Raw genomic sequence first — 112682 nt, forward strand, 5'->3', positions numbered from 1 at the left:
GTTCCTTCATCTTGTGAGTCTCTTGCAAAGAACAGAAGGGCTGCATTTAAGCGGCTTCAGCGGTAAAAAACGCTCGGACGAATCCTATTACCCCTGCGCGCGACGATCCTTTACCTTCGTATGCGATTGCTCACGCAAAGCGTCGCACGAGCGTACGCCAGAAAGCGCGCCAGCGGCCCGGCGCGACGACGCGCGACGCATCCATGTCGCGCTGCCAGGTCGCGTTTTCTCGATCGTCACGCGCCGACGTGACCAGTGTCCCGAAGTACATGGCGAAGCTCCTTTGCGGGTATCGATGACGGAAGGCGTCGCCCTGCGCGACAGCCATCCGCTCAGGATGCCGATGCTTCGGCAACCGCGAAACCCCGATGACGGCGGCCGCCGGATGGAGGGGGCGCAGCCGCCGCGCGGAGATGGACGAAAGGACGGCGCGCGAGGCCGAACGAGGCAGCGAGCGCAGGCGCCTGAGCGCCGCGCGCGATTCGTCGCGGGCTGTCTTGTCGAGCCAGCGCACCGCTTCGTCGACGGCGTCCTTGTCTTGCAGCGCCGGCGCGACACGCCGCAACGCTGCCTCGCCCGCGGGCACGTCGTGGAGTCGCACAAGCACGGCCTGCGCCGCGAGCAGTTGCGTCATCGTTGCCTGCTCGAGCTTTTCGCGCCGGTGCTCGAGCGCGGGCATCGTCATAACATTGCGCGGCATCAAAGAAGCGGCGACGAAATTGCAGTCGATCACGCAACGAAGTTCATTCCCACGTGGGTGAAGGTCGCGGTGGCGATCGCGCTCGGCCTCGGCACGATGGTCGGCTGGAAGCGCATCGTCGTAACCGTCGGCGAGAAGATCGGCAAGCAGCATTTGACGTACGGGCAGGGCGCGTCGGCTGAAATGGTGGCGATGCTAACGATTGGCGCGGCGGATGCCTGCGGCCTGCCGGTCTCGACGACGCACGTGCTGTCTTCGGGCGTCGCGGGGACGATGGCCGCCAACGGGTCGGAGCTGCAATGGAGCACTGTGCGCAGCCTCGTGCTCGCGTGGGTGTTGAGGCTCCGGGCCTCGATCGCGCTGGCGGCCGGCCTTTACTGGGCCTTCCGACATCTCTTCTGAGGCCTGGACGTTCAGGCGTTCGCAGGGCGGCCGGTCTTGACCGTTTCGAGCGCTTTGATCGCTTCGACGAGACGCTTTTCGGGCGCGGCGTCGAGCATAGCCAGCGCGGCGCGCAGAAGTTCGCTCTTCTTCACGCGCACGCCGTTCTTCTGACACTTCTCCTTGAGCGTGGCGATCTTCGCGTAGTCCGATTTAGGCATCGTGAAGCTGTCGCGCACGACCTTTTCCTTTTTCACGCGTCTGGGTTTTGCGTCGGACTTGGGCTGACTCTCGACGGTCTTCTTCGCTGCGGCGGCTTCGACCGAAGAGGTCTTCGCGGCCGGCTTTGCGGCGGGCGCTTTCGCGGGTGGTTTCTTCGTGGTCTTCGGCGTCGCGGCGGCCTTTGTATGCGTTTTCTTGCCTGCGTTTTTGTCCACTTTCCCGGGAGCCTCGGTCTTGTCAGCGGCGCGGTTCGGGGAAGGGAACGCCTTCCTGGTCGGTGCCTTGACTTGCGGTGTACTCATCCGTTTTCTCCTCATGTGTGGAGAAAACAGTATATACGGTTTTTAGGCGCGCATTCCCGGTCGCACGGGGGAACGCGGGTCGCCCGGACAGTGGACCGCGTCCCCGCAAAAGCGCCGGCGCGCGGCCGGCGTCGTGGACAAAAACATCTGCCGGGTTATTGCTTTATCGTCCCGGTCGATTGCGACCCCTGCGACTGATTCGGCGACATGCCTTGTTCGCGTTGCTGCATGAGCGTGCCGCTGCCCGATGTGCCGGACTGCACGCCGCCTTGCGACGCATCGCCCGTGCGCGGACTCGGCATCGGCTCGCTCTTGCCTGGCTGCATTTGCTGCTGGCGCTGCATCAACTGATCGCGTGACATTTCCTGCGAAAGCGCCGCAGTGCTGGCGAGCGCGAGAAGCGCGCCGGCGATCATCATGGGGGTTCTCATATCCGTCTCCTTTGAGGTCGGCGCCAGTCGCGCCGCTTGCATTCTTGTTAGCATCGAACGTGCCGCGCTGAAGTCGCATTAGGATTGTCCTTATTTATGTCTGAAACGACGATAAAGGCCGATAAACGGATAGCATATTCAACAGGCAATCAAGGGCGCGGTCTATTACAATTCGCGATCCAAACAATCTCGAACTCACTGAATCCGACTCAAAGGGCTGAACGCCACGGAGTATTTCATGTCGATCACATTGAACGATTTACTGGAATGGCGCGATCGTTTGCCCGAACCGTCGGGCGAAGAAGCGCAGATGGTGGGCGCGTTGATCACGCGCCGCGAGGCGGAGTTGCGTATCCGTATCGCGGATTTGATCGCGTCGGTCAGCCAGCGAGAAAACTGGAAACTGCAACGCTGCGCGGCAATTGCCCGGCGCGCGGAGCAGGCGCCGATTCACTATCTCGAATCGATTCACAAATTTTTTCAGGATCGCGACGAAGGAACGCATCGTTTCGAAACGCCCGCTGTTCTTTCCGACTTCTTCACGGAAAATCGACCGGAGCCGCAGGTGCCTCGTGCGCCCGTGCAGAAGTCTTTCGTGGCCACTGGCAGAGCCGGCACGCCCGCCCCGATCATCGACCTGCACGGCGTGATGGGCACGCTGGAATCCCGGGTCGCCAATACGCCGGGCATTGCGTGCGGCATACAGGGCATCAGGATCATGCGCATGGTCGCGCTGATGTCGAAAGCGCGCTCCGCCCAGATCGCAAAGTTGAGAATGAGCGGCACGCAGGCGTCTTATCGTCACTCGTGAAGTTCGGCCATTATTCGTCGCGTTCTGATTTCGTCGCTTTAGGTTTTATGATGTATTACTTGTCGGACCCGCATACCGCATCGGCGTTTCAGTGCACTTCGTTTGAAACGGCGGGGGTATTGCCTATACTTCATTCGACGGCTTACTGGATCGAAAACTAATGGCCGTCGTTCGTCATGCAGAATAATCGCGTTCTGCATTCAGGAAACTCGAATAACACATGTTGCGGTCCTGTTTTCCGCCAAGGTCACTGCATGACGGCGGGTCCTGAAAATGGATCTGCCAGGGAGCCATCGTGAAGAGTCTGCTGAGCAGAAGAGGGAGCTTGCTCGACAATGCGCCATCGTTTCTGGTGCGCCAGAAAGCGCACAATCCAATCCGCTTCCCCGCGCCTGAAATTCACGCGGAAGACATGCCCAAGAACGAAGAGGTCCCGTTAGCCCCGTCTTCGACGCGCGTGACGCCGCTGCGGCCTGCCGCGGTTCCGCTTCAGCAATCCGGCAAGCAGGCGTTGCAAGCTGCGCAACTCGCCGAGGTCGAATGGCTCGTTCAGCAAGGCTCGCTTTCGACGTTTCGCACGTTTCAGAGCTTTGGATATTCCGCGAGTCTGATGTTTTATCCGCGCGAGCTGATTTATTACGCCGTGCTGTATCACGAGGGCGCCGTCTGGCGGGTGCTCAAGGCCGGCGACATCGACGCGGCGGAGCCGGCGTTCCGGCATTTCGTTGAACAGGCAATGCGTCTTGCCGACGCCGAAATGCGGCGCGCGCATCTCGAGGCCCAGAACGAGCAGTTCTCGCGTCTCATTGCGGAGTCCGAGGCACAGATCGAACGCGTGCGTGTCGATCTGCATCGAGGCGGCGAGCAGGATCAGGAAGTCGCGCTCAAGCAGCAGGAAGTGCGCAAGGCGCTCGCGCAACTGGACGGGCGACGCGTCGCCGCGCAGACGCAACTAAACAAACTACAGCGCCAACGTCATCAACTCGATGCGACCATCAACGAGAGCGTGCCGCATCTGCCGCCCATACGGTGACATTCCGTCAGATTCATCCGAAGAAAACGTTCCGATCTCGCGTAGAATCGCCCCTTCGTGCAGCTAGTCGATTCTTTCGGCATACTCCGCAACGAACTTCGCAATGTATGTGCTGAGCCCGCGTCCGGCGCGGGCGAGTTGCTTCATTTCCTCGACGCGCGTGCGACCGGGCACGCGATAGTCATACAAGTATGTCCCGCCGCTGACAAAGCGCACCTTGATGCCGTCGCGCAGGATGTCGAATGCTTCGACGCCCGAATTGCCGGCTAGATTTCGATAGGGTTGCATGGCGTCTTCAAGCCGAAACGTGCGCAAACGATTGCGCGTTCAAGGCTGGCCTAAAGTTTCATCGGCCGGGACCGTTAAGGGTGTCATGGATAAAGATCAATTCCCGTTCCTCGACTCGGACGACCCACACTTTCAGCACGCACGCGCGCTGAGCCTCTCGGTGGGTGCGATTCGACGTGCGCAGGGCAAGTGCAGTCCCAACGACTTCCCGGTCGGCTCGCTCGAATGGCACTTCGCCATCGAGGACTTCGCGGGCGACGTCCTGCGCGCGCTGATGGACGAGACCGAAAACATCGACATTCAAGTCGGAGAGCGTCCGCGCGATTGAACGCGCGCACGCCCTTTGCACCTTCCTGCCGCCATTGCGCGGCGATCCCCGTTTATAGCTTCACGCCGCCCGCTTCCGGCGCATCCACGCCGCCTGGCGGAATTGCGCCGCTCGGGCCGACGTCGCTCACGCGGTCGTTCGACCAGTACGGCTCGCGTCCGTAGTGCTGATGCACGGTGCTCGCCCAGACGCGGTCGGCCATCGACGGCCACGAATCCTTGTCGAAGCCCGGCGAGTTGCGCACCTGTTCGGCTGTTGCGTCGATCCGGAAGCAGCGGTTATCGGTATCGAGCGTGAGCGCGCTCCAGGGCACGGCCAGCAGCTTGTCGCCGATGCCGAGAAATCCGCCGCTCGACAGCACCGCATACGCCACGCGTCCGCTCGTCACATCGAGCATGATTTCCTTGAGCGAGCCGACGTCGTGGCCGTCGCTGCTCATCACTGAATTGCCGTCGAGCGTGCTCGCCGCCATGACGTCGGGTCCGGGGCCCGCGGCCGTCGCTGCGCCCTTGCCAACGATCTTCGCGCCTGCCGAAGACGGCTCCGTCGATTGAATCATGATCCGCTCCTTGACCGGTTGTGTAGACGCATTCCGATCAGCAACGGCCGTACCCATGACGCGTCGCGCGTGTCTGCTAAGCTCCGGGTTCGTTCAATCCTGCCGCTGCCCATGATTGCTTTCGAGGAACTGCTCGCCGTCGCGTACAAGAAGGAGCGCATGCAGAGCCGGCGGCTCGCCAGGGGCGCGGGAATATCCGAGCACGCGGCGCTCGTCAGGACACTGGAGAAAGCGGCGGACGGACAGTCCTTGCGCAATCTGATCGATGCGCGCCGCGCCGCGCAAACCCGACACGCCGATGCGCTGCGTTCGCGCGAAAGCCTTCGGGCCGAGCGCGCGGGCCAGGCGAAGCGGCGTAATGCCGAGGTCGACGCCGACGGATGGCGCGGCTGGTTCGACGGCTCTGCGCTGCCGAACCCGGGTCGGCTCGGGATCGGCGGCGTGCTCGTCGGGCCGCGGGGAGAAACCATTGAGATCAGCGTCGCCGCCGGCACGGGCGACAGCAGCGCGGCGGAATATCTCGCGCTCATCGCCGTGCTGGAGGCGGCAGCGCGCGCAGGCGCCACGGATGCGGTGATCTACGGCGACAGCCGTGTCGTGATCGACGACGCAAGCGCGCCGGACGGCGCGGGCATTCGGTCGCTTGCGCACCATGCGGCGCGCGTCCGCGAGCTTGTCGCGCGGATCGGCGATGTGCGGCTGCAGTGGATACCGCGCGCCCGCAACGTGCGCGCCGACGCGCTATCGCGCGGGGCGCTCGGATCGTCGCGCGCGGCGGTCGAAGCGGCCTGATGGCGGTTCAAGTCCGCCATAAGGAAGTCATAAGTTGCGAAATTCAATAATCGCTTAAGTCAGTTCAGATCGCGGACATCCGCTGTCGGCGTATCGCCGAATGCCTCGCTCAATAGATAGTCGGCGACCTTGCGCGCGGACTCCTCGGGCGTCGCGAGCTGGCCATCGCGCTTGAGTGCGTCGAAGCGTTCGCGCATCGGAAAGCGGTCGAGGCCCGTGCCGCGGATTTCGGCTTGCATGTCGGTGTCCACGACGCCCGGCGCGACGCTGCAGATGCGCAGCGCGCGATTGCCGTCGAGTGCGACCGCGCGCGCGTGATGATCGAGCGCCGCCTTGGTCGCGCAGTAGATGCTCCAGCCGGGATAGGCGTTGCGTGCCGCGCCGCTGGAAACATGGACGATGCGCGTATCCGTGGCCTGCGCGCTCGCCTGGACCACGGCCGCGGCAAGCATGAGCGGGGCGGCCACATTCACGCTGACCGCGCGCGCGACGGCGGCAGGCTCTTGATCCGCGAGACTGCCGACCGGCGCGAGCATCCCCGCGTTGTTGACGAGCAGCACGCGCGCCGCTCCGGAGACGAAGCCCGACAAGGTTTCACCCGACAGCCATTCGGTAAGTTTCGGCAGATCGGCCAGATCCAGTTCGATTTCGTGAAGCCGGCCGGGATGGCGCGCGGCGAGTTCGTCGTTGCGCTTTCGGGAAATCGCAAGCACGTCGGCGCCTTGCGCGAGCAAAGCTTCCGCGAGCGCGGCGCCGAGTCCGCGGGTGTGGCCGGTGAGGATGGCGCGAATCTGACTGGACATGGGCATGGGCGTGATGAGGTTGGCTGAAGTCGTCCGATTCTAGCGGCATGCGCCTGCACGTGCCGTCTACGCCCAATCGCGACGATCCGGCAACATGAAAACGCGTCGAGAACGGTCGAACGTTGGTTCCAGGACACAGCGGCGGGGCGGGACTTTTTTCTGACTGACAAACCCTGTCGCAAAATTGACAATCCACTTGAAACGAAAACCGCTGGAGACTTTCATGCCGAACCGCCCCAAAGCGTCCCGAACCGCGTCGTCGATCGCCGAGGGCCGCCATGCCGCCGCGCCCGACACGCCCTCGCTCGCGTTTTCGGTCGCGGTATGCGCGATGCTCATCGGCTCGCCGGCGGCGGTCTGGGCACAGAGCTCGGTGCAGCTCTACGGCGAACTCGACGCCGGCGTCGCTTATACCAGCAACGTGGGCGGCCACTCGCAGTATCGTCTGACGAGCGGCACCATCGACGGCAGCTACTGGGGACTGCAAGGTTCCGAGGACCTGGGCGGCGGCGCGCGCGCAATCTTTCGGCTCGAGCGCGGCTTGTCGGTCGCGACGGGCGAAGGTCTCAACGACCATCCGATGTATGTCGGCATCGGCACGGATACGCTCGGAACGGTCACCTTCGGCCGCCAGTACGATTCGATTCACGATTATTTCCAGACCTTCACGCTCACCGGCAACACGGGCGGCACCGCGTTCGCCCACGTGCTCGATAACGACAACGCGAATAACTCGTTCCTTGCCTCGAACTCCGTCAAGTACACCAGCGCGAATTACGGCGGCTTCAGCTTCGGTGGCCTCTACGCGTTCTCCAACGAGGCGGGCGCGTTCTCGGACAACCGCGCGTACAGTGTCGGGGCGAACTACTCGATCGGATCGTTCAATGCGGGCGCGGCCTACTTGCACAACAACGGGCGCGGCAACACGACGATCGGCGCATACGATTCGCTTACGCTGCCCGGCTCCGGCAACACGGTCTTCAACGCGAACGTACAGCGGCAGAACACGTTCGGCATTGGCATGAGCTACGAGTTGGGCGAATTCACGCTGAGCGGCGCGTTTTCCCGCGCGATCAACTCCGGCGTGACCGATGCGGACACCGGCGACGCGATGCCGTCGCTCGCGCTCAACAACTACGAGATCAATGGCATCTACAAGCTGACGCCGGCCATCCAGTTGTCGGGAATGTACGTCTACACCAGCGGCGGCGGAGCGCACTGGCACGAGGGGGCGTTGCAGGTCGACTATCTGCTGTCCAAGCGCACGGACGTGTATCTCGAGTCGATCTATCAGCGCGCGTCGTCGGGCGCGCCGGCGATCATCAACACCAACGATCCGTCGAGCGGCCGCAATCAACTGATGCTGAGCACGGGCATCCGTCATCGTTTCTGAGACTTTTGAGGGCGTCGTGCGCGTGATAACTTAGCCGTCTGTTTTCCGCTGGTCAGCAGGTGCCCCATGTCGCTCCAGACCTTTTCGATCTTCCTGCCCGCATGCTTCGCTATCAACATGGCGTTCGGGCCGAACAACGTTCTGTCGCTGTCGAACGGCGCGCGCGATGGCGTGCGCGCTTCGGTGCTGGCGTCGTCGGGACGGATCGTCGCGTTCGCGATCATGATCGCCATCGCGGGACTGGGGCTCGGCGCGCTGCTGCTGGCGTCGCAGACGCTTTTCACCGCGATCAAGCTGGCCGGTGCGGCCTATCTCGTCTGGATCGGCGTGAAGCTGATGCGGTCGGGGCCGTCGCTCGTCGTCAAGGAAGAGGGTGTGGCGCGCGGCCCTGTGAGTCTCGCACGGCTCACCAAGCAGGAGTTCTGGGTCGCTGCCGGAAATCCGAAAGCGATACTCGTGTTCACCGCATTCTTCCCGCAGTTCGTCGATCGCAGCGCGTACGCGACGAGCTTCGCGATCCTCGGCGCGACGTTCCTTCTGCTCGAACTGGTGGCGATCGTCATTTACGCCGCCCTGGGTGCGCGCCTGGGTTCGCTTTCGCGCGGCGCGCGTAGCTTCGTCTGGTTCAATCGCGTAAGCGGGGCGCTCATGATCTGTTTCGGTGTCATGCTCGCATTCGTACGCCGCCCTGCGACTTGATTCCCGCGTATCGAAATCGCGATTAATCGCGCCGATTATTACGTTGACTCATGGAGAATGACGACGTGATAAGTCCTTAGCGCTATCCGCGAGTGACCCGAATTACAAATAACAACAAAATGCGTCGCTCGTGAATCGCAATACGCTTGCTTTTCGCTGAACCCAGCGACGCGCGTGAAGCGACCCTTCGGTGCGTTCGATATCTGCAACGATCGATTCTCACCACACGCGAGAATCGCGTCAGGAAAATTGAAGTTCAATGAAAGTTCAACCACTTGCATATGCGGCCACGCCGCGTCGCGCGCGCAACTCTCGCACCTCCCCGATATGCTTCACCGCCACGTCTCTTGATTGCAAGCAGACATTCGTCTGCAATCTGCGATAATTTTGAGTTTTACTCGCGGATAATCGCACCCGCGATCGCCACATGGCCTGATCCGCGCGTCTCGTTCATTTAGTTATTTCTTGCGATCGGAAGCTTGGTTTGCGCCGATTCGCTTATTGTTGTCCGAAGGATTTTCTCCCATGCTTACTCACTCGTCCGGCACCTCGCAGACGCGCTCGTTCACGACTGTTTTTCTGATCGAAATGTGGGAGCGCTTCGGCTATTACGGCATGGCTGCGTTGCTCGTGCTGTTCATGGTCAACAAGATCGGGTTCGCCGATGACCACGCCAACCTGACCTGGGGCGCGTTCACCGCGCTCGTGTTTTCGGCGCCGTCGATCGGCGGCTGGATCGGCGACAAGGTGCTCGGCGCGCGCCGCACCATGACCGCCGGCGGGATCGTGCTCGCGCTCGGCTATCTGATGCTCGCGCTGCCCATCGACACGCTCGGTTTCATGTATGCGTCGCTCGGCGTGATCGTCGTCGGCAACGGGCTTTTCAAATCGAACGCGGCGAATCTCGTGCGCCGCATCTACGAGGGCGACGATGCGCGCATCGACAGCGCGTTCACGATCTACTACATGGCCGTGAACATCGGCTCGACCTTCTCGATGCTCGCGACGCCGTGGATCAAGGATCACTGGGGCTGGCACGCCGCGTTCGCCGTGTGCTGCGGCGGCATGGCGCTCGGCCTGCTCAATTTCGCGTTGATGCGTCGCACGCTCGCGCACATCGGCTCCGCGCCGGACGATCAGCCCATTTGCTGGAAGCACGCGTTGGCGGTGGCGGCGGGCGGCATCGCGCTCGCGGCATCGACCGTGTTCGTCCTGCAGCACAAGGCGGTGGCCGTCGCGTGCGTCTACGCAGCGGGCGTCGCGATTCTGAGCATCTTCGGCTACATGCTCACGAAGTGCGACCGCAGCGAGCGCGCCGGGCTCGTCGCCGCGCTGATCCTCACGCTCCAGGTCATTCTGTTTTTCGTCTTCTATCAGCAGATGTCGACGTCGCTCACGCTGTTCGCGCTGCGCAATGTCGATCCGTCGTTCGCGATCGGCGGCGTCGAGCTGTTCACATGGAGCGCCGCGCAGTTCCAGGCGCTCAACCCGATCTGGATCATGCTGCTGAGCCCGATCCTCGCGTTCGTCTACACGCGACAGGCGCGCCGCGGCCGCGATATTCCCGTGGCGGCGAAGTACGCACTGGGCTTCGTCGTCGTCGCGGTCGGTTTCTTCGTCTTCGGTCTGAGCGGACGTTACGCGGTCGACGGGCGCGTGTCTTCGTGGTTCATGGTGGCGGGCTACGGTCTTTATTCGCTTGGCGAACTGCTCGTGTCGGGCCTCGGCCTCGCGATGATCGCGCGTTACGTGCCGGTCCGCATGAGCGGTTTCATGATGGGCGCGTATTTCGTCGCGACGGGCGTTTCGCAGTATCTCGGCAGCGTCGTGGCCAACTTTGCGCGCATGCCGTCGGGCAATCTCGAGCCGCTGCAATCGCTGCCGCTCTACACGCATCTGTTCGTCGGGCTCGGCTGGCTTGCGGCGGGCGGCGCGGCGGTCGCCGTGGCACTCCTGCCCGTGCTCGGCAGACTGTCGCGGGCGCATCAGCGTGCTGTGGAGGAGGCCGTGAACGCCGTAGCGAAAGAGCGTGCGCAGCCGGCGGCACGATTGAGTGCAAACAACGTTTGACTTCGATGAATGCTTCGGTCTATAATTTAATTCTTCAGACGCGGGGTGGAGCAGTCTGGCAGCTCGTCGGGCTCATAACCCGAAGGTCGTAGGTTCAAATCCTACCCCCGCAACCAAATCGTCAAGCAAAGAGCCCGGTTCATCCGGGCTCTTTGCTTTTCCGCGCTCGTTTTTTTTCGTGCCTCGCACCGGCTAACCTATTCGCGCGACCTCGCCAATAAGAATTCCATCCCCAAGCACGAAAAGCCTGCATGAGCTTTCACTCATGCAGGCTTTGTGCGATCTTGCCAACTTGCTTCGACTGGGGCGCAACCGAAAGTGCGCAAATCCGCGAGCTTTCACGCGACCTGCGCGCGAAACCGCGACCCGATCGATCTCAGGTTGCGATGCCGATCCTGTCAGGATGGACGAGGGCAGTATGCCCTGCGTCGATCAATAGAATTTCTTCGGCAGTTGCGCGCGACGAATCTGCTTGCGCAGGCGAGCGACAGCAGCAGCTTTCTTGCGCTTGCGCTCGGTCGTCGGCTTTTCATAGGCCATGCGGGACTTGAGCTCTTGAATCAGGCCCGTGCGTTCGACGGTACGGCGGAAACGACGCATGGCGACGTCGAAAGGCTCGTTCTCTTTCAACAGTACTTTAGTCATTGAAATCTCGGTTGATCTGGCCCTGCCAGAATTTAGGGCAAAACGCAATTGTACACTTTTTGAGAGTCGGCCTGCACGCACTTTGTACGAAGACATGCACGCGCGGACTCGGGAATCACATCGTAGGTCGTTGAATCGAGACGACAATCCCGGAATACCCGGGTTCAGAAGCCGCGCGAGCGCACAGGGCGCGAATCGGGTACGGCCTCGCGCGCGTCGGGCTGTTCGATCGTCACGTCCGATTGCGCGAGCGCCACGCACGGCAGAATCCATCCTTCGGCCTGTTCCTCCGACGTCAGTCCCGGCCATTCGACGCGATACGCGATGTCACCATCGACGAGCCGGCACATGCATGCGCGGCACGTGCCGTTGCGGCACGATCGCGGCAGCGACAGTCCCGCTTGCAGCGCTGCTTCGAGCAGCGTGACGCCGTCTCTCACCGCGACGAAGTGCCCGGCGGGCTCGATGACCATCGCGAAGGCGCGCGGCGCGTCGTCGGTCACGCTTTCACCTCGACACCCGCGCGGCCATGGGTGAGATCGCGCAGTTCGGCGGCCGCCGGTTCGCGCGCCGCCGCTGGCATGCGCACGACGAGGCGCACGGTCATGCCGTATTCGCTCTGCACGAGTTCCGCGTCGTGCTGCTCGATCCAACGCCGCACGCGCGCTTCATCCGCGTAGTCGATGTCGATGCCGATCAACCCGCGCTCGATGCGCTCGATGCGTTCGGCCAGTTGCATCGCGCTGGCGATCGCGTCCGTATAGGCACGCACGAGCCCACCCGCGCCCAGCTTGATGCCGCCGTAATAGCGCACGACGGCGGCCAGCACGCCGTCGACTTCGTGATGCCGCAGCACTTCGAGAATTGGCCGTCCGGCGGTGCCGGAAGGCTCGCCGTCGTCGGACATGCCCGACTGACCGCCCGCGAGCAGCGCCCAGCAGACGTGCGTGGCGGCCGGGTGCTCGGCGCGCAGGCGCCCGAGTTCGCGCATGGCTTCATCGCGGTCCGCAACCGGCAGCGCGAGCGCGATGAAGCGGCTCTTGCGGATGTCGATTTCGGCGCTGACGGCAGAGGCGAGGGTGTACGTTGGCAAAGCAGAAAAAGCGCAGAGGCAAAAGGCGAATCATAGCCGCTCAGCGCGACCGGTCATGCCGGGGCGTGCGGGGCCGCGTTCAGCGCGCGCTGCATGAGCACGGTGTCGACCCATCGTCCGTGCTTGAAGCCGACATCGCGCAGCACGCCGACATGCTCGAAGCCGAGCTGCGCATGCAGCGCGATCGATCCCGCGTTGCCGCTGTTGCCGATCACCGCGATCATCTGCCGCCACGGTCCGCGCCCGCATCGTTCGATGAGCGCCGTGAGCAGCGCGCGCCCGATGCCGCAGCGGCCGAAACCCTCGGCAACATAGACCGAATCCTCGATCGTATGGCGGTAAGCCGAGCGCGGCCGGTAGGCCGACGCATACGCATAGCCCGCCAGTCGGCCATCGAGTTCCGCGACGAGATAGGGCAAACCCGCCGCCGCGATTGCCGCGTGACGCGCGCGCATCTCGTCGACGGAAGGAGCGATCTCCTCGAAGGTCGCGAGCGCGTGCTCGACGTAGTGCGAATAGATGCGCGCGATGGCGTCGAAGTCCCCGGGCGCGGCGTCGCGCACGAGCGGACGGGGGCGGTCGTGTGAGTCCATAGTTATCGTTCGATGCAAGGAAAACGCCGTTTCTGGTCATGCCATTTTCGCACGGCGCGCAGTCGGCAAAAAAAGGGCCTGCGGGCCGTGCGGAAGCCCACCAAAAGGTTGAGTTTTCGGGCAAAGAATTCGTTGAACCGGGCGATGCCCGGCCCCTACACTAGGTCGTTTGTCCGAGACTCTCGCATGAGCGGCGCAAGACGAGCCGACGCAGTCGAGCAGGAAACGAAAAACGCGGCGCGCGACATGGCTCGCGCCGCGGTCCATCACACGCAATGAACAACATTCAACGTGGTGCCTTGGCGGCGCTTCTGATCGTCATCGTGGTAATCGCGGCGCTGGCGCCGGCGGGGATCGGCTTTTTGTTCGCGCAGCGCAGCCAGCGGCATGACGAGGCCGAGCGCCTGAACATGGTCGCCGAGGCCGCGCTCTATCGCGCCGAGGAGCTCACGCGGCGTCTTTCCGGTGCGCTCGGGGAGATCGGCAAGGTGGCGGCGACGCCATGCTCGCCGCCGTATCTGAAAGAACTGCGGCGTATCGCGCTCACGCATGAGCAAGTGCGCGATGCGGGCGCATACGATCACGCTGGCCGCTGGCAGTGCTCGTCGCTGCTCGGCGCGGTGTCGGCGGGCGTGCTCGACGGTCTCACGTTGCCGCCGCCGGACTGGCGCTCGCGCGACGGCGTGATGGCGTGGTATGGCCTGTCGCGCCTGCCGGGCGGCAAGTCTTCGCTCGTGATGGGCCGAAACGGTTTTTACATCGCCGCCGATCCATCGCTTTACATCGACGCGCTCGATGCGAACGACGACGTCGCGAGCGGCGTCGCCGTTATCAACACGGACGTGAGCCGCGTGATCGCGACCACGCCCGCCACCGATGCCAACGCCATCCTCGCCGCGTATCGCACCGCGCCGCCCGTGCGCGACTGCGCGCCGTACGTCGTGCGCCGATCCGTGTCGATGCCGCTCGCGGTCGTCGTGAGCGCGCCGCATCAGACGCTGCATCAGCGCCTGCGCACGCTGCCCTGGGGCTGGCTGCTCGGCGGCGTCGTGGCGGGGCTCCTGTTCGCGAGCTGGGCGGCGTTCTTCGTCGTGCGCCGGCTTTCGCCGCGCGGCCAGCTGAGCGACGCAGTGCGGCGGCACCAGTTCATCGTCGCGTATCAGCCGATCGTCGATCTCGCCACGCGACGCTGCGTCGGCGCCGAAGCCCTCGTGCGCTGGAAATATCACGATCGCATCGTGCGGCCCGATCAATTCATCCCGCTCGCGGAGCATCGCGGGCTGATCCAGGCAATCACGGATCAGGTGCTCGACACGATCCTGCTGGAACTCGGCGACTTCCTCAGGCGCTATCCGGAGTATTACGTGTCGGTGAACCTCTCCGCGCAGGATCTCACGACGCGTCGCTTTCTCGACGTGCTCGGCCCGGCGATCGCGCGGCAAGGCGTGCGGCCGGCGCAGATCCGCATCGAGGCGACCGAGCGCAGCTTTCTCGACGCCGATGCCGCCAAGGAAGTCATCAGCGCGTTCCGGGAAGCAGGCCACGCCGTCTATCTCGACGATTTTGGCACCGGCTATTCGAGCCTCTCGCACTTGCAGAACTTCCGCATCGACGGCCTGAAGATCGACAAGTCCTTCGTCGATACCGTCGGGCAGGACGCGGCGTCGAGCAGCGTCGCCTCGCACATTATCGACATGGCCGTGACGCTCGATGTGCAGGTGATCGCCGAAGGCATCGAGCGCGAGGAGCAGGCCGCGTATCTGCAGGCGCGCGGCGCGCAGTACGGACAGGGCTGGTTCTTCTCCGCGCCGCTTTCGGCGGCGGAATTCATCCGGTATGCGGGCAGGACGCGCGGCGCTTGATCGATACCGAAACGTCCTCACTTAAGTCGTTTCCAGACGAGGCACGATCATGAACGACCAGACAGCCACCGCTTTCCTGCGCGACGTGCGCCATCCGCTGCTTGCGCTTCATCGTAGCGTTCTTGCGCATCTGCGCGCGCGCCACGAGGCCGAGTTCGGGCCGGTGTCGCCGGGCGAATTCCTGCAGATCGTGATCAACGGTTCGGCGTATCGCTGGCTCACGCCGCTTTCGACATTGATCGCCGCCATCGACGACGTGCTCGACGACGACGAAGCCACCGCCGACGCGCGCATCGCGCATGCGAAGGCGGTTGCCGACATGTTCAGCGCCGGGACGCGCGATCCTGTTTTCGCGGAGCAGTTCCTGCCCTTGCTGCAGGATAGCCCGGAGGTCGCCGTGGCGAACGGGCAGGTCGCGCAGCACGTGCGGAGCGTCGCGCGCGCGTAGAGCGCCTGCGCGCGGTCTATCGAAAATGCGACCTGAAAAATGCAAATTTCGTCGGCCGCGCGTGTGCGGGTTTTCCTGTCTGTCGCACGCGGACAGCATTGCGCGGCGGGCAGATGACGGCGCCGCCGCGCGCTTCGTTCTCATGCTGCGTCGCAGCAAACATGGTCCAACGTCATTGAGCGATTGATTTTCGCTTGCGAGTATCGCCGCCAATCGCCGGAGCGCGCCTTTGCATCGCGCGCTCCGTTTCTTTCCGGTCAACACGAAAGACGTTGGAGGCGACTCTTGAACCTGTACGGCTTTGCTCCGCTCCTCTGGGCGGGCGCCAAAGAGACGCTCGCGCTCGCGGTGCTGTCTCTCGCGGTATCGGTGCTGCTCGGCCTGGCTGGCGCATCCGCGAAACTTTCGCGTCACGCTCCGTGGCGCGCCATCGCGACCGCGTACACGACGCTCATCCGCTCGGTGCCCGATCTCGTATTGATGCTGCTGCTTTTCTACAGCATCCAGATCGCGGTGAACAATCTGACCGATGCGTTCGGCTGGGATCAGTTCGATATCGACCCGTTCACGGCCGGCGTGCTCACGCTCGGCTTCATTTACGGCGCGTACTTCACCGAAACGTTTCGCGGCGCGTTTCTCGCCGTGCCGCGCGGTCAACTGGAAGCGGGCAGCGCATACGGCATGAGCGGCATGCGCGTGTTCGCCCGCATCCTCTTTCCGCAGATGATGCGTTTCGCGTTGCCCGGCATCGGCAATAACTGGCAAGTGCTCGTGAAGGCGACGGCGCTCGTGTCGATCATCGGCCTCGCCGATGTCGTGAAAGCCGCGCAGGACGCGGGCAAGAGCACGTTCAACATGTTCTTCTTCATTCTGATCGCGGCGTTGATCTATCTCGCGATCACGAGCGCGTCGAATCTCGTGCTAATGGCGCTCGAGCGCCGCTATTCGATCGGCGTGCGCCATGCCGAACTCTGACCTCTGCTAGCGAGCGACAAGCCATGATCCAGATCTTCGCCGAATACTGGCGCCCGTTCCTGTACTCCGACGGCATGCGCGCGTCGGGCCTCGTCGTCACGTTATGGCTGCTCGCGACGTCGATCGCGCTCGGCTTCTGCGCGGCGGTGCCGCTCGCCTGCGCGCGGGTGTCGCGCAACCGCTGGCTCTCGACGCCCGTGCGCATCTACACCTACGTGTTCCGCGGCACGCCGCTCTACGTGCAACTGCTGCTGCTCTACACGGGCATGTACAGCCTGGAATTCGTGCGCACGCAATCCTTGCTCGAAGCGTTCTTTCGCAGCGGCTTCAACTGCGCGATTCTCGCGTTCGCGCTGAACACCTGCGCCTACACGACCGAAATCTTCGCCGGCGCGATCCGCGCAATTCCGCACGGCGAAGTCGAAGCCGCGCGCGCCTACGGTATGAACACGTTCACGATGTATCGACGCGTGATCCTGCCGTCGGCGTTGCGCCGCGCCTTGCCTTTGTACAGCAACGAAGTGATTCTGATGCTGCACGCGACCACCGTCGCGTTCACGGCGACCGTGCCGGACATCCTGAAGGTCGCGCGCGATGCGAATTCGGCCACCTATCAATCGTTCGAATCGTTCGGCATCGCGGCGCTCCTCTACGTGGCGATCTCGTTCGCGCTCGTCGCGGCATTCCGGCGCGCGGAGCGGCACTGGCTCGCGTACCTGCGGCCGGCGGGCCCGGCGCATGGGGCGCGGCGTGCCTGAGCGGTAGAATTCGAAACCATGCATCAGTCCCTGTCATCACCCGAGGAGAAAGCGTTGGAGCCAACCGCCAAAGACGTCGCGACCAAGCTCGTCGCCGAGGACATTCACAAGCGCTACGGCGACAACGAAGTGTTGAAGGGCGTCTCGCTCGCCGCTCGCGCCGGCGATGTCATCAGCATCATCGGCGCGAGCGGCTCGGGCAAGAGCACGTTTTTGCGCTGCATCAACTTTCTCGAGCGGCCGAACGCGGGGCAAATCATCGTCGATGGAGAAACCGTGCGCACGAAGGCCGACCGCGCCGGCAATCTCGAAGTCGCGGATCACAAGCAGTTGCAGCGCGTGCGCACCAAGCTCGCGATGGTGTTTCAGCATTTCAATCTCTGGTCGCACATGACGGCCATCGAGAACGTGATGGAAGCGCCGATCCACGTGCTCGGCGTGTCGAAGAAGGAAGCGGAGGATCGTGCGCGCACGTATCTGGAGAAAGTGGGCCTGCCGCCGCGCGTCGAGAAGCAGTATCCGTCGCACTTGTCGGGCGGGCAGCAGCAGCGCGTCGCGATTGCGCGCGCGCTCGCGATGCATCCCGATGTCATGCTCTTCGACGAACCCACGTCCGCGCTCGATCCCGAACTCGTCGGCGAAGTGCTGAAGGTGATGCAGAAGCTCGCCGAGGAAGGCCGCACGATGATCGTCGTCACGCACGAGATGGGCTTTGCGCGCAACGTGTCGAACCACGTGATGTTCCTGCATCAGGGGCGCACGGAAGAAGAGGGCGCGCCTGCGGAAGTGCTGAGCGTCCCAAAGAGCGAGCGTCTTCGGCAGTTCCTGTCGGGCAGCCTGAAATAACGTGGCAGGCGCGCCGCTGCAGGTTGCGATCGTCGCGCTCCCGCCGATGTCGATGAGCGGCATCGGCACGATCATCGACTGTCTCTCTCTCGCCAACGAGATCGACGGCCATCGTCTCTACGAATGGCGCATCTGTTCCTGGGACGGCCGGCCCGTGCCGCTTTCGGGCGGTGCGCAACTCCCGGCCGATTGCGCATTCAACGACGCGGTGCGTTGCGACTGGCTCATCGTCGTGTCGGAGCGCTATCAGCAGTTCGCCGACTACCGCCTCTTTCTCGCGAGCCTCGCGCGCGTCGCGCCGCGCACGCCGCTCGTCACCGGCATTCATCACGGCGTATGGTGGCTCGCGATGGCCGGCCAGCTCGCGCAATATCGCGTCGCGGTGAACTGGGAAACGTATCAGCAATTCACCGAGCAGTTCGAGCGCGCGATCGTCAGTCAGCAGATTTTCGAAATCGACCGCGACCGCGCCACATGTTCCGGCGGCCAGGCGAGCATCGACTTCATGCTCGCGATGATTGCGCGCGATCACGGCCCGGATCTCGCGGAGCGCATCGCGGATTCGCTCGGCATCGGCACCTTGCGCGCGGGCACGGAGCGTCAGCGCATCCCGTTCGTCACCGCGCCGGGCGAGCGTCACCCCCGCCTGAACGATGCGCTGCAACTGATGGAAGCGAACATCGAAGATCCGCTCGCCACCGATGAAATCGCGAGTCTCGTCGGCATTTCGCGGCGGCAGCTCGAGCGGCTCTTTCGCCAGTACCTCGGCGCAATGCCCTCGAAGTACTACCTCAACCTGCGCCTCACGAAAGCGCGCACGCAGTTGCAGCGCACGAGCAAATCCGTGGTGCAGATCAGCCTCGCGTGCGGCTTTTCCTCGGCGGCGCATTTCTCCAATGCGTACCGCGACCGCTTCGGCGTGACGCCGCGCGAGGAGCGCCGCAACTGGATCGAAAAGCAGCGCGGGGGCGCCATCGACGAGCCGCGCGGCGGCGCGCTGATCGAGCCGCCCGAGCCCGCCTGAAGGCTGCGAAAAAACCCCATCGAAGCATGTCGCGAACGCGCAAGACGGAACGCGCGCGATTGCCTAATATCGAAGCTGATTGCCAAGAACCGGTGCTGACACCGATGCACGAACCTGACGAGGAGTGGCTCATGACCGACATCACAGTGAATCGCGGTACATTCGACGAAGTAATGGTCCCGGTATTCGCACCGGCCAATTTCGTGCCCGACCGGGGCCGCGGCTCGCGCGTATGGGACACCGAAGGCCGCGATTATGTCGATTTCGCCGGCGGCATCGCGGTAACGGCGCTGGGCCACGGTCATCCCGAATTACTGAAAGTGCTGCACGAGCAGGGCGAAAAGCTCTGGCATATCGGCAACGGCTACACCAATGCGCCGGTGTTGCGCCTCGCGAAACGCCTGACCGATCTGACCTTCGCCGATCGCGCGTTCTTCGCGAACTCGGGCGCGGAAGCGAACGAAGCGGCGCTCAAACTCGCACGCCGCTATGCGATCGACAATCACGGCGAGGACAAGATCGAGATCATCTCGTTTACGCAGTCGTTCCACGGCCGCACGTTTTTCACGGTGAGCGTCGGCGGCCAGCCGAAGTACGCCGAAGGCTTCGGCCCGCAGCCGCAGGGCATCCGTCATCTGCCGTACAACGATCTGCCAAAGGCGCTCGAAGCCATCGGCCCGAAGACGTGCGCGGTCATCGTCGAACCGGTGCAGGGCGAAGGCGGCGTGCTGCCCGCCGATCCCGCGTTCCTGAAGGGCCTGCGCGAAGCGTGCGACAAGCACGGTGCGCTGCTCATTTTCGATGAAGTGCAGACGGGCGTCGGCCGCACGGGCACGTTCTACGCGTACATGCAGTACGGCGTGACGCCCGACATCCTCACGAGCGCGAAGGCGCTGGGCAACGGCTTCCCCATCGGCGTGATGCTCACGACCACCGAGATCGCCGCGCATTTCAAGGTCGGCGTCCACGGCACGACATATGGCGGCAATCCGCTCGGCGCGTCGATCGCGGAGAAGGTCGTCGAGCTCATCAGCGATCCGAAGCTGCTCGAAGGCGTGAACGAGCGCAGCCGCGCGATCAAAACGCATCTGGAGCGTCTCAACGAGCGCTTCGGCATGTTCAAGGAGATTCGCGGACGCGGTCTCCTGATCGGCGCGGAGCTGAACGACGCATACAAGGACCGCGCGAAGGACGTGCTCAATGCGGCGGCGGCGAACGGCGTCATCATGCTGATCGCCGGGCCGAACGTGCTGCGCTTCGCGCCGTCGCTCATCATGCCGATGGCCGATCTCGACGAGGGCTTCGCGCGCATCGGCAAGGCGATCGAGCAGGTCGTCGGCACCGCGGCCGTCAAGTGATCAACAGGACCCGATGATGCTATTCGTTCGTCCCGCAAGACTCTCCGATCTCGACGAGCTCGAACGGATGGCGCGCGCAGCGCTTCCCGTGCTGCACTCGCTGCCGCGCGACCGGCGCGCGCTCGAAACGCGCGTCGCGTTGTCGGAAGACTCGTTTCGCGCCGAAGTCGAATTCCCCGGCGAGGAGTTCTATCTCTTCGTGCTCGAAGATGCGCAAACGGGCCGGCTGCTCGGCACGTCGAGCATCGTCGCGTCGGCGGGGTATTCCGAGCCGTTCTACGCGTTTCGCAACGACGCGCTGATTCACGCGTCGCGCGAGCTCAAGGTGAACCGCAAGATCCACGCGCTCACGATGTCGCACGAACTGACGGGCAAGAGCCGTCTGACGGGTTTCTACATCGATCCGTCGCTGCGCAACGAAGCGAACGAAGCGGCGGCACATCTGCTGTCGCGCGCACGCATGATCTACATTGCGGCGAACCGCAAGCGCTTCTCGAGCGAAGTCTTTTCGCTGATGCTCGGCGTCACCGACGACACCGGCGCCTCGCCATTCTGGGATGCGGTGGGCCGCAAGTTCTTCGGTCGCGACTTCGAGCAGGTGGAAGCGGAATCGGGCGGACGCAGCCGCACGTTCATCGCGGAAGTGATGCCGAGCTATCCGCTCTATGTGCCTTTGCTGCCAGGCGAAGCGCAGCGCGTGCTCGGCGAGCCGAACGAAGGCACGCTGCTCGCTTACGACATCCATCTCGAAGAAGGCTTCGAGCCGGATCGTTTCGTCGATATCTTCGATGCGGGCCCGGTGCTCACCATCGCCGTCGGCAAGAGCGCATCGGCGAGTTCGAGCGAGCTGCGCACGGTGCGCGAGGGCGCATCCGAAAGCGGCGCGCCGTATATCGTCGCCGCAGGCGGGGCGCATGAGTTCCGCTGCATCGTCGCCGGACTGGCGGGAACGCGCGCCGACGGCGCCGCATTGACCGCCGCCGCGCGCGCCGCGCTCGGCGTGGAGGACAAGGACACGGTGCGTTGCGTGCCGTTGCATCAGGCATCGGGAGAATTGCAATGATCGTCGTGCGTTGCACGCAGCCGGGCGATGTCGATGCGCTCGTCGCGCTCGCCCAGGAAACGGGTCCCGGACTCACCACGTTCAAGCCGGATCGCGGCGCGCTCGCGGCACGCGTCGAACGTGCGCGCCGCACGCTCGCCGGCGAGGCGCAGGCCTTCGAAGCGGGCTACTTCTTCGTGATGGAAGACACCGCGACGGGCGATGTCGCCGGTGTGTGCGGCATCGAAACGGAAGTCGGGCTGGAGCAGCCGTTCTACAACTATCGCGTGTCGACGGTCGTGCATGCGAGCAAGGACATGGGCGTATGGACGCGCATGTCGCTGCTCAACATCTCGCACGATCTGACGGGTTATGCGGAAGTGTGCTCGCTGTTCCTGAGCCCGCGTTATCGGACGGCGGGTGTGGGCGGCTTGCTGTCGCGCTCGCGCTTCATGTTCATCGCGCAGTTCACGGATCGCTTTCCGCAGCGTCTGTGCGCGGAACTGCGCGGACACTTCGACGAGAACGGCGAGTCGCCGTTCTGGGACGCGGTCGGCTCGCACTTCTATCAGATCGATTTCAACGAAGCGGATTACCTGAGCTCGCACGGCAAGAAGTCTTTCGTCGCCGAGTTGATGCCGCGCTACCCGGTGTATCTCGACTTGCTGCCGGATGCGGCGCAACGCGCGGTCGGCGTCACGCACAAGGACACGGCGCCCGCGCGCAAGATGCTCGAAGCGGAAGGCCTGCGTTACGAGAACCACGTCGATATCTTCGATGCGGGCCCGGTGCTCGAATGCCATACGACAGACTTGCGCACCGTGCGTGAGAGCGTGGTCGCCCGCCTGCGCATCGGCGATCGCACGCAGACGGACAGCGACGCGAAGAGCCTCGTATCGAACACGCTGCTCGAAGACTTCCGCTGCGGCGCGACGACGGGCGCGGTGGAGAACGGCGCGTTTGTGCTGACGGCGGAAGAAGCCGCCGCATTGCGCGTGAAGGAAGGCGACAACGTGCGCGTGCTGACGTCTTATCCGCGCGCGAAGTGAACGAGAGAGAACATGGATATTTCTAACCAGTTGTATATCGGCGGTGATTGGCAGGACGGCAAGGGCGCCGCGTTTGCATCGCGCAATCCGGGCTCCGACGAGATCGTATGGCAAGGCCGGGGCGCATCGGCGCAAGACGTGGATCGCGCGGTATCGTCGGCGCGGCGCGCGTTCGCTTCCTGGTCCGCGCTGTCGTTCGATGAGCGTGTCGCGATCGCCAAACGCTTCGCGGCCCTGCTCAACGAAAACAAGGACGCGCTCGCGAGCGCGATCGGCCGCGAGACCGGCAAGCCGCTGTGGGAAGCGCGCACGGAAGTCGCATCGATGGCGGCAAAAGTCGATATTTCCGTGCAGGCGTATCACGAGCGAACCGGCGAAAAGCGCGCGCCGATGGCCGATGGCGTCGCGGTGCTGCGGCATCGTCCGCATGGTGTCGTCGCCGTGTTCGGGCCATACAACTTTCCGGGCCACTTGCCGAACGGGCATATCGTGCCTGCGCTGATCGCCGGCAATACGGTCGTGTTCAAGCCATCGGAACTCGCGCCCGGCGTGGCGGCTGCGACGCTCGCGCTGTGGATTCAGGCTGGACTGCCGGCTGGCGTGCTCAATCTCGTGCAGGGCGAGAAGGATACGGGCGTCGCGCTCGCGAATCACCGGCAGATCGACGGGCTGTTCTTCACCGGCAGCTCCGACACGGGCACGCTGCTGCACAAGCAGTTCGGCGGGCGTCCCGAAATCGTGCTCGCGCTGGAGATGGGCGGCAACAATCCGCTCGTCGTCGCGAACGTCGAGGACATCGATGCAGCCGTACATCACACGATCCAGTCGGCGTTTCTGTCGGCGGGGCAGCGCTGCACGTGCGCGCGCCGTCTCTTCGTTCCCGACGATGCCTTCGGCGAGCGCTTCATGCAGCGCTTCACCGAGGTGAGCGCCAACATCCGTGTCGGCAAGTTCGACGACGAACCGCAGCCGTACATGGGCGCCGTGATTTCGGCGCGTGCGGCGGCGCGCCTCGTCGATGCGCAGGCGCGCCTCATCGAAGCGGGCGCGAAGCCGGTGCTGGAAATGGTGCAGCGCGCGGCGAATCTCGGCTTCGTGTCGCCCGCGATCCTCGACGTGACGAACGCCCGCGACGTGCCCGACGAAGAGCACTTCGGCCCGATGGTGCAGGTGACGCGCTACCAGACCTTCGACGAAGCGATCGAGCGCGCGAACGATACCGCGTACGGCCTTTCCGCAGGCCTGCTCGCCGACGACGAAGCCGCATGGAAGCACTTCCAGCGCACGATCCGCGCGGGCATCGTCAACTGGAACCGGCCGACCAATGGCGCATCGTCGGCGGCGCCGTTCGGCGGCATCGGACGCTCGGGCAATCAGCGGCCGAGCGCGTATTACGCGGCGGACTACTGCTCCTATCCGATGGCATCGGTTGAAAGCGCGCAATTGCAGATGCCCGCGAGCGTGTCGCCGGGACTCACGTTTTAAGTACGGGAAATGACCATGCAGGCATCGAAAGCATACGAGGCGAACTTCGACGGGCTGGTCGGCCCGACGCACAACTACGCGGGACTTTCGTTCGGCAACGTCGCGTCGCGCAGCAATGAGAAGTCGGTGGCGAACCCGAAGGCCGCCGCGAAGCAGGGCTTGCGCAAGATGAAGCGGCTCGCGGATCTCGGTTTCCAGCAGGGCGTGCTGCCGCCGCTGGAACGCCCGTCGATCAGGCTGTTGCGCGATGTCGGCTTTTCGGGCGACGACGGGAGCGTGATCGCCCGCGCCGCGCGTGAAGCGCCCGAACTGCTCGCCGCGGCAAGCTCGGCATCGGCGATGTGGACCGCGAACGCTGCGACCGTGAGCCCGTCGGCGGACACGGAAGACGGCCGCGTGCATTTCACGCCCGCGAATCTCGCGGCCAAGCTACATCGCGCGATCGAGCATGGCGAAACACGCCGCTCGCTCGGCGCGATCTTCGCCGATGAGTCCCGCTTTCGCATCCATCACGCGCTGCCCGGCACGCCCGCACTCGGCGACGAAGGCGCGGCGAACCATACGCGCTTCGCTCGCGAGTACGGCGACAAGGGCGTCGAGTTTTTCGTGTATGGCAAGAGCGAGTACGGACAGGGTCCGCAGCCGCAGCGCTATCCCGCGCGTCAGACGCTCGAAGCGAGCCGCGCGGTCGCGCGCCTGCATGGCCTGTCCAATAGTGCAACCGTGTTTGCGCAGCAATCGCCCGGCGTGATCGACGCGGGCGTGTTCCATAACGACGTGATCGCGGTCGGCAATCGCACGACGCTCTTTTGCCATGAGCGCGCGTTCGTCGATCAGCACAAGGTCTACGACGAACTGCGCGCGAAGCTCGAGGCGCTCGGCACGCCGTTTACCGCGCTCGAAGTGCCGGAAAGCGAAGTGAGCGTGGAGGACGCGGTCTCGTCGTATCTCTTCAACAGCCAGTTGCTGTCTGGCGCGGATGGCAGGCAGTTGCTCGTCGTGCCGCAGGAATGCCGCGAGAACGCGCGCGTGGCGGCTTATCTCGATTCGCTCGCGTCGCGCGTAACGCCCATCGACGAAGTGCTCGTCTTCGATTTGCGCGAAAGCATGAAGAACGGCGGCGGCCCGGCCTGCCTGCGTCTGCGTGTCGTGCTCAACGATGCCGAGCGCGCCGCGGTCAATGCGCGTGTATGGATGAACGACGCGCTCTTCACACAGCTCGATGCGTGGATCGACAGACACTATCGCGACCGTCTCGCGCCCGCCGATCTCGCCGATCCGACGCTGCTCGCCGAATCGCGCGCGGCACTCGACGAACTGACGACCATTCTCGGACTCGGTGCCGTCTATGACTTCCAGCGCTGATTCACCCTTGCTCGAAGACTTCCTTGCTTTCACGCTCGAAGGCAGGCGTCCCGCGGCGAACGTGGGAACCGCGCCTTCCGGCGTGCGCTGGACGTGGCAGGGTGAAGGGGTTTTATCGCTCGAACCCCGCCAGGAACCGACGCACAGCGTGCTCGTATCGGCGGGCATTCATGGCGATGAAACCGCGCCGATCGAGATGCTGTCTTCGCTCGTCGCGGATATCGCGCGTGGCCGGGCGCCGCTCGCCGCGCGCGTGCTGGTCGTGCTCGGTAACATCGGCGCGATGCGCGCGGGCGACCGGTATCTCGACGACGACCTCAATCGCCTGTTCAGCGGCCGTCATGCGCGTTTCGAAACGAGCCGCGAAGCGCCGCGCGCCGGCGAACTCGAACGCGCTGCACTGAACTTCTTCGATGCGACCGCGCATCCGAAGTGGCACATCGACATGCATACGGCGATCCGCGCATCGGTGTTCGAACAGTTCGCGTTGTTGCCGCACACGGGCGCGCCGCTCGCGCGCGCGATGTTCGACTGGCTGCGCGATGCGCGTCTGCAGGCCGTGCTTCTGCATCGCGAGAAGGGCAACACCTTCACGCATTTCACGGCCGAGCAGGCAGGCGCGCTCGCATGCACGCTGGAGCTGGGCAAAGTGCGGCCGTTCGGCCAGAACGAGCTTGCGCGCTTCGCGGCATCGGATGCGGCGTTGCGTCGCCTGATCGCGGGCGAGGCGCCAACGGAGGATGCGCCGTTGCGCGTGTTTACGGTCGTCGCGCAGATCGACAAGCAGAGCGACCACTTCGTGCTGAATGTCGCGAGCGATGTGCCGAACTTCACCGCGTTCCCCGCAGGCACCGAGCTCGCGCACGATGGCGATTATCGCTATCGCGTGTCGCACGATGAAGAGCGCATCGTGTTTCCGAATCCGAAGGTGAAGCCCGGGCTTCGTGCCGGCCTGATGGTCGTCGACACGACCGATTCGACGCTCGCCTCTCTCGATTGAGTCAATCGGCTGCCGGATCGCTTACCGGGATTCGTCCGAAGCCCCCGGGATTCGTGCACGCTACAATCGCGCCCCGGTGTCGGATGCGAGTGGGGAATTTTGTGCCGCAATGCTTCATCGGATGTGCGAAGCCGCATCATGACACCCGTATCGAACCGCAATGGAAGGAGATGGAAGTTGAAAAAATCGCATCTGGTCGGTCGCAAGTTCGCCGCGTTCGCCGTGCTGGGCGCCACTATCGTCACGGGCATCGCCGCGTTGAACGCGCAAGCAGCCGATAACATGAAGGAACTGCGTTTCGGCGTCGAAGCGTCTTACGCGCCGTTCGAATCGAAGTCGCCGAGCGGCGAGCTGACGGGCTTCGATATCGACATCGGCAACGCGGTGTGCGCCAGGTTGAAGATGAAGTGCGTGTGGGTCGAGAACTCGTTCGACGGCCTCATTCCCGCATTGCAGGCGCGCAAGTTCGACGGCATCAATTCGGACATGACGATCACCGACAAGCGCAAGGTCGCCATCGACTTCACGGATCCGATCTACACGATCCCCAATCAGCTCATCGCGAAGAAGGGCAGCGCGATCCAGCCGACCGTCGATGGTCTGAAGGGCAAGCGCGTGGGCGTGCTGCAAGGTTCGATCCAGGAGACGTACGCGAAGGCGAAGTGGGCGCCGGCGGGCATCGATGTCGCGTCGTATCAGGCGCAGGACCAGATCTATGCGGATCTGGCGTCGGGTCGTCTGGATGCGGCGTTCCAGGATGCCGAAGCTGCGTCGAAGGGATTTCTGAAGCAGCCGCAGGGCGCGGGCTTCGCGTTCGCGGGACCTGCCGTGTCGGATGACAAGCTGCTGGGTTCCGGCGTGGGTTTCGGTGTGCGCAAGAACGATAAGGCGCTCAAGGAAGCGCTCAATCGCGCGTTGAAGGAATTGAAGGACGACGGGACGATCGAGCGCTTCGCGCAGAAGTATTTCGATGTGAAGGTCGTGCTCAAGTAAGGCGGCGTCGACGCTGTATGCAAGAAGCCCGCTCAGGGAATTCCGGAGCGGGCTTTTTGTTCGTCTGGCTGGCTCAAAAGCGCATAAACCATATCGCGAATGGCACGGAAAATCGCTCAACTCGACGGCGCAATCACCACCGTACACGTCGTCCCCGCGCTCAGCAGCACCCCCTGCGGCACGTCATCGATATGCAAGCGCACCGGCACGCGCTGCGCGAGTCGCACCCAGTTGAACGTCGGGTTCACGTCCGCGAGGAGTTCGCGGCTTTGCGGATTGTCGCGGTCATAGATGCCGCGCGAAATGCTCTCCACATGTCCCTTCAACTCGCCGCCGCTCATCAGGCGAATCGACGCCTTGTCGCCGATGCGCACACGCGGCAGCTTCGTTTCCTCGAAATAGCCGTACACCCAGAACGAATGGCTGTCGACGATCGCAAGCTTGGCTGCGCCCGCCGTCGCGTAATCGCCGCGAAACACGTTCAGGTTCGTCACGTAACCATCGACCGGCGAGAACACCTTCGTGCGTTCGAGATTGAGCTTCGCGGCATCGAGCGCGGCCTGCGCCTGTTGCAACTGCGCTTGTGCGGTCGATGCGGTCTGCATCGCGTTCTCACGCGCTTCCTTCGACACGACCTGACTGTCCATATCGGCGCGGCGCGCGGCATCCGCACGGCGCATGCGCAATTCGGCCGCGCGCGCCGCAACGTTCGCCTGCGCCTGCTCGACCGCGATCTGATAGTGCGACGGATCGATCTCCATCAGGAGATCGCCTTTCTTCACGAGCTGGTTGTCGCGAACCGGCAACTGCACGACCGCGCCCGACACATCCGGCGCGACATCGACGACATCCGCGCGCACGCGGCCATCGCGCGTCCACGGCTCATCCATGTAATGCACCCAGAGCACGCGCCCGATGATGAGCGCGACGGCGAAAATGGCGATCGTCAAAACGACGCCGATGATTTTCCGAAGAATCATGATGCAACTCTTTTTCAGCTTGTATGAAAAGTGATGCCGCTTACGCGTAAGCGACGAGTCCGAGCGTGCCGCAGATGCACACGAGCAGGCTTGCGCGAAAAAGCGCCGGATGCCAGACCACGCGATAGAGTCCGGTCAGCGCGAGCACGCGGTCGACGACCCACGTGATCATCGCGCCTGCGATGAAGAGCAGCAGGATCGTCGGCACATAGGCTTCGAGAATCGCGACGTTACGCGCAAACATGGAGCGCTCCTTCATGCGTGTGTTTCCCGGCAGGCGCAAACCGGGCGAACGGTGATTCGTGATCGAGCAGCGCGGTGCGGATGAAATGCAGATGACTCGCGATGCGCTCTAACCGATGTCTTTCCTCGCGCGGCCGCTCGGCCAGGACGAGCAGCGCCTGGATATCGGAGATCGCGCGTTCCGTGGCGGCGAGCGCGGCGTCGAAGCGCTTCGCCTGCGGTCGATCGAAGAGCCGCGCGACCGCATCGAGCGTCGCATCGACCGAGCCGCGCCCGATCGGTAAGTCCCCGGTTCCCCGCCGCAGGTCGATCACCGCATTGCCGAATTCGAGCACCGCGAAGAGCCATTGCAGCGCATCGCGTTGCAACTCCGGACGGCCGTTGGCGAGCGCGTTGATCTGGGAGAGCAGATCGCGCGTGCGGCTCTCAAAGTGCGTCGTGAGGGTCGCGAGACGTCCGCGGCGCGCGTTCACGACTTCGCGCCGCAAATCGCCGAGCAGCAGATGACGCAGCCACGGCGCATCGGTCGGCAGGAGCACGGCGAAGGCGATCGCGGCGACGATCATCGACAGCACGAGCGCGATCGCATCGTTCATGAAGCCGGTCGGATCGTAGTGGACCAGGTTGTCCGGCCCCGCGAGAAAGCAGAAGAAGATGCAATAGCCGATGCCCACGCCCGCGAGCGTGCGCCGCGTGCTCAGATACGCGCCGAGCAGCAGGGCGGGCGCGAGCGCGGCGCACATCATCGCGAAGCCGTCGATATGCGGAAACACGCCGAACACGACGATCATGCCGGCGACGGCCGCGAGCATCGTGCCGATGGCCATTTGCGCCGACATGAGCGTCGGGCGCGGCGAGGACGAGGCGAGCGCGCACACGGCCGCGGCGTTGAGCACCATCGTGCCGCCGCTCGGCCATGCGGTTTCGATCCAGAACGCGGAGAGGACGAACATCACGACCGCGCCGCGCAAGCCCGAGATGGCCGCCGCGAGCAGGTTGGTCTTCGGCACGTAGCGCGCGATCCAGCGCTCGCGTTCGTGCGAGGGCGATGTCAGCGACGCGTACGTGTCGGCATACGCGAGCATGTCGTCGACGAAGCGGTAGAGCAGTTCCGCCGCGGTATCGAACTCCAGTTGCGCGAACTCCGGATTCGTTTCGAGCGCGGCACGCGCCGCACGCACGCGCTTCGGCAGGGCGGCCTTGTATTCGCGTAACTGCGCGGCGGCGTGGGCGGCGTCGGCGGCGTTGCGCACCGGCTCGCCCGACAGTGAGAAGAGCGGCGGCACTTCGCGAAAGAACGGCTCGAGCGCGGCGATGGTCGTCGCCGACGCGTTCTCGCGCAGCCGGTTCATCAACTGATGCAGCGCATGAAAGCGCGTCGATGCGCTCATGAACTCGCTGTTCAGACGTGCGAGCCGCCCGCCGCGCATGCGCGATTCGGGGGTTTCGAACACGGCCACACTGCGCGCGGCCTCGAAGCCGACGATATCCGACACGAACGCGAGATTCGTCCGCTCGATCTGCGCGCGTTCCATCTTGCCCGCCAGCGCGCGGCACACGTAATCGACGAACTGCGTGAAGCGCCGGCGCACCGTCGTGCGGACCTGCTCGCCCGCATGCTGCGGAAAGATGAGCGCGCTCACCGCGCCGGAACACACGATGCCGAGCGTCACTTCACCGACGCGCGTGAGCGCCGACAAATATGCGGCCTCCGGATGCTGCGCCGCCGGAATGCCGATCAGCGCGGCCGTGTAGCCCGCGAGCACGAAGCCGTACGAGCGAAAGTTGCGGTTGCGCGCCGCGCCCGCCGTGCAGATGCCGACCCAGAGCGCCGTCGCCGAAAGAAACAGCACCGGCTGCTGCGAGAACAGGCTGATCAGAATCATCATCACGACGAGACCGACCATCGTCCCGCAGAAGCGATAGAAGCTCTTGGCGAGCACCATGCCGCTTTGCGGCTGCATCACGACGAACACGGTGGTCATCGCGGTGCGCGGCTGCTGCATGTCGAGGCGCATCGCGATCCACAGCGCCAAAAGCGCGGCGAGCACGGCCTTGAAGATGTAGACCCACGCGAGGCCGTCGGTGCGCGCCCAGTCGAGCACAGCCAGCTTGAGCGACGGTCGTTCGGTGAAAGTAGCGGGCGTCGACATGCTCAGTTCCGCGCCTTGCTGAACGGCCCGATGTGCTTCGACGGCGCGAGCGCGGTCTGTTCGGGCCCGTTCGACGGATCGTCGATGCCGCCGCCGAGCGCCGACGTGAGCGTCGCGTAAGAGGCGAGCCGTTGCGCGCGCACGCGCGCCTGGCCGTCCTGCGCCTTGAGCAACTGCGACTGTGCAACGAGCACGTTCAGGTAATCGGTGAGCCCGCGCTTGTAGCCTTCGTTCGCGAGATCGTAGTTCTTGCGCGCGGCGGCGACGGAGCGGCCGGACGCTTCGAGCTGCGTGTCGAGCGAATGCACGCGCACGACCTGATCGGCAATGTCCTTCAGCGCCGCGACGAGCGTCGCGTTGTAGTGATCGACGGCCTGATCGTACTGCGCCGATGCCGCACCGAGCTGCGCGCGCAGGCGTCCGCCTTCGAAGATCGGCAGCGAGATCGCCGGGCCGAAGCTGTAGCCCGACGCATCGCGCGTCAGGAAGCTGAGCAGCGCACCGCCCGCGAATGCCTGTGTCAGCGACGCGGCGAGATTGATGTTCGGGTAGAAACCGGCCTTCGCCACGTCGATGCCGCGCGCCTGCGCCGCGACCATCCAGCGCGCCGCGACGATATCGGGCCGATGCCCGACGAGCTCCGCCGGCAGCGCGGAGGGCAGGGGCAGCGGCGTCGCAAGCGACAACGCCGGACGCGTGAGCGCTTCACCCGCGCCCGGACCCTCGCCTGCGAGCGCGGCCAGTTGATTGCGCGCGAGCTGGATTTCTTCCTTGTAGACATCGACCTGACGCTCGTACTCGGGCAGGGGCGCTTCGGCCTGGCTCACTTCGAGCTGCGTGCCGAGGCCGCCCTTCAGACGCCGACGCGCGAGATCGGCGATGCGCTCCTGCTGCGCGAGCGTGTCCTCCGCGATATCGAGCAGCGCGAACGACTGCGAGAAGCCGATGTACGCGCGCACCACGTTCGTTTCGAGCTCGAGCTGCGCGGCGCGCGCATCGGCGGCACGCACATGGGCGACGTCGAGCGCGCGTTCGGCGTTGTTGTCGTCGCGATGCCAGAGGTCGAGGTTGTAGGACAGCGAGAGGCCGGCGGTGTTGTCCCAAGTCGTCGTGTCGGCGAACGGGCCGGGGCCGTAGAAATCGTTATTGGGCCAGTTCTTGCGGGAGACGCTCATCGCGCCGTCCACTTGCGGCAAGAGCTCGGAGCGCGCGACGCCCGCCTGTTGCTGCGCTTCGCGCACGCGTGCAGCGGCCATCGCGAGTGTGGGACTGCCGTGGGTCGCGCGTGAAATCCAGGCGTCGAGCTGCGGGTCGCGATAGGCGCGCCACCATTGATCGTCGGGCCACCGGGCGTCGGCATTGGCGGCGCGAATGGCGCTGCCGGCGTCGAGCGTGGATGCGTCCGTGAGCGAGTCTTGCGGCGCGATCCTGCCCGTGCTCGCGCACCCGGCAATTGTTAATATGGCTGTAAGAACGGCGGCGCACCCAGCGCTTCTGAAGACTCGCCCTCCCACGATTCACTCCCGAATTGGAATTAGATTCAAGGAAGTGATTATATTTTTGCGTGGATTGTCGAATAACCCGTAAGGATGCAAAGCATTTTTACGATGGATGTCATAATCGTTGTTGCCTGACGTGCAACAATTCGACCCACGAACAGTTCTTGAAGACGGAAAAGCGCCATGGACACGCTCCAGAACATGCGCGTATTTGTGCGGGTCGTCGAAGCGGGCAGCTTCACCGCGGCCGCGCAGCATCTCAATACGACGACGGCCTACGCTTCGCGGGCCGTATCGGACCTCGAAGCGCACCTGCGCGCGCGCTTGCTGAATCGCACGACGCGGCGCATCGCGCTCACCGAAGCCGGAGAGCGCTATCTGCAACGCTGCGAGCAGATCCTGGCCTATGTCGATCAGGCGGAAGCCGAGGCCGGCGACGCCCACGCGCGTCCCTCGGGCAAGCTCAAGGTTCATTCGATGACGAGCTTCGGCCAGCACTACATCGTGCCGATGATCTCGCGCTATCAGCAGCGCCATCCTTCCGTGCAGGTCGATCTGACGCTCGCGCAGCGCGTGCCGGATTTGCTCGACGAAGGCTACGACGTGTCCGTCGTGCTCGCGTCCGATCTGCCGGACTCCGGACTCGTGTCGGCGCGGCTCGGCTCGGTGTTCAGCATCGCGTGCGCTTCGCCGGCTTATATCGAGCAGCACGGCGCCCCGCACGTGCTCTCCGATCTCGTGCGCCATACCTGCCTGCATCTGATGACGCCGGTGTTTCCGCCGGATCGCTGGGTGTTCGACGGCCCGAACGGGCAGGAAACGGTGAGTCTCGGCCCGTCGACGTTCACGGTGAACGTCGCGGAGGCGATGGTCGTGGCGATCCGCGAGAGCATGGGCATCGGCGTGCTGCCGACTTCGTCCGCGCTTCCCGGCCTGCGCGCGGGCACGCTCGTGCGCGTGTTGCCGCAATACACGATGCAGGAGCTGAACGTATACGCGCTTTATCCGTCGCGCCAGTATCTCGACGCGAAGATCCGCACGTGGGTGGAGTTCCTGCGCGAGGCGCTGCCCGACACGCTCGCCGCGGACACCGAGTCGTTGAAGGAATTCGTCGTCGCCTGAAGCGGTGCGCGGTCAGTTACCAAAAAGTCCGGAGCGCAACACTTGCTTACGCACGATGTGCCCGCAGCTTGATACTTTCTGCACTGGTTCCACCGCATTTCTACCGGGATAAATCACATGAGTACGCCACTTCTGCTCGCACTCGCCGCGCTTCTGGTGTTGATCGCCGTTCCGGCGTCGCGCGATCTCTTCAACGCCACGCGCGCCCAGTCGGAGCGCAACGCGAAGCGGCGCCTCGTTCCGGTGCGCATCGACGACGATCGGGAGGCGCTTGCGCGGCGCATGCGCGACCCTCACGATCGCTGATCTTCGCGGGACGGTGGTCAGAGCTGCGTTTCGAGCGGCTCGATGAGTCGCGGCTCGTCGTTAATCGCGCGATTGACGTCGCTCGAAACGCGATGCCACACGAAGTGCGACGCCGACACGCCGTCCGCCTTGACGAGCGCCGCGAGATCCTCGAGTGATGCGCCGGGATCGAGCCAGCGTCGCGCGACGGCGGGCGAAAACACGAGCGGACGGCGGTCGTGCACATCGATCAGGCCTTCGTCCGCCGCCGCCGTCACGATGACGAAGCCCGCGCCGGGGGCCGCGGCGTCCTCGTCGCGCGTGATGCTGGTGAGCGCCGCGAGGTACATCGGCTCGCCGTCGGCGCGCTGAATGAAATACGGTTGCTTGAAGGGCTTCGTCGCCGGATCTGTCGGACGCGGCTCGATGCGCCATTCGAACCAGCCATCGGCCGGCACGAGAATGCGCGCCTTCCTCCATAAATGCTTGTAATACGCGCTCGTCGCGGCGGTTTCGACGCGCGCGTTGATGGTCTGCGGCAGCTTCTTCTGTATGGCCCACGGCGGGCAGTAGCCCCAATGAACCGCGCGGATGGTTTCGTCGGGATAGATGGCGAGCGGATGCGTGCCCGGTGCGAGGTTATAGCCCGGACGCCTGTCGGCGGCGTCCACGAGGACGAACGGATTTTTCAGATGCAGGCGTTGCGCGTAATGCATCGGCAGTCGGTACTGGCTGATTCGGCCGCACATGGCGTTCCTCCGCAAAGTCCAACACGGTTTCCGTGCTTCTGACGCGTTGCTGCGCTAGATCTCGACGACCTTGTCCCACGCGAACTCGGGATTCTCCCACTGCTGGCGGCGGCGGTCGAAATAGCCGCGCGGATTGCACACGACGCGCGTGCCCTCGACGACGTAATCGAACGATGTATGCGTATGACCGTGAATCCACAGCGATGCGGGCGCACGCGCGAGCGATGGCAGATGATTGACGAAGCCCGCCGATACGAGATCTTCCGCGTAGCGCCGCGCGAGGCTTTCGCGCATCGGCGCGTGGTGCGTGACGACGATCGTCTGGCCCGCGAACGGCTTCGCGAGTTCGCCTTCGAGCCAGGCGCGAGCCTGTTCGTGCAGGGCGAGGGAATCGTCGGGTGTGAACTCGCGGGGCTCGCCGTCGGGCTCGGGCCATGCGAGCTGGATCAGGCCTTTGTAATCGAGCATGACCTTCGTGCACGCCTCTTTGGCGTTTTCGATCTCCGCGTCACTGGATCCGAACAGCGCGAAGTCCGTCCAGAGCGTCGTGCCGAGCACACGCCATGCCCCACGGCGATCCACCAGCGACGCATTGTTCAGATAGTGCACGTTGTCGACGCTGCGCGCGGCGTCCTGCATCGCTGCTTCCATCGCGCCGAACTCGGCGTCGTAGTACTCGTGATTACCGGGCACGTAGATGACGGGCACATCGGAACCGAAATTTTCCGCGGCCCAGCGCAAGCCTTCGGCGTGATTGTGGATATCGCCCGCCAGCACGACGAGATCGGCCTCGGCGTAGGGGATCGCCAGCGGCTCGTCGCATTCGAGATGCAGATCGGATAGCACGCGAATCTTCATGCGATGTTCTCCTTCGCGGACGACGCGCGCGAGCGCACGACCTTGCCGGGATTCATCAGGTTGTCCGGATCGAGCGCGGCCTTGATCGTCTGCATGAGGCGCACTTCGACCGGCGACTTGTAGTGCATCGCTTCATCGACTTTCAACTGCCCGAGACCGTGCTCGGCGCTGATGCTGCCGCGATGCCTGTGCACCTGGTCGTACACGAGCGCGTTGATCGGCGTCTGGAACTCGTCGAGGAACTGTTTCGCATCGACGCCTTCGGGCGCCTGCACGTTGTAGTGCAGATTGCCGTCCCCGAGATGGCCGAACGTCACCATGCGCACGCCGGGCACCGTGTCCGCGATGATCGCATCGGTTTCGTCGATGAAGCGGCCGATGCTCGAAATGGGCACGGCAATGTCATGCTTGATGTTCAGGCCTTCTTCCGCCTGCGCGAGCGGAATATGCTCGCGCAAGCTCCAGAAGGCCTGCGACTGCGCGAGACTCTCCGCGACGACGGCGTTCTCCACGATGCCCTTTTCGAGCGCTTCTTCCATCAGCCGCTCGAAAAGGGCGCGCGCGTGCGCATCGCTTTCGCTGTCGGAGAGTTCGAGCAGGACGGTCTGCCCGTGCGGCTCGTCGAACGGATAGCGCAGTTGCGGGAAATGCTTGCCGACGAGGCGCATCGAGAAGTCGGACATGAGCTCGAAGCCGGTCAGCAGCGCGCCCGCGTGGTGTAGCGCCAGCGAGAGGAAATCGAGCGCGGCGTGCGGCGTCGCAAGTCCGGCCAGCGCCGTGACCCTGGCGACCGGCGCCGGATGCAGCTTCATGACCGCCGCCGTGATGATGCCGAGCGTGCCTTCCGCGCCGATGTAGAGATCGCGCAGATCGTAGCCGGTGTTGTCCTTGCGCAGTCCGCGCAGGCCGTCCCAGATTTCGCCTTGAGGCGTCACGACTTCGAGTCCGAGGCACAGCTCGCGCGTGTTGCCGTAGCGCAGCACGCCGGTGCCGCCCGCGTTCGTGGAGAGATTGCCGCCGATCGTGCAACTGCCTTCGGCGGCGAGACTCAAGGGGAAGAGCCGTTGCGCGCTTTGGGCGTGCGCCTGAATTTCGGCGAGCACGACGCCCGCTTCGACGGTCATCGTGTTGTTGTGCGGATCGACGTTGCGAATGCGATTAAGCCGCTTCAGGCTCAGGACCGCTTGCGCGCCGCTCGCATCGGGCGTTGCACCGCCGACGAGACCGGTGTTGCCGCCCTGCGGCACGATCGCGATGCGATGCTCGCGTGCGAGCCGCACGACTGCCGCGACCTGCATCGTGTCGGCGGGCAGCAGCACGGCGCATGCACTGCCGCGATAGCGCTTGCGCCAGTCGACGAGGTAGGGCTCGGTATCGTGGGCGTCGGTGAGGACGTGCGGCGTGCCGAGAACGTCGGCGCAGGCGGCGATGAAAGCTTCAGTTGCGGTCATGTCAGATGAGCAAGGAATCCGATGGAGCGTAGTGCACAGTATCGCGCAGTGATGCGGCGCGCCACCCTCGTCCGAATGGCATAGGCACGCGCGTCGGCACGCGTTTCGTGCTAAAAAGCATCACGTCCTGGCGATGCAGACTTCAGAAAAGCGGCTGGATCAGCTTTTTTTCGAACGTGCGTTCAACCGGGCCGCGCGTTTGAAAGGCGCGACGTAAGCGAGCGCGCAAACGAAGAAGGCAAGGGCGAGGAGCGCTTCGAGCCAGGCGAGCGAAGCGGACAGACCCGCGTCGGTCATGCCACGCACGACGCCTTCGGCCAGATAAAGAAGTACGAGCATCGACGCCCATTGCAGCGTGTAGACGTTCTTGCGCGCGACGCCCGGCAGCGCGCACGCCAGCGGCAGCCCCTTCAACGCGAGCGCCCACGCGCCGGGCCGCAGCGGTGCGAGCCAGAGTTCCCAGGCGAGCGCGAGCGCAATGAGCGCCACGAGGCTCGCGAGCGCGGCCAGTGCGAACGCGGCGTTCGATCGCGGATTCGCGGCGGCGGGTGCGTTCAGCGGCAAGTTCATGCCGAGCGAGCGCCGCGCACAAGATTGAGCGCGGTGCGCGCAAGCCGGGCGCCGAGCGCGATGGCCAGCGCCTTCTCGTCGGCGGAAATGCCGTGGAGCTGGTTTTCGTCGCTGCCCGCGCGCGCGTGATGCGACGCGCCGTAGGGCGTGCCGCCGCTTTGCGTCGTGGTCAGCCGCGACTCGGTGTACGGGATGCCGACGATCAACATGCCGTGGTGCAAGAGCGGCAGCATCATCGAGAGCAGCGTGCTTTCCTGACCGCCGTGCAGACTCCCGGTCGACGTGAAGACGCTCGCGGGCTTGCCCGCCAGCGCGCCGGAAAGCCACTGCGGCGTCGTGCCGTCGAGGAAGTATTTGAGCGGCGCGGCCATGTTGCCGAAGCGCGTCGGCGAGCCGAGCGCGAGGCCCGCGCATTCTTCGAGATCGCGCAGCTCGGCGTACGGCGGGCCGTCGGCGGGAATGTCGGGGTGGGTGGCTTCGCAGACGGCGGAGACCGGCGCAACCGTGCGCACACGGGCTTGCATGCCGGGCACGCTGTCGACGCCTTGGGCAATCGCGAGGGCAAGCTCGCGGGTCGCGCCGTGGCGGCTGTAATAGAGCACGAGGATGTCGTTCATAAGGCTTTTTTAGTGAACGGCTATTATAGGTATTGGGTGATTTTCGTGGCGAGACGCGGCTTTGCGCAGGCGCTTCGCCATGACGGGAGAATGCGTTTGCAGCACGTTTCCATCGATCTCGCGGCGGTCAAGCGGCTCGCCAGCTTCGTCGCGCGACGCATCGGCGAAGATCGCGTCGCGCAAGTGGCGGGCAGCCTCACGTTCACGAGCGTGCTGTCGCTCGTACCGCTCGCCACCGTCGCCTTCGCGCTCTTCACTGCGTTCCCGATCTTCGGTTCGTTCCAGGCGTCGCTGCAGGATTTCCTTGCGGTGCATCTGATGCCGCCGCAGATCAACGATCAGATCTTCAAGTATCTGAACCAGTTCGCGTCGAAGGCCAAGGGGCTCACGACCGTCGGCATGATCATCCTGTTCGTGACCTCCGTCATGACGATGATGACGGTCGAGTCCGCGTTCAACGTGATCTGGCGCGTGAAGAAGGCGCGTCCGATCGCGCAACGCGTGCTCGTCTATTGGTCGATCATCACGCTCGGGCCGATTCTCTTCGGCTGCAGCCTGTCCATCTCGTCCTACGTGTTTGCGCATTCGGTCGCGTTCGCGGGCTCGCACAACCTGATGCCGCCGATCGTCGAATGGGCGCTGACGGGCCTCTCGCTGCCGGTCACGGCGCTCGCCTTCACGATCATTTACGTCTACATGCCGAACTGCAAGGTGGAGTGGCGCGATGCGATCGTCGGCGGATTGATCGCGGCGGTCGCTTTCGAACTCGGCAAGCGCGGCTTCGGCTATTACGTGCGGCGCATTCCGACCTATACCGCTGTCTATGGCGCATTCGCCGCGCTGCCGGTGTTCCTGCTGTGGGTCTATCTGTGCTGGATGTTCGCGCTCATCGGCGCGATGGTCACGTCCGCGCTGCCCGCCATTCGCACGGGCCAGTATCATCGGCGTGATTTTCCGGGCAGCGATCTGCTCGACGCACTCGAAATCCTCGCGCGGCTCGTCGAGGCGCGCGACGAAGGCAAACCAGGCCACACCGCATTGCAGCTTTCCAGCATGGCGCGCTGCGATCTGGATACGTCGACGCGCCTGATCGCACGGCTCGACGCGCTCGGCTGGATCGGCCGGCTGGAGGATTCGCGCATGCCGCGCTACATCCTCATCGCCAATCCGAGTCAGATCACGGTGACGATGCTCTTCGAGCAGTTCGTGATCGACCGCGCCGAACTGGAATATCAACTGAAGCTGGACGCGGCGCAGGTCGATTGCGCCGCGCTCATGAACGCGCTGGAGAACGAAAAGCTGGAGATCACGCTCGGCTCGCTAATCGCCGCGCGAGTGTCCGCGCTCACGAATCCGCGCCTGCGCGAGGCACCGCGCTCGTCGATGCCGGAGCAGCCCGCATGAGCGAATGCCGGCGTTTGTCGCGCGCGGATCAAAGCGAGATCTTGCCGACGCAGATGTCCTTGAACATCACCCAGTCGCCCATCAGGCTGTAGACCGGATGGCGAAACGTCGCGGGGCGGTTCTTCTCGAAAAAGAAATGGCCTATCCACGCGAAGCCGTAGCCGCAGACGACGGCCGCGGGCAGCCAGAGCCAGTCGCCGGTCGCGACCGCCATCGCGACGCAGCCGATCACGCCGAGTGAGCCGATGAAATGCAGCCTGCGCGAGACCAGGTTCCGGTGTTCGTCGAGGTAATAGGGATAGAACTCGGCGAAATTCGCGAAATGTTCACCGTGTGCGGTGTGCGCCATGGCGGCCTCCCTGATGATGCAGCCGGTGTCGCGCAGGCGGTGTGCGCCTGTCTGACGATTGGCCGGCAAGAATCATTCTGCGACTGCGGCGCGCGCCATGCAAGCGGCCGCAGCGAGCATGCGCGGTCCGCCGCACGCGCGGTTCAGCCGGCCTTCGTGTCCGTTTTGAGGCAGGCGAGTGCGAACGCGAACAATGTGTCGAGCGTCGCGTCGGGCTGCTCGGACATCAGCGCGTGCCCGGCGTCGAGTTCCACCGATTGCACCGTGGCACCGGCCTTCCTGAGCGCATCGACGAGCGGTCGGGCGGCGCGCGGCGGCGTCATCATGTCGCGCTTGCCGCTCACGACGCACACCGGGCAGCGCACGGCGGCCGCGCGTTCGAGGGCATCCGCGTAAGTGTTGCAGGCGCTGAAATCGGTATGAAACAAGAGCGCTTCGCCGCGCAGGCTTACGCGCTCCATGAGCCGCTGGTTCACGCCTTGCAACCAGAAACCGGGCGCGGGACTGGACGGCTTCGCGGCGATCGTGGAATGCGACCACTGATTGACCATCGCGATCGCCTCGGGCTCGTGCTCGCGCGCGGCGTCGAGCAGCGTGTCGGAGACGGCCATCGGCGCGGCGGTCGCGAGCAGGGCTAGGCCTGTCGCGCGCGCGGGATAGCGGCCCGCGACGTCGAGCGCGATCAGCGAACCCATGCTGTGGCCGACGAACATCGCTTTTTGCACATTCGCCGCGTCGAGTACGGCGATCACCCAGTCGGCAAGCTCGCCAATGGTCGGCAGCGCCGGCCCGTCGCTTCGTCCGTGACTCGGAAGGTCGAGCGCCAGCACGCCGAAGCCGTGATGCGCGAAATAGCGCGTCTGCAGCGCCCATACGCTGTGGTCGTGCTCGGCGCCGTGGATGAATACGATGGCGGGCCGGGCGGCGTCGAGCGATTTGCCGCCGGTGTAGGCGTAGGCGGCGCGGCCGTGGACGTCGAGGATCATGCGCGGCTCCCGAGCGGCGCGGCCGCGCCGGCGTCCTGACCGCTTTCAGCGGCTTTCTGGGCGGCCTTCAGCCCGCGCTTGAGATCGTCGATGAGATCGTCCGGGTCCTCGAGTCCGATCGAAAGACGGATGCGCCCCGGCCCGATGCCCGCGGCTTCGAGCGCGGCGGCGTCCATGCGGAAGTGCGTGGTCGAGGCGGGATGGATCACGAGCGAGCGCGCATCGCCGACGTTCGCGAGATGCGAAAACAGCGTGAGCGTTTCGATGAACTTGCGCGCCGCCGGCACGCCGCCCTTCAAATCGAAGCTGAACACCGCTCCCGCGCCGCGTGGCAGCAGACGCGCGGCGAGCGCGCGATCGCGGTGCGTCGGCAGTTCCGGATAGGCCACGCCTTCAACTGCCGGCGAGCTCAGCAGGAACTCGATCACCTTGCGCGTATTCGCGACATGCCGATCCATGCGCAGCGGCAACGTCTCGATGCCTTGCAGCAGTTGCCAGGCCGCTTGCGGATGCAGGCACGCGCCGAAATCACGCAGGCCCTCGCGCCGGGCGCGCAGCAGGAACGGCGCGACCGTGCTCTCTTCGGCGAACACCATGCCGTGAAAGCCGTCGTAAGGCTCGCTGAACTCCGGAAAGCGCCCGCTCGCGGTGAAATCGAAGGTGCCGCCGTCGACGAGCACGCCCCCGATCGTCGTCCCGTGGCCGCCCAGAAATTTGGTGGCGGAGTGATAGACGAGGTCCGCGCCATGCTCGAACGGGCGCAACAGATAAGGCGTGGTGAAGGTGGAATCGACGAGCAGCGGCGCTGCGTGCTCGTGCGCGATTTCCGCGACGCCCGCGATATCGAGCACGTCGAGGCCCGGATTGCCGAGCGTTTCGCCGAAGAAAAGCCGCGTGTTCGGCCGCGCGGCGGCGCGCCACGCGTCGAGATCGTGCGGCGGGACGAAAGTCGTCTCAATGCCAAAGCGCCGCAGCGTGTAATGCAGCAGGTTGTGCGAGCCGCCGTATAGCGCGCTCGATGCGACGATATGCGAACCCGCGCCCATCAGCGTCGCGATGGCGAGATGCAGCGCGGCCTGGCCGCTCGCCGTGCCGATGGCGCCGACGCCGCCTTCGAGCGCCGCGACGCGTTCCTCGAACACCGCGACGGTCGGATTCGAGATGCGCGAATACACATGCCCCGAACGCTCCATGTTGAAGAGCGCCGCGGCGTGATCGCTGTCACGGAAGGTGAACGAGGTGGTCAGATAAATCGGCGTCGCGCGCGCGCCGGTGGCGGGGTCGGGCGCGGCGCCCGCATGCAGCGCGAGCGTGTCGAAACGATTGGCTGGCATCATAGGCGGCCGGCGCGCGAGGCGGCGCCGGCATGCGGCAAAAATGAGGGTCAATCATCGTAACATCGGAAGCGCGTGCCCAAACCTAGGGCGAACGCTTGTCAAAAAACGCGCAAAGCCTTGTCCGTTCGGCTGATGCGGGCCTTGTTCGCTTTCTTTTTGCGAGCCTTTCCGATAGCATCGACCTATGGTTTCATCACCGTTTGAGCATCCGAACAGGCATTTCGCGAGGAGACAGTCATGCGAGTCAGCGACATTCTGAAAGTAAAGGGCAACACGCTCTTTACGGTGACACCCGATACGCCGCTCTCCGACGCGATCGACACGATGGCTGCGCACGATATCGGCTCGCTCGTCGTGATGGAGTACGGCGACCTGGTCGGCATGCTGACCTTCCGCGAGATCATCCTGACCTTGCACAACAACAGCGGCTCGGTCGGCGCCACGACCATCCGCAAGATCATGGACGACCATCCGCTCACGTGCACGCCGGAAACGGATGTAAACGAAGTGCGCCGCATGATGCTGGAGCATCACGTGCGCTATCTGCCTGTCATGGAGAATCGTCAGTTGATGGGCGTCATCTCGTTCTACGACGTGGCCAAGGCCGTCGTGGAAGAGCAGGGCTTCGAAAATCGCATGTTGAAGGCTTATATTCGCGACTGGCCCGAGCAGCAGGAAGAAGCCCGCTGAGCGTCGATGTCGTGCCGCGAGGCGTCGCGCTTCGCGGCATGATGTACGAGCCGATGCTTCGCGCAGAATGCAGTGTTCGCAGCGCGCCCTCATGGCGCGCTTTTTTTCGTCTGGCCGGCAGCAAGGCGAGCCTTCGGCCTGGTTCTCGTTTCATTCGGATTCGATCGCCGTATGCACGGATCAACGCCGAACTCAACCTGTACACAAGACATGAGTGACAAACCGATGCGCGCCTCGTCGCGCACTTCCCGACGTTCGCACGAAGGCGAAAGCCAGTTCCGCCTCCTGCGCGAGCGCCGTTTCGCGCCGTTCTTCTGGACGCAGTTCCTCGGCGCGATGAACGACAACATCTTCAAGGTCGGCTTCACATCGCTCGTCACCTTCCAGGCCGCGCGTTTTTCCGGCGTCGATCCGAAGACGGCCGCGTTCCTGATTTCCGCGATCTTCATCGTACCGTTCGTGCTGTTCTCCGCAACCTCCGGGCAGATCGCCGACAAGTATGACAAAGCCGTGCTCGCGCGCCTCGTGAAGACCTTCGAGATCGTCGTGATGCTGATCGGCGGCGCGGGCTTCCTGATGCACAGCGCGCCGCTTCTTTACGCATGCACCTTTCTGATGGGCGTCCACTCGACCGTCTTCGGGCCGGTGAAGTATGCATATCTGCCGCAGCATCTCGATTCGCATGAACTCGTCGGCGGCAACGGGCTCGTCGAAATGGGCACGTTCGTCGCGATCCTGATCGGCACGATCATCGGCGGGGCGGCGGCGGGCGCGATGGAGCACGGCGCGATGCTCCTCGCCGTCGCGTGCGTCGCGTTCGCGATCATCGGGCGCGTGGCCTCGGCGTTCGTACCGAAGTCGGACGCGTCGCAGCCGGAGCTGCGCATCAACTGGAATCCGTTTTCCGAGACGTGGCGCAATCTCAAGCTCGCGCGGGCCGATCGCACCGTGTTTCTCAGCCTGCTCGGGATTTCGTGGCTCTGGTTCGTCGGGGCGACCTTCCTCACGTCTTTCTTCAATTTCGCGAAGGATGTGCTGTCTGCCGATCCCGATGTCGTGACCATTCTTCTCGCGACGTTTTCCATCGGCATCGGTACGGGATCGCTGTTGTGCGAGCGGCTGTCGAAGCGCCGCGTCGAGATCGGGCTCGTGCCGCTGGGCTCGATCGGCATCAGCGTGTTCGCGATCGATCTTTTCTTCGCGAGCCACCGCATCGCGCCCGCGGGGCACTTGCTCGACGTCGGCGAATTCCTGCTCGCGCTGCCCCACTGGCGCATTCTCGCGGACCTGTTCCTGCTCGCGATGTTCGGCGGTTTTTACAGCGTGCCGCTCTATGCGCTGATTCAGGCGCGCAGTCAGCCCACTCACCGGGCGCGCATCATCGCGGCGAACAATATCCTCAACTCGTTTTTCATGATCGTCTCCGCGCTGATGGCGCTTGCGCTCACGTCGTTCGGCGTCGGCATTCCGGGGCTCTTTCTGGCCACCGCGCTCCTCAATGTCGTCGTCGCCGTCTATATCTATTCGCTCGTGCCCGAGTTTCTGCTGCGCTTTATCGCGTGGATTCTGGTGCACACGTTCTACCGCATTCGTCTCGTCGGCGCCGAGCGTATCCCCTCGCATGGCGCGGCCGTGCTCGTGTGCAATCACGTGAGTTTCGTCGACGCGGTCGTCATCATGGCCGAAAGCCCGCGGCCGATCCGCTTCGTGATGGATTACCGCATTTTCCGGACGCCGTTCGTCGGCTGGATGTTCCGGCATGTGAAGGCGATCCCGGTCGCGCCCGCGCATGAAAACGCCGACATGCTCGAACGCGCCTACGCAGCATGCGGGCAGGCGCTCAAAGCGGGCGATCTCGTCTGCATCTTTCCTGAAGGCAAGCTGACGCGCACCGGCGAGATCAATCCGTTCCGGCATGGCGTCTCGGAGATTCTGCGGCGTCATCCCGCGCCCGTCGTGCCGATGGCGCTGCGCGGGCTCTGGGGCAGCGTGTTCTCGCGCCACGAGGATGCGCAATGGCCGCGTCCGATTCAGCGCGGCGCGATGACGCGGCTGACGCTCGCGGTCGGCGAGCCGATCGCGCCCGAGGACGTGACGCCGCAACATCTGCAGGACGTGGTGAGCGCGCTGCGCGGCGCAAGGCGCTGAGCGCGGCGGCGCTGGCATAATATCGGTTTCCCCCGACACTTCTTTCAGGTCGACGCTCATGTCCGGCAATACCCTTGGCACGCTTTTCACCGTCACGAACTTCGGCGAGTCGCATGGTCCGGCGATCGGCTGCGTGATCGACGGCTGCCCGCCCGGCATGGCGCTCACCGAAGCCGATATCCAGATCGAACTCGATCGCCGCCGCCCCGGCACGTCGCGTCATGTCACGCAGCGTCAGGAAGCGGACCAGGTCGAAATTCTCTCCGGCGTGTTCGAAGGCGTGACGACCGGCACGCCCATCGCGCTCCTGATCCGCAATACCGATCAGCGCAGCAAGGACTATGGCAACATCGCTCAGACGTTCCGGCCGGGTCATGCGGACTACACCTATTGGCAGAAGTACGGCGTGCGCGACTATCGCGGCGGCGGCCGTTCGTCGGCGCGTCTCACTGCGCCGACCGTCGCCGCGGGCGCGGTCGCGAAGAAGTGGCTGCGCGAGAAGTTCGGTCTCGAGACGCGCGGCTGCATGAGCGCGCTGGGTGAAATCGAGATTCCGTTCGTCGACTGGCAGCACGTGCCCGAGAACCCGTTCTTCTCGCCGAATGCCGAAATCGTGCCGCAACTCGAAGCGTACATGGACGGACTGCGCCGTGATGGCGATTCCGTGGGCGCGCGCATCGAGGTCGTTGCGACGGGGGTGCCCGTCGGACTCGGCGAGCCGCTGTACGACCGGCTCGATGCCGACATCGCTCACGCGATGATGGGCCTCAATGCAGTGAAGGCCGTCGAGATCGGCGCGGGCTTCGCAAGCGTCGCGCAACGCGGTTCGCAGCACGGCGACGAGATGACGCCCGAAGGCTTCGCGGCCAACAACGCGGGCGGTATTCTCGGCGGCATTTCGAGCGGACAGGACATCAGGGTGTCGATCGCGATCAAACCGACCTCGAGCATTCGCACGCCGCGTCAGTCGATCGACAAGCAAGGCGCGAGCGCGACCGTCGAGACCTTCGGGCGTCACGATCCGTGCGTCGGCATTCGCGCTACGCCGATCGCCGAAGCGCTGCTCGCGCTCGTGCTGATGGATCACGCGCTGCGTCATCGGGCGCAATGCGGCGATGTCGTGGTCGACACGCCCAAGATAGCGGCGCAAGCACCGACGGAATAAGTCGAAGCATTAAAAAAACGGGCGCCGGTCTCAACGACCGGCGCCCGTTTTCTTTCGGCGAAGCAGAAATCACATGTTCGGATAGTTCGGCCCGCCGCCGCCTTCCGGCGTAACCCACACGATGTTCTGCGTCGGGTCCTTGATGTCGCACGTCTTGCAGTGCACGCAGTTTTGCGCGTTGATCTGCAGGCGCTCGTTGCCGTCGTCGGACTTGACGAACTCGTACACCGCCGCCGGGCAGTAGCGGCCTTCCGGACCGGCATAGGTGCGCAGGTTCACGTTGACCGGCACGCTCGGATCCTTCAGCGTCAGATGCGCTGGCTGATTCTCTTCGTGATTCGTGTTCGAGATGAACACCGACGAGAGACGGTCGAACGTGAGCTTGCCATCGGGCTTCGGATAGACGATCGGCTTGCACTGCGACGCCGGCTTCAGCATCTCGTGATCCCAATGCTGATGATGCAGCGTCCACGGCACGTTGCCGCCCATCACCTTTTGCTCGAGGCCGACCATGAAGGTGCCGAGGTAGAGGCCCTTGCTCATCCACTGCTTGAAGTTGCGCGCGCGATACAGCTCGGTCTTGAGCCACGAACTGTCGAACGCTTCGGGGTAAGCAGTGAGTTCGTCGTTCTGGCGGCCCGCCTGCACGGCTTCGAACGCGGCTTCGGCAGCCATCTTGCCGGACTTGATCGCCGCGTGACTGCCCTTGATGCGCGATGCGTTGAGAAAGCCCGCGTCGTCGCCCGCGAGCGCGCCGCCCGGGAACGCGAGCTTTGGCAGCGACATGAGGCCGCCCGCGGTGATCGCCCGCGCGCCGTAAGAAATGCGCTTGCCGCCTTCGAGGAACGGTCGGATCGACGGATGCGTCTTGTAGCGCTGGAATTCCTCGAACGGCGACAGATACGGATTCGAATACCCCAGCCCGACGACAAAGCCCACCACCACCTGATTGTTGTCCATGTGGTAGAGGAACGAGCCGCCGTAGGTGTCGGGTTCGAGCGGCCAACCGGCTGTGTGGATCACGAGTCCCGGCTTGTGCTTGACCGGATCGATTTCCCACAGCTCCTTGATGCCGATGCCATACACCTGCGGATCGGAATTCTGGTTGAGCTTGAACTTGTCGACCAGTTGACGGCCGAGATGCCCGCGCGCGCCTTCGCAGAAAAGCGTGTATTTCGCGTGCAGTTCCATGCCGAGCTGGAAATTCTCGGTCGGCTCGCCATCCTTGCCGACGCCCATGTTGCCCGTGACGACCCCGCGCACCGAACCGTCCTCGGCATAGAGCACTTCGGCGGCCGGAAAGCCCGGAAAGATCTCCACCCCGAGCGCCTCGGCCTGCTGGCCGAGCCACCGCGTCACGTTCGCGAGGCTGATGACGTAGTTGCCGTGATTCTTGAAGTTGTCGGGAAGCAGCCAGTTCGGCACCTGCTTCGCGTCGCTCTGCGTCAGGAAAAGGAACCGGTCCTCGGTCACCTCGACGTCGAGCGGAGCGCCTTTTTCCTTCCAGTCGGGAATGAGTTCGGAGAGGCCGCGCGGGTCCATCACCGCGCCGGACAGAATGTGCGCGCCGATCTCGGAGCCTTTCTCCAGCACGCACACGCCGATTTCGACGCCTTTCTCCTCCGCCAGTTGCTTCAACCGGATGGCCGCCGACAAACCGGCTGGTCCCCCGCCAACGATGACGACGTCGTATTCCATCGATTCGCGGGGACCGTACTGCTCGATGAGGCTCGCCGGGGTCATCAATGCTCCTATGTACCGTTAGAATGCCCTTTCGGGATCGCGTATTTTCAGGGAAGGCGAAGCGGGCTGCAACCAAAAGCTCGCCAATTTAGCACGATCGTACTATTATCCACGACACCCGCGCTATCGGTGTTGATGCTTATAGCCCGCATCGGCGCGTCTGTGCGCCCGTCAGGGCTGAGCCAACCATAAAAAGGAAGCACAATGGGCCGTTCGATCAACCTGGAAGGCAAGGTCGCGCTGATCACCGGCGCGTCCAGTGGTTTGGGCAAGCGTTTCGCACAAGTGCTGTCGCAGGCAGGCGCCAAGGTGGTGCTCGCGAGCCGTCGCACCGAGCGCCTGAAGGAACTGCGCGCCGAAATCGAGGCGTCGGGCGGCGCGGCGCACGTCGTCTCGCTCGATGTGACGGATTACCAGAGCGTCAAGTCGGCGGTTGCACATGCGGAGACCGAAGCGGGTACCATCGACATCCTCGTCAATAACTCGGGTGTGTCGACCACGCAGAAGCTCACGGAGGTCACGCCCGCTGACTTCGAGTTCGTCTTCGGCACGAACGTGCGGGGCGCGTTTTTCGTCGCGCAGGAAGTCGCGAAGCGCATGATCATGCGCGGCAACGGCGCGGCCAAGCCGGCGTATCGCATCATCAACGTGGCGTCCGTGGCCGGCTTGCGCGTGTTCCCGCAGATTGGCCTCTATGCGATGAGCAAGGCCGCCGTCGTGCAGATGACCAAGGCGATGGCGCTCGAATGGGGCCGCCACGGCATCAACGTCAACGCGATCTGCCCGGGTTACATCGACACCGAAATCAATCATCATCACTGGAAGACCGAGCAGGGACAGAAGCTCATTTCGATGCTGCCGCGCCGCCGCCTGGGTTCGCCTGACGATCTCGACGGTCTGCTGCTGCTGCTCGCAGCCGACGAATCGCAGTTCATGAACGGCTCGGTGATCTCGGCGGACGATGGCTTTTCGCTCTGAGCGGTTTTCTCTTTTTTACACTTGCAACTGTAGAGCAGTCCATGAGCACCGACAGCCAATTTCACACCGTCATCGATGTGTCCATGCCGATCCGCTGGGGCGACATGGACGCGTTCGGCCACGTCAACAACACGGTCTTTTTCCGCTACATGGAACAGGTGCGCATCTCGTGGTTCGAACGACTCGGCATCGCGGGCGGCAATGGCGAGGGGCAAGGGCCGGTGATCGTGAATGCGTCGATGGAGTTTCTGAAGCAGCTCCATTATCCCGGCGACGTGATCGGCCGGATGTCCGTCGGCAAGCCCGGACGCAGCAGCTTCGACACGCGCTTCGAGCTCTATCGCGCCGATGCGCCCGGCGTGCTCTACGCGCGTGGCGCGGCGAGGATCGTGTGGATCGACTATGCCGCGGGCAAGTCGCTGCCGATTCCGGATTTCATGCGGCAGACCATCGAGAAGGCCATACCGGTGGCGTCGTGATCGCGCGGGGTCGGTCTGAATGCCTCAGGTGCCGAGCAGCCGCTGTAGAAGTTCGGTGGCATTGCCCGTGTCGTACTTCCTCATGAGCCGCGCGCGGTAGATATCGACCGTGCGCGGGCTGATATCGAGCACGCGGCCGATCTGCTTGCTCGTCTTGCCGGTCACGAGCTGCGCGGCAATCTCCCGCTCGCGCGGCGTCAGTTCGATCGCGACCCGCCGCGTCGCGCTCAAGTCTTCGAACGTCCAGACGCCCGCCGCATGCGGCGCGGCCCGATCGAGGGCGCGCCCGGTCACGTGGCACCAGAAGAGTTCACCGTTTCTCCGCTTCATGATCCGGTCGTCGCTGTAAGTGCCTTCCTTGCTGATATGCGCCGCGATGCGCTCACCGATGCGCGCGAACTCGTCCGGCGACGGATATAACACCTCGAACGACTTGCCGATGAGCGCCTCACGCGCGAAACCGAATATCGCGCAGAGCTGCTCGTTGCAGTCCTCGATGATGCGCTCGCGCGAAAGCACGAGCCCGACGGGCGCGAGGTGAAACGCGGTTTGATAATCCAGTGCACGCATGTGAAATCGGGCGCGCGGGCGCTTGCGTTTCGCGGCGAAAAAGGCGCCGGGAACCAAACGCGCGCGGGCAAAGACTTATGTATTTTTGCGTATTGTGCCGGATCACCGCGCCAAAGTACTCTTTCGCCATGCGAAAAGGCCGTGCGACGCGCTCCTGACAGCGCGAACGCGGCGTCAAAAAACCGATTTTCAGTTGGTTCAACATGGAAGGGACATTCAGATGAACAAGGTCTATCCCAGCGCGAAAGCCGCGCTCGAGGACATCGTCAAGGACGGGCAGACGTTCGCCGTCGGCGGTTTCGGGCTGTGCGGCATTCCCGAGGCGCTGATCGAAGCGCTGCGCGACACGGGCGTGAAGGGCATCACCTGCATCAGCAATAATGCGGGCGTCGACGGTTTCGGGCTGGGTCTGCTTCTCGAGACACGCCAGATCAAGAAGATGATTTCGTCGTACGTCGGCGAAAACAAGGAGTTCGAGCGGCAATATCTCGCTGGCGAACTCGAACTCGAATTCACGCCGCAAGGCACGCTCGCCGAGAAACTGCGCGCGGGCGGCGCGGGCATCCCGGCGTTTTTCACGAACACGGGCTTCGGCACGGTGATCGCGGAAGGCAAGGAAACGCGCCAGTTCGGCGAGAACCACTACGTGCTCGAACATTCGCTGACGGCCGATGTCGCGCTCGTGAAAGCCTGGAAGGCGGACAAGTCCGGCAACCTGGTTTATCGCCGCACGGCACGCAACTTCAACCCGAACTGCGCGATGGCCGGCAAGATCACCGTGGCCGAAGTGGAAGAGATCGTCGAGACGGGCGAACTCGATCCGGACATGATTCATACGCCCGGCATCTTTGTGCAACGCCTCGTCCTGAATGCGCATCCGGAAAAGCGCATCGAACAACGCATCGTCCGCGCGAAAGGAGAGTAATCATGGCTTGGACTCGAGACCAGATGGCCGCGCGCGCGGCGAAGGAACTGCAGGACGGCTTCTACGTGAACCTCGGCATCGGCTTGCCGACGCTCGTCGCCAATCACGTGCCGGAAGGCATGGAAGTGTGGCTGCAGTCGGAAAACGGCTTGCTGGGCATCGGCCCGTCGCCGTATGAAGACGAAGTCGACGCCGATCTCATCAACGCCGGCAAGCAGACGGTGACGACGCTGCCCGGCTCGTCGATCTTTTCGTCGGCGGATTCGTTCGCGATGATCCGCGGCGGCCACATCAACCTGGCGATCCTCGGCGCGATGCAGATCAGCAAGAAGGGCGATCTGGCCAACTGGATGATCCCCGGCAAGATGATCAAGGGCATGGGCGGCGCGATGGACCTCGTCGCTGGCGTGAAGCGCGTCGTCGTGCTGATGGAGCATGTCGCGAAGGGCGATCAGCACAAGATCCTCGAAGAGTGCTCGTTGCCGCTGACGGGCGTGGGCGTCGTGGATCGCATCATCACGGATCTCGGCGTGATCGACGTCACCGACACCGGGCTGAAGGTGGTCGAGCTGGCCGACGGCGTGACCGCCGAGGAAATCCAGCAGAAGACGGGCGCGCCGCTCGATGTGACGAGCGTGAAGTGATGGCGATCTGACAGAACGCCGCTTGCGCGGCGTGAGCGCGGCTCGGAGCCGATTGCAGCCGGGCGAAGCTTTTGCAGCTTCGCCCCTTTTTTTTGCCCGATCGTCGGTATTTGCTGCGCGCAGGCGGGTTGTCCATCCGGCCAACGTCCGCTCGAACCCACGGGATGCGCTTTACAATCGTTTCGACACTTGCCACGAGGAACTCTCTATGACCGCACCCATCGTCGTCGAACCCGTGCATTCCGATTTGAGCGATCCGCGACAGCGCTTCGTGCAATGCGCGAGCCCGGCGGGTCTGCATCGCATTGCTTACACGGAGTGGGGCGATCCGGCGAGTCCGCGCGTGCTGCTTTGCGTGCACGGATTGACGCGTTCGGGCCGTGACTTCGACAAGCTCGCGCAGGCGTTCGCACGCGACTATCGCGTGGTGTGCCCGGATGTGGTGGGACGAGGGCTCTCCGACTGGCTTGCCGACCCGCGTTATTACGGGGTGCCGCAATACGTCGCCGACATGGTCACGCTGATCGCACGTCTGAACGTCGAGACGGTGGACTGGTTCGGCACGTCGATGGGCGGGCTCATCGGCATGGCGCTCGGCGGGTTGCCGAATACGCCGATCCGGAAGATGCTGCTCAACGATGTCGGGCCCCATATCGAGCCGATCGCGCTACAGCGCATCGGCGACTATCTCGGCAAGCCAGCGCGCTTCGCATCGCTCGATGAAGGCGTGCGGCATGCGGCGGCGCTCGCGGCGTCGTTCGGGCCGCTGACCGATGCGGAGTGGACGAGCATCAATACGCCGCTGCTGCACGAGCGCGACGGCGCGTGGGGCTTCCGCTACGACCCGGGCATCGCGACGCCGTTCACGTCGGCAACGGACGAGCAGAATGCGGCCGGCGAGGCGTTCCTGTGGCGCTCTCTTGCGTCGATCAGGACGCCGGTGCTGGTCGTGCGCGGCGAGACGTCGGATCTGCTGTCGCGCGAGACGGTCGGGCAAATGGTCGAAAAAGGTCAGGCCGTGACGAGCGTCGAGATTCCCGGCGCGGGACATGCGCCGGCATTTCTTGCCGAAGATCAAATCGCTGTCGCCAGGGGGTTCTTTCTCGAAAATAGCGACAGCGGGGCATAATATCGGGCTGGGCGCACGTCGCTTGTGCCCGTTTTTCACCCTTCATCGATCAGGAACACACAATGGCAGTCATTCGTCATCACGTCGGTCCGCGCCTCTCCGAAACCGCCATCCACAACGGCACGGTATATCTCGCGGGCCAGATCGCAGAAGACACGGACCAGGACATTACGGGCCAGACGCGCGAAGTGCTCGGCCACATCGACCGCTTGCTCGAGGAAGCGAACAGCGACAAGTCGCACCTGCTTTCGGTGCAGATCTATATCTCGGACATGATTCACTTCCCCGGCATGAACGCCGTGTGGGACTCGTGGGTCGCGGAAGGCAACACGCCGCCGCGCGCGACGGTCGAGGCGAAGCTCGCCAATCCGGCGTGCCTCGTCGAAATCGTCGTGATCGCCGCGCAACGCAGCTGATTCATCGCTTCGCCTGAAGTAGTGGCAATACCCGCATGACCGCGACCGCCGTCCCCGCCCAAACGCTGCCCGAGCCGTCCATCGACGACGCGCTCGCGTTCGTGCGCGAGCACGCGAAGGATGCGCGGGTCTCGACGGGCGAACTGCTGGCGGATCATGCGGCGGGCACAGCGCGCATCATGCAGACGCTCAACGTCGATTCGCATGCGATCGCGGCGGCGGCGTTGTTCGTGCTGGTGCCGCATCTCGATGATCCGGAGAAAGTCATTGCCGAGCGCTTCGGCCCGGAAGTGCAGCGGCTCGTCGGCGATGTGCGCAAGCTCTTGCGGCTCGGCTCGGTCAGTTCCCGTGCGACGCTCGCGGCATTGCCCGAGAACACGCGCGATGCGCAGGCCGCGCGCCGCGCGCAGGTCGAGGCGCTGCGCAAGATGCTGCTCGCGTTCGCTCAGGACATACGCGTCGTCTTGATCAGGCTCGCGTCGCGCGTGCAGACGTTGCGTTATCACGCCGCGCACAAGACCGATCCCTCGCCGGACGTGCCGCGGGAGACGCTCGAGATCTACGCGCCGCTCGCCAATCGCCTTGGTATCTGGCAACTGAAGTGGGAACTGGAGGATCTGTCGTTCCGCTTCGAGGATCCGGTCACGTACAAACGCATCGCGAAGCTGCTCGACGAGCGGCGCGTCGAGCGCGAGACGTATGTGACCGAGGCAATCGCTCGATTGCAGAAAGAGCTCGACACCGCGCACATCAAAGCGGAAGTCAGCGGGCGGCCGAAGCACATCTACAGCATCTGGAAGAAGATGCGCGGCAAGCATCTCGACTTCTCCGAACTGAACGACGTGCGTGCGTTTCGGGTGATCGTCGGCGACATCAAGGACTGCTACACCGTGCTCGGCATCGTGCACAACCTGTGGCAACCGGTGCCGCGAGAATTCGACGACTACATTTCACGTCCCAAGCCCAATGGCTACAAGTCGCTGCATACGGTCGTGATCGGCGATGACGGGCGCGCGTTCGAAGTGCAGATCCGTACCCACGAAATGCATCAGTTCGCCGAGTACGGTGTGGCTGCGCACTGGCGTTACAAGGAAGCGGGCGCGCGCGGCTATGCGGGGCAGGTGACGGCGAGCGAGAAATACGACGAGAAGATTGCATGGCTGCGTCAGCTTCTCGCGTGGAAGGATGACGTCGAAGGCGAGCCGCCGGGCTGGCAACATCTGCGCGACGCCACGCTCGACGACGATCATATTTACGTGTTGACGCCGCAGGCGCGCGTGATCGCGCTGCCGCAGGGCGCTACTGCCGTCGATTTCGCGTATCACCTGCACAGCGAGCTTGGGCATCGCTGCCGCGGCGCGCGTGTCGACGGCGCGATGGTGCCGCTCAACACGCCGCTGCAGAACGGGCAGACGGTCGAGATCGTCGCGGTAAAGGAAGGCGGGCCGTCGCGCGACTGGCTCAATCCGCAGCTCGGCTATTTGCACAGCGCACGGGCGCGGCAGAAGGTGCGCTCGTGGTTCCTCGCGGCCGATGCCGCGGAGCACATCGCGGCGGGGCGCACGATCGTTGAAAAGACTTTGCAGCGCGAGGGAAAGACGTCGGTGAGCCTGGAGCAGCTCGCGACGAAGCTTGGCTTCAAGACACCCGAAGATCTCTATGCGGTCGTCGCGAAGGAAGAGTTCAGCCTGCGCAACATCGAGCAAGCGCTTTCGGACACGCCGCCGCCCGAGCCGGAGCCGGAGGCGCCCGAGCAGTTCGAGAAGCGCAGCAGCGGGCAAAGCGTCGCGCACGGCGCGTCCACGGGCGTGCTCGTCGTGGGCGTGGATGCGTTGCTCACGCAACTCGCGCGCTGCTGCCGCCCTGCGCCGCCCGATCCGATCGCGGGCTTCATCACGCGCGGCAAGGGCATGTCGGTTCACCGCAGCGATTGCGCGACGTTCAAGCGCATGGCCCAGCGCTCGCCCGAGCGCGTGTTGCACACGACCTGGTCCGCCGATGTGATGAACGGACGCGGTTCGTCGGTATATCCGGTGGATCTTTCGGTGGAGTCCGCGGACCGGCAGGGTTTGCTACGCGATATCTCCGAAGTGTTCGCGCGCGAGAAGATCAACGTGATTGGCGTAAAGAGCCAGAGCCGCAGGAATATCGCCTATATGCAGTTTACGGTGGAAGTGTCGAGCGCGGCGCAGATTCAGCGCGCGTGCACGCTGCTCAATGAAGTGCAGGGTGTGATTCGCGCGTCGCGTCGCGCGTAATCGCTGGGCGTTGAACGGATCGGCGAATATTTTAGATTTTTCTGAAGATAACCACTTGCCAAGATCCGAAACGCTCCATATAATCTCACTTCTTTCAGGCTCGTAGCTCAGCTGGTTAGAGCACCACCTTGACATGGTGGGGGTCGTTGGTTCGAGTCCAATCGAGCCTACCAACGAAAACGAAATTCGGCGAACTCTGGTTTGCGGAGTTTCAAACCGCAAGAAGCGCTTAGCGCAAAAGGCGAATATAAATGGCACTTCGAACGTTGACCGAAACAAATTCGGAGCGACGCTAGTCGAGGACCTATTTCGCCTTCTGCCAAATTGTTTCGCGGTATGTGTGAAAAGTGAATGCGGCCCCTCGATAGCGGGGCCGCATTTTTTTTGCCTTGCGATTTTTGAAGTGAAATCGCGCGGCAATGCTTAAATCGAATCGCTCGGCATGCGCCAGCGTCTTGGAGAACGATATGGTTTCGGTACGTTTGCCTGATGGGTCGGTCCGACAATACGACCACCCGGTGACCGTCGCGGAAGTCGCGGCATCGATCGGCGCGGGCCTTGCCAAGGCAGCGCTCGCCGGCAAGCTCAATGGCGAACTCGTCGATACCTCGTTTCTGATCGACAAGGATTCGTCGCTTGCCATCGTCACTGACAAGGATCCGGAAGGCGTCGATGTCGTGCGCCACTCCACCGCGCATTTGCTCGCTTATGCGGTCAAGGATCTGTTTCCCGAGGCGCAAGTGACCATCGGGCCGGTCATCGACAACGGCTTCTATTACGACTTCTCGTACAACCGTCCCTTCACCCCCGAAGATCTCGAGAAGATCGAAAAGCGCATGCAGGAACTCGCGAAGAAGGACGAGCCGGTGTCGCGCCGCGTCGTCTCGCGCAACGAGGCGGTGGAGTACTTCAAGAGCATCGGCGAAAACTACAAGGCAGAGATCATCGAGTCCATCCCGGAAAGCGATGAAATCCGTCTGTACGGGCACGGCAACTTCATCGACCTGTGCCGCGGTCCGCACGTGCCGTCCACCGGCAAGCTGAAGGTCTTCAAGCTGATGAAAGTCGCCGGCGCCTACTGGCGCGGCGATTCGAAGAACGAGCAGCTTCAGCGGATCTACGGCACCGCGTGGACCAAAAAGGAAGATCAGGACGCCTATCTCCACATGCTCGAAGAAGCCGAGAAGCGCGATCATCGAAAGCTCGGCAAGCAACTCGACCTGTTCCATCTGCAGGACGAAGCGCCGGGCATGGTGTTCTGGCATCCCAAGGGCTGGTCGCTGTGGCAGCAGGTCGAGCAGTACATGCGCCGCCGCGTGAACGAGGCCGGTTACCTCGAAATCAAGACCCCGATGGTGATGGACCGCTCGCTCTGGGAAGCGTCGGGCCATTGGCAGAACTATCGTGAAAACATGTTCACGACCGAGTCGGAAAAGCGCGACTACGCGATCAAGCCGATGAACTGTCCGGGTCACGTTCAGGTGTTCAACCATGGTCTGCGTTCGTATCGCGATCTGCCGCTGCGTTACGCGGAGTTCGGCTCATGCCATCGCAACGAGCCGTCGGGCGCGCTGCATGGCCTGATGCGCGTGCGCGGTTTCGTTCAGGACGATGCGCATATCTTCTGCACCGAAGATCAGTTCATCGCGGAATCGATCGCCTTCAATACGCTCGCGATGAGCGTGTACAAGGATTTCGGGTTCGATCACATCGACATCAAGCTGTCGCTGCGCCCCGATCAACGTGCCGGCACCGATGAAATCTGGGACCGCGCGGAGCAGGGCTTGCGCGAGGCGCTGACCGCGTGCGGTCTCAAGTGGGAGGAACTCGCCGGCGAAGGCGCGTTCTACGGTCCGAAAATCGAATATCACATCAAGGACGCGCTCGGCCGCTCGTGGCAATGCGGCACGCTGCAGCTCGATATGGTGCTGCCGGAGCGTCTGGGCGCCGAGTACGTCGCGGAAGACAACAGCCGCCGCCGTCCGGTGATGCTCCACCGCGCAATCGTCGGATCAATGGAGCGATTCCTCGGCATCCTGATCGAGCATCATGCCGGCGCAATGCCGCCGTGGCTCGCGCCGATCCAGGCCGTCGTGCTGAATATTGCCGAAAGTCAGGCTGAATATGCGGGTAATCTGGCCCAATCGTTGCAAAAACAAGGGCTTAGAGTCGAGTCGGATTTGCGCAACGAGAAGATTAGCTATAAAATACGCGAGCACACGCTGCAAAAGGTGCCGTATTTGCTGGTCGTCGGCGACAAGGAGCGTGATGCGCAAACCGTAGCCGTGCGTGCTCGTGGCGGTGTCGATCTGGGCGTGATGCCGGTCGACGCATTCCTCGAACGTCTGCAGCAGGAAGTGCGGGCGTTCAAGTAAGTCACTCGCAGCGCGGCTTGTTTTTTCATTTTTAGAGGAAACGTAACATCGCTACTGATAAGTCGTCACATCGCATCAACGGTGAAATTACCGCGCCGGAAGTGCGCTTGGTCGGAGTGGACAACGAGCCGCTCGGAATCGTGAAGCTCGCCGAAGCGTTCCGTCAATCGGAACAGCTCGACGTGGATCTCGTCGAAATCGCGCCGCAGGCGTCACCGCCTGTCTGCCGTTTGATGGACTACGGAAAGTTCAAGTATTCGGAAGCGAAGAAGCAACACGAAGCGAAGTTGAAGCAGAAGATCGTGCAGGTGAAGGAAGTAAAATTCCGCCCCGGCACCGATGACGGTGACTACAACGTCAAGCTGCGCAACCTTACGCGCTTCCTCGAAGACGGCGACAAGACGAAGATCACGTTGCGTTTCCGCGGCCGTGAAATGGCGCACCAGGAAATCGGCATGCGTATGCTCGAACGCCTGAAGTCCGATCTGGACGAATTTGGCCAGGTCGAGCAGATGCCGAAGATGGAAGGGCGCCAGATGATCATGGTGCTTGCCCCGAAGAAAAAGGGTAAGTAAGCGCAAAAGCGGTAAGGCGATGGATCGCGCGCCGTCACAAGGCGGCTGGCGCGGCATTGTCGGAAGTTTCAGGGCGTCGCCGCTTCGGTGGCGGCGCTCATGAAAGGCGGCGGTTCTTCACTGAGCCGTTTGCACATAAGTGGAGCGTGGGTTTCGAAGGGCGGGAAGGGGTTCGTCGGCCGCATCGACGGATCAGCCGCACACCCATGACCATCTAATAAACTGGAGTTGTTTCATGCCGAAGATGAAGACCAAGAAGAGTGCTGCAAAGCGCTTCGTGGTGCGTCCGGGCGGTACCGTCAAGCGCGGTCAGGCCTTCAAGCGCCACATTCTTACCAAGAAAACCACCAAGAACAAACGCCATCTGCGTGGCTCGACGGCCGTTCACGATTCCGATCTGAACTCCGTCCGCGCGATGCTGCCGTTCGCCTAACCTCAACTTAAACTCATAGGAGCGCAACATGCCTCGAGTAAAACGTGGGGTTACCGCACGGGCCCGTCACAAGAAGATCATCCGTCTGGCCAAGGGTTACCGCGGCCGTCGCAATAACGTCTATCGCATCGCCAAGCAGGCGGTCATGCGCGCAGGCCAGTACGCCTACCGCGATCGCCGCAACAAGAAGCGTGTGTTCCGCGCACTGTGGATCACGCGTATCAACGCGGCGGTGCGTCAGCACGACATGACCTATAGCGTGTTCATCAACGGCCTGAAGAAGGCATCGATCGAACTCGACCGCAAGGTTCTGGCTGACATGGCTGTGTTCGACAAGGCTGCTTTTGCTGCGATCGTGAAGCAGGTGAAAGCCGCCGTTGCAGCCTAATTGCGAAATTAGTACTGCGTGGTTCGCCTCTTCGTCGCCAGGTCGTTGACGGCGGCGGAAGGCAGAAAACGGGGCTCTCACCGAGCCCCGTTTTTGTTGGTCGGACGGTTTTGCTTATCCTCGCGATTGGCACGCGCTTCGTGAAGCGTGGATGAGCAAAACCGAACCTCAGATTGAATTTCGACGTTAAAAGATGGGATCAATGGATCTGGACCAGATTGTCGCCGACGCGAAGAGCGCCTTTGAACACGCCACCGATACCACCACGCTCGAAAACGAGAAGGCCCGGTTTCTCGGCAAGTCCGGTGCGCTGACCGAGTTGCTGAAGGGATTGGGCAAACTCGACCCGGAAGCGAAGAAGACCGAAGGCGCGCGCATCAATCAGGCGAAGCAGCAGGTCGAAGCCGCGTTGAACGCGCGCCGTCAGGCGCTCGCGGACGCGTTGCTGAACCAGCGTCTCGCGGCCGAAGCGATCGACGTCACGCTGCCGGGACGCGGCGCGGGAGTGGGCACGCTGCATCCTGTGATGCGCACGTGGGAGCGCGTTGAGCAAGTGTTCCGCACGATCGGCTTCGACGTGGCCGACGGTCCAGAGATCGAAACCGACTGGTACAACTTCACCGCACTGAACAGCCCGGAGAACCATCCGGCGCGCTCGATGCAGGACACGTTCTACGTTGACGGCAAGGACGCCGATGGCCGGCCGCTGCTGCTTCGCACGCACACGAGCCCGATGCAGGTGCGCTACGCGCGCATGAACAAGCCGCCGATCAAGGTGATCGTGCCGGGCCGCACGTATCGGGTGGATAGCGACGCTACGCACTCGCCGATGTTCAACCAGGTCGAAGGCCTGTGGATCGAAGAAAACATCAGCTTCGCGGACCTGAAGGGCGTCTACACCGATTTCCTGAAGAAATTTTTCGAGCGCGACGACATTCTCGTGCGCTTTCGTCCGTCGTACTTTCCGTTCACGGAGCCGTCTGCCGAAATCGACATGATGTTCGAGCATGGCAAGAACGCGGGCAAATGGCTGGAAATCTCCGGCTCGGGTCAGGTTCACCCGACCGTCATCCGCAACATGGGCCTCGATCCTGAGCGCTATATCGGCTTCGCATTCGGTAGCGGGCTCGAGCGCCTGACGATGCTGCGCTATGGCGTGCAGGATCTGCGTCTGTTTTTCGAGAACGATCTGCGTTTCCTGCGCCAGTTCGCGTAACGCGGCGGCCTTGCCTGCGGCGTCCGGCGCTCCAACGGGAAGCCGGACGAGACTCCAAACATTTCGAACGTAGACACACATGCAATTCCCAGAATCCTGGCTCCGCAGTTTCGTCGATCCCAAGCTCTCCACCGATGAACTCGCGCACGCGCTGACGATGGCCGGTCTCGAAGTCGAAGACCTGCGCCCGGTCGCGCCGCCGACCACGAAGATCGTCGTCGGGCAGGTGCTCGAAGTCGCCAAGCATCCGAATGCCGACAAGCTCAATGTCTGTCAGGTCGACGTTGGCACGGGCGAGCAGTTGAACATCGTGTGCGGCGCGCCGAATGTGTCGCCGGGCATCAAGGTGCCAGTGGCGCTCATCGGCGCGGTGCTGCCTCCGGCGGAGCCGGGCGGCGAGCCGTTCGCGATCAAGCCCACGAAGCTGCGCGGTGTCGATAGCCAGGGCATGTTGTGTTCGGCGCGCGAGCTGAAGCTATCGGAGGATCACAGCGGTTTGCTGATCCTGTCCGCCGATGCGAAGGTCGGTCAGGATATCCGCGAGGCGCTCAACCTCGACGACACCGTGTTCGAAATCAAGCTCACGCCGAACAAGGCGGATTGCCTGTCGGTGTTCGGCGTCGCGCGCGAGACCGCCGCGATCACCGGCGCACCGCTGAAGCAACCGGACATGCCCGCGGTCGAAACGAAGCTCGACGAAAAGCTGCCCGTGAAGATCATGGCGCCCGATCTGTGCGGCCGCTTCTCCGGCCGCGTGATCCGCGGCGTGAACGCGCACGCGAAGACGCCGCAATGGATGGTCGAGCGCCTCGAGCGCGCGGGCCAGCGCAGCATCTCCGCGCTCGTCGATATCTCCAATTACGTGATGCTCGAGCTCGGCCGTCCGTCGCACGTGTTCGATCTCGACAAGATCCACGGCGCGATGGAAGTGCGCTGGGGCAAGAAGGGCGAGTCGCTGAAGCTCCTGAACGGCAATACCATCGAGGTCGATGAAACCGTCGGCGTGATCGCGGACGATCACCATCTCGAAAGCCTCGCGGGCATCATGGGCGGCGACAGCACCGCCGTGTCGCTCGACACGACCAACATCTATCTCGAAGCCGCTTTCTGGTGGCCGGATGCAATCCGCGGCCGCGCGCGCAAGTACAACTTCTCGACCGATGCGGCGCATCGCTTCGAGCGCGGCGTCGACTACTCGACGACCGTCGAGCACATCGAACGCATCTCGCGCCTGATCCTCGACATCTGCGGCGGCGCAGCCGGTCCGGTCGACGACCAGATCATCAACGTACCCGAGCGCAATCCGGTGTCGATGCGCGTGTCGCGCGCGCATCGAATCATCGGCGTGGAGATTGGCGCCGAAGAAATCGCGCAGATCTTCACGCGCCTGAACCTCGCATTCGAGCGCGACGGCGATACTTTCAGGGTTACGCCGCCGCCGTATCGTTTCGACATCGAGATCGAGGAAGATCTGATCGAAGAAGTCGCGCGCATCTACGGTTTCGAGAAGATTCCGGCGCGCCCCCCGGTTGCGCGCAGCGAGATGCGCATCACGAACGAAACGAAGCGCTCGATCCACACGCTGCGCCATGAAGTGGCCGCGCGCGATTACTCGGAGACGGTCAACTTCAGTTTCGTCGATGCCGAGTGGGAGAAAGACTTCGCCGGCAACGACAATCCGATCAGGCTGCTCAACCCGATCGCGAGCCAGCTCTCGGTCATGCGCACGACGACGTTCGGCAGCCTGATCGAAGTGCTGCGCTACAACCTGAATCGTCGCGCGGACCGCATCCGCGTGTTCGAGGCGGGTCGCGTGTTCCATCGCGATGCATCCGTGAAGGCGGGCGAACTGACGGTCGAAGGCTTCGCGCAGCCGAAGATGATCGGCGCTCTTGCGTATGGTCCGGTGATCGAGGAGCAGTGGGGCGCGGCTTCGCGCAATGTCGACTTCTTCGACGTGAAGGGCGATGTCGAAGCGCTCTTCGCGCCGGTCGTGCCGCGCTTCGTGAAGGCGGAGCATCCGGCGCTGCATCCGGGGCGCAGCGCGCGCATCGAAGTGGCGGGGCACGCGGTCGGCTGGATCGGCGAACTGCATCCGCGCTGGCTGCAGAAGTATGACCTGCCGAACCCGCCGATCCTCTTCGAAATCGACGCGGACGCGCTGATGGATCGCGCGCTCCCCGCGCCATCCGAGGTGTCGAAATTCCCGCCCGTGCGACGCGATATCGCAATTGTCGTGGATCAACACGTCCCGGTTCAGGCGCTCTTGGACGAGCTCGAAAGTGCCCGCTCGGAGGACGCTTGCAGGCACGTTACGCGGGTTGCGCTTTTCGATGAATTTCGTCCAAAATCAAATACTTCCGGTGGCTTGGGAGCGCATGAGAAAAGTCTTGCCTTCCGTGTAACGTTGCAAGATACTGGCGGCACGCTTCAGGACGAAACGGTCGATACGGCCATCAAAACGCTGGTGGATCGCCTGGCTCGAGTACACGGCGCGCGGTTACGCGGATAGCCTGCAGTTGGCCCTTTCCGTCTCAATCGCCAAGTCTTCAATGTGGCAAGCGCCGTTCTACCGATATGAACCAAATGAACTCGAGTGATTTCGAAGCCCTTCTTTCGGCGCAGCGTAGCGCCATGAACCGAGATACCCCGACCTCGAGCGCGCCCGGCGACACGCCGACGCTCACCAAAGCCGAACTGGCGGAGATGCTGTTCGACCACGTCGGTCTGAACAAGCGTGAAGCCAAGGACATGGTCGAAGCCTTCTTCGAAGTCATCCGCGATGCGCTGGAGAGCGGCGAGAGCGTCAAGCTGTCGGGCTTCGGCAACTTCCAGCTGCGCGACAAGCCTCAGCGTCCGGGCCGCAACCCGAAGACGGGCGAGGCCATTCCTATTGCCGCGCGGCGGGTCGTCACGTTTCATGCAAGTCAGAAGCTGAAGGCGCTGGTCGAAACGGGAGCGGAGACCGATCTCACTCGCTGATCTCCCGGCGGCGCGCGAATGACCCGCGCCGCGCTGCATGACCGCCGCGCTTCAATCGACATCACTTATAACGATGGTTGATCGACGATGGAAAAAGTCGTCTTGCCTCCGATCCCCGCCAAGCGTTACTTCACGATTGGCGAAGTCAGCGAGTTGTGCGGCGTCAAGCCTCACGTGCTGCGCTATTGGGAGCAGGAGTTCACGCAACTGAGGCCGGTCAAGCGGCGGGGCAATCGCCGCTACTATCAGCATCACGAAGTCTTGCTGATCCGGCGCATTCGTGAGTTGCTGTACGAACAGGGTTTCACGATCAACGGCGCGCGCAACCGGCTCGATTCACAAGGACGCGCGAATGGCGACGAAGCCGAGCTCGATGAAACGCAGGCGTCGGCGCAAGCGCAACCGGGCGTCGATGTCGATCAGCTTCGCAAGGATATTCTTCAGGTGATCGATCTTCTCGGCGGATGAACGCCGCTGTGATCCACGCCATGATGCCGCGATTCGTCGCGGCATTTTTTTCGTCCCTACGACGCGCGCTGCGCGCCGCCAGCGACGGCAGTAGCATGGTTCCTTGCTTTTTTCTCGTTGCCGCACGGGACGTGTTCGCGGCGGCTTCATGACATCGACTCAGGAGGGCTTATGCGAGTGTTGCTCGTTGGCGCAACTGGAATGTTGGGCACGGAGATCAAGCGGATTCTCGAACCCGGGCACGAAGTGATCAGCGCGAGCCGCAAGGGCTCGGACGTAGCGGTCGATTTGTCGGACAAGGCGAGCATGGTCGCGATGTACGAGAAAGTCGGGAAGGTCGGCGCTGTCGTGTGTGTCGGCGGCGCTGCGAAGTTCGCGCCGCTCGACGCGCTCGCCGATGACGACTATGCCTTCAGCCTCGCGAACAAGCTCATGGGGCAGGTGAATCTCGTGCGCTGCGCGGTCGGTCACGTCGATGAAGGCGGATCCGTCACGCTGACGAGCGGCACGCTCGCTCAAGCACCGATGATCGGCAGCGCGGCCGTGAGCCTCGTGAACGCGGGCGTCGAAGGATTCGTGCGCGCGGCCGCGCTCGAGTTGCAGGGCATGCTGCGTGTGAACGTCGTAAGTCCCGGATGGGTCTCTGAAACGTTGGTCTCGATGGGGAAGGATGGATCGCAAGGCATCGCGGCTGCGGAAGTCGCCAAAGTGTATAGGCGTGCCGTCGACGAGACAATGACCGGGCAGACGCTGGCCGCGGCTAAGACTTGATGCCCGCGCGAATGCGCCGCTTCGGGCCGACCGTGGCCTCGGAGCGGGAGACAGGCATCTTCACGTTGATTGACCAATAGACGATGCTCGGCCCGACGCCCCAGGGCGGATAGATGCGCCAGTCGTCAGTGCCGTGGTGGAAGAAGTAGAGCGCGAAGCATCGGCCTGGCCTGGTGGCGCTCACACACACATAGCGGCTGCCGCCGGGATAGATGCGCCCGAACCTCGTGACGCGTGCGCGGCTCGCCGGATCGAACCAGCGAGCGACTTCCGCGTGCAAGGCGGAGCAGGGTCGACCGGATTGGATGCGCCGCTGTTGCGCGGACGTCGAGACAGACGAAGGCATAAGCGCCGTTCCTTATGTGGCACCTTAACATTAGGCCTTAAATCACTGACACACAAGTGTTTTTTCCGTTTTTACGTCTGAATAAAGGGTGGGCTGAGCGCCGGTAATCCCCATGTGACGAGCGGTGTCAGATGCTTAAGCCCATCATCGCGGTCGCGTTGGTCAAAGTCTCCTCTTCGGCGCGGACCTTGAGCATTGCATCAGCCAGACGGTAGTAGAGTTGGGCGCGCTGTTCGAGGACCGCGGGTGACGCGTCGCCGGAAAGTCTTTCGCCAGCCATTTCGCCAGCCAGCGCCTGGCCCGCGAAGTAGTCTCGCAATGACATGCCGTAATTGCTGTTGCCGGGAAATGCGCGTGGGTTGTTGAGCTTGTTGTATGCCATTGTTCTTGCTCGTTTTATGAATACGATGGCTTGGGACGGACAAAGAAAAAGGCTCTCCGGCCAGAAGCCGGAGAGCCTTTGATTCCTGGTCGGGGCGAGAGGATTTGAACCTCCGACCACCTGCACCCCATGCAGGTACGCTACCAGGCTGCGCTACGCCCCGAAAGAGCGAAAGTATATCAGAGAGAAACGGATAGTAGAACTGCTTCCAACAATTTCGCTGTTGCACTCACCAAATTCACTCGCGGTGGGTCAGAGCGTCAGCTCCGACTGCGTGTAAGGCGAGGTTTGAATCTGCACGGAGCCTTCGCGTTCCGTCTCGCTTCGACCGTGGACACCCTCGCGCGCGAAGCGCTGACGCCGACGAAATCTCAACGCAAGCAGCAGCGATATCGTGCAGGGAATCAGATACGTGACGATCCGTTCGCTCCACGCGATCCTCGATCCGAGGCTGTCGTAGCGAGTGCGTTCATGGAAATTCGCGGATGCGAAGACCATCGTCAGCGTAAAGTCCAGCAGCATCGCCAATACGCAGAGGGCCAGAAAAAGCAGTGCGCCGTTCCACTTCGGCGCGCCAAGGCTCGCGTTCAAGGCGCGACAGATAAAAAGCGCCAGGCCAAGCAAGGTCAGACTGAAGGCCAGGGGAAGCCAGGGAAAATCCATATCGCGCGTGCCTCGCGTGCGGGTAACAGGGAAGATCCCGGCGGCGCGCAAGATGAAACTTTTTGTCGCGTCTCGAGCGCCCGATCCGGAAGCGGGCGCGATCATCACACGCAAGACCTAACGCTTGAATGAGAGTATTCCTAATTACATAGGCCGATCGGCTAACGACTCCGACAAAAAGTCGATGAAAGTCCGTACCTTGGTCGTCATGTACTTTCGGCTCGTGTACACCGCATACACGGACGGCGCGAACGCCGTGTAGCTCGGCAGCACGCGCACGAGCGAGCCTGAGGCCAGCTCGGGTTCGACGATCCACGCCGGAAAATACGCGAGGCCGAGCCCCGCGCGCACGAGTTGCAGCGCCATCGACGTATCGTTGGTCTTGAGCACAGCTTGATTCTTCACGGTGAACACGCCGTCCGGTCCCGTCAGCGTCACGGTGTCGACGTTCGTGTACGTCGGCAACACGAAGCGATGACGCGCGACATCGTCCGGATGACGCAGCTTGCCGTGCTGTTCGAGATAGGCGCGCGAGCCGGCGAGCACGAAGGGCATCTTGCACAGCGGCCGCACGATCAGCGAAGGCGACGGCTCGGATGTCGCGCGGATCGCCATGTCATAGCCTTCCTCGACCAGATCGACGAAGCGGTTCTCCAGCCGCAGATCGACGAGCACGCCCGGATAGCGCGCCTGATACGCGACGAGCAGATCCGCGAACGTGCGATTGGCGAACCAGCCCGGTGCGGTGACCTTGAGCACGCCTTGCGGCTGCGCGGTCTGCACGCCGACTGCCGCCTGCGCGGCCTGCAGGATGTCGAGCGCCTCGCTGCACTGCTCGTAATACACGCTGCCGGCCTCTGTGAGGCTCAGATGGCGCGTCGTGCGGTTCAAGAGGCGCACGCCCAACTGACGTTCGAGATTGGCAACGTGCTTGCTCGTCATCGCGGTAGAGATGTCGAGCCGCTCGGCGGCTTTCACGAAACTTCCCGCCTCGACGACTTCACGGAACACGCGCAGGCTGGTCAGAGCGTCCATCGATCATTTCCTGTCCGGAAACAAAAAGCCAATGTTAACCGGATTTATCGACGGACGATGCCTGCCTAGACTGCAAGCATTGACCATCAGGAGTTTCGCGATGTCTACGACTCAAGTTCCCTCAGCCGTGTCCCGCGTACCTGCGCTAGCCGGCTAGGCTCACGCTCTGTTGCGCATCGTCGCGTCGTATGTGCTGCTCACGCATGCGAGCGCCAAGCTGTTTCATGTTCCGCACATCGCGATGTTCGATGGCTTGCCGCTCTTCTCGTTGCTCGGCGCGGCGCGCGCCATTGAACTGGTTGGCGGCGTGCTCGTGTTGATCGGCTGGTTCACGCGCGCGGCGGCGTTCGTGTTGTCCGGTGAACTCGCGTTCGCCTATTTCCTCGGACATGCGCCGAATGGACACTTCTTCCTGCCGCTGCTGAATCAGGGCGAGCCGGCCGTGCTGCTGTCGTTCATCTGCCTGTTCATTGCGGCGGCGGGGCCGGGCGCGTGGAGCATCGACAATCGGCGGTGAAGCTATTTCGGCCACTCGTCGAGCTCGTCGTTGAAGAGTGAAGCGACGATCCGGCGCAGCCACATCGTGCGCGCATCGTTATGAAACTTGCGATGCCAGTGCTGCTTCAGATCGAAGCGCGGCAGCGCGAGCGGCGGCTCGGCGAGCGTGATCGACGCATGCTCGGCCACATACGCGAAGCCGATCGCGTGCGGCACCGTCGCGATCAGATCGGTGCGCGACAGGATGAACGGCAGGCTCATGAAGTGCGGCGTCTCGAGCACCGCACGGCGCCGCACGCGCTCCTTGTCGAGAAAATTTTCCAGGATCTCCTGACTGCGGCCTTCGGCGCGCACGACCGCGTGGCCGCATTCCATGAAGCGCGCGAGCGTGAGCGGCTCGCTCGCGTACGGATGATCGCGTCGCATCAGACAGATGAAGCGATGCGAAAAAAGTCGCTGCTGAAAGAAGTTGTTGCCGCGCAGATCTGGGAAATAGCCGACCGCAAGATCGATATCGCCCGATTCGAGCCCGCGCTCGACATCCCCGTGCGATGCCGACACCGAGCGCAGATTCGCATTCGGCGCCTCCTTCGCGAACGCTTGCAGCAGCCGCGGCAGGAATACGATTTCGCCGACATCGGATAGCGCGATCGAGAAAGTCTCCGTGCTTGTCGACGCATCGAAGTGCTGCCGGTCGAGCAGGCCGCGTTCGATGCGCGCCAACGCCTCGCGCGCAGCGGGCACGAGCGCGATGGTGCGCGGCGTTGGTTCCATGCCGCGCGAGGTGCGTACGAAAAGCGGATCGTTGAAGTACTCGCGCAGGCGCGCGAGCGCCGTCGACACGCGCGGCTGGCTCACGCCGAGCCGTTCGGCCGCGCGGCTCACGTTGCGCGTTTCCTCGATGGCGACGAGGTAGGGAATCAGATTGAGATCGAGGTCGTTCATGGCGCGATGCTCCGCCAACGATGTTGGCGCGCGGCGATTCCCACGTCAACGCGCGCCATCAGCCGCGCCGCGCGACCATGTCCGACACGCGCTGAGCCGCTTCCTGCAACGGCTCCAGAAACGCTTTCACCATCTGTCTGGCGTTTTTGCGCTGGGCGTTTCCGCTGATGTTCAGCGCCGCGATCACGCGTCCCTGCCGGTCGCGGATCGGCGCGGACATCGAAATCAGCCCTTCCTCCAGTTCCTGATCGACGATCGCCCAGCCCTGGCGGCGCACGATGGCGATCGCTTCCTTGAGCGCGTTCTTGTCGACGACCGTGCGCGGCGTGCGCGCGACGAGCGGGCTCGAATCGAGCACTTCGTCGAGGCGCGCTTCGTCGAGCGCGGCGAGCAGCACGCGACCCATCGACGTGCAGAACGCGGGCAGGCGGCTGCCGATCGACAGATTCTGCGTAATGATCTTGTGCGTCGGCACGCGCAGGACATAGACGATTTCCGCGCCGTTCAGCACCGCGGCCGAGCAGCTTTCGTGAACCTGCTCGACGAGGTCTTCCATCACCGGCTCCGCGAGATTCCAGAAGGGCATCGAGGTCAGGTACGCGAACCCGAGGTCGAGAATCTTCGGCGTCAGTTGAAAGAGACGCCCGTCGGCTTCGACATAGCCGAGCGCCTGCAGCGTCAGAAGAATGCGGCGGGCGCCCGCGCGCGTGAGGCCCGTTGCCGCGGCGACATCGGTGAGCGTCTGGGCGGGGCGGTTCGCGTCGAACGAACGGATCACCGCGAGCCCGCGTGCGAAAGACTGAACGTATGCGTCGCCGGGTCGCGTCTGCGTGTCTCGCGGCTCGGCATCTGGATTGGGCGTGGCTGGATTCTTCATAAGGCTCGTCACGAAAGGGGCGAACGGTCTGCGGCTTCAGTGAAAACCCGCAGTTTGCGCATGCTTCGTTGACACGACAACGAACGCGGGACTACTATGCCGATGTTCGCTAAACGAATCCATGTTCGCATGACGAACATTCTGAAGCAAGTCTGATTACCAACTGGTAAACCCGAATTCGAGGCGCGATTTTCAAATCGGCGCCCGAGACAGGAGAAGGAACGGCACATGATCAACAAGATTTTCGATTCGCTCGCCTCGGCCGTGGCCGACGTCCACGACGGCGCGACCATCATGATCGGCGGTTTCGGTACGGCGGGCATGCCCTCCGAACTGATCGACGCGCTCATCGAGCAGGGCGCGCGCGAACTCACGATCGTCAACAACAACGCCGGCAACGGCGACACGGGCCTGGCTGCGTTGCTCAAGGCGAAGCGCGTGCGCAAGATCATCTGCTCGTTCCCGCGCCAGACGGATTCTTATGTATTCGACGCGCTGTACCGCGCGGGCGAAATCGAACTGGAACTCGTGCCGCAGGGCAATCTGGCCGAGCGCATCCGTGCGGCGGGCGCGGGCATCGGCGGCTTTTTCACGCCGACCGGCTACGGCACGAAGCTCGCGCAGGGCAAGGAAACGCGCGTGATCGACGGCAAGCACTATGTGCTCGAAGCGCCGCTGCATGCGGATTTCGCGCTCGTGAAGGCATTCAAGGGCGACCGCTGGGGCAATCTGGTCTATCGTAAAACTGCGCGCAACTTCGGCCCGATCATGGCGAGCGCCGCGAAAACGGCGATCGCGCAGGTCTCGAAGGTCGTGCCGCTCGGTGAGTTGGACCCCGAAAACATCGTGACGCCGGGCATCTTCGTGCAGCGCGTCGTGGAAGTGCCGCAAGCCGTGCATCAAGCCGAACTCGCTGCTTAAGGACGAAAAGCCATGAAGAAACTCACTCGTGACGAAATGGCCAGGCGCGTGGCCGCGGATATTCCCGAAGGCGCATACGTGAATCTGGGCATCGGCGTGCCGACGCTCGTCGCCAATCACCTCGCGGCGGATCGCGAAATCTTCCTGCACAGCGAAAACGGCCTGCTCGGCATGGGCCCGGCGCCCGCTGCCGGCTCCGAAGACGACGAACTCATCAACGCCGGCAAGCAACATGTGACGCTGCTGACGGGCGGCGCCTATTTTCATCACGCCGACTCGTTCGCGATGATGCGCGGCGGCCACCTCGACTTCTGCGTGCTCGGCGCATTCCAGGTGTCGGCGACGGGCGATCTCGCGAATTGGCACACCGGCGCGCCCGATGCGATTCCGGCCGTCGGCGGCGCGATGGACCTCGCGATCGGCGCAAAGCAGGTCTATGTGATGATGGAACTGCTGACGAAGCAGGGCGAAAGCAAGCTCGTCGCGCAATGTTCATATCCGGTGACGGGCGTCCAGTGCGTGGATCGCGTGTACACGGACCTCGCCGTGTTCGACGTGACGCCCGAAGGCTTCGTCGTGCGCGAGATCGTGGAAGGTCTGTCGTTCGACGAATTGCAGAAGCTGGCCAAGGTGCCGCTTCAATACGCGCCGCTGACCGAAGCCGTCTGACGCCTGAGAGACATAAAGGAACTGGAGCAACTGATGAAAGAAGCTTTCGTATGTGATGCCATCCGCACGCCGATCGGCCGTTACGGCGGTTCGCTGTCCTCCGTGCGCGCCGACGATCTGGGCGCCGTGCCGCTGCGTGCGCTCGTCGAGCGCAACAAGGAAGTGGACTGGGAAGCGGTGGACGAAGTGATCTACGGCTGCGCGAATCAGGCGGGCGAAGACAACCGCAACGTCGCGCGCATGTCGGCGCTTCTGGCCGGACTTCCGGTCGGCACGCCGGGCTCGACGGTGAACCGCCTGTGCGGCTCGGGCATGGACGCGATCGGTGTCGCGGCGCGGGCGATCAAGGCAGGCGAGACGAGCCTGATGATCGCGGGCGGCGTCGAGAGCATGAGCCGCGCGCCGTTCGTGATGGGCAAGGCGACGAGCGCGTTCTCGCGTTCGGCCGAAATTCACGACACGACCATCGGCTGGCGTTTCATCAATCCGCTGATGAAGAAGCAGTACGGCGTCGATTCGATGCCCGAGACCGCCGAAAACGTCGCGGACGACTACAAGATCAGCCGCGCCGATCAGGACGCGTTCGCACTGCGCTCGCAGCAGAAGGCGGCGCGCGCGCAGAAGGACGGGACGCTCGCACAGGAAATCGTCGCGGTGACGATTCCGCAGAAAAAGGGCGATGCGCTCGTCGTCGACCGCGATGAGCATCCGCGTGAAACGAGCCTCGAAGCGCTCGCCAAGCTCAAGGGCGTCGTGCGTCCGGACGGAAGCGTGACGGCCGGCAACGCGTCGGGCGTGAACGACGGCGCGGTCGCGATGCTGATCGCCGACGAGGAAAGTGCTAAGCGCCACGGTCTCACGCCGCGCGCGCGCATTCTCGGCCTCGCGACCGCGGGCGTGCCGCCGCGCGTGATGGGCATCGGCCCGGGTCCGGCGTCGCAGAAGCTGCTCGCGCGTCTTGGCATGACCATCGACCAGATGGATGTGATCGAGCTGAACGAAGCCTTCGCGTCGCAAGGACTGGCGACGCTGCGCATGCTCGGCGTCGCCGACGACGATCCCCGCGTCAACCCGAACGGCGGCGCGATCGCGCTGGGCCATCCGCTAGGAGCGTCGGGCGCGCGGCTCGTCACGACCGCGAGCTACCAGCTTCATCGCACCGGCGGCCGCTTTGCGCTGTGCACGATGTGCATCGGCGTGGGCCAGGGCATCGCGATGATCATCGAGCGCGTCTGACGCAATGTTCGCATCCACGGGACGTCTCACCGATCTCGTGTGCGGCAACGCCGCCGCGAACGAGATCTGGTCGCCGCGCGCGACCGTGCAGGCGATGCTCGACGTCGAAGCCGCGCTCGCGCGTGCGTCGGCGCTGCATCGCGTGATTCCGCCGGGCGCGGTCGAGGCGATCGTCGCCGCATGCAACGCGGACAACATCGACGCCGACGCACTGATGACCGGCGCGCAAGCAGGCGGCAACCTCGCGATTCCGCTCGTCAAGCAATTGACGGCCGTCGTGAAGGCGAGCGATGCCGAAGCCGCGAAGTATGTGCACTGGGGCGCGACGAGTCAGGACATCATCGATACGGGCGTCGTGCTGCAATTGCGCGCGGCGCTCGATCTCTTCGATGCCGACCTGCGTTCGTTGTCCGATGCGCTCGCGCAGCAGGCCGACCGGCATCGCGCAACGCCGATGATCGGCCGCACGTGGCTTCAGCAAGCGCTGCCGATCACGCTCGGCCTGAAGTTCGCGCAGTGGCTCGATGCGGTGACGCGTCATCGCCAGCGTCTTGCGGAGTTGAAAGCGCGCACGCTGGTGCTGCAATTCGGCGGCGCGGCGGGAACGCTCGCGAGTCTGCGTGACAAGGCGCTGCCGGTTGCGGCATCGCTCGCGCAAGATCTGAGACTGACGCTTCCCGCGCTGCCTTGGCATACGCAGCGCGACCGCATCGCGGAAGCGGCGTCCTTCTTCGGCATGTTGACGGGCACGCTGGGAAAGATCGCGCGCGACATTTCGCTCATGATGCAGACCGAAGTCGGCGAAGTCGCGGAACCCGCCGCGGCAGGCAAGGGCGGTTCGTCGACGATGCCGCACAAGCGCAATCCCGTCGGCTGCGCCGCGGTGCTCACCGCCGCGACACGCGCGCCGAACCTCGTCGCGACGATCTTCGCCGGCATGGTTCAGGAGCACGAGCGCGCATTGGGTGGCTGGCAGGCCGAGTGGGAGGCGCTGCCCGATCTCGCACGCCTGACGGCCGGGGCGCTTTCGAACATCGTAGGCATCGTTGCGGCGATGGAAGTCAACGTCGAACGTCTCGCGCACAACCTCGATGTGACGAACGGTCTCGTGCTCGGCGAAGCGGTGATGCTCGCGCTCGGCGACGCCATCGGCAGGCTCGATGCGCACAAGCTCGTCGAAGGCGCATCGAAGGCGTCGGTCGCGAAGGGCACGTCGCTCTTCGACGAACTCGCCGCGAACGAAACCGTCACGCGCCATCTCTCGCAAGATCAATTGAAGCAATTGCTCGATCCGGTGAACTACGTCGGTGAGGCGCAGGCGTTCGTCGCTGCCGCCATCGCGAGCGCTAACTCGAAACAACAGGAGCGGTAAAAACATGCCTCTTGCCGAAGTGAACGGAACGCGGATTCACTATCGCATCGATGCCACGGCGGGCGACAGCGCGCCGTGGCTCGTGCTGTCGAATTCGCTAGGCGCCGATGTCTCGATGTGGACGCCGAACATCGAGGCCTTCGCGAAGCACTACCGCGTGGTGCGGTACGACACGCGCGGCCACGGCCATTCCGATGTGCCGCCGGGACCGTACACGATCGATCAGTTGATCGGCGACGTGATCGGCCTCATGGATCATCTGAAAATCGAGCGCGCGAACTACTGCGGCCTGTCGATGGGCGGGCTGACCGGCATCGGTTTGGCCGCGCGTCATCCGGAACGTTTCTCGCGCGTCGTGCTGTCGAATACCGCCGCGCTGATCGGCTCCGACGCCGTATGGACGCCGCGCGCCGCGAAGGCGCGCGAGCCGGGCGGCATGCCCGCGCTCACCGACGCCGTGATCGCGCGCTGGTTCACCGCGCCGTTCATCGAGCGTGAGCAACTCGAGCTCGCAAATATCCGCGACGTGTTTCGCCACACCTCGGGCGATGGCTACGCGTCGAACTGCGAGGCGATCCGCGACGCCGATCTGCGCGACGAAGCCAAAACGATCAGGCTGCCGGTGCTCGTGATCGCAGGCACGCACGATCTGTCGACGACGGCCGAGCAGGGCCGCGAGCTCGCGGGTTACATCGACGGATCGCGCTACCTCGAACTGGACGCGGCGCATCTGTCGAACATCGAAAAGCGCGACGACTACACGCGCGCCGTCCTCGACTTCCTCGGAGAAAAGAAATGACCGACGACGAACGTTACGAAGCGGGGATGAAGGTGCGTCGCGCGGTGCTGTCCGATGCGCACGTGGACCGCTCGCTTGCGAATCGCACGGAGTTGACGACGGAGTTCCAGAACTTCATCACGCGCTATGCGTGGGGCGAGATCTGGACGCGCGATGGCCTGCCGCGCCACACGCGCAGCCTCATCACGATCGCGATGATGGTTGCGCTCAACCGCAGCGAGGAACTCGCGCTGCACTTGCGCGCCGCGAAGAACAATGGCGTGACGCAGGACGAAATCAAGGAAGTGCTGCTACAGACGGCGGTCTACTGCGGCGTGCCGGCGGCGAATTCGGCATTCCACCTTGCGCAGAAGATCTTCGACGAGGAAAGCAAGGCGTAATCGCGTAATACGGCTTCGAGAGGAACCGTCTCCGGGAAACCGGAGACGGTTTTTTTGTTTCTGGACTCAGAACGCGTAGTACGGTCCCGGTCCGGCGGGCGTCGCGCGTCCGGCGAGCGCCGTGAACACGCGGCGCCCGTAGAAGAACGGCAAGCCCCAGTCGAAGTAGCCGCTCGCCGCGCCGGCGAGGTTGTCGAAGGCGAAGTTGCCTGTGCCGAACAATGCCGTCGATTGCGCGACGGTAAAGCTCACCGCGCTTTGTGCGCCGCTCGACGAGCGAATGGTCGCCGCGATCGTCTGCGGTGTGGACGGGCAATACCACACGCCGCATTTCGCAAGCGTCGTCGAAGGGAAGAAGACGCCGTTCGATCCGCTGTCGATGAAACTCGACCCATACTGGCTGCCGCCGAAATCCGTCGTGACGTTGAGCACGGTCGCCGAGCCGAGCAGATTGTTCGACTGCGAGCCGATGCCGAAAGTCATCGTGCCGGTCACGGTCATCGCGCCGTTGTCCGGCACGTCGGGAAGCTCGATCAGCACGCCATTGTTGTCGGTGGCGAAGTTCGCGACCGGATTCGTCACCTGCTGGGCGACCGCCAGCGTGCTCGAGACGCAGTTGCCCGCGATGCAGCTGTAGTACCAGCGCGGCATCGCGGTGACCGCACATCCCGCGCCGCAATCGGCGCTGAAGGGCCCGACGCCGAGAATGCCGTTCGCGCGCAAGGACGACGCGGAGAGCATCGGCAGACCGGACTGGGTGCAGTCCTGCGCGGTCGTGGGCGCGGCGCTGTCGGCGATCACCTGGACGGAGGTCGAGCGCGCGACCTGGCCGGCGAGCCGCACGTCGGCCGTGCGCACCGCGCCCCACGTGTAACCCGAACCGAACACCGCGCATTCCGCAACGATCGCGCTTTGATTGCTGCCCGCGATCAGCGGCAAGGCAATCGACGGGCTGAGCGCGGATGCAAGCACGCGCAGGCCATGCGAGCCGGTATCGACCTGAATGTTGTCGATGGTCTGACAGGTGTTCGTGCCGGGCACGCAGATCGTGACGCTCGTTTGCAGCATGTTGCGCGTGTTGGTGGGCGTGCTGGTGACGCGGATCGTCTGGACGTTGGGTGTCGTCGATTGCGGCAGGTTCGTGTCCGTGGACGCAGGCGATGGGGCGCTCGCGGGCGTGGCGGCGCTTGCCGCGGCCGCCGCGCTCGCGGTTGCGGTCGCGGGCGCGCTCGCTTGCGGGGGCGGCGCGGCGGAACTGTCGTTCGAGCCTCCGCCTCCGCCGCACGCGTTAAGCAGGGCGCAGAGCGCGAAGAGGGGCATCGAGTGGAGGGCGCGTGTGTTCATCGTCGGCCTCTCACTGGATGTCGCTCGATGTCACGCCCGCCGGCAGGCCGCTCGCGAGCCATGCGCGTCCGCTGAATTCGCGAAGCCGCACGCGATTTTCGACGACGAGATCGCCCTGCGCGACGCGCGTCGCATGCAGACCGGCGTCGCCGATCACCGCATTCGCGCCTTGCCTGAAGGTCTCGAAGTACGCGCCAAGCAGCGCGCCGATGTCCGGCATCGCCGGGCCGTGCCAGGAGACGCCGTACACCGCACCGCTCGTATCGACATATTCACGCACGACGATGCCTTGCTGGTCGGTCGTTTCGCGATATTGCACGAGTCCGCCCTGTGCCTGATGCACGACATCGCCTTGCGAGGCACCGGCGGCGCGCCCGGTCGCGCCGAGTTCCGCGTGAGCGGGCGCCGTCGCGCCGATCGTGAGAATCGCCAGGCCAGCGATCGCGTAGTGAGGAATTCTGATCTCTCTCATGTACTTTCTCCGTTATTTAGGACTCTTCTTGTTTTTGAGATGGGATTTTAGATGTAGAGCCCGGCAAAACGATACGGAGGAAGGCACGTGGCAGAGCGATCGATTCCCGTCGTACTAGCGATAAATTCGCCTATAAATCAGCAGGTTGCACACAGCGAAAGACCGAATTCCTGATTTTCGTGATTGTCATAAATTGTCAATGCGATGCCGGAGCGTCTTAAATACAAAATGCGCACGCGCTATTTGGCTGCTTTCAATCCGCATTCTGCGACACCGAGCAATAGGCAAGATGCGCGCGCTGCACGCGCTCGCCGGAGGCCGACCGGACCTCTTTTTTTCACGGCACACCGTCGGACCGGTAAAATGCTGGGTTGATCCACGGAAGAACGCCCGTGGCGTAGCGGAAGGATTTCTCCAAATGACAGATTTTCGTGTGACCAAGCGCATGGCTGCGCTTTTCGCGGTGGCCGGAATCGTGGCGGGATGCGGCAGCACCAATCCCAACGCATTCAACTACAAGAGCGATCAGCGTTCCAAACAGGTGTCTCTCGCCGTTCCGCCGAATCTGCTCGACGAAGCGGTCGACCAGCGCTCGCTGCCGCCGCAGGGCGGGCAGGCATCGCTCTCCGAGCTTCAACAAGTCCAGAAAGTCGCACCGAACGCGCCCACGGTGGTCCCGCCGGTCTCCGGCATGCACATTCAACGCGACGGCACCGAGCGCTGGCTCGTCGTCGATGGCAAGACGCCCGATCAGGTATGGCCGCAAATCCGCCGTTTCTGGCAGGAGCAGGGCTTCCTGCTCGTCGTCGATCAGCGCGACAAGGGTGTGATGGAAACGGACTGGAACGAAACCCATCCGCAGATTTCGGACGGCCTGATCCGTGACACGCTCGCCAAGGCAACCGGCAATTCGTATGTGACCGCTGAGCGCAACAAGTACCGCACGCGCCTCGAAACGGCACCGAGCGGCGGCACTTATGTGTTCATCAGCCAGAAGGGCATGCGCGAGGCGCTGACGGGCGTGAACAACGATTCCAGCCAGTGGCAGGCGCGTCCGAACGATCCGGCGCTGGAAAACGAATATCTCAAGCGTCTGATGTCCTCGCTCGCGATGGCGGATCAACGGACCGCTTCGGGCGGCGCGACGCCGCTCGACACGCCGGTTGCGGCAGGCGCAGCAGGCGCCGCAGGCGCGCAAGCCGCGAAGGGCGGTGATTCGAAGGCCGCGTCGGTTGCGGCACAGAATGTCGCGAACACGGGCAACTCGCCGATTCGCAACGAAGTCGTGCCCGAGGCCACGACCTCGCAACTGACGTTGCCGGAAGCGTATGACCGCGCGTGGCTGCGCGTGGGCATCGCGCTCGATCGCGCGAACTTCACGGTGGACGACCGCGACCGCAGCAAGGGCGTCTACTACGTGCGTTATGTCGATCCCACGGACAAGTCATCCGCGGAGCAGGGCTTCTGGAGTCAGGTGTTCCACGGCCGCAAGGAAATGAAGGCCAAGCAATATCAGGTCAACGTGCGCGCAGTCACGGAGCAGCAGACGCGCGTGGCGATCGTCGACGACAAGGGGAATGTCGATTCGTCCCCGCAGGCGCGCCAGATCATGGCGTTGCTCGCCGACCAGATCAGCTGAACGTACCGTCAGCCTGATCGCAGGGAAACCGCCTCGTCCGCGAGGCGGTTTTTTTATGCCCGCCGCACGCGCAAACGATTTTTTCAGCATGCACAGAAATGCGAGCGTCGCCCGAGAATTGCGCAGACAATTCTTTCTATCGGGAAATGTGCGCAAAAGCTTATAGAAATGAACGGGCGGACAGTACATTGCATCAATAGCGTCATTCACCCGCCCGAAGCGCTTCGAAAGCGCGTCATCAGGGCGTCGCACTGGACAAACAGACGATTGGTTCGCTACGCGCGAACCCCGATGGCCCCGTCGCCTATCCTCGTAGGGCGACGGTTTTTGCCCGCGTTTCGCTTGGAACGCGGGCTTTTTCTTTGCGTGCGCTCATCGGATGTTTTCAGCGATCTCGGCGGAGCGCGGTTATGCTCGTGCTTTCATCGCTTCATTGAATAAGGAGAACATTCATGTCGGAAGTTGCCGTCGTTGCTATTTTCGTCGCCAAGCCGGGCAAGGAAGAGGAACTGAGGCAGGTGCTCGAAGCCAACGTCGAGCCGACGCGGAAAGAACCGGGTGCGCTGCAATACGACTTGCACCGCGACATCAAGGAGCCGCGGCGCTTTATCTTCGTCGAGCGCTGGGAGAGCGAAGCCGCGCTCCAAAAGCACGGCGAATCGGCGCATATTCAGGCGTTTCGCGCCAAAGCGCCGGATCTGTACGAGCACGGCGAGGTCCGCGTCGCGAGCAAGATCCTCTGACGGTCGAGACCGTCTTCAGTGCGTTTCGTGCGGAACGTCGAGGATCAGGATGATGGTCCAGTCGGCGTCGCCGTCGTGGTGATACTGGCGCTCCGCGACGATGAACGGTTGTTGCTTGCCGCTCGGCCCGAGGAAGAGCACGTCACCTTCCATCGGCAGACATTCGACCGGCGGCAGCGCCAGATACGAGTCCTTGTTCACGTTGCGCGGCATCAGTTTTTCGATCTTGCGCGATGCCGCTTCGGTCCATTCGATATCGAGCTGGATATTGCTCATGCTGTCGTTCGCACGGTGAGTGCGCTCCACGGTTGAATCATTGAAAAGACGATGCGCAATGTAGCACACGCCATGCTCGATCCATGAGGCGCGCCAAACGAAAAAACGGCCCTGAGGCCGTTTTTTCGCCATGTGCCGGAACGCTCGTGACGCTCAGATTTCCTCGTACAGCGGCAGCGTCAGAAACTCGGTGAACTGCGCCGACGTCGACATGTCCTCGAAGATCTTCGCGGCGCGCTCGTACGGCTTCGTGTCGGCGCCCGACGCGCCGACGGCCTGCTTCACCTTCTCCAGTTCGTCGATGGTGATCTCGCGCACCATCGCAGCCGTGACCTTGCGGCCGTCGTCGAGCTTGCCCTTCGGCGAGCGGATCCATTGCCACACTTGCGAGCGCGAAATTTCCGCGGTCGCGGCGTCTTCCATCAGGTTGTGGATCGGCACGCAGCCATTTCCCGCGAGCCACGAACCGAGATAGTGGATGCCGACGTTCACGTTGTTGCGCAGGCCCGCTTCGGTGATCGGCTCTTCCGGACGGAAGTCGAGCAGATCGCGCGCCGTGACCTGCACGTCGGTGCGCTGCTTCTCGATCTGATTCGGCTTGTCGCCGAGCACCTTCACGAACTCTTCCATCGCCACCGGCACTAGTCCCGGATGCGCGACCCACCCGCCGTCGTAGCCGTCGGTCGCGTCGCGCGCCTTGTCGGAGCGCACGCCGCCCATCGCCTTGTCATTCGCGGCCGGATCGTTCTTGATCGGAATCAGCGCGGACATGCCGCCGATCGCCGGCGCATTGCGCTTGTGGCAGGTCTTCAGCAGCTCGAGCGCGTAGGCGCGCATGAAAGGCGAGGTCATCGTGATCTTCGCGCGGTCGGCAAGGCAGAAGTCCGTGTCGTGTTTGAACTTCTTGATCGCCGAGAAGATGTAATCCCAGCGGCCCGCATTCAGTCCGGCGCTATGCTCGCGCAGTTCGTACAGGATCTCGTCCATCTCGAAGGCGGCGAGAATGGTTTCGACGAGTACCGTCGCGCGAATCGTGCCGCGCGCAATGCCGACGCCTTCCTGCGCCGCGATGAAGATGTCGTTCCACAGGCGCGCTTCGAGATGGCTTTCCATCTTCGGCAGATAGAAGTAGGGGCCGCTGCCGCGCGCGATCAGTTCCTTCGCGTTGTGAAAGAGAAAGAGCGCGAAATCGAAGATGCCGCCCGAGACGCGCTCACCATCGACGGTCACGTGCTTTTCATCCAGATGCCAGCCGCGCGGGCGCACGATCAGGGTCGCGATCGTGTCATTGAGCTTGTACGACTTGCCGTTCTGCTCCAGCGAGATCGTGCGGCGCACCGCTTCCTTCAGGTTGATCTGGCCGACGATCTGGTTGTCCCAGCTCGGCGCGTTCGAATCCTCGAAGTCCGTCATGTACGAATCCGCGCCGGAGTTGAGCGCGTTGATGATCATCTTGCGCTCCACCGGGCCGGTGATTTCGACGCGCCGGCGTTGCAGGTCCTTCGGCAGCGGCGCGACTTTCCAGTCCCCTTCGCGGATCGATTTCGTTTCTTCGAGGAAGCCGGGGCGCTCGCCCGCATCGAGACGCCTGGTGCGCTCGACGCGCGCTGCGAGCAATTGCTGACGGCGCGGCTCGAACTGACGATGCAGCGCGGCGACGAACGCGAGCGCCTCGGGCGTCAGGATGGTCTCGTAGCCGGGCTTGATGTCGGCTGAGATTGCCATGCCTTTCGGAAGCGAAAGCGGGTTCGATGGATGCGTCATGGTTTTCTCCTTGGTCGGTCAGACGGTTTTGCGAGTGGTTGTGCTTGAAGCGATCAGAGGGCAGCCGGCGGATCGATGCCGGGCGGCCTGCGCGCGCTGCCTGTCTTGCGGCCGCGCGACGCGCTTGCCGCGCGCGCCGCGCCGCCTTCGATGAAAGCGATGAGTTCGGCCATGCCGCGGCCGCTGCCGTGCGGCGCGACACCGAGTTCCTCGAACGGCAGCGCGGCGCGGTTGATCCAGAACGTCGTGTAGCCGAACCATGTCGCGCCGGCCACGTTCCAGCCGTTGCTCGACACGAACACGATGTCGCGCGCGGCGGCGCCGAAGGCGCGCGTCCCGAGCGCGTACGCAGCGGCGGCGGGCTTGTAGGCGCGCGCGGAATCGGCGGACAACACGTGATCGAAAAGCCCGCTCATGCCGGCGCTTTTCACGGCGACGTCGAGCATCGGCGGATTGCCGTTCGAGAGAATCGCGAGGGGCATGGCGAGGCCGTCGCGCAACGATCTGAGCGCGGGCACGGTGTCGGGAAACGCGGAGAGGCACGCGTATTCGTCCATCAGCCGCTTCTCGGCGGCGCTCGTCAGCGCGTCGGCGAGCTTCAGGCGCGCGGCCGCGTGGCGCAGCGCATCGACCGTGATCGTCCAGAACGGCTCGTAGTGCGCTCCGGACGGATCGGCGAGCGTGCGCAGTTGCGTGTATTCGATCTGCTTGCGACGCCAGAGCTTCGAAAGCGCCTCGCCGTGGCCGGGAAAAAGCTGCTCGGCGGCCGCGACGACGGAATGGACGTCGAAGAGCGTGCCGTAGGCGTCGAAGATGACTGCTCGGGGAAGCCGGGAGGATTCGAAGGACGATGCGGGTGTCGTTATGGCCGACATAGCCATGCGCTCCGGTTTAGAGGTCGAAGTCATTCTATTCGTGATCGAAGTGATGGAAAAAGCACCGCAGCATCACTTGATCTTTTACTTTTACTTATCTAATCTGACCGTGCGTCCACACATTGACGACGAACACGCATGGATCGATTCAAGCAGATAGAAACCTTTGCCTCGGTCGCGGCGAAGGGCAGCCTGTCGGCGGCGGCGCAGGCAGAGGGCATCGCGCCGGCTGTCATCGGACGCAGGCTCGACGCGCTCGAGGAGCGGCTCGGTGTGAAACTGCTCGTGCGTACGACGCGAAAAATCACGCTCACCTTTGAAGGCTCCGCCTTTCTCGAGGACTGCCAGCGCATCATCAATGACATGCAGAACGCGGAGGCGAGCGTGTCCGCGGGCGGCGTGAAGGCGAGCGGGCATTTGCGCGTGTCCGCGCCGGCGGGCTTCGGACGGCGTCACGTGGCGTCGCTCGTGCCGAAGTTCACGACGCTGCATCCGGATGTGTCCGTCAGCCTCGATCTGACCGACCGCATGGTCGATCTCGTCAACGAAGGCTTCGATTGCGCGGTGCGCCTGGGCGAACTGCCGGATTCGTCGCTCGTGTCTCTGAAACTCGGGGAGAACCGGCGCGTGTGTGTCGCGTCGCCGGACTATCTCGCGAAGCGCGGCGAGCCCGCCGATCTTGCCGCGCTTGCCCATCACAATTGCCTTGCGCTCGGTGCATCGGCGAATCAGCAACGTGGCTGGGTGTTCGAGCAGGACGGCAAGGTCGTAACGATCAAGGTGTCCGGCACGATGGAGTGCTCGGACGGCGCGGTGCTGCATGAATGGTGTCTCGAAGGCCGCGGACTCGCGTGGCGCTCGTGGTGGGAAGTAGGGGAGGACATCGGCGCGGGGCGTCTCGTGAGCGTGCTCGATGCGTTCGCCGCGCCGCCGGTCGGCATTCATGCGGTGTTTCCGCAGAGAAGGCATTTGCCGTTGCGCGTGCGGTTGTTTCTCGATTTGCTCAAGCATACGTATAACGCGACGGGGTATTGGCGGTGAATCTGCGGATTGCGAGAAACTTCGGATTCCTATGCGGCAGTGTGACTGACCGCTCAAAGCGGCACGTCGCCGCGCACATGCATCGAAACTTTCTCCGCGTCCGTCCCGGTTACTACAATAGAACCACGCACTTACACGTGACGCGGAGGACGCCATGTTCAAACACATCCTCGTGCCGACCGACGGCTCCGAGCTATCGCAGAAGGCCATCGACGGCGCGATCGATCTCGCGCAATCCGTTGGCGCGCGCATCACCGCTTACGCGTGCCTGCCTCAATATCCGTATTCGCCTTTCGCCGATGTCGCCGTCGAGCCGCCTGACGACTTCCATGCCCGCGCCGAGAACGAAGCGCGCGAGCATCTGCGCGCCGTCGAGCGTGCCGCCGAGAGCGCCGGCGTGCCCTGCACGAGCGTGACGAGCATCGATGCCGCGCCGTATATCGGCATCATCGAGGCGGCGGAGCAAAATGGCTGCGACGTGATTCTGATGGCATCGCACGGACGCCGTGGACTGGGAAGCTTGCTTATCGGCAGCGAAACGCAGCGCGTGCTGACGCATACGAAGATTCCGGTCATCGTGTACCGCTGATGCCTCAAACGGAAGCGCACCCGGTGCGCTTTCGTTTGAGCGGCGGCCGTCGCGCGATACTGCGTGCGCCACGGCCGCTGCTTCTTTTCAACGCTCTCCCTGATTCACCCTGCCTGACGCGGTATTACGCAACCTTCTTGTCGAAGAACTGCTCGTCTTCGGTCGAGCCGTGCAGCGCGGTCGTCGACGACTCCTTCTCGACCGTCTGCGTCACGGCGTCGAAGTAGCCCGTGCCCACTTCGCGCTGATGCTTCACCGCCGTGAAGCCCTTGTCGGCGGCGGCGAATTCGGCCTGCTGCAACTCGACGAACGCGCTCATCTGCGAACGGGCGTAACCGTGCGCGAGGTTGAACATCGAGTAGTTCAGCGCATGGAAGCCCGCGAGCGTGATGAACTGGAACTTGTAGCCCATCGCGCCGAGCTCGCGCTGGAACTTGGCAATGGTCGCGTCGTCCAGATTTTTCTTCCAGTTGAACGACGGCGAGCAGTTGTACGACAGCATCTTGTCCGGGAACTGCTTGTGGATCGCCTCGGCGAACTTCTTCGCGTATTCGAGATCCGGCTTGCCGGTTTCGCACCACACGAGATCCGCGTAAGGCGCGTAGGCGAGGCCGCGCGAGACTGCCTGGTCGAGGCCCGGCTTCGTGCGGAAGAAGCCTTCCACGGTGCGCTCGCCGGTCAGGAACGGCTTGTCGTTCTCGTCGATGTCGGACGTGACGAGATCGGCGGCTTCGGCATCAGTGCGCGCGATGAGCAGCGTCGGCACGCCGCACACGTCCGCAGCCAGCCGCGCCGCCGACAGCTTCGCGACGTTCTCGCGCGTCGGAACAAGGACCTTCCCGCCCATATGGCCGCACTTCTTGACCGACGCCAGTTGATCCTCGAAGTGCACGCCCGCGGCGCCGGCCTCGATCATCGCCTTCATCAGCTCGAACGCGTTGAGCACGCCGCCGAAGCCCGCTTCAGCATCGGCCACGATGGGCGCGAAGTAGTCGATATAGCCTTCATCGCCCGGATTCTTGCCTTCCGACCATTGGATCTGATCGGCGCGCGTGAGCGTGTTGTTGATCCGCTTCACGACGAGCGGCACCGAATTCGCCGGATACAGCGACTGGTCCGGATACATTTCGCCCGCGACGTTGGCGTCGCCGGCCACCTGCCAGCCCGACAGATAGATCGCCTTGAGGCCGGCCTTGACCTGCTGCATCGCCTGGTTGCCGGTCAATGCGCCGAGCGCGTTGACGAACGGCTCCTCGTGAATCGACGCCCACAGCCGCTCGGCGCCACGGCGTGCGAGCGTGTGCTCCGGCTGCACCGAGCCGCGCAGACGCACGACGTCATCCGCCGAGTAGCCGCGCTTGATGCCTTTCCAGCGCGGATCGCTTTCCCATTGCTGCTGGAGTTGCTGAGCTTGTTGTTGGCGTGAGGTCATAGCGTTTCTCCTTGAGATTGGACTGAACGACGAATCTTGAACCGGTGTTCCTGAACGACTTGAGCTCCGATGCGCCTGATCTGGCAGCCCGCGTTTGCTCAACTCTTATATAAGAGTCTAGGCAAATGAGACTCTGCGAAACACCCCCTGGGAGGAGATTTTCAGATAATTTTTAATCTTAATATTCAATGAGATACGGCTTACATATCGTATTGCGGAATGTCTTTTTCTATCTTGCAACGAGCAGATTTGTGCCGCGCAGCACATCTTTTGCGACGCAAAAGACCATTGCACATCGTGAAATATGGCCAAGGGCGAAAAAAAACCGATGCGCTGGGCATCGGTTCTTTTTTCGACTCGGAAAGCGGCGTTCTGATCCGCCTCCTTAAAGCCGCTTAGCTGCCGCGGCGCGGTGCGCGCGGGCCGTCGTTGCGGCGTGCGCTGTAGCCGTCGCGCGAGCCGAAGCCGCCTTCGCCACGATTGCCGCCGCGATAGCCGCCATCGCTGTTGCCGCTGCGATAGCCGCCGCCGTCGCGCGAACCTGCGTTCGACTTGTTGCCGTAGCCGCTGGCGTTGCTCGCGCCGTAGCCGCGGCCGCTGCTGCTGCCACCGCCGCTACCGCCGAAACGGCGACCGCCGCCGTTGCCGGCCGGTCGGCCACGACCGCCACCGAAACCGCCTTTCGGCGGCGCCTTGCGCGGCTCGAAGCCCGCAACGACATTCACCGGCAGCGGCGTGCGTACGAAACGCTCGATGCGCTTGAGCGCACCCATCTCGGCGTAATGCACGAGGCTCACCGCCGTGCCGCTACGGCCGGCACGACCGGTACGGCCGATTCGGTGCACATAGTCTTCCGCGAACTTCGGCAGGTCGTAGTTGAAGACGTGCGTGATGCCCGGAATGTCGATGCCGCGCGCGGCGACGTCGGTTGCGACCAGCACGCGCACACGGCGCTCGCGCAGTGCGCGAATCGTGCGATTGCGCGCGCCTTGCGGCAGGTCGCCGTGCAGCGCGGCGGACTCGAAGCCCGCGTCGGCGAGACGAGTGGCGATGAGATCGGCGTCGCTCTTCGTCGCCGTGAACACGATCGCCTGATCGAGCCCGGAGTCGCGCAACAGATGATCGAGCAGACGATCCTTGTGATCGCGGTCATCGACGTAATGCACGGCTTGCGCGATATTGCCGTTCGCTTCGAGCTTCTGCACGATCTCGATGCGCTCGGGATCCTTCAGCAGACGCCCGGTCAGCGACGTGATCTTGTTGTCGATGGTCGCGGAGAAGAGCAGCGTCTGGCGCGAGGCCGGCGTAGCATCGACGATGCGCTCGATATCTTCGATGAAGCCCATGTCGAGCATGCGGTCGGCTTCGTCGAGCACGAGCATGTTGAGGCTCGACAGATCGATGCGGCCGCGTTCCAGGTGATCGATCAGGCGTCCCGGCGTCGCGACGAGAATCTCGGGATTCTTTGCAAGCAGCATCAACTGCTGGCCATAGGCAACACCGCCGAGAATGCTGACGGTGCGCAGACGGCGCAGGTGCTTGCCGTACGTGGTCGCGGCGGTGGAAACCTGCATCGCGAGTTCGCGTGTCGGCGTGAGCACGAGCAGGCGCGGGCGCGCCACCGGCTGCGGACGGCGGCTGCGGGCGTTCGGGTCCCGCGGCTCGCGCGGTTGCTGCGCTTCCTGCTTTTGCAGTTGCGAGAATTTTTCGATGGCCGGCAGCATGAACGCCGCCGTCTTGCCCGAACCGGTCGGGCTCGAGACGAGCAGGTCGCGACCGGCGAGCGCGGCGGGAATCGCGCGCTGCTGCACGGGCGTCGGGTTCTGATAGCCTGCGGCGGTTAGTGCGGACACGATGTCGGCGCACAGGCCGAGCGATTCGAAAGTGGGGCCGGCGGGTTTTTCGACGGGTGCGTCGATGACCGGAGTATCGGCCGTGGGGGTGATGCCAATGTTTGCTGCGAGATTGTCCAACGGGCTAGCGGTGAAGCTCGAAGTCATGTCGATCCTTGAAACGAGGAATAAGGCGTCGGCGCCAATCGGCATACCCAAGTCGTTGGATTCAGCGAGCGAAGAAACAGCGAGCAAATCGAAAAACGGGGGCTACTCGCGCGAACGTGCGGCGAGCATGTTTTGTTAGAAGCTGTATCGGATACGGCAGGCTCGATCGTTCAACTGAGAACGACGGGCGCTGACGTCAGCCTGATGCATGACGGGCCGCGAAACATACTGCGCGCAATACGACCGCGCAACGGCCTAGCAGGGAGGGGACAGTTTCTAAACTGGATTGGGGCGAAACGCTACGAAGCGCCTTGCTGCGCGAGGCTTTGCCGAAAAGCAGGCAACCCGCAGTCGAGCGCTAACCGCTAGTATATCCGACTTTGCTGCACTGCGCCACATATTGGCGCATGACCGCGCCATCGTCGGGCATCGACGGCGCAGGTGGGATTCGCAGTCGCGTCAGGCCGCTTCGCCGCGCTTGAGCGACGCGACGAGTTCCACATAGCGCGTTTTCGCTTCGTCGGCGGGCGTGCCTTCGAGCGCGGCCCACGCCTCATATTTGTATTTCCCGGCGATGTCCGTGAAACCCGGCTTCTCACCTTGCACATCGCCGATGCTCGCCTGCTTGAACAGCGCGTAAAGACGCAACAGCGTCAGATTTTCGGGTCGTTCGGGCAGTTGGGCCACGTCGGCCTGGGCCTGACTGAATTGTTGGTCGATGTCGGTCATGCGTTCTCCGTTCTTATCGGGATAGGTCCGGACGATCTTAGCAAGCGGGGCGCGCAAGACAGGTCGAGGCTTTCCTCCAACCGAGGACGTCTTCCAGACGCGATTCGGATCGCGGCGCCTCTGGCGATCCCGCCGATGCTGCGCATGTCCCGCATTACAATACCGGCTATGACACGCACCGTTTTGCTCGCCCTCGACACGTCGACAGAGTTTTGCTCCGTCGCGCTCCTGCACGCCGATACCGCTTCTGCCTCCGTTCAATCCGCCGCCGCGCCTCAGTACGTCAACGGCGACACGCGCGTCTGGCTGCGCCACGAGGCGACAGGCGCCGTCTCGAGCACGCGCCTGTTGCCGGCCGTGCGCGAGCTTTTCGACGATGCCGGTCTCGCGCTCGCCGATTGCGCCGCGATCGCATTCGGCGCAGGGCCCGGCTCGTTCACCGGTCTGCGCACCGCGACGGGCGTCGCGCAAGGGCTGGCGTTCGGCCTGAACGTGCCGGTCGTCCCGGTGAGCACGCTGCTCGCATGCGCGGAAGCCGCGCGGCTGAACGATCCGTCGATCCCACCGCGCGTGATCGCGGCGCTCGATGCCCGCATGGACGAGGTGTACTGGGCCGACTTCGAATTCGATGCAGTCGCCGGCGAATGGCGCACGCTGCACGCCGCCGCGCTCGATGCGCCCGGCGCGCTGCCGCTGCCCGGCGTGCCGTTCGCACTCGCCGGCAATGCAGCGGCCGCGTTCGGCGAGCGCCTGCCGGCGGTGGCCGCCGCCGCCCGTGTCGATGGTGAAGCGTTGCCGCACGCGTTGCCGGTCGCGCTCATCGGCTTGCGCGAATTTCGGGCGGGTCGTACGGTCGCGCCCGAGCACGCCGCGCCGGAATACGTGCGGGACAAGGTCGCACAGACCACGGCGGAGCGCATTCGCGCTCGCGAGGAGGCGCTTCGGTGAGCGGGGTGTTGCTCGCGGATCGGTATCTCACGCCGATGACCGAAGCCGACCTCGACGAAGTCGCCGCGGTCGAAAAGCTCGCCTACGAGTTTCCCTGGAGCCGCGGCAATTTCCAGGATTCGCTGCGCAACGGCTATTACGGCGTGTGCCTGCGTCATGTGACCGGCACGTTGATCGGCTATTGCGTGCTGATGCCCGTCGTCGACGAGATGCATCTGCTCAACCTGTGCGTCGCGCCGTCGGCGCAGCGCGCGGGCGCGGGCCTCACGCTGCTTCGCGAAGCGGTGCGCATCACCCGCACGGAGAAGCTCGAAGGCGTGCTGCTCGAAGTGCGGCCGTCCAATCCGCGCGCGATCCAGCTTTACGAGCGCTTCGGCTTCGCGGCCATCGGTCGTCGCAAGAACTATTACCCCGCGCGGCATCGCTCGCGCGAGGACGCAATCGTCATGCGTCTGTCGTTCACGAAGGAGAGTGCGCATGGCGCTCGATGATTCGCTGATTGAAGAACTGGGAATCGGACCGGTCTGGGTCCGGCGAGGTGTCGCGTCCGTGGCGCCGGTCGAGGACGAACCTCCGCCCGCCGAGTCCGCCGCGCTGGTTTCGGAAGCGCCCGCGCCCGTCGGGATGCGGCAAGCGCCGCAGCCTGCCGCCCCGCCTTCCGCCCTGCAGCCGGAATCCGACGTGCCGCCCGTCGATGCCTACGACGATCTTCCCTGGACCGACGACGCGCCCGCCCACGCCGAAGCCGCCGTCGTCGAAGCGCCGAGCGACGTCCATACGCTCGACTGGGATGCGCTCGCCGAGCGTGTCGCGAACTGCGAGCGCTGCCGCTTGTGCGAGCGCCGCACGAACACGGTTTTCGGTGTCGGCGATCGCGAAGCGGACTGGATGCTGATCGGCGAGGCGCCGGGCGAGAACGAGGACAAGCAGGGCGAGCCGTTCGTCGGCCAGGCAGGCAAGCTGCTGGATAACATGCTGCGCGCGCTCACGTTGTCGCGTCAGTCGAACGTCTATATCGCCAACGTGATCAAGTGCCGCCCGCCGGGCAACCGCAATCCCGAGCTCGATGAAGTCGCGCGCTGCGAGCCTTATCTGCAACGGCAAGTCGAGCTCGTGAAGCCGAAGGTCATCGTCGCGATGGGGCGCTTCGCCGCGCAAAGTCTCCTGAAGAACGAGGCGAGCATCGCGTCGATGCGCGGTCGCGTGCACGAATATCGCGGCGTGCCGGTCATCGTCACGTATCACCCGGCGTATCTGTTGCGCAGCCTCCAGGACAAGGCAAAGGCGTGGGCCGATCTCTGTCTCGCGCGCAACACGTATCGCGAGGCGCTCGCCGCGCTCGGCGTGGAGCAGGGAGCGGAGAAGGGCGGCATCTGATGACCACGCAGGCGAGTGAGCTCACGCGACTCGTCGATTGTTTCGACGACGTCACGGTCCGCGATCTCGCCTGGCTGCTTTTCGCTCCTGATCTGCTGCGCGAGGGTGAAGCTACGCTGGCGCATCCGTTCGCCTCGGCGCAAGAGCGTGACGCGACGCTCGCCTGGCTCGGGACGCTCGATGCCGCGCCACAATCGCTCCACGATCACGCGCACGATCCCAAGTTCACGCGCCTCGGCATCTATGCCGAGAGCCTCATCCGCTTCTTCCTCTCGCACGGGCCCGCTGCGCGCCTCGTCGCGGCGAACGTGCCGTTGCGGCGACAGCGGCGCACCATCGGCGAATGCGATTTTCTGCTCGAATCGACGCACGGCGCGCGGCTGCACTGGGAACTGGCGGTGAAGTTCTACCTGCATATCGGCGATGCCGATGCAGCGTGCCCGGTGCGCCTGGCCGACTACGTCGGACCGAATCTCCAGGATCGCTTCGACCTGAAGTACGCGCGGCTCGTCACGCATCAGCTCGCCCTGACCTCGCGCGCGGAGTTCGCCGCGCTCGGCTTCGGAGGGCCGTGGCGCGCGCAGTTATTCATCAAGGGGCGGCTCTTCTATCACGGCCGCGAAGACGAGCACATCGAGCCCGCGCCCGAGATCGGCGCAAGTCATTTGCGCGGATGGTGGCTGACGGCGTCGGAATGGCGCGAGGCGCGGGCGAACGTATCCGACGATGAACGCGCGTGGGTCGTGCAGCCGCGCATGGCGTGGCTCGCGTCGCGGCGGCTCGACGCGGCTGCCGCCGCGACACTGATCGCGGAATCGGATGCGATCCGCACGCGTCTTGAAACGACCGTCGCGCCGACGATGATCGCCGCTTATGCGCGTGACGCCGCCGGGAAATGGGTCGAGGAATCGCGCGGTTTCATCGTGCCGGACGACTGGCCTGAGCGTGCGCGCGCATTCGCCGAGTCGGCGCCGTGACCAACCGCGCCGATCACCACCAGCGATAGAAGTGATGCACCGGCCCGACGCCATGACCGACGTCAAGCCGCACGCTCGCCTCGATCGCGCCGGTCAGATAGCGCTTCGCTTCGGCCGTCGCGCTCGCGAGATCATCGGTTTGCGGGATCAGCGCCGCGATCGCCGACGACAGCGTGCAGCCCGTGCCGTGCGTATTCTTGAGCGGCACGCGCGCGCCGCCGAGCCGCAGCGACCCGCTCGCCTCGATGAGCCAGTCGGGGCTATCGGATGATGCGAGATGGCCGCCTTTCATCAGCACGGCCTGCGCGCCGAGCCTGCGCAAAGCTTCGCCCTGACGGACCATTGCGTCTTCATCGGCGGCGCTTTCGGTGCCGAGCAGCGCCGCCGCTTCGGGCAGATTCGGCGTGACGAGCGTCGCGAGCGGCAGCAGTTCGTCGCGCAGCGCCGCGACCGCGTCCGGCGCGAGCAGCGCGTGATTGCTCTTCGAGATCATGACGGTGTCGAGCACCACATGCGTCGGCCGATGACGCTTCAGCGCATCGGCGACCGCGCGCACGATGCCCGCGTTCGCCAGCATGCCGATCTTCACGGCATCGATGCGGATGTCGTCGAACACGGCGTCGAGCTGCGCGGTGATGAAGGCCGGTTCCGGCGCATGAACCGCCGTGACGCCGCGCGTGTTCTGCGCGGTGAGCGCCGTGACGACGCTCGCGCCGTACGCACCGAGCGCGGAGAAGGCCTTCAGATCGGCCTGGATGCCCGCGCCGCCGCCCGAGTCGGAGCCGGCGATCGTGAGCACGTTGGGAATAGGGTTCGTTGCGGACATATCGGGATCAGGTTCGGGCGCGCACGATGGTCGCGCGCAATGCCGCGGCTGCTTTGCGCGGGTCGGCGGCCTTGCAGATTGCGGAGACCACGGCGAGACCGGCGGGTTTTGCGCGCATCACGTCGGCGGCGTTATGCGCCTGGATGCCGCCGATCGCCACGGTCGGCAGGCGCGCGGCCGCGCAGATATCAGCGAGGCCGTCGATGCCGCAGGGCATGGAGGCGTCGGTTTTCGTCGGCGTTGCGTACACCGGGCCCGCGCCGAGATAGTCGATGACGCCCGCGAGCTTTTCCGCGTCCGCGGTTTCATCGAGATTCGACACCGACAATCCGATCAGCGCATCTGGCCCGAGCAACCGCCGCGCGGCATCGGCGGGAAGATCGCGTTGCCCGAGATGCACCCCATCGGCGCCGACGGCCAGCGCGACATCGACATGATCGTTGATGACGAACGGCACGCCGTGCGCGCGCGTGAGCGGCAGCAACGCGCGCGCGAGCTCGAGCCATGCGCGCTTGTGCCATTCGGGCGCGCGAAGTTGCACGATGGTCGCGCCGCCCTCGAGCGCGGCGCGCGCAACGGCGATCGCGGCATCGTGGCCGCCGCACTGCACGGGATCGAGCACGAGATAGAGCGAGAGGTCGAACGAAGCGCGCATGATCAGCCCGACACGATGTCGCGCTGCACGAACGTCTTGTCGAACGCTGCGGCGTCGAGCGAGCCGAGCCGGTCCAGATACGCGACGGCAAAGCTGCCGGGCAGGGCGGCGTCGCGCGCGGCGAGTTCGCCCGCGATAGTCGAATACGCGATCGCGGCGAGCGTCGCGGCCCAGAACTCGTCGCGATCCGACGCCGTGCCGACGAACGCCGCAACCGTCGCGGAGAGGGCGCAGCCGACGCCCGTCACGCGCGTCATCAACGGGGAGCCGTTCGACAGCGCGATCACGCGACGGCCATCGGTCACGTAATCGGTCTCGCCCGTCACCGCAACGACGGCCTGCGTCTTCAGTGCCAGGACTTGCGCGGCATCGAGCGCGGCATCGGTGGCGGCGGTGCTGTCGACACCGCGTCCGCTCGCGGCGCCCCCCGACAGGCTGATGATCTCCGACGCATTGCCGCGAATCACCGCGGGCTTCGAATCGAGCAGATCGAGCGCGAACTCGGTGCGAAACGAAAGCGGGCCGACCGCGACCGGGTCGAGCACCCACGGCTTGCCCGCGCCGTTGGCGGCATCGACGGCGGCGCGGATCGCGCGGCTCTGCGGCACGTCGAGCGTGCCGAGATTGACCGACAGCGCGTTGGCGAGCGGCGCGAACTCGCCGACTTCCTCGCGCGCGACGACCATCGCCGGCGCGGCGCCGATCGCGAGCAGCACGTTCGCGGTGAAATTGGTGACGACGAGATTCGTCAGGCAGTGCACGAGCGGCGCGCGTTCGCGCACGCGGTTGACGAACGAGAAGAGATCGGCGGCGAGCATGATGAGAGTCTGTCGAAGACGAAGACGAAGACGAAGACGAAGACGAAGGCGCGCGACGCGTCAGTGCCGCGCTTCACCGATCAGCGCGACCGAATCGAACGCGCGCTGATTGGCCTGATGCCGCCGCATCACGAAGTACATCATCAGGCAGACGAACGAGCCGAACAGCACGATGACGAACTGGATCGGCATGTCGAGCCACACGAGCACCGCGTAAAGGCACAGCATGACGAGCACCGATAGATTCTCGTTGAAGTTCTGCACGGCGATGGAATGCCCGGCGGAAAGCAGCACGTGGCCGCGATGCTGGAGCAGCGCGTTCATCGGTACGACGAAGAAGCCCGACAGGCCGCCCACGATCATCAGGAACACATACGCGACTAGCAGATAGCCGGGGAAGTGCATCTTGCCGAAGTAGATGCCCCAGTGCGCGGGAAAGAGGTGGCGTGTGTAGAACGCCATCAGCATCACGGCGAGGCCCATGACGATGCCGACCGGCAGCACGCTGAGCGAGCGCTTGAGCGGCACACGCGCGGCCGCGAGCACCGCGCCCGCCGCGACGCCGACGGCGATCACGGCCTGCAGGATCGCTGCCTGGGACAGCGTCATGCCGAGCGACACTTCGGCCCATTTCAGCACGATGAACTGCAGCGTCGCGCCCGCGCCCCAGAAGAGCGTGGTGACGGCGAGCGAGATCTGGCCGAGCTTGTCGCGCCACAGCACCAGAAAACAGTCGGCGAAATCGGTGATGAGCTTGAGCGGCCGCGTCTCCTGCTTCGGATAGCGCGCGCCGGTGTCGGGGATGCGCAGGTTGAACATCGCGGCGACCACGTACATCAGCACGATGACGAGCATTGCGGCTTCGGCGGGCGTGTGGATGCGCGGAATATTCAGTGACAGCAGATGACTTGCGATGTGCGGGCTGATGAGCGCGCCGCCCATCACGGTGCCGAGAATGATCGAGCCGACGGTCGTGCCTTCGATCCAGCCGTTCGCGGCGACGAGGCGGTCGGCTGGGAGCAGTTCGGTGAGAATGCCGTATTTTGCCGGCGAATACGCGGCGGCGCCGAATCCGACGATGCCGTACGCGAGCAGCGGATGCGCGCCGAGGAGCATCGTCAGACAGCCGACGACCTTGATCGAATTGGTCACGAACATCACGCGGCCCTTGGGCCTGGAATCCGCGAAAGCGCCGACGAAAGCCGCGAGAATCACGTACGACAGGACGAAGAACAGCTTGAGCAGCGGCGTCATCCAGTTCGGGGCGTGAAGGTCTTTCAGCAGTGCGATGGCAGCGATCAGTAGTGCGTTATCGGCCAGCGAAGAGAAAAACTGCGCGGCCATGATGGTGTAAAAACCTTTTTTCATCTGATCCGAAGCTTTCCTCACTGCGGGTGATCCGCCCCGAGCGCCTGTCATGCACTCGGGCTTATGCCTTTCGAAATGGGTTGTGCGCACGGCTTTATAACACGAAAATAGGCGCATTCTGACTAGCAGTAATCTCGATCGGGCGAGAAATGACACGTTCGTGCCTGAGATTCCTCATAACATACTGATTCGCAAGGCGTCCCGGTCGGAGCAGCGCGGCGCGTCCCGCTGTCGTATGCTCACCTTTTTGACCGCACTCACTGCAATTCCACCAAACGCTCATGCCTCGCCCCCTTTCTGCAACGATTCACACCGCCGCACTCGCCAACAACCTCGCCATTGCACGCAAGTACGCGCCGAAATCCAAGATCTGGGCCGTCGTCAAGGCCAATGCGTATGGCCACGGACTCGCCCGGGCGTTCCCCGGGTTGCGCGCGACGGACGGCTTTGGCCTTCTCGACCTCGAAGAAGCCGCGAAGTTGCGTGAACTGGGCTGGGCGGGGCCGATTCTTTTGCTCGAGGGCTTTTTCCGGCCCACGGACATCGACGTAATCGACCGCTACAGCCTGACCACGGCCGTTCACTGCGACGAGCAGTTGCGCATGCTGGAAATGGCGCGCCTCTCGAAGCCCATCAACATCCAGTTGAAGATGAACAGCGGCATGAACCGCCTCGGTTACACGCCGGAGAAATTTCGCGCCGCGTGGGAGCGGGCGCGCGCCGTGCAGGGCGTCGGCCAGATCACGCTCATGACTCATTTTTCCGATGCCGACGGCCCGCGCGGCATTGCGCATCAACTGGAGGCATTCGAGCGCGGCGCGGAAGGCATTGCGGGCGCACGCAGCCTCGCCAATTCGGCGGCCGTGCTGTGGCATCCGGACGCGCATGTGGACTGGGTGCGGCCGGGCATCATGCTCTACGGCGCGTCGCCTTCGGGCGTCACCGCCGACATCGCCGGCACCGGGCTCAAACCCGCGATGACGTTCCAGTCCGAGCTGATCGCCGTGCAGACCGTCGACGCGGGAAGCAGCATCGGTTATGGCTCGACCTATACGGCGAACGCGCCGATGCGCGTCGGCGTGGTCGCGTGCGGCTACGCGGACGGGTATCCGCGCGTGGCGCCGGAAGGCACGCCCGTGATCGTCGATGGCGTGAGGACGAAGCTCGTCGGCCGCGTGTCGATGGACATGCTGACGGTCGACCTCACTCCGTGCCCGAGCGCGGGCATCGGCTCGCGCGTCGAGCTGTGGGGCGCGAATCTGCCGATCGACGACGTTGCCAGTGCGGCGGGCACCGTCGGCTATGAACTCATGTGCGCGATCGCGCAGCGCGTGCCGGTGCGCGCGGAGTAACTCTTTCAGCATCATTAACGCAATTCGAAGCAAGGCTCTGTGTGGCGAAAGCAGCAAAAGCAAAAACGCTCTATACGTGTAGCGAATGCGGCGGACAGGCGCCGAAATGGACCGGCCAGTGCGCCGCGTGCGGGGCGTGGAACACGCTGGTGGAATCGGTGGAACAGGCGGCATCCGCGCATCGCTTTCAGGCGCTCGCGAAGAGTTCGCCGGTGCGAAAGCTCGCCGAAATCGAGGCGTCGGACGTGCCGCGCTTCACGACTGGAGTCGGTGAATTCGACCGTGTTCTCGGCGGCGGGCTGGTGCCGGGCGGCGTGGTTCTGATCGGCGGCGATCCGGGCATCGGCAAATCGACGCTTCTGTTGCAATCGCTCGCCGAGATCGCGCGCGAGCGGCCCGCGCTCTATGTGAGCGGCGAGGAGTCCGGCGCGCAGATTGCGTTGCGCGCGCAGCGGCTCGGGCTGATCGGCGACGCGAGCGCGGCGGGCGATCTTGCGCTGCTGGCGGAAATCCAGCTCGAAAAAATTCAGGCGACGATCGACGAGCACCGCCCGGAAGTCGCGGTGATCGACTCCATCCAGACCATCTACTCGGAGGCGCTGACGTCCGCACCCGGCTCGGTCGCACAGGTGCGCGAGTGCGCGGCGCAACTGACGCGCATTGCCAAGCAGACGGGCACGTCGATCATCATGGTCGGTCACGTGACGAAGGAGGGCAGTCTCGCGGGGCCGCGCGTGCTCGAGCACATCGTCGATACGGTGCTGTATTTCGAGGGCGATACGCATTCGTCGTTCAGGCTCGTGCGCGCGTTCAAGAATCGATTCGGCGCGGTCAACGAGCTCGGCGTCTTCGCGATGACGGAAAAAGGCTTGCGCGGCGTCGCGAATCCGTCGGCGCTGTTCCTGTCGCAGCACGAGCAGAGTGTCCCGGGTTCGTGCGTGCTCGTGACGCAGGAAGGCTCGCGGCCGCTGCTGGTCGAGGTGCAGGCGCTCGTCGATACGGCGCACGTGCCCAATCCGCGCCGGCTCGCGGTCGGTCTCGAGCAGAACCGGCTGGCGCTCTTGCTGGCGGTGTTGCACAGGCACGCGGGCATCGCGTGCTTCGATCAGGACGTGTTCCTGAATGCGGTCGGCGGCGTGAAGATCACCGAGCCCGCCGCCGATCTGGCCGTGCTGCTCGCCATTCACTCGTCGATGCGCAACAAGCCGCTGCCCAAGGGCCTCATCACATTCGGAGAAGTAGGCCTGGCGGGCGAGATCCGGCCCTCGCCGCGCGGTCAGGACCGTCTGAAGGAAGCCGCGAAGCTCGGTTTCTCGATGGCGCTGATTCCGAAGGCGAACGCGCCGAAACAGGCGATCGACGGTCTGAAGGTGGTCGCGGTGGACCGTATCGAGGAAGCGATCGACCGGGTTCGCGACCTCGAATAACCGGTTGATCGGACCCTTCGTAACGCGGCGTAAGAATCCGGTTGCTCAATGTAACCCAAGCGATGCGCGGTTTTTCTATCCTTGCAGGGCTACCTCATTAGGGTAAGTTCGCGGCCAACTTCGCTAAAAGGCGGCGCAAGAAGCGCAGTGACCGGAAGGATCGAGAGGACCACGCATTGAAACACGCCAAATCAACCCGGCCGAAGCCCGCGTTCCATCTGCGCGGATGCCGCGTTTCCGCGCCGCTTCAGCAGCCTTGGGGAAGCGGTTGCCGAATCGTCGAATGGATCGACGAGCAAGGGCAGATCTCGCGACGCGTCGTCGCGGCCGACATCACCGAGGACGAAGTCGTCGCGACCATTCGCCAGCATGTGACGGGCCGCAAGCACGTGCTCATCGACGACGAACACCAGCCGCGCCAGGTCTTGCCTCGGCGGTAGGCTTTCCGCTTTTCAGGTTGCGTCGCCGCGAAAGAGCGGATGCGCCGCCGCTTCGGCGGGTGTGAGTACAGGCGCGACGCAGCAATCGAGCGGCTCCAGCAGAGTCATCCATTCGTCGCGCGTGCGTTCGCGAAAGCGCGCGGCAAGCTCCGCCGACAATTCCGCCGCATCCGCGCCGCCGATCGCCTGGCCGAGGCTCCAGTGCCGCGTCGCCCAGTCGGGGCGGCCGAGCGCCTCGCACAACGTCTGCCAGAACTTCAGTTCCAGTGCGCCGACCGCGACGAAGCGGTCATCGCGCGTGCGATATACGTCGTAACAGGGCACGCCGCCGTTCAGAAGGCCCGCGCCGGCGTGCGTCCCCGATTCATTGGCGCTGGCGAGCGCGATGTGCGCCATCACGTTGTGGGCGTGCGTCGCGTGCGTCATCGAGACGTTCAGACAGCGCCCTTCGCCGCCGCGGGCGACATGCCACGCCGCCGCGAGTATTTCCATGACGGCCGAGAGTGCCCCGCCGAGCAGATCCGCCAGCTGAAAACCCGGTGCGACGGGCGTGCCGTCGCGCGTCGCGAGCTGATCGAGCACGCCCGCATAGGCGATGTAGTTCAAATCGTGACCGGCCTTGTGCGCGAACGGACCGTCGCTGCCGAAACCCGTGATCGCGCAATAGACGATCTTCGGATTCGCCTCGCGCAATACGTCATAGCCGACGCCGAGGCGCGCCATCACCGAAGGGCGGAAGCTCTCGACCAGCACATCCGCGTCCCGCGCGAGTTCGATGAGCTTCGCGCGGCCTTCGTCCGTCTTGAGATCGAGCGTGAGCTGCCGCTTGCCACGATTGACGATGCGATAGAACGCGCTCGGCGTACCGCTTTGCCGGTCGGCTTCGGTTTGCAGCATCGTGCGCGCGTAGTCGCCTTCACCAGGCGGCTCGATTTTGAGCACGTCCGCGCCGAGTTCGGCGAGACGCAAGGTGGCGACGGGACCGGGAAGCAGCCGCGTCAGATCCAGCACGCGCAGGCCGGTGAGAGAAGGCGTCAAGTCGTCGATCTCCGGTTATGAGCCGATTTGCTCCAGTTCCTCGTGCGCTTCCAGCCACTCCATTTCGAGCGTTTCGAGGCGCGCATTGACTTCGCCCTGACGGCGGATCGTCTCGGTGAGCTTCGCCTTCATGGCGGCTTCGTAGCTCACCGGGTCGGCGACGAACGCATCGAGCTGCGTCTTCTCCGCGTTGAGCTTCTCCATCTCCTTCTCGATTTTCGCGATGCGCGACTGCAGCGGCTTCTTCAGATGCGCGAGCTTCTGCCTCTCCTGAGCTTCCTGCCGACGCTGTTCCTTGCGATTGAGCCCGCTGTCCTGCGCGTCGCCCGATGCCGCGCCGCCGGCTTCCTTTGCCGCCGCGCGCGTCTCGGCGGCGTGTTGCAGGAGCCAGTCGCGGTAGTCATCGAGATCGCCGTCGAACGGGCTCAGGCGATGTTTCGCGACGAGCATGAAGGTATCGGTCGTCGCGCGCAGCAGATGCCGGTCGTGCGACACGAGAATGAGCGTGCCTTCGAATTGCGCGAGCGCCATCGTCAAAGCGTGGCGCGTTTCGAGGTCCAGGTGATTGGTCGGCTCGTCGAGCAACAGCAGATTCGGCTTCTGCCAGATGATGAGCGCCAGCGCGAGCCGCGCCTTCTCGCCGCCCGAGAAGGGCGCGATTTTCGCTGTCGCCATGTCGCCGGAGAAGTTGAAGCTGCCGAGGAAATCGCGCAGTTCCTGCTCGCGCGTGTCGGGCGCGAGGCGCGCGAGATGGGCAAGCGCCGAATCGTCGGGGCGCAGTGTTTCGAGCTGATGCTGCGCGAAATAGCCGATTTTCAGGCCCTTGCCCTGCCGGACGCCGCCAGAGAGCGGTTCGAGCGTCTGCGCGAGCGTTTTGATGAGCGTCGACTTGCCCTGGCCGTTCGCGCCGAGCAACCCGATGCGCTGTCCGTTCTGGATCGACATCGTCACGCCCTCGACGATCGGAATCTCGTCGCCTGCATCGTTGCGATAGCCGCAGCGCACGCTCTCCATGACCATCATCGGATTGGGCGCGGCATCGGGCTCGCGGAATTCGAACGTGAAGGGCGAACTCGCATGCGCGGGCGCGATCAGCTCCATCTTCTCCAGCGCCTTCACCCGGCTTTGCGCCTGTTTCGCCTTGGTCGCCTTGGCCTTGAAGCGGTCGATGAAGCTCTGCAGATGCGCGACGGTCTTCTGCTGCTTTTCATACGCGCTCTGCTGCAGCGCGATCTGCTGCGCGCGCAGCACTTCGAACTGGCTGTAATTGCCGCCGTAACGCTTCACCTGACGATTCTCGAGATGCAGCGTGACATTGCAGACCGAATCGAGAAACTCGCGGTCGTGTGAAATGACGACGAGCGTGCCCGGATAGCGGCCGAGCCAGTCTTCCAGCCAGACGATGGCGTCGAGGTCGAGGTGGTTGGTCGGCTCATCGAGAAGCAGCAGGTCGGACGGGCACATCAGCGCCTGAGCGAGATTCAGGCGCATGCGCCAGCCGCCTGAGAAGGTCGTTACCGGCTCGCGCGTCTGCTCGAGCGTGAAGCCGAGGCCGAGCAGCAGCGTTTCGGCGCGCGCGGGCGCGGTGTAGCCGTCGGCGTCCGCGAAGGCGGCGTGGGCTTCCGCTTCGGCTGCGCCTTCGTGCGCGGCGGAGGCCGCCGCGATGCGCGCTTCGATCTCGCGCAGATGCGTGTCGCCATCGAGCGTATAGTCGAGCGCGCTGCGGTCCACTGCGGGCGTTTCCTGCGCGACATGCGCGATGCGCCACGACGGCGGCATCGAGAAATCGCCGCCGTCCGCGTGCAACTCGCCGCGCAGCACGGAAAAGAGCGTGGACTTGCCCGCGCCGTTCGCGCCGACGAGACCGGCTTTCTCGCCCGGATTGAGCGTGAAGCTCGTGTCTTCGAAGAGCGGCTTGGTGCCGCGGGACAGGCTGAACTGATTGAAGCGGATCACGTCGGATTGGCGGCGAAAAGGGCGCGGCTTTGAGGGAAAGCGCTATTTTAGACTGGACCGGTTGCGAGGCAGGGGTCGGCCGTTCGGCCGATGGCAGGCGAACGCGCGCCGGGTTAGCATCGCCTATCATTCACCGACTTCATTTCGCGGAGCACGCCATGAGCGCAGCCAACGAAGGCATCTACGGCTTTTCGGCCGAAACACTCGACGGCGCGACCGTCGGTCTCGACATCTACCGCGACAAGGTGCTGCTCATCGTGAATACGGCGAGCGAATGCGGTTTCACACCGCAGTACAAGGGTTTGCAGGAGATCTATCAGCAATTCGCGGGGCGCGGTTTCGAGGTGCTGGGTTTTCCGTGCAACCAGTTCGGCAAGCAGGAACCGGGCGACGCGGGGCAGATCGGCGCGTTCTGCGAGAAAAACTACGGCGTGACGTTTCCGATGTTCGCCAAGATCGAGGTGAACGGCGCGAACGCGCATCCGCTCTACAAGTATCTGAAGGACAAGGAACCCGGCCTGCTCGGCATCGAGGCCATCAAATGGAACTTCACGAAGTTCCTGGTCGACCGGAAAGGGAGCGTCGTCAAGCGTTTTGCGCCGCAGACGAAGCCCGAGTCGATCACGGACGACATCGAGAAACTGCTCTGAGCGGCGCGCGCGTTCAGAGGATCGGCGAGAAAAGGCGCGCGACGTGCATCGCCATGCGGAGCCAGAACGTCTTGCCGCGGTAGTCGTTGCTGTCGATCTCGAAGGAATCCGCGAAGTCGGCGAGCAGCATCGATTCGACCTGGCTCGCGAACGCGCGATCGACCGTCAGCACCGTGATTTCGAAGTTAAGGCGAAACGACCGGTTGTCGAGATTCGCGCTGCCGATCGACGCGGCGATGTCGTCGACGAGCACGACCTTCTGATGCAGAAAGCCCGGCCTGTAGCGGAAGATGCGCACGCCCGCCTGAACGAGGTCGTACGCATACAGCCGGGACGCCGCGAAGACCACGCGATGGTCGCGACGGCTCGGAATCAGGATGCGCACGTCCACGCCGCGCATCACCGCAAGCCTGAGCGCCGAAAATACGGCTTCGTCGGGAATCAGATAGGGCGATGTGATCCAGATGCGCTCGCGCGCCGCGTTGATCGCCTCGACGAAAAAGAGCGAGCAGGTCTCCTGTTTGTCGGCGGGACCGCTCGACAGCACCATGCAGTGCATGTTCTCGTCCGAATGCGGCGCGGGGCCGAGTTCGGGCAGACGCTGCGTCGCCCAGTACCAGTCTTCGGTGAACACGAACTGGATGCTCGCGACCGCCGGCCCGCGCACTTCCACGTGCGTGTCGCGCCACGGCGAGAGCCGCGGATTGCCGCCGAGATATTCGACGCCGACGTTGTGCCCGCCGACGAACGCGCGCTTGCCGTCCACCACGACGATCTTCCGATGATTGCGGAAGTTGATCTGGAAACGGTGCACGAACTTGCGGGTGGCCGCGAACGGATGCGCCTCGACGCCGCCCGCGCGCAGCGCGCTCACGTAGCGATGCGGCAGGTCGAAGCTGCCGATGCTGTCGTACAGGAAATACACGCGCACGCCGGCCTCGGCTTTCTTGATGAGCGCGTCCTTGAGCAATTCGCCGAGCGCGTCGGCGCGCACGATGAAAAACTGCACGACCACATAGTGTTCCGCTGCGGCTATGGCTTCGAGGATAGCCGTGAACGTGGCGTCGCCATTGATGAGCACGCGCGCCGAGTTGCCGCGCAAAAACGGCATGCCGGAAAGTCGCTGCAAGGTGCGGATCGTCGGATTGCCGAGATAGGACGCCGGTCCCGGCGCGATTTCGCCGCGCACGCCGGTGGCATCGACGAGCGCAGCGGCTTCGGGCGCATCGCTGCGTGCGCCGGAGTCCCATTCGGCGGGCTTCGAGCGGCTGCGCAGGATCTCGATCTCCAGCCGACGCTCGTCGATATAGCCCGCAAACTTGCTGCGGCCGAGGAAGAGATAGGGAATCAGCGTGAAGTAGGGCATCGCGACGAGCGACACCGCCCACGCCACCGCGCCTTGTGACGTGCGAGTGTTGATGACGGCATGGATGGCGGCGATCACGCCGAGCACATGCGCGGCCATCACGAGCGTGCCGAGGTGTAGCCAGTCGGATGCTTGCATAGACGCGGGGAGGAGCGAAGGGCCTCGCTATTGGCGAGTTGCCATATTACCCAACCCTTTCCCGCGAAGTGTTAGCGAACGTTGCCGCGCGTGCGTCGCAACGTTCGCCTGAGCGGAAGGCTCACGCCGGAAGATCGGCGGCCTGGATCAGGAACACGTTGTCGTCGCCGGCGCTTGTCGAGAGCCAGACGAGATCGAGACCGCCGAGCGCGGCTTCCACGTTCGGCCGCTCGTTGCCGATTTCGACGACGAGCACGCCGTCTTCGGTCAGCCACTTGCGCGCGTCGCGCACGATGCGCCGCACGACGTCCATGCCATCCGCGCCGCCCGCGAGCGCGAGCTCGGGCTCGTGCCGGTACTCTTCCGGCAGCGCCTGCATCGCCTGCGCGTTGACGTAGGGCGGATTGGTGATGATCACCTCGTAACGCGCCGGCGGCAGCGGCGCGTACAGGTCACCTTCGTAGAGGCTCACGCGCGCGTCGAGCCCGTATTCGTCGACGTTGCGGCGCGCGACCGCGAGCGCATCGGCCGAGATGTCGACGGCATCGACATCGGCGTTTTCGAAGGCTTGCGCGGCGAGGATCGCGAGACAGCCGGAGCCGGTGCACAGCTCGAGCACGCGCGTGACCTGATCCGGATCGGCGACATACGGCTGCAAGCCGTCCTGCAGCAACTCGCCGATGAACGAACGCGGCACGATCACGCGCTCGTCGACGTAGAAGCGGCGGCCGTGCATCCACGCTTCCTGCGTGATGTACGCGGCGGGAATGCGCTCCTTCGCGCGGCGCTCGATCACTTTCATGACGGCGTCGATTTCGTTGTCGAGCAGGCGCGCGTCGAGGAACGGGTCGAGCGTGTCGAGCGGCAGATGCAGCGTATGCAGGATCAGATACGCGGCTTCGTCGTAGGCATTGGCCGAGCCGTGGCCGAACGACAGGCCTGCTTCGGTGAAACGCGAGACGCCGAAGCGCAGCAGGTCGCGCACGGTGGTGAAGGGCAGCGCCATTGAAGGCTCCTTGTTATTGTGAGATTGAATTCAGGCGATCAGTGCTTCGAGCACGCGCCGGTACACGTTCTTGAGCGGCTCGATGAAGCGCACGTCGACATGCTCGTCGATCTTGTGGATCGTGCCGTTGGGCGGGCCGAACTCCACGACCTGATCGCAGATTTGCGCGATGAAGCGTCCATCGGACGTTCCGCCCGAGGTAGACAGTTCGGTGCGCACGCCGGTTTCATCGACGATGGCTTTTTCGAGCGCATCCGAAAGCGCGCCGCGCGGCGTGAGAAAGGGCAGGCCGCTCACGATCCATGTCAGATCGTAGTCGAGGCCGTGCCTGTCGAGAATCGCGCGCACACGGCTTTGCAGGCTCTCGACCGTGCTCGCCGTCGAGAAGCGGAAGTTGAACATCAGATCGGCGTGGCCGGGAATGATGTTGGTCGCGCCCGTGCCGGAGTGCAGGTTCGACACTTGCCAGGTCGTCGGCGGGAAGTATTCGTTGCCGTCGTCCCAACGCTCGGCGACGAGTTCGGCAAGCGCCGGCGCGAGCAGATGCACCGGATTCTTCGCGAGATGCGGATACGCAATATGCCCCTGCACGCCCTTGACGACGAGCTTGCCTGTCATCGAGCCGCGCCGGCCGTTCTTGACCATGTCGCCGAGCGTGGCGTTCGAGGTCGGCTCGCCGACGATACAGTAATCGAGCCGCACGCCACGCGCCTTCAACGCTTCGACGACCTTGATCGTGCCGTCGGTCGCGGGGCCTTCTTCATCGCTCGTGATGAGAAACGCGAGCGTTCCGCGATGCTCCGGATGTTTTGCGACGAACTCTTCGCTCGACACGACGAACGCCGCGAGCGACGCCTTCATGTCCGCCGCGCCGCGGCCGAAGAGCTTGCCGTCGCGATGCGTCGGTGTGAAGGGTGGCGAGGTCCATTGTTCGAGCGGACCCGTCGGCACGACATCGGTGTGGCCGGCGAACGCGAGCAGTCTGGCCGATGCGTCCGTGCCGCGCCTCACGGCCCACAGGTTGGTGACGCCGCCCGATTCGATCGTTTCGCATTCGAAGCCGATCGCCGCAAGCCGCTCGATCATGAGCGCCTGACAAGCCTGGTCGTCGGGCGTGACGGATGCGCGTTCGATCAGCGCTTCGGTGAGGGAAAGGGTCGCGGACATGGTCGTATTAGGTCGGTGCGATAAAAAATGCCGGCGCGCAGGCCGGCACTCGTAGCAATCCTGCGATGACCGTCGAGTTCACAGTCATCGCGTTCGCTCAGGCGAAGAGCGTTTCGTACTGCTCGGCCGAAAACCCGAGCGTCTTCACGCGCCCGTTCACGACGACGACCGGCCGCTTGATGATCGACGGCTTGTGAATCATCAGCGCGATCGCGCCGCCGGTCGTATCGGCTTCGGCCTTGTGCACGTCGGACAAGCCGCGCCACGTCGTGCCGCGCTTGTTGATGAGCTGGTCGAGCGGCACGTCCTTCAGCCAGTCCTGAATCAGCGCATTCGACACGCCGGCCTTCTTGAAGTCGTGAAACTCGAACGGCACGCCGTGCTCTTCCAGCCACACGCGCGCTTTTTTCACGGTGTCGCAATTCGGAATGCCGTAGACGACGGTGGTCGGAGTGGAACCGCGCGCCACGATCAGTCGCCTCGCAGCAGTTCGTTGAGGCCGACTTTCGCGCGCGTCTTGGCGTCGACCTTCTTGACGATCACGGCGCAGTACAGGCTGTGCGAGCCGTCCTTCGACGGCAGATTGCCCGCGACGACGACCGAGCCCGCCGGGATGCGGCCATAGCTGACTTCGCCGGTTTCGCGGTCATAGATCTTGGTCGACTGGCCGAGATACACGCCCATCGAAATGACGGAATTCTCTTCGACGATCACGCCTTCCACCACTTCCGAACGCGCGCCGATGAAGCAGTTGTCCTCGATGATGACCGGGTTCGCCTGCAGCGGCTCCAGCACGCCGCCGATGCCCACGCCGCCCGACAGATGCACGTTCTTGCCGATCTGCGCGCACGAGCCGACGGTGGCCCATGTATCCACCATCGTGCCTTCGTCGACATACGCGCCGATGTTGGTGTACGACGGCATCAGCACGACGTTCTTCGCGATGAACGAGCCGCGGCGCGCGATGGCCGGCGGCACGACGCGGAAACCGCCCGCCGCGAAATCTTCGGCCGTGTAGTTCGCGAACTTCGAAGGCACCTTGTCGTAGAACTGCGAGTAGCCGCCCGCGGGCATCGGCGCGTTGTCTTCCAGGCGGAACGACAGCAGCACGGCCTTCTTCAGCCACTGATTCACGACCCAGTCGCCGTCACGTTTCTCGGCGACGCGCATCTGGCCACGATCGAGTTGCTCGATTGCGTGCGCGACGGCTTCGCGGACTTCGGCGGGCGCGGCCTTGGGCGAAAGCTCGGCGCGGTTTTCCCAGGCGGTATCGATGATGCTCTGAAGTTGTTGCGACATAGTGATATCAAGGATGGAGGATTGGACCGGCGACGCTCGATGTGCGTCAGGACTTGAGCGAGCGGCAGAATTCGACGATGCGGCGGGCTCCTTCGACACATTCCCCGGTCTCGGCCACGAGCGCGATACGCACGAACCCTTCACCGGGATTCGTGCCGTGCGCGAGGCGAGCGAGAAAAGAGCCCGGCAGAACCGTCACATTATAGTCGGCGTACAGGCGCGCCGCGAACTCGGTATCCGTGAGCCCGGTGCCCGAAACGTTCGCCCAGAGGTAGAACGCGGCGTCGGGCAGGCGCACGTCGAGCACGTCGGCGAGCATCGGCGTGACTGTCTGGAATTTTTTCAGATACTTCGCGCGGTTGTCGCGCACGTGCGTTTCATCCTGCCACGCGACGACGCTCGCGCGCTGAAACACCGTCGACAGCGCCGCGCCGTGATAGGTGCGGTAGAGCAGGAAGTCCTTCAGGATCGACGCATCGCCCGCGACGAAGCCCGAGCGCATGCCGGGCACGTTCGATCGCTTCGACAGGCTCGAGAGCATCACGAGACGCTCGAAACCGCGATTGAGCAGCCGCGCCGCTTCGAGGCCGCCGAGCGGCGGATTGGTCTCGTCGAAATAGATTTCCGAATAGCACTCGTCCGACGCGATCACGAAGCCGTGCTTGTCCGACAGCGCGAAGAGCTCGCGCCAGTTCTCGAGCGTGAGCACCGCGCCGGTCGGATTGCCCGGCGAGCACAAGTAGAGTAGTTGCGTGCGTGCCCAGATGTGCTCGGGCACCGCCGAATAGTCGCACGCGAAATTGCGCGCGGGATCGCTGTTGACGAAGTACGGCTCGGCGCCCGCGAGCAGGGCTGCGCCTTCGTAGATTTGATAGAACGGGTTCGGGCAGAGTACGATGGGCGGTTCGGCGGCGTTCGTCGTACGACTGTCGATCACGGTCTGCGCGAGCGCGAAGAGCGCTTCTCGCGAGCCGGAAACGGGCAGGACCTGCGTCGCCGCATCGATCGATTCGAGGCCGTAGCGCTGCATCACCCATGCCGCGATCGCCGCGCGCAGCGGCTCGCTGCCGAGCGTCGCCGGATAAGAGGCGAGACCGTCGAGCGCATGGATCACCGCGTCGCGGATCAGCGGCGGCGTCGGATGCTTCGGCTCGCCGATGCCGAAGCTGATCGGCGCGAATCCGGCGCGAGGCTCGATGCCTTTGAAGAGCGCACGAAGCTTTTCGAAGGGATAAGGCTGAAGTTTCTTGAGAAGTGGATTCACGGCGTGACCGGTAAGCAGTGAGCGATGCGCGCGAGGCAGGAAAGCGCCTGCGAGGAAGGCATCGAAAGACATCGAACGGACGCGAAGCAAGCGGACGATTATAGCGCGCGCCCTTGGCTCGAAAGCGGGCAGCGGCGCGCGGCACGAAGGACAAGACACGAATGAACAAGCTCGAAAAGGGCATGATGGGCGGGGCGCCGGCATGACCCGCGGACTGCGCAATGCATGGCCGACGCTCGCGATCATGCTGGGCGCCTCGGTGTGGGGCCTCGTCTGGTACCCGATGCGCATGCTCGCCGCGATGGGCCTCTCCGGCACGGCCGCCAGCGCGACGACGAGCGCCGCCGCGTGCGTCTTCGTGCTGCTCGCCAAACGCCGCTCGATCAGTACGCTCTCCTGGCACTGGCTGCTCGTCGGGCTCGGCGTGGCGGCGGGCGTGACCAATATCGGTTTCGTGTGGGGCGCGATCCACGGCCAGGTGATGCGCGTGCTGCTGCTCTTCTATCTGACGCCCGCGTGGACCGCGATCTTCGCGCACTTCATCCTGAAAGAACGCCTGACTCGCGCGGATGCGGCGCTCTCGCTGCTCTCGCTCGCGGGCGCCGTGACGATGCTCTGGTCGCCCGAGCTCGGCGTGCCGTTGCCCGCCGATCTCGCGGAATGGGCGGGTCTCGTCGGCGGCATGGGCTTCGCGATGAGCAACGTGCTTGTCGTGAAGGTCACGCGCATCCTGCCCGCGATGAAGCCCGAGATGCGCACGGCCGTGATCTTCGGCGGCGCGGCGCTGATCGCGTCTGTCGTCACGCTGTTCGAGCCGATGCCCGCGCCGCCCGCCGCCGCGCTCCTGCCCACGGTGACGTTTATCGTGATCGGGCTGGGCGTCGTGCTCGCGGGCAACAACATGATCGTGCAGGTCGGGCTCGCGCGGGTGCCCGCCAATCGCGCGTCGATCATCATGCTCTTCGAGCTCGTCGTCACCGCGCTCTCGGCGTGGCTGTTCGCAGGCGAAGTGCCCGGCCCGCGCGAATGGGCGGGCGGCGCGTGCATCGTCGTGGCGTGCGTGCTGTCGGCGTGGGTGCATCGACAGGGCGCAGCGCGCTCGCCTCCCGCGCCCGAAGCGCTCGACATCGTAGAAGAGGCGCCGGAAAGCAAAAAGAAATCGACTCGCGCGATGGTATGATGGTGTCCGCTTCGCCGGGACACGCATGCGTCGTCGCGTGGCGTGACCGAATGCGATCGACGCGCCGCAATGCGGCTCGTCTGCCATCTATCCTCCGTCATCAATTCCAAACAGCGATATCGCCGTGCGTCTGACCTCGATAAAACTCGCTGGCTTCAAGTCCTTCGTCGATCCCACGCATTTCCAGGTCCCCGGCCAGCTCGTCGGCGTGGTCGGACCGAATGGCTGTGGCAAGTCCAACATCATCGATGCCGTGCGCTGGGTGCTCGGCGAATCGCGCGCCTCCGAGTTGCGCGGCGAATCGATGCAGGACGTGATCTTCAATGGCTCGACGGCGCGCAAACCCGGCAGCCGGGCGAGCGTCGAACTCATATTCGATAACGCCGACGGCCGCGCCGCCGGCCAGTGGAGCAGCTACGGCGAAATCGCCGTGAAACGCGTGCTGACGCGCGACGGCACCTCCAGCTACTACATCAACAATCTGCCCGCGCGCCGCCGCGACATTCAGGACATCTTCCTCGGCACGGGCCTCGGCCCGCGTGCCTACGCGATCATCGGGCAGGGCATGATCGCGCGCATCATCGAGGCGAAGCCGGAAGAGCTGCGCGTGTTCCTCGAAGAAGCTGCCGGAGTGTCGAAGTACAAGGAGCGCCGTCGCGAGACCGAGAACCGTCTGCATGACACGCGCGAGAACCTGACGCGCGTCGAGGACATCGTCCGGGAGCTGTCGACCAATCTCGAGAAGCTCGAAGCGCAGGCGGTCGTCGCGACGAAGTACAAGGAACTGCAGACCGAGGGCGAAGAGAAACAGCGTCTGCTGTGGCTCTTGCGCAAGAAGGAAGCGGGCAACGAAGCCGAACGCCAGCAGCGCGCGATCCGCGAGGCGCAGGTCGAGCTCGAGGCGCAGACCGCGCGTCTGCGTGAAGTCGAAGCGCAACTGGAAACGCTGCGTGTCGCGCACTACAGCGCAAGCGACGCGATGCAGGGCGCGCAAGGCTCTCTTTACGAAGCCAATGCCGAAGTGAGCCGGCTCGAGGCGGAGATCCGCTTCATCGTCGAGTCGCGCAATCGCGTGCAGGCGCAGATCGCCGCGCTCACCGCGCAGCGCGAGCAATGGCAGGCGCAGGCGCAGAAGGCGCGCGACGAGATCGACAGCGCGACCGAAGCGCTTGCCGAAGGCGAGGAAAAAGCCGCGATCGCAGCCGATACCGCCGCCGCGAAGCACGACGCGCTGCCCGCGCTCGAAGCCCGCTGGCGGGATCACCAGACGCAACTGAACGAAGAGCGCGCGGGCATCGCGCGCGCGGAGCAGGCGCTCAAGCTCGAAGCGGCGCATCAGCGCAACGCGGATCAGCAGCTTCAACAATTGCAGCAGCGCCAGGAGCGGCTCAAGAGCGAAGCGAGCGGGCTGGACGCGCCCGACGAGGCGCATCTCGAAGAGTTGCGCATACAGCTCGCCGAAAACGAAGAGATTCTTGCCGAAGCGCAAGCGCGCCTCGCCGATGCGCAGGAAACGGTGCCGCGCCTGGACGCTGAGCGCCGCGAAGCGCAGGAGCGCGTTCAGAAGGAAAGCGCGCAGATTCACCAACTCGAAGCGCGCCTCGCCGCGTTGAAGCAGCTTCAGGAAAGCGTGCAGACCGAAGGCAAGATTCAGCCGTGGCTCGACAAGCACGAGCTCGGCGCGCTGCCGCGTCTGTGGAAAAAGCTGCACGTCGAGCCCGGCTGGGAAGCGGCGCTCGAATCCGTGTTGCGCGAGCGTCTTGCCGCGCTCGAAGTATCGAATCTGGATTGGGTCAAGGCGTTCGCCACCGATGCGCCGCCCGCCAAGCTCGCGTTCTATTCGCCGCCCGTCGCGGGCAAGCCGGTTCAGACGCCGGAGGGCTTGCGCCCGCTGCTGTCGCTCGTGCGCATCGACGATCCGGGTCTGCGCGCCGTGCTCAACGAATGGCTCGCGACGACGTTCATCGTCGACGATATCGCGCAGGCGCTGGCCTCGCGCAATCAGTTGCCGGAGGGCGCCGCGTTCGTCGTGAAAGCGGGGCACATCGTGACGCGCGTGGGTGTGCAGCTCTACGCGTCGGATTCCGAGCAGTCGGGCATGCTCGCGCGGGCTCAGGAAATCGAGAACCTCACGAAGCAGGTGCGCGCTCAAGGCTTGCTGTCCGACGAAGCGAAAGCCAACGCCGTGCGCGCCGATGCCGCGCACACGCAAGGCTCGCAGACGCTCGCCGAGGCGCGCGCGGCGGCGGAGCGCGCGACGCAGCGCGTCCACGCATTGCAGCTCGACGTGCTGAAGCTCGCGCAGGCGCACGAACGCTACACGCAACGTAGTACGCAAATCGGCGAGGAACTGGAAGAGATCGCCGCGCAGATCGAAGAGCAGCGCGCGCTGCGCGCCGAATCGGAAGCCGCGTTCGAGCGTCATGATGGCGAGATCGCGCAATTGCAGGCGCGTTTCGAAGACAACCAGCTCGCGTTCGAATCGCTCGACGAAGAACTGACGAATGCGCGTCACGAACTGCGCGAACTCGAGCGCGCCGCGAGCGATGCAAGCTTCGCCGTGCGCGGCCTGTCCGCGAAGATCGACGAATACCGGCGCAACATCGACACGGCGCACGATCAGAGCGAGCGCATCGCGGGCACGCTGGAAGACGCCCGCGCCGAACTCGAAACCATCAACGAGCAGACGGCGCAGACCGGTCTGCAGGACGCGCTCGAAGTGCGCGCGGCGCGCGAGGAATCTTTGCATGCGGCGCGCGTCGAACTGGACGATCTCACCGCGCGTCTGCGTCAGGCCGACGAGCAGCGTCTCATGGCCGAACGCTCGCTGCAGCCGCTGCGCGACAAGATCAACGAATTGCAGTTGAAGGAGCAGGCCGCGCGTATCAGCGGCGAGCAGTTCGTCGAACAATTGCAGGCAGCGGGCGTCGATGAAGCCGAGCTCGCCGCGAAGCTCACGCCGGACATGAAGCCGTCTTATCTGCAAGGCGAGGTCACGCGCCTGAACAACGCGATCACCGCGCTCGGCCCCGTCAACATGGCCGCGCTCGAAGAGCTCGCGGCGGCGACCGAGCGCAAGCACTTCCTCGATGCGCAGTCGGCGGATCTGAACGACGCCATCGGCACGCTGGAAGACGCGATTCAGAAGATCGACCAGGAAACGCGCGCACTGCTGCAAGGCACGTTCGACGAGGTGAACCGTCACTTCGGCGAGCTGTTCCCGCGTCTCTTTGGCGGCGGGCAGGCGAAGCTCATCATGACCGGCGACGAGATCCTCGACGCCGGCGTGCAGGTGATGGCGCAGCCGCCCGGCAAGAAGAATTCGACGATCCACCTGCTTTCGGGCGGCGAGAAGGCGCTCACCGCGACCGCGCTCGTGTTCGCGATGTTCCAGTTGAATCCCGCGCCGTTCTGTCTGCTCGACGAAGTGGACGCGCCGCTCGACGATGCGAACACGGAACGCTTCGCGAACCTCGTGCGCGCGATGGCGGCCAAGACGCAGTTCCTGTTCATTTCGCACAACAAGATCGCGATGGAAATGGCGCAGCAACTGATCGGCGTGACGATGCAGGAGCAGGGCGTGTCGCGCATCGTCGCGGTGGACATGGAAGCCGCGGCGGGTTTTGCGCAGAACGGCTGAAGCATCGCGGTTCGCAAAAGTTTCGATTGAATGAAGGGCCGGACAGTGATCCGGCAGCGTGCGTCAAGGCGCGGAGTGGCGCGCATCGGCCAGGCGGCGGCGACAAGCCGGAACGCGGCGCGATGCGTGCGACAGATCGCGCGGCGCTTCGTAATCTAAAGAATGATGGAGCCTGCATGGACGAGTTGACACTCGGTTTGATTGGAGCCGGAGCCGTGGTGGTGGGCGGCGTGGTCGTGTACAACGCGTGGCAGAGCGCGAAGGTGCGTCGCAAGATGCCGCGTCCGATGCCCGATGAAGCGGCCGATGCGCTTGCGCGCCACGAAACCGACGACGAACAGCCGTTCATCGAGCCCGTGCGCCAGTCGCGGCGGGAGCCGGTCTCGGGCGACGTCGAGGGCGCCGACGACAAACCGCGCGATGCGCGCGTGGAACCGAGCTTCGGCGGCGTGAATCCGG

115 protein-coding genes, 3 tRNA genes and 1 pseudogene (2 of these 119 cut by a window edge) are annotated in these 112682 nt (G+C 64.0%); 67 read left to right on the top strand and 52 right to left on the bottom strand.

Annotated elements, in window-relative coordinates:
* Positions 1-10, bottom strand: the start of a protein-coding gene (locus NCS58_RS05825) for a hypothetical protein (RefSeq protein WP_250538104.1). 368 nt of this gene lie to the left of the window's left edge; only the first 10 of its 378 coding nucleotides appear in the window; the start codon lies at positions 8-10; its stop codon lies beyond the left edge, outside the window.
* A gap of 120 nt (positions 11-130) precedes the next feature.
* Positions 131-607 carry a hypothetical protein gene (locus NCS58_RS05830; protein WP_250538105.1) on the bottom strand — a complete coding sequence of 159 codons (477 nt, stop codon included), beginning with the start codon at positions 605-607 and terminating at the stop codon, positions 131-133.
* A gap of 117 nt (positions 608-724) precedes the next feature.
* Here NCS58_RS05830 and NCS58_RS05835 point away from each other — a divergent pair.
* A pseudogene (locus NCS58_RS05835) lies at positions 725-1102 on the top strand (inorganic phosphate transporter); the annotation flags it as partial.
* 11 nt (positions 1103-1113) lie between these two features.
* On the opposite strand, the gene NCS58_RS05840 reads toward NCS58_RS05835, so the two are convergent.
* The gene (locus NCS58_RS05840) at positions 1114-1605 is read right to left on the bottom strand and encodes a hypothetical protein (protein ID WP_250538106.1); all 492 of its coding nucleotides are present in this window, start codon (positions 1603-1605) and stop codon (positions 1114-1116) included.
* A 155-nt stretch (positions 1606-1760) separates the two neighbouring features.
* On the bottom strand, positions 1761-2036 hold the full coding sequence (locus tag NCS58_RS05845) for a hypothetical protein (RefSeq protein WP_061120159.1): 276 nt from the start codon (positions 2034-2036) through the stop codon (positions 1761-1763).
* Positions 2037-2274: 238 nt separating this feature from the next.
* Between NCS58_RS05845 and NCS58_RS05850 the strand changes: the two genes are divergently transcribed.
* The gene (locus tag NCS58_RS05850; RefSeq protein WP_061120119.1) at positions 2275-2847 is read left to right on the top strand and encodes a hypothetical protein; all 573 of its coding nucleotides are present in this window, start codon (positions 2275-2277) and stop codon (positions 2845-2847) included.
* A gap of 412 nt (positions 2848-3259) precedes the next feature.
* Positions 3260-3880 carry a DUF2968 domain-containing protein gene (locus NCS58_RS05855; RefSeq protein WP_250538107.1) on the top strand — a complete coding sequence of 207 codons (621 nt, stop codon included), beginning with the start codon at positions 3260-3262 and terminating at the stop codon, positions 3878-3880.
* 63 nt (positions 3881-3943) lie between these two features.
* Here the strand turns inward: NCS58_RS05855 and NCS58_RS05860 are convergent, their stop codons facing one another.
* Positions 3944-4168 (bottom strand): hypothetical protein, encoded by a 225-nt coding sequence (locus NCS58_RS05860; protein ID WP_061120117.1) that lies wholly within the window; start codon positions 4166-4168, stop codon positions 3944-3946.
* An 85-nt stretch (positions 4169-4253) separates the two neighbouring features.
* Between NCS58_RS05860 and NCS58_RS05865 the strand changes: the two genes are divergently transcribed.
* The gene (locus NCS58_RS05865) at positions 4254-4496 is read left to right on the top strand and encodes a hypothetical protein (RefSeq protein ID WP_061120116.1); all 243 of its coding nucleotides are present in this window, start codon (positions 4254-4256) and stop codon (positions 4494-4496) included.
* Positions 4497-4548: 52 nt separating this feature from the next.
* Here the strand turns inward: NCS58_RS05865 and NCS58_RS05870 are convergent, their stop codons facing one another.
* On the bottom strand, positions 4549-5055 hold the full coding sequence (locus tag NCS58_RS05870; RefSeq protein ID WP_061120115.1) for a PRC-barrel domain-containing protein: 507 nt from the start codon (positions 5053-5055) through the stop codon (positions 4549-4551).
* On the opposite strand from NCS58_RS05870, the gene NCS58_RS05875 reads away from it, so the two are divergent.
* On the top strand, positions 5047-5847 hold the full coding sequence (locus NCS58_RS05875) for a ribonuclease HI family protein (RefSeq protein ID WP_250538108.1): 801 nt from the start codon (positions 5047-5049) through the stop codon (positions 5845-5847). The two genes, NCS58_RS05870 and NCS58_RS05875, sit on opposite strands and share 9 nt — an antisense overlap.
* Before the next feature lie 59 nt (positions 5848-5906).
* On the opposite strand, the gene NCS58_RS05880 is transcribed toward NCS58_RS05875, so the two are convergent.
* Entirely contained in the window at positions 5907-6656 is a 750-nt protein-coding gene (locus tag NCS58_RS05880; protein ID WP_250538109.1) for an SDR family oxidoreductase, read from the bottom strand.
* Between the two features lie 325 nt (positions 6657-6981).
* Between NCS58_RS05880 and NCS58_RS05885 the strand changes: the two genes are divergently transcribed.
* The 4 genes from NCS58_RS05885 to NCS58_RS05900 all read left to right on the top strand — a co-directional run bounded on the left by NCS58_RS05885 (position 6982) and on the right by NCS58_RS05900 (position 10928).
* Positions 6982-8043, top strand: coding sequence for a porin (locus NCS58_RS05885; RefSeq protein WP_250538179.1), 1062 nt, complete (start codon positions 6982-6984; stop codon positions 8041-8043).
* A gap of 66 nt (positions 8044-8109) precedes the next feature.
* Complete coding sequence (locus tag NCS58_RS05890; RefSeq protein ID WP_061120112.1) at positions 8110-8742, top strand: LysE family translocator; 633 nt, start codon at positions 8110-8112, stop codon at positions 8740-8742.
* Positions 8743-9267: 525 nt separating this feature from the next.
* Entirely contained in the window at positions 9268-10812 is a 1545-nt protein-coding gene (locus tag NCS58_RS05895; protein ID WP_250538110.1) for a peptide MFS transporter, read from the top strand.
* 39 nt (positions 10813-10851) lie between these two features.
* Positions 10852-10928, top strand: a tRNA-Met gene (locus tag NCS58_RS05900).
* Positions 10929-11244: 316 nt separating this feature from the next.
* Here NCS58_RS05900 and rpsU read toward each other — a convergent pair.
* The 4 genes from rpsU to NCS58_RS05920 all read right to left on the bottom strand — a co-directional run bounded on the left by rpsU (position 11245) and on the right by NCS58_RS05920 (position 13143).
* On the bottom strand, positions 11245-11457 hold the full coding sequence (rpsU, locus tag NCS58_RS05905) for a 30S ribosomal protein S21 (protein WP_006999077.1): 213 nt from the start codon (positions 11455-11457) through the stop codon (positions 11245-11247).
* A gap of 164 nt (positions 11458-11621) precedes the next feature.
* On the bottom strand, positions 11622-11930 hold the full coding sequence (locus NCS58_RS05910; RefSeq protein WP_086961388.1) for a 2Fe-2S iron-sulfur cluster-binding protein: 309 nt from the start codon (positions 11928-11930) through the stop codon (positions 11622-11624).
* Positions 11931-11956: 26 nt separating this feature from the next.
* Positions 11957-12550, bottom strand: a complete 594-nt coding sequence (locus NCS58_RS05915; protein WP_061120109.1) for a YigZ family protein — start codon at positions 12548-12550, stop codon at positions 11957-11959.
* Between the two features lie 53 nt (positions 12551-12603).
* Positions 12604-13143: a GNAT family N-acetyltransferase gene (locus NCS58_RS05920; protein ID WP_250538111.1), complete on the bottom strand. Its 540-nt coding sequence runs from the start codon at positions 13141-13143 to the stop codon at positions 12604-12606.
* A gap of 275 nt (positions 13144-13418) precedes the next feature.
* On the opposite strand from NCS58_RS05920, the gene NCS58_RS05925 reads away from it, so the two are divergent.
* The 13 genes from NCS58_RS05925 (at position 13419) to NCS58_RS05985 (ending at position 27348) form a co-directional block, all read left to right on the top strand.
* Entirely contained in the window at positions 13419-15005 is a 1587-nt protein-coding gene (locus tag NCS58_RS05925; RefSeq protein WP_061120107.1) for an EAL domain-containing protein, read from the top strand.
* A 49-nt stretch (positions 15006-15054) separates the two neighbouring features.
* Complete coding sequence (locus tag NCS58_RS05930; RefSeq protein ID WP_250476524.1) at positions 15055-15453, top strand: hypothetical protein; 399 nt, start codon at positions 15055-15057, stop codon at positions 15451-15453.
* A gap of 285 nt (positions 15454-15738) precedes the next feature.
* Positions 15739-16428: an ABC transporter permease gene (locus tag NCS58_RS05935; RefSeq protein ID WP_061120157.1), complete on the top strand. Its 690-nt coding sequence runs from the start codon at positions 15739-15741 to the stop codon at positions 16426-16428.
* A 23-nt stretch (positions 16429-16451) separates the two neighbouring features.
* Entirely contained in the window at positions 16452-17186 is a 735-nt protein-coding gene (locus tag NCS58_RS05940) for an ABC transporter permease (protein WP_250538112.1), read from the top strand.
* A gap of 18 nt (positions 17187-17204) precedes the next feature.
* The gene (locus tag NCS58_RS05945; protein ID WP_061120104.1) at positions 17205-18032 is read left to right on the top strand and encodes an ATP-binding cassette domain-containing protein; all 828 of its coding nucleotides are present in this window, start codon (positions 17205-17207) and stop codon (positions 18030-18032) included.
* Positions 18033-18078: 46 nt separating this feature from the next.
* Complete coding sequence (locus tag NCS58_RS05950) at positions 18079-19056, top strand: GlxA family transcriptional regulator (protein ID WP_250476537.1); 978 nt, start codon at positions 18079-18081, stop codon at positions 19054-19056.
* 131 nt (positions 19057-19187) lie between these two features.
* Complete coding sequence (locus NCS58_RS05955) at positions 19188-20414, top strand: aspartate aminotransferase family protein (protein WP_250538113.1); 1227 nt, start codon at positions 19188-19190, stop codon at positions 20412-20414.
* 16 nt (positions 20415-20430) lie between these two features.
* On the top strand, positions 20431-21477 hold the full coding sequence (gene aruF, locus NCS58_RS05960; protein ID WP_061120154.1) for an arginine/ornithine succinyltransferase subunit alpha: 1047 nt from the start codon (positions 20431-20433) through the stop codon (positions 21475-21477).
* Positions 21474-22505: an arginine N-succinyltransferase gene (astA, locus tag NCS58_RS05965; protein ID WP_250538114.1), complete on the top strand. Its 1032-nt coding sequence runs from the start codon at positions 21474-21476 to the stop codon at positions 22503-22505. Before aruF ends, astA begins: the two co-directional genes overlap by 4 nt.
* A 12-nt stretch (positions 22506-22517) precedes the next feature.
* Positions 22518-23990, top strand: a complete 1473-nt coding sequence (astD, locus tag NCS58_RS05970; RefSeq protein WP_250538115.1) for a succinylglutamate-semialdehyde dehydrogenase — start codon at positions 22518-22520, stop codon at positions 23988-23990.
* Between the two features lie 15 nt (positions 23991-24005).
* A complete protein-coding gene (gene astB, locus NCS58_RS05975; RefSeq protein WP_250538116.1) occupies positions 24006-25355 on the top strand; it encodes an N-succinylarginine dihydrolase in 1350 nt (449 codons plus the stop codon).
* Positions 25339-26355 (top strand): succinylglutamate desuccinylase, encoded by a 1017-nt coding sequence (gene astE / locus NCS58_RS05980; protein WP_250538117.1) that lies wholly within the window; start codon positions 25339-25341, stop codon positions 26353-26355. Before astB ends, astE begins: the two co-directional genes overlap by 17 nt.
* A gap of 177 nt (positions 26356-26532) precedes the next feature.
* Positions 26533-27348, top strand: coding sequence for an ABC transporter substrate-binding protein (locus NCS58_RS05985; RefSeq protein ID WP_096031959.1), 816 nt, complete (start codon positions 26533-26535; stop codon positions 27346-27348).
* 116 nt (positions 27349-27464) lie between these two features.
* Here the strand turns inward: NCS58_RS05985 and NCS58_RS05990 are convergent, their stop codons facing one another.
* The 4 genes from NCS58_RS05990 to NCS58_RS06005 are packed head-to-tail and all read right to left on the bottom strand — an operon-like array spanning position 27465 to position 32238.
* Positions 27465-28328 (bottom strand): HlyD family secretion protein, encoded by an 864-nt coding sequence (locus tag NCS58_RS05990; RefSeq protein WP_250538118.1) that lies wholly within the window; start codon positions 28326-28328, stop codon positions 27465-27467.
* Between the two features lie 40 nt (positions 28329-28368).
* Positions 28369-28572: a DUF1656 domain-containing protein gene (locus NCS58_RS05995; protein ID WP_250538119.1), complete on the bottom strand. Its 204-nt coding sequence runs from the start codon at positions 28570-28572 to the stop codon at positions 28369-28371.
* A complete protein-coding gene (locus NCS58_RS06000; RefSeq protein ID WP_250538120.1) occupies positions 28559-30724 on the bottom strand; it encodes an FUSC family protein in 2166 nt (721 codons plus the stop codon). Before NCS58_RS06000 ends, NCS58_RS05995 begins: the two co-directional genes overlap by 14 nt.
* A gap of 2 nt (positions 30725-30726) precedes the next feature.
* A complete protein-coding gene (locus NCS58_RS06005; RefSeq protein ID WP_250538121.1) occupies positions 30727-32238 on the bottom strand; it encodes an efflux transporter outer membrane subunit in 1512 nt (503 codons plus the stop codon).
* 168 nt (positions 32239-32406) lie between these two features.
* Here NCS58_RS06005 and NCS58_RS06010 point away from each other — a divergent pair, with 168 nt between their 5' ends.
* Together NCS58_RS06010 and NCS58_RS06015 are read left to right on the top strand one after the other, a co-directional pair.
* Entirely contained in the window at positions 32407-33345 is a 939-nt protein-coding gene (locus NCS58_RS06010) for a LysR family transcriptional regulator (protein WP_061120097.1), read from the top strand.
* Positions 33346-33462: 117 nt separating this feature from the next.
* The gene (locus NCS58_RS06015; protein WP_250538122.1) at positions 33463-33651 is read left to right on the top strand and encodes a hypothetical protein; all 189 of its coding nucleotides are present in this window, start codon (positions 33463-33465) and stop codon (positions 33649-33651) included.
* A 17-nt stretch (positions 33652-33668) separates the two neighbouring features.
* Here the strand turns inward: NCS58_RS06015 and NCS58_RS06020 are convergent, their stop codons facing one another.
* From NCS58_RS06020 to wrbA, 5 genes are all read right to left on the bottom strand, one after another.
* Positions 33669-34379, bottom strand: a complete 711-nt coding sequence (locus NCS58_RS06020; RefSeq protein WP_250538123.1) for an SOS response-associated peptidase — start codon at positions 34377-34379, stop codon at positions 33669-33671.
* Positions 34380-34433: 54 nt separating this feature from the next.
* Positions 34434-35237, bottom strand: a complete 804-nt coding sequence (locus NCS58_RS06025; protein WP_250538124.1) for a metallophosphoesterase — start codon at positions 35235-35237, stop codon at positions 34434-34436.
* The gene (locus NCS58_RS06030; protein ID WP_250538125.1) at positions 35234-36688 is read right to left on the bottom strand and encodes an FAD-binding oxidoreductase; all 1455 of its coding nucleotides are present in this window, start codon (positions 36686-36688) and stop codon (positions 35234-35236) included. The genes NCS58_RS06025 and NCS58_RS06030 overlap by 4 nt, the downstream gene beginning before the upstream one ends.
* A 159-nt stretch (positions 36689-36847) precedes the next feature.
* Positions 36848-37258, bottom strand: coding sequence for a DUF2069 domain-containing protein (locus NCS58_RS06035; RefSeq protein WP_061120092.1), 411 nt, complete (start codon positions 37256-37258; stop codon positions 36848-36850).
* Positions 37255-37875 carry an NAD(P)H:quinone oxidoreductase gene (gene wrbA, locus NCS58_RS06040; RefSeq protein WP_061120091.1) on the bottom strand — a complete coding sequence of 207 codons (621 nt, stop codon included), beginning with the start codon at positions 37873-37875 and terminating at the stop codon, positions 37255-37257. Before wrbA ends, NCS58_RS06035 begins: the two co-directional genes overlap by 4 nt.
* Positions 37876-37971: 96 nt before the next feature.
* On the opposite strand from wrbA, the gene NCS58_RS06045 reads away from it, so the two are divergent.
* Complete coding sequence (locus NCS58_RS06045) at positions 37972-39279, top strand: YihY family inner membrane protein (RefSeq protein WP_061120150.1); 1308 nt, start codon at positions 37972-37974, stop codon at positions 39277-39279.
* A gap of 28 nt (positions 39280-39307) precedes the next feature.
* Here NCS58_RS06045 and NCS58_RS06050 read toward each other — a convergent pair whose 3' ends face one another.
* The 3 genes from NCS58_RS06050 to NCS58_RS06060 all read right to left on the bottom strand — a co-directional run bounded on the left by NCS58_RS06050 (position 39308) and on the right by NCS58_RS06060 (position 41948).
* On the bottom strand, positions 39308-39628 hold the full coding sequence (locus NCS58_RS06050; RefSeq protein ID WP_061120090.1) for an Mpo1-like protein: 321 nt from the start codon (positions 39626-39628) through the stop codon (positions 39308-39310).
* A gap of 143 nt (positions 39629-39771) precedes the next feature.
* A complete protein-coding gene (locus NCS58_RS06055) occupies positions 39772-40614 on the bottom strand; it encodes an alpha/beta fold hydrolase (RefSeq protein ID WP_061120089.1) in 843 nt (280 codons plus the stop codon).
* Positions 40611-41948: an O-acetylhomoserine aminocarboxypropyltransferase gene (locus NCS58_RS06060; protein WP_250538180.1), complete on the bottom strand. Its 1338-nt coding sequence runs from the start codon at positions 41946-41948 to the stop codon at positions 40611-40613. Before NCS58_RS06060 ends, NCS58_RS06055 begins: the two co-directional genes overlap by 4 nt.
* A 240-nt stretch (positions 41949-42188) precedes the next feature.
* On the opposite strand from NCS58_RS06060, the gene NCS58_RS06065 reads away from it, so the two are divergent.
* The 3 genes from NCS58_RS06065 to aroC all read left to right on the top strand — a co-directional run bounded on the left by NCS58_RS06065 (position 42189) and on the right by aroC (position 45954).
* Positions 42189-42641, top strand: coding sequence for a CBS domain-containing protein (locus NCS58_RS06065; RefSeq protein ID WP_061120088.1), 453 nt, complete (start codon positions 42189-42191; stop codon positions 42639-42641).
* A 210-nt stretch (positions 42642-42851) separates the two neighbouring features.
* A complete protein-coding gene (locus tag NCS58_RS06070; RefSeq protein ID WP_250538126.1) occupies positions 42852-44789 on the top strand; it encodes an MFS transporter in 1938 nt (645 codons plus the stop codon).
* Positions 44790-44847: 58 nt separating this feature from the next.
* Positions 44848-45954: a chorismate synthase gene (aroC, locus tag NCS58_RS06075; RefSeq protein WP_061120086.1), complete on the top strand. Its 1107-nt coding sequence runs from the start codon at positions 44848-44850 to the stop codon at positions 45952-45954.
* 69 nt (positions 45955-46023) lie between these two features.
* Here aroC and NCS58_RS06080 read toward each other — a convergent pair whose 3' ends face one another.
* Complete coding sequence (locus NCS58_RS06080; RefSeq protein WP_061120085.1) at positions 46024-47697, bottom strand: electron transfer flavoprotein-ubiquinone oxidoreductase; 1674 nt, start codon at positions 47695-47697, stop codon at positions 46024-46026.
* 204 nt (positions 47698-47901) lie between these two features.
* Between NCS58_RS06080 and NCS58_RS06085 the strand changes: the two genes are divergently transcribed.
* Together NCS58_RS06085 and NCS58_RS06090 are read left to right on the top strand one after the other, a co-directional pair.
* A complete protein-coding gene (locus NCS58_RS06085) occupies positions 47902-48675 on the top strand; it encodes an SDR family oxidoreductase (RefSeq protein WP_061120084.1) in 774 nt (257 codons plus the stop codon).
* 41 nt (positions 48676-48716) lie between these two features.
* A complete protein-coding gene (locus NCS58_RS06090) occupies positions 48717-49154 on the top strand; it encodes a thioesterase family protein (RefSeq protein ID WP_061120083.1) in 438 nt (145 codons plus the stop codon).
* 24 nt (positions 49155-49178) lie between these two features.
* Here NCS58_RS06090 and NCS58_RS06095 read toward each other — a convergent pair whose 3' ends face one another.
* Positions 49179-49724, bottom strand: coding sequence for a LuxR C-terminal-related transcriptional regulator (locus NCS58_RS06095; RefSeq protein WP_061120148.1), 546 nt, complete (start codon positions 49722-49724; stop codon positions 49179-49181).
* 220 nt (positions 49725-49944) lie between these two features.
* Here NCS58_RS06095 and NCS58_RS06100 point away from each other — a divergent pair, with 220 nt between their 5' ends.
* The 15 genes from NCS58_RS06100 to NCS58_RS06170 all read left to right on the top strand — a co-directional run bounded on the left by NCS58_RS06100 (position 49945) and on the right by NCS58_RS06170 (position 64304).
* Positions 49945-50649 (top strand): CoA transferase subunit A, encoded by a 705-nt coding sequence (locus NCS58_RS06100; RefSeq protein WP_250538127.1) that lies wholly within the window; start codon positions 49945-49947, stop codon positions 50647-50649.
* 2 nt (positions 50650-50651) lie between these two features.
* Positions 50652-51293 (top strand): CoA transferase subunit B, encoded by a 642-nt coding sequence (locus NCS58_RS06105; protein WP_061120081.1) that lies wholly within the window; start codon positions 50652-50654, stop codon positions 51291-51293.
* Between the two features lie 208 nt (positions 51294-51501).
* Positions 51502-52422 (top strand): alpha/beta fold hydrolase, encoded by a 921-nt coding sequence (locus NCS58_RS06110; protein ID WP_250538128.1) that lies wholly within the window; start codon positions 51502-51504, stop codon positions 52420-52422.
* A 62-nt stretch (positions 52423-52484) separates the two neighbouring features.
* A complete protein-coding gene (locus tag NCS58_RS06115; RefSeq protein ID WP_061120079.1) occupies positions 52485-52838 on the top strand; it encodes a RidA family protein in 354 nt (117 codons plus the stop codon).
* 35 nt (positions 52839-52873) lie between these two features.
* A complete protein-coding gene (locus NCS58_RS06120) occupies positions 52874-55096 on the top strand; it encodes a bifunctional (p)ppGpp synthetase/guanosine-3',5'-bis(diphosphate) 3'-pyrophosphohydrolase (RefSeq protein WP_061120078.1) in 2223 nt (740 codons plus the stop codon).
* Positions 55097-55192: 96 nt separating this feature from the next.
* Positions 55193-55269: transfer RNA gene (locus NCS58_RS06125), tRNA-Val, on the top strand.
* 294 nt (positions 55270-55563) lie between these two features.
* Entirely contained in the window at positions 55564-57471 is a 1908-nt protein-coding gene (gene thrS / locus NCS58_RS06130; RefSeq protein ID WP_061120147.1) for a threonine--tRNA ligase, read from the top strand.
* A 47-nt stretch (positions 57472-57518) separates the two neighbouring features.
* The gene (gene infC, locus NCS58_RS06135; RefSeq protein ID WP_075583873.1) at positions 57519-58046 is read left to right on the top strand and encodes a translation initiation factor IF-3; all 528 of its coding nucleotides are present in this window, start codon (positions 57519-57521) and stop codon (positions 58044-58046) included.
* 235 nt (positions 58047-58281) lie between these two features.
* Positions 58282-58479 (top strand): 50S ribosomal protein L35, encoded by a 198-nt coding sequence (gene rpmI / locus NCS58_RS06140; protein ID WP_006052501.1) that lies wholly within the window; start codon positions 58282-58284, stop codon positions 58477-58479.
* Between the two features lie 28 nt (positions 58480-58507).
* Positions 58508-58867, top strand: coding sequence for a 50S ribosomal protein L20 (rplT, locus tag NCS58_RS06145; RefSeq protein WP_008350196.1), 360 nt, complete (start codon positions 58508-58510; stop codon positions 58865-58867).
* 202 nt (positions 58868-59069) lie between these two features.
* Positions 59070-60083, top strand: coding sequence for a phenylalanine--tRNA ligase subunit alpha (gene pheS, locus NCS58_RS06150; protein WP_061120077.1), 1014 nt, complete (start codon positions 59070-59072; stop codon positions 60081-60083).
* Positions 60084-60162: 79 nt separating this feature from the next.
* Positions 60163-62595, top strand: coding sequence for a phenylalanine--tRNA ligase subunit beta (pheT, locus tag NCS58_RS06155; protein ID WP_250476533.1), 2433 nt, complete (start codon positions 60163-60165; stop codon positions 62593-62595).
* A gap of 65 nt (positions 62596-62660) precedes the next feature.
* Positions 62661-63065 (top strand): integration host factor subunit alpha, encoded by a 405-nt coding sequence (locus tag NCS58_RS06160; protein WP_061120075.1) that lies wholly within the window; start codon positions 62661-62663, stop codon positions 63063-63065.
* Positions 63066-63152: 87 nt separating this feature from the next.
* Positions 63153-63533, top strand: a complete 381-nt coding sequence (locus NCS58_RS06165; RefSeq protein ID WP_061120074.1) for a MerR family transcriptional regulator — start codon at positions 63153-63155, stop codon at positions 63531-63533.
* Positions 63534-63704: 171 nt separating this feature from the next.
* Entirely contained in the window at positions 63705-64304 is a 600-nt protein-coding gene (locus NCS58_RS06170; protein ID WP_061120073.1) for a short chain dehydrogenase, read from the top strand.
* Here NCS58_RS06170 and NCS58_RS06175 read toward each other — a convergent pair.
* The 5 genes from NCS58_RS06175 to NCS58_RS06195 all read right to left on the bottom strand — a co-directional run bounded on the left by NCS58_RS06175 (position 64294) and on the right by NCS58_RS06195 (position 66730).
* Positions 64294-64650, bottom strand: a complete 357-nt coding sequence (locus NCS58_RS06175) for a hypothetical protein (RefSeq protein ID WP_143756384.1) — start codon at positions 64648-64650, stop codon at positions 64294-64296. The two genes, NCS58_RS06170 and NCS58_RS06175, sit on opposite strands and share 11 nt — an antisense overlap.
* A 127-nt stretch (positions 64651-64777) precedes the next feature.
* Complete coding sequence (locus tag NCS58_RS06180; RefSeq protein ID WP_061120071.1) at positions 64778-65032, bottom strand: hypothetical protein; 255 nt, start codon at positions 65030-65032, stop codon at positions 64778-64780.
* Between the two features lie 86 nt (positions 65033-65118).
* Positions 65119-65195: transfer RNA gene (locus NCS58_RS06185), tRNA-Pro, on the bottom strand.
* A gap of 89 nt (positions 65196-65284) precedes the next feature.
* Positions 65285-65809: a hypothetical protein gene (locus NCS58_RS06190; protein WP_409241423.1), complete on the bottom strand. Its 525-nt coding sequence runs from the start codon at positions 65807-65809 to the stop codon at positions 65285-65287.
* Positions 65810-65839: 30 nt separating this feature from the next.
* Positions 65840-66730, bottom strand: a complete 891-nt coding sequence (locus tag NCS58_RS06195; RefSeq protein ID WP_061120069.1) for a LysR family transcriptional regulator — start codon at positions 66728-66730, stop codon at positions 65840-65842.
* 169 nt (positions 66731-66899) lie between these two features.
* Between NCS58_RS06195 and NCS58_RS06200 the strand changes: the two genes are divergently transcribed.
* Positions 66900-67247 (top strand): DoxX family protein, encoded by a 348-nt coding sequence (locus tag NCS58_RS06200; protein WP_409219259.1) that lies wholly within the window; start codon positions 66900-66902, stop codon positions 67245-67247.
* A 2-nt stretch (positions 67248-67249) separates the two neighbouring features.
* On the opposite strand, the gene NCS58_RS06205 is transcribed toward NCS58_RS06200, so the two are convergent.
* Together NCS58_RS06205 and NCS58_RS06210 are read right to left on the bottom strand one after the other, a co-directional pair.
* Positions 67250-68173 (bottom strand): LysR family transcriptional regulator, encoded by a 924-nt coding sequence (locus NCS58_RS06205; RefSeq protein ID WP_061120067.1) that lies wholly within the window; start codon positions 68171-68173, stop codon positions 67250-67252.
* Positions 68174-68231: 58 nt separating this feature from the next.
* On the bottom strand, positions 68232-69050 hold the full coding sequence (locus tag NCS58_RS06210) for an IclR family transcriptional regulator (RefSeq protein WP_250538129.1): 819 nt from the start codon (positions 69048-69050) through the stop codon (positions 68232-68234).
* Positions 69051-69278: 228 nt separating this feature from the next.
* Here NCS58_RS06210 and NCS58_RS06215 point away from each other — a divergent pair, with 228 nt between their 5' ends.
* Genes NCS58_RS06215 through pcaC form a run of 6 tightly spaced genes read left to right on the top strand, consistent with a single transcriptional unit; the run spans position 69279 to position 74427 of the window.
* Positions 69279-69971 carry a 3-oxoacid CoA-transferase subunit A gene (locus NCS58_RS06215; RefSeq protein ID WP_061120065.1) on the top strand — a complete coding sequence of 231 codons (693 nt, stop codon included), beginning with the start codon at positions 69279-69281 and terminating at the stop codon, positions 69969-69971.
* A 12-nt stretch (positions 69972-69983) separates the two neighbouring features.
* A complete protein-coding gene (locus NCS58_RS06220) occupies positions 69984-70640 on the top strand; it encodes a 3-oxoacid CoA-transferase subunit B (RefSeq protein ID WP_061120064.1) in 657 nt (218 codons plus the stop codon).
* 33 nt (positions 70641-70673) lie between these two features.
* A complete protein-coding gene (gene pcaF / locus NCS58_RS06225) occupies positions 70674-71876 on the top strand; it encodes a 3-oxoadipyl-CoA thiolase (RefSeq protein WP_250538130.1) in 1203 nt (400 codons plus the stop codon).
* Positions 71877-71880: 4 nt separating this feature from the next.
* Positions 71881-73248 (top strand): 3-carboxy-cis,cis-muconate cycloisomerase, encoded by a 1368-nt coding sequence (locus NCS58_RS06230; protein WP_250538131.1) that lies wholly within the window; start codon positions 71881-71883, stop codon positions 73246-73248.
* Between the two features lie 4 nt (positions 73249-73252).
* Positions 73253-74047 (top strand): 3-oxoadipate enol-lactonase, encoded by a 795-nt coding sequence (gene pcaD / locus NCS58_RS06235; RefSeq protein ID WP_061120061.1) that lies wholly within the window; start codon positions 73253-73255, stop codon positions 74045-74047.
* Positions 74044-74427, top strand: a complete 384-nt coding sequence (gene pcaC / locus NCS58_RS06240; RefSeq protein ID WP_008350165.1) for a 4-carboxymuconolactone decarboxylase — start codon at positions 74044-74046, stop codon at positions 74425-74427. Before pcaD ends, pcaC begins: the two co-directional genes overlap by 4 nt.
* A gap of 66 nt (positions 74428-74493) precedes the next feature.
* On the opposite strand, the gene NCS58_RS06245 is transcribed toward pcaC, so the two are convergent.
* A complete protein-coding gene (locus tag NCS58_RS06245; protein ID WP_250538132.1) occupies positions 74494-75771 on the bottom strand; it encodes a DUF3443 domain-containing protein in 1278 nt (425 codons plus the stop codon).
* A 10-nt stretch (positions 75772-75781) separates the two neighbouring features.
* Positions 75782-76243, bottom strand: coding sequence for a DUF2844 domain-containing protein (locus NCS58_RS06250; protein ID WP_250538133.1), 462 nt, complete (start codon positions 76241-76243; stop codon positions 75782-75784).
* A 418-nt stretch (positions 76244-76661) separates the two neighbouring features.
* Between NCS58_RS06250 and bamC the strand changes: the two genes are divergently transcribed.
* Both bamC and NCS58_RS06260 read left to right on the top strand, forming a co-directional pair.
* Positions 76662-77882, top strand: a complete 1221-nt coding sequence (gene bamC / locus NCS58_RS06255) for an outer membrane protein assembly factor BamC (RefSeq protein WP_061120058.1) — start codon at positions 76662-76664, stop codon at positions 77880-77882.
* 452 nt (positions 77883-78334) lie between these two features.
* Positions 78335-78625: a putative quinol monooxygenase gene (locus tag NCS58_RS06260; protein WP_061120057.1), complete on the top strand. Its 291-nt coding sequence runs from the start codon at positions 78335-78337 to the stop codon at positions 78623-78625.
* A 15-nt stretch (positions 78626-78640) separates the two neighbouring features.
* Here NCS58_RS06260 and NCS58_RS06265 read toward each other — a convergent pair whose 3' ends face one another.
* The 3 genes from NCS58_RS06265 to NCS58_RS06275 all read right to left on the bottom strand — a co-directional run bounded on the left by NCS58_RS06265 (position 78641) and on the right by NCS58_RS06275 (position 81540).
* Positions 78641-78901: a hypothetical protein gene (locus NCS58_RS06265; protein WP_035503563.1), complete on the bottom strand. Its 261-nt coding sequence runs from the start codon at positions 78899-78901 to the stop codon at positions 78641-78643.
* 153 nt (positions 78902-79054) lie between these two features.
* A complete protein-coding gene (gene aceB / locus NCS58_RS06270) occupies positions 79055-80665 on the bottom strand; it encodes a malate synthase A (RefSeq protein ID WP_250538134.1) in 1611 nt (536 codons plus the stop codon).
* A 53-nt stretch (positions 80666-80718) separates the two neighbouring features.
* On the bottom strand, positions 80719-81540 hold the full coding sequence (locus NCS58_RS06275; RefSeq protein ID WP_061117599.1) for a haloacid dehalogenase type II: 822 nt from the start codon (positions 81538-81540) through the stop codon (positions 80719-80721).
* 138 nt (positions 81541-81678) lie between these two features.
* Here NCS58_RS06275 and NCS58_RS06280 point away from each other — a divergent pair, with 138 nt between their 5' ends.
* Both NCS58_RS06280 and NCS58_RS06285 read left to right on the top strand, forming a co-directional pair.
* Positions 81679-82581 (top strand): LysR family transcriptional regulator, encoded by a 903-nt coding sequence (locus NCS58_RS06280; protein WP_250538135.1) that lies wholly within the window; start codon positions 81679-81681, stop codon positions 82579-82581.
* Between the two features lie 154 nt (positions 82582-82735).
* Positions 82736-83170 carry a universal stress protein gene (locus NCS58_RS06285; protein ID WP_008350148.1) on the top strand — a complete coding sequence of 145 codons (435 nt, stop codon included), beginning with the start codon at positions 82736-82738 and terminating at the stop codon, positions 83168-83170.
* 124 nt (positions 83171-83294) lie between these two features.
* On the opposite strand, the gene aceA is transcribed toward NCS58_RS06285, so the two are convergent.
* The 3 genes from aceA to NCS58_RS06300 all read right to left on the bottom strand — a co-directional run bounded on the left by aceA (position 83295) and on the right by NCS58_RS06300 (position 87331).
* Positions 83295-84602: an isocitrate lyase gene (aceA, locus tag NCS58_RS06290; protein WP_061117597.1), complete on the bottom strand. Its 1308-nt coding sequence runs from the start codon at positions 84600-84602 to the stop codon at positions 83295-83297.
* A gap of 395 nt (positions 84603-84997) precedes the next feature.
* Entirely contained in the window at positions 84998-86602 is a 1605-nt protein-coding gene (locus NCS58_RS06295; protein ID WP_061117637.1) for a DEAD/DEAH box helicase, read from the bottom strand.
* 459 nt (positions 86603-87061) lie between these two features.
* On the bottom strand, positions 87062-87331 hold the full coding sequence (locus NCS58_RS06300) for an acyl-CoA-binding protein (protein ID WP_250476541.1): 270 nt from the start codon (positions 87329-87331) through the stop codon (positions 87062-87064).
* Positions 87332-87499: 168 nt separating this feature from the next.
* Here NCS58_RS06300 and tsaB point away from each other — a divergent pair, with 168 nt between their 5' ends.
* The 4 genes from tsaB to NCS58_RS06320 are packed head-to-tail and all read left to right on the top strand — an operon-like array spanning position 87500 to position 90633.
* Positions 87500-88279, top strand: a complete 780-nt coding sequence (gene tsaB / locus NCS58_RS06305) for a tRNA (adenosine(37)-N6)-threonylcarbamoyltransferase complex dimerization subunit type 1 TsaB (RefSeq protein WP_250476542.1) — start codon at positions 87500-87502, stop codon at positions 88277-88279.
* Positions 88276-88770 carry a ribosomal protein S18-alanine N-acetyltransferase gene (gene rimI / locus NCS58_RS06310; protein WP_250476543.1) on the top strand — a complete coding sequence of 165 codons (495 nt, stop codon included), beginning with the start codon at positions 88276-88278 and terminating at the stop codon, positions 88768-88770. The genes tsaB and rimI overlap by 4 nt, the downstream gene beginning before the upstream one ends.
* On the top strand, positions 88757-89656 hold the full coding sequence (locus NCS58_RS06315) for a uracil-DNA glycosylase family protein (protein ID WP_250538136.1): 900 nt from the start codon (positions 88757-88759) through the stop codon (positions 89654-89656). The genes rimI and NCS58_RS06315 overlap by 14 nt, the downstream gene beginning before the upstream one ends.
* Positions 89656-90633: a DUF1853 family protein gene (locus NCS58_RS06320; RefSeq protein ID WP_250476545.1), complete on the top strand. Its 978-nt coding sequence runs from the start codon at positions 89656-89658 to the stop codon at positions 90631-90633. The genes NCS58_RS06315 and NCS58_RS06320 overlap by 1 nt, the downstream gene beginning before the upstream one ends.
* Before the next feature lie 13 nt (positions 90634-90646).
* Here NCS58_RS06320 and thiD read toward each other — a convergent pair whose 3' ends face one another.
* From thiD to lplT, 4 genes are read right to left on the bottom strand one after another with little or no spacing between them, the layout of a single operon-like run.
* Positions 90647-91459, bottom strand: coding sequence for a bifunctional hydroxymethylpyrimidine kinase/phosphomethylpyrimidine kinase (gene thiD, locus NCS58_RS06325; protein ID WP_250476546.1), 813 nt, complete (start codon positions 91457-91459; stop codon positions 90647-90649).
* Between the two features lie 7 nt (positions 91460-91466).
* Positions 91467-92114, bottom strand: a complete 648-nt coding sequence (gene thiE / locus NCS58_RS06330; RefSeq protein WP_061117590.1) for a thiamine phosphate synthase — start codon at positions 92112-92114, stop codon at positions 91467-91469.
* A 2-nt stretch (positions 92115-92116) separates the two neighbouring features.
* On the bottom strand, positions 92117-92932 hold the full coding sequence (thiM, locus tag NCS58_RS06335) for a hydroxyethylthiazole kinase (RefSeq protein ID WP_250476547.1): 816 nt from the start codon (positions 92930-92932) through the stop codon (positions 92117-92119).
* Positions 92933-92992: 60 nt separating this feature from the next.
* Entirely contained in the window at positions 92993-94300 is a 1308-nt protein-coding gene (gene lplT / locus NCS58_RS06340; protein ID WP_061117588.1) for a lysophospholipid transporter LplT, read from the bottom strand.
* Positions 94301-94581: 281 nt separating this feature from the next.
* Between lplT and alr the strand changes: the two genes are divergently transcribed.
* From alr to NCS58_RS06355, 3 genes are all read left to right on the top strand, one after another.
* Positions 94582-95652, top strand: coding sequence for an alanine racemase (gene alr, locus NCS58_RS06345; RefSeq protein WP_061117587.1), 1071 nt, complete (start codon positions 94582-94584; stop codon positions 95650-95652).
* 41 nt (positions 95653-95693) lie between these two features.
* A complete protein-coding gene (gene radA / locus NCS58_RS06350) occupies positions 95694-97079 on the top strand; it encodes a DNA repair protein RadA (RefSeq protein ID WP_061117586.1) in 1386 nt (461 codons plus the stop codon).
* 176 nt (positions 97080-97255) lie between these two features.
* A complete protein-coding gene (locus NCS58_RS06355) occupies positions 97256-97519 on the top strand; it encodes a DUF2866 domain-containing protein (protein ID WP_061117585.1) in 264 nt (87 codons plus the stop codon).
* Positions 97520-97531: 12 nt separating this feature from the next.
* On the opposite strand, the gene NCS58_RS06360 is transcribed toward NCS58_RS06355, so the two are convergent.
* Together NCS58_RS06360 and NCS58_RS06365 are read right to left on the bottom strand one after the other, a co-directional pair.
* Positions 97532-98557: a CaiB/BaiF CoA-transferase family protein gene (locus tag NCS58_RS06360; RefSeq protein ID WP_250476548.1), complete on the bottom strand. Its 1026-nt coding sequence runs from the start codon at positions 98555-98557 to the stop codon at positions 97532-97534.
* 15 nt (positions 98558-98572) lie between these two features.
* Complete coding sequence (locus NCS58_RS06365; RefSeq protein ID WP_250538137.1) at positions 98573-100513, bottom strand: ATP-binding cassette domain-containing protein; 1941 nt, start codon at positions 100511-100513, stop codon at positions 98573-98575.
* 158 nt (positions 100514-100671) lie between these two features.
* On the opposite strand from NCS58_RS06365, the gene NCS58_RS06370 reads away from it, so the two are divergent.
* Positions 100672-101163, top strand: coding sequence for a glutathione peroxidase (locus NCS58_RS06370; protein WP_061117582.1), 492 nt, complete (start codon positions 100672-100674; stop codon positions 101161-101163).
* A 13-nt stretch (positions 101164-101176) separates the two neighbouring features.
* Here NCS58_RS06370 and cls read toward each other — a convergent pair whose 3' ends face one another.
* The 6 genes from cls to dapC all read right to left on the bottom strand — a co-directional run bounded on the left by cls (position 101177) and on the right by dapC (position 107403).
* Complete coding sequence (gene cls, locus NCS58_RS06375) at positions 101177-102667, bottom strand: cardiolipin synthase (protein ID WP_250538138.1); 1491 nt, start codon at positions 102665-102667, stop codon at positions 101177-101179.
* 121 nt (positions 102668-102788) lie between these two features.
* Positions 102789-103673, bottom strand: coding sequence for a 50S ribosomal protein L3 N(5)-glutamine methyltransferase (gene prmB / locus NCS58_RS06380; RefSeq protein ID WP_061117580.1), 885 nt, complete (start codon positions 103671-103673; stop codon positions 102789-102791).
* Between the two features lie 30 nt (positions 103674-103703).
* Positions 103704-104840: a succinyl-diaminopimelate desuccinylase gene (gene dapE, locus NCS58_RS06385; RefSeq protein WP_061117579.1), complete on the bottom strand. Its 1137-nt coding sequence runs from the start codon at positions 104838-104840 to the stop codon at positions 103704-103706.
* Between the two features lie 97 nt (positions 104841-104937).
* On the bottom strand, positions 104938-105309 hold the full coding sequence (locus NCS58_RS06390) for an ArsC family reductase (RefSeq protein ID WP_061117578.1): 372 nt from the start codon (positions 105307-105309) through the stop codon (positions 104938-104940).
* 2 nt (positions 105310-105311) lie between these two features.
* Entirely contained in the window at positions 105312-106139 is an 828-nt protein-coding gene (gene dapD, locus NCS58_RS06395) for a 2,3,4,5-tetrahydropyridine-2,6-dicarboxylate N-succinyltransferase (protein ID WP_061117577.1), read from the bottom strand.
* A gap of 46 nt (positions 106140-106185) precedes the next feature.
* Entirely contained in the window at positions 106186-107403 is a 1218-nt protein-coding gene (gene dapC / locus NCS58_RS06400; RefSeq protein WP_250538139.1) for a succinyldiaminopimelate transaminase, read from the bottom strand.
* A gap of 202 nt (positions 107404-107605) precedes the next feature.
* Between dapC and NCS58_RS06405 the strand changes: the two genes are divergently transcribed.
* The 3 genes from NCS58_RS06405 to NCS58_RS06415 all read left to right on the top strand — a co-directional run.
* Entirely contained in the window at positions 107606-108583 is a 978-nt protein-coding gene (locus NCS58_RS06405; protein ID WP_061117576.1) for a DMT family transporter, read from the top strand.
* 124 nt (positions 108584-108707) lie between these two features.
* The gene (smc, locus tag NCS58_RS06410) at positions 108708-112223 is read left to right on the top strand and encodes a chromosome segregation protein SMC (RefSeq protein WP_250538140.1); all 3516 of its coding nucleotides are present in this window, start codon (positions 108708-108710) and stop codon (positions 112221-112223) included.
* A gap of 176 nt (positions 112224-112399) precedes the next feature.
* Positions 112400-112682, top strand: partial view of a cell division protein ZipA C-terminal FtsZ-binding domain-containing protein gene (locus NCS58_RS06415; RefSeq protein ID WP_250538141.1) — the start only. 968 nt of this gene lie beyond the right edge of the window; 283 of the gene's 1251 nt are visible here — the first part of the coding sequence; it begins with the start codon at positions 112400-112402; its stop codon lies beyond the right edge, outside the window.

Origin of the sequence: Caballeronia sp. INML3B (genome assembly GCF_023631305.1) — a bacterium.
GTDB classification, from domain to species: domain Bacteria; phylum Pseudomonadota; class Gammaproteobacteria; order Burkholderiales; family Burkholderiaceae; genus Caballeronia; species Caballeronia turbans.

Coding starts and splice junctions, on each gene's coding strand:
- aroC (WP_061120086.1), top strand. CDS start 44,848: ATGTCCGGCAATACCCTTGGCACGCTTTTCACCGTCACGAACTTCGGC.
- rpmI (WP_006052501.1), top strand. CDS start 58,282: ATGCCGAAGATGAAGACCAAGAAGAGTGCTGCAAAGCGCTTCGTGGTG.
- NCS58_RS05925 (WP_061120107.1), top strand. CDS start 13,419: ATGAACAACATTCAACGTGGTGCCTTGGCGGCGCTTCTGATCGTCATC.
- thiM (WP_250476547.1), bottom strand. CDS start 92,932: ATGCTCGCCGCCGATCTCTTCTCGTTCGTCAACCGCGTGCGCGAACGC.
- NCS58_RS05930 (WP_250476524.1), top strand. CDS start 15,055: ATGAACGACCAGACAGCCACCGCTTTCCTGCGCGACGTGCGCCATCCG.
- NCS58_RS05870 (WP_061120115.1), bottom strand. CDS start 5,055: ATGATTCAATCGACGGAGCCGTCTTCGGCAGGCGCGAAGATCGTTGGC.
- astA (WP_250538114.1), top strand. CDS start 21,474: ATGATCGTCGTGCGTTGCACGCAGCCGGGCGATGTCGATGCGCTCGTC.
- NCS58_RS05950 (WP_250476537.1), top strand. CDS start 18,079: ATGTCGATGAGCGGCATCGGCACGATCATCGACTGTCTCTCTCTCGCC.
- astD (WP_250538115.1), top strand. CDS start 22,518: ATGGATATTTCTAACCAGTTGTATATCGGCGGTGATTGGCAGGACGGC.
- NCS58_RS06105 (WP_061120081.1), top strand. CDS start 50,652: ATGGCTTGGACTCGAGACCAGATGGCCGCGCGCGCGGCGAAGGAACTG.
- NCS58_RS06100 (WP_250538127.1), top strand. CDS start 49,945: ATGAACAAGGTCTATCCCAGCGCGAAAGCCGCGCTCGAGGACATCGTC.
- wrbA (WP_061120091.1), bottom strand. CDS start 37,875: ATGAACGACATCCTCGTGCTCTATTACAGCCGCCACGGCGCGACCCGC.
- NCS58_RS06050 (WP_061120090.1), bottom strand. CDS start 39,628: ATGGCGCACACCGCACACGGTGAACATTTCGCGAATTTCGCCGAGTTC.
- NCS58_RS05910 (WP_086961388.1), bottom strand. CDS start 11,930: ATGGTCATCGAGCCCGCCGGGCACTTCGTCGCGGTGAGAGACGGCGTC.
- pheT (WP_250476533.1), top strand. CDS start 60,163: ATGCAATTCCCAGAATCCTGGCTCCGCAGTTTCGTCGATCCCAAGCTC.
- NCS58_RS06180 (WP_061120071.1), bottom strand. CDS start 65,032: ATGGCATACAACAAGCTCAACAACCCACGCGCATTTCCCGGCAACAGC.
- NCS58_RS06035 (WP_061120092.1), bottom strand. CDS start 37,258: ATGAACTTGCCGCTGAACGCACCCGCCGCCGCGAATCCGCGATCGAAC.
- aruF (WP_061120154.1), top strand. CDS start 20,431: ATGCTATTCGTTCGTCCCGCAAGACTCTCCGATCTCGACGAGCTCGAA.
- NCS58_RS06060 (WP_250538180.1), bottom strand. CDS start 41,948: ATGCCAGCCAATCGTTTCGACACGCTCGCGCTGCATGCGGGCGCCGCG.
- NCS58_RS06055 (WP_061120089.1), bottom strand. CDS start 40,614: ATGATCCTCGACGTCCACGGCCGCGCCGCCTACGCCTACACCGGCGGC.
- NCS58_RS06110 (WP_250538128.1), top strand. CDS start 51,502: ATGACCGCACCCATCGTCGTCGAACCCGTGCATTCCGATTTGAGCGAT.
- NCS58_RS06095 (WP_061120148.1), bottom strand. CDS start 49,724: ATGCGTGCACTGGATTATCAAACCGCGTTTCACCTCGCGCCCGTCGGG.
- NCS58_RS06320 (WP_250476545.1), top strand. CDS start 89,656: ATGACCACGCAGGCGAGTGAGCTCACGCGACTCGTCGATTGTTTCGAC.
- astB (WP_250538116.1), top strand. CDS start 24,006: ATGCAGGCATCGAAAGCATACGAGGCGAACTTCGACGGGCTGGTCGGC.
- cls (WP_250538138.1), bottom strand. CDS start 102,667: ATGCAAGCATCCGACTGGCTACACCTCGGCACGCTCGTGATGGCCGCG.
- NCS58_RS06300 (WP_250476541.1), bottom strand. CDS start 87,331: ATGACCGACATCGACCAACAATTCAGTCAGGCCCAGGCCGACGTGGCC.
- NCS58_RS06120 (WP_061120078.1), top strand. CDS start 52,874: ATGACCGCGACCGCCGTCCCCGCCCAAACGCTGCCCGAGCCGTCCATC.
- NCS58_RS05945 (WP_061120104.1), top strand. CDS start 17,205: ATGCATCAGTCCCTGTCATCACCCGAGGAGAAAGCGTTGGAGCCAACC.
- NCS58_RS05850 (WP_061120119.1), top strand. CDS start 2,275: ATGTCGATCACATTGAACGATTTACTGGAATGGCGCGATCGTTTGCCC.
- NCS58_RS06370 (WP_061117582.1), top strand. CDS start 100,672: ATGAGCGCAGCCAACGAAGGCATCTACGGCTTTTCGGCCGAAACACTC.
- NCS58_RS05940 (WP_250538112.1), top strand. CDS start 16,452: ATGATCCAGATCTTCGCCGAATACTGGCGCCCGTTCCTGTACTCCGAC.
- NCS58_RS05890 (WP_061120112.1), top strand. CDS start 8,110: ATGTCGCTCCAGACCTTTTCGATCTTCCTGCCCGCATGCTTCGCTATC.
- NCS58_RS06195 (WP_061120069.1), bottom strand. CDS start 66,730: ATGGACGCTCTGACCAGCCTGCGCGTGTTCCGTGAAGTCGTCGAGGCG.
- NCS58_RS06030 (WP_250538125.1), bottom strand. CDS start 36,688: ATGACCGCAACTGAAGCTTTCATCGCCGCCTGCGCCGACGTTCTCGGC.
- NCS58_RS06015 (WP_250538122.1), top strand. CDS start 33,463: ATGAGTACGCCACTTCTGCTCGCACTCGCCGCGCTTCTGGTGTTGATC.
- NCS58_RS05920 (WP_250538111.1), bottom strand. CDS start 13,143: ATGGACTCACACGACCGCCCCCGTCCGCTCGTGCGCGACGCCGCGCCC.
- NCS58_RS06280 (WP_250538135.1), top strand. CDS start 81,679: ATGGATCGATTCAAGCAGATAGAAACCTTTGCCTCGGTCGCGGCGAAG.
- NCS58_RS06025 (WP_250538124.1), bottom strand. CDS start 35,237: ATGAAGATTCGCGTGCTATCCGATCTGCATCTCGAATGCGACGAGCCG.
- dapE (WP_061117579.1), bottom strand. CDS start 104,840: ATGTCCGCGACCCTTTCCCTCACCGAAGCGCTGATCGAACGCGCATCC.
- alr (WP_061117587.1), top strand. CDS start 94,582: ATGCCTCGCCCCCTTTCTGCAACGATTCACACCGCCGCACTCGCCAAC.
- pcaF (WP_250538130.1), top strand. CDS start 70,674: ATGAAAGAAGCTTTCGTATGTGATGCCATCCGCACGCCGATCGGCCGT.
- NCS58_RS05885 (WP_250538179.1), top strand. CDS start 6,982: ATGCTCATCGGCTCGCCGGCGGCGGTCTGGGCACAGAGCTCGGTGCAG.
- NCS58_RS06260 (WP_061120057.1), top strand. CDS start 78,335: ATGTCGGAAGTTGCCGTCGTTGCTATTTTCGTCGCCAAGCCGGGCAAG.
- bamC (WP_061120058.1), top strand. CDS start 76,662: ATGACAGATTTTCGTGTGACCAAGCGCATGGCTGCGCTTTTCGCGGTG.
- NCS58_RS06175 (WP_143756384.1), bottom strand. CDS start 64,650: ATGCCTTCGTCTGTCTCGACGTCCGCGCAACAGCGGCGCATCCAATCC.
- NCS58_RS06210 (WP_250538129.1), bottom strand. CDS start 69,050: ATGAAGAATCCAGCCACGCCCAATCCAGATGCCGAGCCGCGAGACACG.
- NCS58_RS06295 (WP_061117637.1), bottom strand. CDS start 86,602: ATGACTTCGAGCTTCACCGCTAGCCCGTTGGACAATCTCGCAGCAAAC.
- NCS58_RS06285 (WP_008350148.1), top strand. CDS start 82,736: ATGTTCAAACACATCCTCGTGCCGACCGACGGCTCCGAGCTATCGCAG.
- prmB (WP_061117580.1), bottom strand. CDS start 103,673: ATGGCGCTGCCCTTCACCACCGTGCGCGACCTGCTGCGCTTCGGCGTC.
- NCS58_RS06245 (WP_250538132.1), bottom strand. CDS start 75,771: ATGAACACACGCGCCCTCCACTCGATGCCCCTCTTCGCGCTCTGCGCC.
- NCS58_RS05955 (WP_250538113.1), top strand. CDS start 19,188: ATGACCGACATCACAGTGAATCGCGGTACATTCGACGAAGTAATGGTC.
- NCS58_RS06165 (WP_061120074.1), top strand. CDS start 63,153: ATGGAAAAAGTCGTCTTGCCTCCGATCCCCGCCAAGCGTTACTTCACG.
- NCS58_RS06160 (WP_061120075.1), top strand. CDS start 62,661: ATGAACCAAATGAACTCGAGTGATTTCGAAGCCCTTCTTTCGGCGCAG.
- NCS58_RS05840 (WP_250538106.1), bottom strand. CDS start 1,605: ATGAGTACACCGCAAGTCAAGGCACCGACCAGGAAGGCGTTCCCTTCC.
- NCS58_RS05845 (WP_061120159.1), bottom strand. CDS start 2,036: ATGAGAACCCCCATGATGATCGCCGGCGCGCTTCTCGCGCTCGCCAGC.
- NCS58_RS06215 (WP_061120065.1), top strand. CDS start 69,279: ATGATCAACAAGATTTTCGATTCGCTCGCCTCGGCCGTGGCCGACGTC.
- NCS58_RS06090 (WP_061120083.1), top strand. CDS start 48,717: ATGAGCACCGACAGCCAATTTCACACCGTCATCGATGTGTCCATGCCG.
- NCS58_RS06230 (WP_250538131.1), top strand. CDS start 71,881: ATGTTCGCATCCACGGGACGTCTCACCGATCTCGTGTGCGGCAACGCC.
- NCS58_RS05855 (WP_250538107.1), top strand. CDS start 3,260: ATGCCCAAGAACGAAGAGGTCCCGTTAGCCCCGTCTTCGACGCGCGTG.
- NCS58_RS06265 (WP_035503563.1), bottom strand. CDS start 78,901: ATGAGCAATATCCAGCTCGATATCGAATGGACCGAAGCGGCATCGCGC.
- NCS58_RS06115 (WP_061120079.1), top strand. CDS start 52,485: ATGGCAGTCATTCGTCATCACGTCGGTCCGCGCCTCTCCGAAACCGCC.
- rpsU (WP_006999077.1), bottom strand. CDS start 11,457: ATGACTAAAGTACTGTTGAAAGAGAACGAGCCTTTCGACGTCGCCATG.
- NCS58_RS06205 (WP_061120067.1), bottom strand. CDS start 68,173: ATGAACGACCTCGATCTCAATCTGATTCCCTACCTCGTCGCCATCGAG.
- NCS58_RS05860 (WP_061120117.1), bottom strand. CDS start 4,168: ATGCAACCCTATCGAAATCTAGCCGGCAATTCGGGCGTCGAAGCATTC.
- aceA (WP_061117597.1), bottom strand. CDS start 84,602: ATGACCTCACGCCAACAACAAGCTCAGCAACTCCAGCAGCAATGGGAA.
- tsaB (WP_250476542.1), top strand. CDS start 87,500: ATGACACGCACCGTTTTGCTCGCCCTCGACACGTCGACAGAGTTTTGC.
- pheS (WP_061120077.1), top strand. CDS start 59,070: ATGGATCTGGACCAGATTGTCGCCGACGCGAAGAGCGCCTTTGAACAC.
- dapD (WP_061117577.1), bottom strand. CDS start 106,139: ATGTCGCAACAACTTCAGAGCATCATCGATACCGCCTGGGAAAACCGC.
- rplT (WP_008350196.1), top strand. CDS start 58,508: ATGCCTCGAGTAAAACGTGGGGTTACCGCACGGGCCCGTCACAAGAAG.
- NCS58_RS05895 (WP_250538110.1), top strand. CDS start 9,268: ATGCTTACTCACTCGTCCGGCACCTCGCAGACGCGCTCGTTCACGACT.
- NCS58_RS06220 (WP_061120064.1), top strand. CDS start 69,984: ATGAAGAAACTCACTCGTGACGAAATGGCCAGGCGCGTGGCCGCGGAT.
- NCS58_RS06000 (WP_250538120.1), bottom strand. CDS start 30,724: ATGTCGACGCCCGCTACTTTCACCGAACGACCGTCGCTCAAGCTGGCT.
- thrS (WP_061120147.1), top strand. CDS start 55,564: ATGGTTTCGGTACGTTTGCCTGATGGGTCGGTCCGACAATACGACCAC.
- NCS58_RS05995 (WP_250538119.1), bottom strand. CDS start 28,572: ATGTTTGCGCGTAACGTCGCGATTCTCGAAGCCTATGTGCCGACGATC.
- NCS58_RS06065 (WP_061120088.1), top strand. CDS start 42,189: ATGCGAGTCAGCGACATTCTGAAAGTAAAGGGCAACACGCTCTTTACG.
- NCS58_RS06020 (WP_250538123.1), bottom strand. CDS start 34,379: ATGTGCGGCCGAATCAGCCAGTACCGACTGCCGATGCATTACGCGCAA.
- astE (WP_250538117.1), top strand. CDS start 25,339: ATGACTTCCAGCGCTGATTCACCCTTGCTCGAAGACTTCCTTGCTTTC.
- NCS58_RS05880 (WP_250538109.1), bottom strand. CDS start 6,656: ATGCCCATGTCCAGTCAGATTCGCGCCATCCTCACCGGCCACACCCGC.
- NCS58_RS05865 (WP_061120116.1), top strand. CDS start 4,254: ATGGATAAAGATCAATTCCCGTTCCTCGACTCGGACGACCCACACTTT.
- NCS58_RS06010 (WP_061120097.1), top strand. CDS start 32,407: ATGGACACGCTCCAGAACATGCGCGTATTTGTGCGGGTCGTCGAAGCG.
- lplT (WP_061117588.1), bottom strand. CDS start 94,300: ATGAAAAAAGGTTTTTACACCATCATGGCCGCGCAGTTTTTCTCTTCG.
- pcaC (WP_008350165.1), top strand. CDS start 74,044: ATGACCGACGACGAACGTTACGAAGCGGGGATGAAGGTGCGTCGCGCG.
- thiE (WP_061117590.1), bottom strand. CDS start 92,114: ATGCGCGCTTCGTTCGACCTCTCGCTCTATCTCGTGCTCGATCCCGTG.
- aceB (WP_250538134.1), bottom strand. CDS start 80,665: ATGACGCATCCATCGAACCCGCTTTCGCTTCCGAAAGGCATGGCAATC.
- thiD (WP_250476546.1), bottom strand. CDS start 91,459: ATGTCCGCAACGAACCCTATTCCCAACGTGCTCACGATCGCCGGCTCC.
- NCS58_RS06070 (WP_250538126.1), top strand. CDS start 42,852: ATGAGTGACAAACCGATGCGCGCCTCGTCGCGCACTTCCCGACGTTCG.
- NCS58_RS06250 (WP_250538133.1), bottom strand. CDS start 76,243: ATGAGAGAGATCAGAATTCCTCACTACGCGATCGCTGGCCTGGCGATT.
- NCS58_RS06170 (WP_061120073.1), top strand. CDS start 63,705: ATGCGAGTGTTGCTCGTTGGCGCAACTGGAATGTTGGGCACGGAGATC.
- NCS58_RS06085 (WP_061120084.1), top strand. CDS start 47,902: ATGGGCCGTTCGATCAACCTGGAAGGCAAGGTCGCGCTGATCACCGGC.
- NCS58_RS06315 (WP_250538136.1), top strand. CDS start 88,757: ATGGCGCTCGATGATTCGCTGATTGAAGAACTGGGAATCGGACCGGTC.
- pcaD (WP_061120061.1), top strand. CDS start 73,253: ATGCCTCTTGCCGAAGTGAACGGAACGCGGATTCACTATCGCATCGAT.
- NCS58_RS06275 (WP_061117599.1), bottom strand. CDS start 81,540: ATGTCGGCCATAACGACACCCGCATCGTCCTTCGAATCCTCCCGGCTT.
- NCS58_RS06405 (WP_061117576.1), top strand. CDS start 107,606: ATGACCCGCGGACTGCGCAATGCATGGCCGACGCTCGCGATCATGCTG.
- NCS58_RS06080 (WP_061120085.1), bottom strand. CDS start 47,697: ATGACCCCGGCGAGCCTCATCGAGCAGTACGGTCCCCGCGAATCGATG.
- NCS58_RS05990 (WP_250538118.1), bottom strand. CDS start 28,328: ATGATTCTTCGGAAAATCATCGGCGTCGTTTTGACGATCGCCATTTTC.